105 protein-coding genes (1 of these 105 running past the window's edge) are annotated in these 115,343 nt (G+C 50.6%); 67 read left to right on the top strand and 38 right to left on the bottom strand.

Translation table 11 applies throughout. From position 1 onward, the window contains the following. A protein-coding gene (bcp, locus tag HK11_RS05905; RefSeq protein WP_086554413.1) for a thioredoxin-dependent thiol peroxidase crosses the window boundary here: on the top strand, nt 1-372 show its 3' portion. It extends 105 nt beyond the left edge of the window; 372 of the gene's 477 nt are visible here — the last part of the coding sequence; the start codon falls outside the window, past its left edge; the stop codon is at nt 370-372. Nucleotides 373-397: 25 nt separating this feature from the next. Here the strand turns inward: bcp and HK11_RS05900 are convergent, their stop codons facing one another. The 3 genes from HK11_RS05900 to HK11_RS05890 all read right to left on the bottom strand — a co-directional run bounded on the left by HK11_RS05900 (nt 398) and on the right by HK11_RS05890 (nt 3,478). Beyond that, on the bottom strand, nt 398-802 hold the full coding sequence (locus tag HK11_RS05900) for a hypothetical protein (protein WP_086554412.1): 405 nt from the start codon (nt 800-802) through the stop codon (nt 398-400). 110 nt (nt 803-912) lie between these two features. Further along, on the bottom strand, nt 913-2,193 hold the full coding sequence (locus HK11_RS05895) for an MFS transporter (RefSeq protein ID WP_086554411.1): 1,281 nt from the start codon (nt 2,191-2,193) through the stop codon (nt 913-915). Between the two features lie 22 nt (nt 2,194-2,215). Beyond that, nucleotides 2,216-3,478, bottom strand: a complete 1,263-nt coding sequence (locus HK11_RS05890; RefSeq protein ID WP_086554507.1) for a dicarboxylate/amino acid:cation symporter — start codon at nt 3,476-3,478, stop codon at nt 2,216-2,218. Between the two features lie 395 nt (nt 3,479-3,873). On the opposite strand from HK11_RS05890, the gene HK11_RS05885 reads away from it, so the two are divergent. The 44 genes from HK11_RS05885 (at nt 3,874) to HK11_RS05670 (ending at nt 41,200) form a co-directional block, all read left to right on the top strand. After that, entirely contained in the window at nt 3,874-7,044 is a 3,171-nt protein-coding gene (locus tag HK11_RS05885; protein WP_086554410.1) for an efflux RND transporter permease subunit, read from the top strand. Further along, the gene (locus tag HK11_RS05880; protein ID WP_086554409.1) at nt 7,044-8,384 is read left to right on the top strand and encodes an efflux RND transporter periplasmic adaptor subunit; all 1,341 of its coding nucleotides are present in this window, start codon (nt 7,044-7,046) and stop codon (nt 8,382-8,384) included. Before HK11_RS05885 ends, HK11_RS05880 begins: the two co-directional genes overlap by 1 nt. Nucleotides 8,385-8,407: 23 nt before the next feature. Next, nucleotides 8,408-9,952, top strand: a complete 1,545-nt coding sequence (locus HK11_RS05875) for an efflux transporter outer membrane subunit (RefSeq protein WP_233133339.1) — start codon at nt 8,408-8,410, stop codon at nt 9,950-9,952. A 128-nt stretch (nt 9,953-10,080) separates the two neighbouring features. Next, entirely contained in the window at nt 10,081-10,512 is a 432-nt protein-coding gene (gene rplK, locus HK11_RS05870) for a 50S ribosomal protein L11 (RefSeq protein WP_086554407.1), read from the top strand. Between the two features lie 4 nt (nt 10,513-10,516). After that, on the top strand, nt 10,517-11,206 hold the full coding sequence (gene rplA / locus HK11_RS05865) for a 50S ribosomal protein L1 (RefSeq protein WP_244980436.1): 690 nt from the start codon (nt 10,517-10,519) through the stop codon (nt 11,204-11,206). 280 nt (nt 11,207-11,486) lie between these two features. Continuing rightward, on the top strand, nt 11,487-12,011 hold the full coding sequence (gene rplJ / locus HK11_RS05860) for a 50S ribosomal protein L10 (protein ID WP_086554405.1): 525 nt from the start codon (nt 11,487-11,489) through the stop codon (nt 12,009-12,011). Between the two features lie 104 nt (nt 12,012-12,115). Continuing rightward, nucleotides 12,116-12,487, top strand: a complete 372-nt coding sequence (rplL, locus tag HK11_RS05855) for a 50S ribosomal protein L7/L12 (RefSeq protein ID WP_086554404.1) — start codon at nt 12,116-12,118, stop codon at nt 12,485-12,487. A gap of 211 nt (nt 12,488-12,698) precedes the next feature. Then, nucleotides 12,699-16,877 (top strand): DNA-directed RNA polymerase subunit beta, encoded by a 4,179-nt coding sequence (gene rpoB, locus HK11_RS05850; protein ID WP_086554403.1) that lies wholly within the window; start codon nt 12,699-12,701, stop codon nt 16,875-16,877. A gap of 102 nt (nt 16,878-16,979) precedes the next feature. Then, a complete protein-coding gene (gene rpoC, locus HK11_RS05845) occupies nt 16,980-21,155 on the top strand; it encodes a DNA-directed RNA polymerase subunit beta' (RefSeq protein WP_086554402.1) in 4,176 nt (1,391 codons plus the stop codon). A gap of 337 nt (nt 21,156-21,492) precedes the next feature. Continuing rightward, nucleotides 21,493-21,864 (top strand): 30S ribosomal protein S12, encoded by a 372-nt coding sequence (gene rpsL, locus HK11_RS05840; RefSeq protein ID WP_086554401.1) that lies wholly within the window; start codon nt 21,493-21,495, stop codon nt 21,862-21,864. 14 nt (nt 21,865-21,878) lie between these two features. Beyond that, nucleotides 21,879-22,355, top strand: coding sequence for a 30S ribosomal protein S7 (gene rpsG / locus HK11_RS05835; RefSeq protein WP_086554400.1), 477 nt, complete (start codon nt 21,879-21,881; stop codon nt 22,353-22,355). An 88-nt stretch (nt 22,356-22,443) separates the two neighbouring features. Next, nucleotides 22,444-23,634, top strand: a complete 1,191-nt coding sequence (tuf, locus tag HK11_RS05830) for an elongation factor Tu (RefSeq protein WP_086554399.1) — start codon at nt 22,444-22,446, stop codon at nt 23,632-23,634. Nucleotides 23,635-23,740: 106 nt separating this feature from the next. Beyond that, on the top strand, nt 23,741-24,049 hold the full coding sequence (gene rpsJ, locus HK11_RS05825) for a 30S ribosomal protein S10 (protein ID WP_007282720.1): 309 nt from the start codon (nt 23,741-23,743) through the stop codon (nt 24,047-24,049). Between the two features lie 10 nt (nt 24,050-24,059). Further along, nucleotides 24,060-24,743 carry a 50S ribosomal protein L3 gene (gene rplC / locus HK11_RS05820; RefSeq protein ID WP_086554398.1) on the top strand — a complete coding sequence of 228 codons (684 nt, stop codon included), beginning with the start codon at nt 24,060-24,062 and terminating at the stop codon, nt 24,741-24,743. Nucleotides 24,744-24,747: 4 nt separating this feature from the next. After that, complete coding sequence (rplD, locus tag HK11_RS05815) at nt 24,748-25,362, top strand: 50S ribosomal protein L4 (protein ID WP_086554397.1); 615 nt, start codon at nt 24,748-24,750, stop codon at nt 25,360-25,362. Next, nucleotides 25,359-25,694, top strand: coding sequence for a 50S ribosomal protein L23 (locus HK11_RS05810; RefSeq protein ID WP_086554396.1), 336 nt, complete (start codon nt 25,359-25,361; stop codon nt 25,692-25,694). The genes rplD and HK11_RS05810 overlap by 4 nt, the downstream gene beginning before the upstream one ends. A 16-nt stretch (nt 25,695-25,710) precedes the next feature. After that, nucleotides 25,711-26,541: a 50S ribosomal protein L2 gene (gene rplB / locus HK11_RS05805; protein ID WP_086554395.1), complete on the top strand. Its 831-nt coding sequence runs from the start codon at nt 25,711-25,713 to the stop codon at nt 26,539-26,541. 13 nt (nt 26,542-26,554) lie between these two features. Then, entirely contained in the window at nt 26,555-26,833 is a 279-nt protein-coding gene (gene rpsS / locus HK11_RS05800) for a 30S ribosomal protein S19 (RefSeq protein WP_025860199.1), read from the top strand. Nucleotide 26,834: 1 nt separating this feature from the next. After that, on the top strand, nt 26,835-27,245 hold the full coding sequence (rplV, locus tag HK11_RS05795; RefSeq protein ID WP_086554394.1) for a 50S ribosomal protein L22: 411 nt from the start codon (nt 26,835-26,837) through the stop codon (nt 27,243-27,245). 3 nt (nt 27,246-27,248) lie between these two features. Continuing rightward, on the top strand, nt 27,249-27,926 hold the full coding sequence (gene rpsC, locus HK11_RS05790) for a 30S ribosomal protein S3 (protein ID WP_086554393.1): 678 nt from the start codon (nt 27,249-27,251) through the stop codon (nt 27,924-27,926). An 18-nt stretch (nt 27,927-27,944) separates the two neighbouring features. Continuing rightward, complete coding sequence (gene rplP / locus HK11_RS05785) at nt 27,945-28,361, top strand: 50S ribosomal protein L16 (protein WP_086554392.1); 417 nt, start codon at nt 27,945-27,947, stop codon at nt 28,359-28,361. 1 nt (nt 28,362) lies between these two features. Further along, complete coding sequence (rpmC, locus tag HK11_RS05780; protein WP_086554506.1) at nt 28,363-28,599, top strand: 50S ribosomal protein L29; 237 nt, start codon at nt 28,363-28,365, stop codon at nt 28,597-28,599. A gap of 13 nt (nt 28,600-28,612) precedes the next feature. Continuing rightward, on the top strand, nt 28,613-28,885 hold the full coding sequence (rpsQ, locus tag HK11_RS05775) for a 30S ribosomal protein S17 (protein ID WP_086554391.1): 273 nt from the start codon (nt 28,613-28,615) through the stop codon (nt 28,883-28,885). An 18-nt stretch (nt 28,886-28,903) separates the two neighbouring features. Continuing rightward, the gene (gene rplN, locus HK11_RS05770; RefSeq protein WP_086554390.1) at nt 28,904-29,272 is read left to right on the top strand and encodes a 50S ribosomal protein L14; all 369 of its coding nucleotides are present in this window, start codon (nt 28,904-28,906) and stop codon (nt 29,270-29,272) included. Continuing rightward, on the top strand, nt 29,272-29,592 hold the full coding sequence (gene rplX / locus HK11_RS05765) for a 50S ribosomal protein L24 (protein WP_086554389.1): 321 nt from the start codon (nt 29,272-29,274) through the stop codon (nt 29,590-29,592). Before rplN ends, rplX begins: the two co-directional genes overlap by 1 nt. 10 nt (nt 29,593-29,602) lie before the next feature. Beyond that, entirely contained in the window at nt 29,603-30,172 is a 570-nt protein-coding gene (gene rplE / locus HK11_RS05760; RefSeq protein ID WP_086554388.1) for a 50S ribosomal protein L5, read from the top strand. Nucleotides 30,173-30,255: 83 nt separating this feature from the next. Next, complete coding sequence (gene rpsN, locus HK11_RS05755) at nt 30,256-30,561, top strand: 30S ribosomal protein S14 (protein ID WP_086554387.1); 306 nt, start codon at nt 30,256-30,258, stop codon at nt 30,559-30,561. Between the two features lie 9 nt (nt 30,562-30,570). Next, nucleotides 30,571-30,969 carry a 30S ribosomal protein S8 gene (rpsH, locus tag HK11_RS05750; RefSeq protein ID WP_086554386.1) on the top strand — a complete coding sequence of 133 codons (399 nt, stop codon included), beginning with the start codon at nt 30,571-30,573 and terminating at the stop codon, nt 30,967-30,969. 10 nt (nt 30,970-30,979) lie between these two features. Beyond that, nucleotides 30,980-31,513, top strand: a complete 534-nt coding sequence (gene rplF, locus HK11_RS05745; RefSeq protein ID WP_086554385.1) for a 50S ribosomal protein L6 — start codon at nt 30,980-30,982, stop codon at nt 31,511-31,513. Next, entirely contained in the window at nt 31,513-31,875 is a 363-nt protein-coding gene (gene rplR, locus HK11_RS05740) for a 50S ribosomal protein L18 (protein ID WP_086554384.1), read from the top strand. The genes rplF and rplR overlap by 1 nt, the downstream gene beginning before the upstream one ends. Before the next feature lie 15 nt (nt 31,876-31,890). Beyond that, a complete protein-coding gene (rpsE, locus tag HK11_RS05735) occupies nt 31,891-32,469 on the top strand; it encodes a 30S ribosomal protein S5 (protein ID WP_086554383.1) in 579 nt (192 codons plus the stop codon). Continuing rightward, nucleotides 32,462-32,647, top strand: a complete 186-nt coding sequence (rpmD, locus tag HK11_RS05730; RefSeq protein ID WP_206752255.1) for a 50S ribosomal protein L30 — start codon at nt 32,462-32,464, stop codon at nt 32,645-32,647. Before rpsE ends, rpmD begins: the two co-directional genes overlap by 8 nt. 1 nt (nt 32,648) lies before the next feature. Then, entirely contained in the window at nt 32,649-33,137 is a 489-nt protein-coding gene (gene rplO, locus HK11_RS05725) for a 50S ribosomal protein L15 (protein WP_086554381.1), read from the top strand. A gap of 147 nt (nt 33,138-33,284) precedes the next feature. Then, nucleotides 33,285-34,646 (top strand): preprotein translocase subunit SecY, encoded by a 1,362-nt coding sequence (gene secY, locus HK11_RS05720; protein ID WP_086554380.1) that lies wholly within the window; start codon nt 33,285-33,287, stop codon nt 34,644-34,646. After that, nucleotides 34,643-35,290, top strand: a complete 648-nt coding sequence (locus tag HK11_RS05715; protein WP_086554379.1) for an adenylate kinase — start codon at nt 34,643-34,645, stop codon at nt 35,288-35,290. Before secY ends, HK11_RS05715 begins: the two co-directional genes overlap by 4 nt. 144 nt (nt 35,291-35,434) lie before the next feature. Next, entirely contained in the window at nt 35,435-35,812 is a 378-nt protein-coding gene (rpsM, locus tag HK11_RS05710) for a 30S ribosomal protein S13 (RefSeq protein WP_086554378.1), read from the top strand. 66 nt (nt 35,813-35,878) lie between these two features. After that, on the top strand, nt 35,879-36,271 hold the full coding sequence (gene rpsK, locus HK11_RS05705; protein ID WP_086554377.1) for a 30S ribosomal protein S11: 393 nt from the start codon (nt 35,879-35,881) through the stop codon (nt 36,269-36,271). A 108-nt stretch (nt 36,272-36,379) separates the two neighbouring features. Beyond that, on the top strand, nt 36,380-37,399 hold the full coding sequence (locus tag HK11_RS05700) for a DNA-directed RNA polymerase subunit alpha (protein ID WP_086554376.1): 1,020 nt from the start codon (nt 36,380-36,382) through the stop codon (nt 37,397-37,399). A gap of 28 nt (nt 37,400-37,427) precedes the next feature. Then, nucleotides 37,428-37,853: a 50S ribosomal protein L17 gene (rplQ, locus tag HK11_RS05695; protein ID WP_086554375.1), complete on the top strand. Its 426-nt coding sequence runs from the start codon at nt 37,428-37,430 to the stop codon at nt 37,851-37,853. A gap of 273 nt (nt 37,854-38,126) precedes the next feature. Next, nucleotides 38,127-39,206 (top strand): ABC transporter substrate-binding protein, encoded by a 1,080-nt coding sequence (locus HK11_RS05690; protein WP_369822922.1) that lies wholly within the window; start codon nt 38,127-38,129, stop codon nt 39,204-39,206. Next, entirely contained in the window at nt 39,203-39,967 is a 765-nt protein-coding gene (locus HK11_RS05685) for an ABC transporter permease (protein ID WP_086554503.1), read from the top strand. The genes HK11_RS05690 and HK11_RS05685 overlap by 4 nt, the downstream gene beginning before the upstream one ends. Beyond that, complete coding sequence (locus tag HK11_RS05680; RefSeq protein ID WP_086554504.1) at nt 39,964-40,728, top strand: ABC transporter ATP-binding protein; 765 nt, start codon at nt 39,964-39,966, stop codon at nt 40,726-40,728. The genes HK11_RS05685 and HK11_RS05680 overlap by 4 nt, the downstream gene beginning before the upstream one ends. A 13-nt stretch (nt 40,729-40,741) precedes the next feature. Beyond that, the gene (locus tag HK11_RS05675; protein WP_086554374.1) at nt 40,742-40,969 is read left to right on the top strand and encodes a hypothetical protein; all 228 of its coding nucleotides are present in this window, start codon (nt 40,742-40,744) and stop codon (nt 40,967-40,969) included. 54 nt (nt 40,970-41,023) lie between these two features. After that, nucleotides 41,024-41,200 (top strand): DUF1328 domain-containing protein, encoded by a 177-nt coding sequence (locus HK11_RS05670; protein ID WP_086554373.1) that lies wholly within the window; start codon nt 41,024-41,026, stop codon nt 41,198-41,200. A 53-nt stretch (nt 41,201-41,253) separates the two neighbouring features. Here the strand turns inward: HK11_RS05670 and HK11_RS05665 are convergent, their stop codons facing one another. From HK11_RS05665 to HK11_RS05645, 5 genes are all read right to left on the bottom strand, one after another. After that, nucleotides 41,254-42,822 carry an efflux transporter outer membrane subunit gene (locus HK11_RS05665; protein WP_086554372.1) on the bottom strand — a complete coding sequence of 523 codons (1,569 nt, stop codon included), beginning with the start codon at nt 42,820-42,822 and terminating at the stop codon, nt 41,254-41,256. Between the two features lie 26 nt (nt 42,823-42,848). Next, entirely contained in the window at nt 42,849-46,160 is a 3,312-nt protein-coding gene (locus tag HK11_RS05660) for an efflux RND transporter permease subunit (RefSeq protein WP_255375967.1), read from the bottom strand. After that, nucleotides 46,157-49,327 (bottom strand): efflux RND transporter permease subunit, encoded by a 3,171-nt coding sequence (locus HK11_RS05655; protein ID WP_086554371.1) that lies wholly within the window; start codon nt 49,325-49,327, stop codon nt 46,157-46,159. The genes HK11_RS05660 and HK11_RS05655 overlap by 4 nt, the downstream gene beginning before the upstream one ends. Further along, a complete protein-coding gene (locus HK11_RS05650; protein ID WP_086554502.1) occupies nt 49,324-50,568 on the bottom strand; it encodes an efflux RND transporter periplasmic adaptor subunit in 1,245 nt (414 codons plus the stop codon). The genes HK11_RS05655 and HK11_RS05650 overlap by 4 nt, the downstream gene beginning before the upstream one ends. 445 nt (nt 50,569-51,013) lie before the next feature. Then, on the bottom strand, nt 51,014-52,405 hold the full coding sequence (locus HK11_RS05645) for an MFS transporter (protein ID WP_086554370.1): 1,392 nt from the start codon (nt 52,403-52,405) through the stop codon (nt 51,014-51,016). 117 nt (nt 52,406-52,522) lie between these two features. Here HK11_RS05645 and HK11_RS05640 point away from each other — a divergent pair, with 117 nt between their 5' ends. The 3 genes from HK11_RS05640 (at nt 52,523) to HK11_RS05630 (ending at nt 54,713) form a co-directional block, all read left to right on the top strand. Then, on the top strand, nt 52,523-52,828 hold the full coding sequence (locus HK11_RS05640) for a CsbD family protein (RefSeq protein ID WP_086554369.1): 306 nt from the start codon (nt 52,523-52,525) through the stop codon (nt 52,826-52,828). 110 nt (nt 52,829-52,938) lie between these two features. Then, on the top strand, nt 52,939-53,583 hold the full coding sequence (locus tag HK11_RS05635; RefSeq protein ID WP_198943233.1) for a ribonuclease HII: 645 nt from the start codon (nt 52,939-52,941) through the stop codon (nt 53,581-53,583). Next, entirely contained in the window at nt 53,580-54,713 is a 1,134-nt protein-coding gene (locus HK11_RS05630) for a site-specific DNA-methyltransferase (RefSeq protein ID WP_086554367.1), read from the top strand. Before HK11_RS05635 ends, HK11_RS05630 begins: the two co-directional genes overlap by 4 nt. A gap of 47 nt (nt 54,714-54,760) precedes the next feature. On the opposite strand, the gene HK11_RS05625 is transcribed toward HK11_RS05630, so the two are convergent. From HK11_RS05625 to HK11_RS05605, 5 genes are all read right to left on the bottom strand, one after another. Then, nucleotides 54,761-55,360 carry an ankyrin repeat domain-containing protein gene (locus tag HK11_RS05625; RefSeq protein ID WP_233133338.1) on the bottom strand — a complete coding sequence of 200 codons (600 nt, stop codon included), beginning with the start codon at nt 55,358-55,360 and terminating at the stop codon, nt 54,761-54,763. A 68-nt stretch (nt 55,361-55,428) separates the two neighbouring features. Further along, nucleotides 55,429-57,558: a hypothetical protein gene (locus tag HK11_RS05620; RefSeq protein ID WP_086554366.1), complete on the bottom strand. Its 2,130-nt coding sequence runs from the start codon at nt 57,556-57,558 to the stop codon at nt 55,429-55,431. A gap of 3 nt (nt 57,559-57,561) precedes the next feature. Continuing rightward, entirely contained in the window at nt 57,562-60,333 is a 2,772-nt protein-coding gene (locus HK11_RS05615; RefSeq protein ID WP_086554365.1) for a DUF4159 domain-containing protein, read from the bottom strand. Then, nucleotides 60,330-61,370: a DUF58 domain-containing protein gene (locus HK11_RS05610; protein ID WP_086554364.1), complete on the bottom strand. Its 1,041-nt coding sequence runs from the start codon at nt 61,368-61,370 to the stop codon at nt 60,330-60,332. The genes HK11_RS05615 and HK11_RS05610 overlap by 4 nt, the downstream gene beginning before the upstream one ends. A gap of 6 nt (nt 61,371-61,376) precedes the next feature. Further along, on the bottom strand, nt 61,377-62,399 hold the full coding sequence (locus HK11_RS05605; RefSeq protein WP_086554363.1) for a MoxR family ATPase: 1,023 nt from the start codon (nt 62,397-62,399) through the stop codon (nt 61,377-61,379). 191 nt (nt 62,400-62,590) lie between these two features. Between HK11_RS05605 and HK11_RS05600 the strand changes: the two genes are divergently transcribed. The 6 genes from HK11_RS05600 to HK11_RS05575 all read left to right on the top strand — a co-directional run bounded on the left by HK11_RS05600 (nt 62,591) and on the right by HK11_RS05575 (nt 70,495). Further along, on the top strand, nt 62,591-63,103 hold the full coding sequence (locus HK11_RS05600) for a DUF1285 domain-containing protein (RefSeq protein WP_233127782.1): 513 nt from the start codon (nt 62,591-62,593) through the stop codon (nt 63,101-63,103). Beyond that, on the top strand, nt 63,103-64,332 hold the full coding sequence (locus tag HK11_RS05595) for a CCA tRNA nucleotidyltransferase (RefSeq protein WP_086554499.1): 1,230 nt from the start codon (nt 63,103-63,105) through the stop codon (nt 64,330-64,332). Before HK11_RS05600 ends, HK11_RS05595 begins: the two co-directional genes overlap by 1 nt. Nucleotides 64,333-64,391: 59 nt before the next feature. After that, nucleotides 64,392-66,269: an ABC transporter ATP-binding protein gene (locus tag HK11_RS05590; protein WP_233133336.1), complete on the top strand. Its 1,878-nt coding sequence runs from the start codon at nt 64,392-64,394 to the stop codon at nt 66,267-66,269. 229 nt (nt 66,270-66,498) lie between these two features. Further along, nucleotides 66,499-67,680, top strand: coding sequence for an HlyD family secretion protein (locus HK11_RS05585; RefSeq protein WP_086554361.1), 1,182 nt, complete (start codon nt 66,499-66,501; stop codon nt 67,678-67,680). Then, nucleotides 67,680-69,257, top strand: coding sequence for a DHA2 family efflux MFS transporter permease subunit (locus HK11_RS05580; RefSeq protein ID WP_086554360.1), 1,578 nt, complete (start codon nt 67,680-67,682; stop codon nt 69,255-69,257). Before HK11_RS05585 ends, HK11_RS05580 begins: the two co-directional genes overlap by 1 nt. Nucleotides 69,258-70,012: 755 nt before the next feature. Then, entirely contained in the window at nt 70,013-70,495 is a 483-nt protein-coding gene (locus HK11_RS05575; protein ID WP_143216352.1) for a hypothetical protein, read from the top strand. A gap of 469 nt (nt 70,496-70,964) precedes the next feature. Here HK11_RS05575 and HK11_RS05565 read toward each other — a convergent pair whose 3' ends face one another. The 9 genes from HK11_RS05565 to carA form a co-directional block, all read right to left on the bottom strand. After that, a complete protein-coding gene (locus HK11_RS05565) occupies nt 70,965-71,489 on the bottom strand; it encodes an RNA pyrophosphohydrolase (RefSeq protein ID WP_086554357.1) in 525 nt (174 codons plus the stop codon). A 37-nt stretch (nt 71,490-71,526) separates the two neighbouring features. Continuing rightward, nucleotides 71,527-72,648 carry a divergent polysaccharide deacetylase family protein gene (locus tag HK11_RS05560; RefSeq protein WP_086554356.1) on the bottom strand — a complete coding sequence of 374 codons (1,122 nt, stop codon included), beginning with the start codon at nt 72,646-72,648 and terminating at the stop codon, nt 71,527-71,529. Nucleotides 72,649-72,669: 21 nt separating this feature from the next. Further along, a complete protein-coding gene (locus tag HK11_RS05555; protein ID WP_086554355.1) occupies nt 72,670-74,160 on the bottom strand; it encodes a S41 family peptidase in 1,491 nt (496 codons plus the stop codon). Between the two features lie 179 nt (nt 74,161-74,339). After that, a complete protein-coding gene (locus HK11_RS05550; RefSeq protein ID WP_086554498.1) occupies nt 74,340-75,827 on the bottom strand; it encodes a peptidoglycan DD-metalloendopeptidase family protein in 1,488 nt (495 codons plus the stop codon). Nucleotides 75,828-75,881: 54 nt separating this feature from the next. Further along, nucleotides 75,882-77,426 (bottom strand): 2,3-bisphosphoglycerate-independent phosphoglycerate mutase, encoded by a 1,545-nt coding sequence (gene gpmI / locus HK11_RS05545; RefSeq protein WP_086554354.1) that lies wholly within the window; start codon nt 77,424-77,426, stop codon nt 75,882-75,884. Between the two features lie 102 nt (nt 77,427-77,528). Beyond that, nucleotides 77,529-78,725, bottom strand: a complete 1,197-nt coding sequence (locus HK11_RS05540) for a threonine ammonia-lyase (protein WP_086554353.1) — start codon at nt 78,723-78,725, stop codon at nt 77,529-77,531. 1 nt (nt 78,726) lies between these two features. Next, the gene (gene greA / locus HK11_RS05535) at nt 78,727-79,200 is read right to left on the bottom strand and encodes a transcription elongation factor GreA (protein ID WP_086554497.1); all 474 of its coding nucleotides are present in this window, start codon (nt 79,198-79,200) and stop codon (nt 78,727-78,729) included. 137 nt (nt 79,201-79,337) lie between these two features. Beyond that, nucleotides 79,338-82,592 carry a carbamoyl-phosphate synthase large subunit gene (carB, locus tag HK11_RS05530; RefSeq protein WP_086554352.1) on the bottom strand — a complete coding sequence of 1,085 codons (3,255 nt, stop codon included), beginning with the start codon at nt 82,590-82,592 and terminating at the stop codon, nt 79,338-79,340. 68 nt (nt 82,593-82,660) lie between these two features. Beyond that, nucleotides 82,661-84,070 carry a glutamine-hydrolyzing carbamoyl-phosphate synthase small subunit gene (gene carA / locus HK11_RS05525; RefSeq protein WP_086554351.1) on the bottom strand — a complete coding sequence of 470 codons (1,410 nt, stop codon included), beginning with the start codon at nt 84,068-84,070 and terminating at the stop codon, nt 82,661-82,663. Between the two features lie 173 nt (nt 84,071-84,243). Here carA and HK11_RS05520 point away from each other — a divergent pair, with 173 nt between their 5' ends. The 8 genes from HK11_RS05520 to HK11_RS05485 all read left to right on the top strand — a co-directional run bounded on the left by HK11_RS05520 (nt 84,244) and on the right by HK11_RS05485 (nt 92,034). Continuing rightward, the gene (locus tag HK11_RS05520) at nt 84,244-84,699 is read left to right on the top strand and encodes a GatB/YqeY domain-containing protein (RefSeq protein WP_086554350.1); all 456 of its coding nucleotides are present in this window, start codon (nt 84,244-84,246) and stop codon (nt 84,697-84,699) included. Between the two features lie 34 nt (nt 84,700-84,733). After that, nucleotides 84,734-86,557 carry a DNA primase gene (dnaG, locus tag HK11_RS05515; RefSeq protein ID WP_086554349.1) on the top strand — a complete coding sequence of 608 codons (1,824 nt, stop codon included), beginning with the start codon at nt 84,734-84,736 and terminating at the stop codon, nt 86,555-86,557. Nucleotides 86,558-86,713: 156 nt separating this feature from the next. Then, complete coding sequence (gene rpoD, locus HK11_RS05510) at nt 86,714-88,666, top strand: RNA polymerase sigma factor RpoD (RefSeq protein ID WP_086554348.1); 1,953 nt, start codon at nt 86,714-86,716, stop codon at nt 88,664-88,666. A gap of 34 nt (nt 88,667-88,700) precedes the next feature. Beyond that, complete coding sequence (locus HK11_RS05505) at nt 88,701-89,240, top strand: GNAT family N-acetyltransferase (RefSeq protein WP_233133332.1); 540 nt, start codon at nt 88,701-88,703, stop codon at nt 89,238-89,240. 154 nt (nt 89,241-89,394) lie between these two features. Continuing rightward, entirely contained in the window at nt 89,395-89,865 is a 471-nt protein-coding gene (gene rpsF / locus HK11_RS05500) for a 30S ribosomal protein S6 (protein ID WP_086554346.1), read from the top strand. A 5-nt stretch (nt 89,866-89,870) separates the two neighbouring features. Further along, nucleotides 89,871-90,146, top strand: a complete 276-nt coding sequence (gene rpsR, locus HK11_RS05495; RefSeq protein ID WP_086554496.1) for a 30S ribosomal protein S18 — start codon at nt 89,871-89,873, stop codon at nt 90,144-90,146. Nucleotides 90,147-90,158: 12 nt separating this feature from the next. Next, nucleotides 90,159-90,737, top strand: a complete 579-nt coding sequence (gene rplI / locus HK11_RS05490; protein WP_086554345.1) for a 50S ribosomal protein L9 — start codon at nt 90,159-90,161, stop codon at nt 90,735-90,737. Nucleotides 90,738-90,822: 85 nt separating this feature from the next. Beyond that, nucleotides 90,823-92,034 (top strand): cyclopropane-fatty-acyl-phospholipid synthase family protein, encoded by a 1,212-nt coding sequence (locus HK11_RS05485; protein ID WP_086554344.1) that lies wholly within the window; start codon nt 90,823-90,825, stop codon nt 92,032-92,034. Nucleotides 92,035-92,123: 89 nt separating this feature from the next. Here the strand turns inward: HK11_RS05485 and rsmA are convergent, their stop codons facing one another. The 9 genes from rsmA to minC form a co-directional block, all read right to left on the bottom strand. Next, nucleotides 92,124-92,945, bottom strand: a complete 822-nt coding sequence (rsmA, locus tag HK11_RS05480; protein ID WP_086554343.1) for a 16S rRNA (adenine(1518)-N(6)/adenine(1519)-N(6))-dimethyltransferase RsmA — start codon at nt 92,943-92,945, stop codon at nt 92,124-92,126. 3 nt (nt 92,946-92,948) lie between these two features. Next, nucleotides 92,949-94,319, bottom strand: a complete 1,371-nt coding sequence (locus HK11_RS05475) for a peptidylprolyl isomerase (protein ID WP_086554495.1) — start codon at nt 94,317-94,319, stop codon at nt 92,949-92,951. Nucleotides 94,320-94,399: 80 nt separating this feature from the next. After that, complete coding sequence (locus HK11_RS05470) at nt 94,400-96,727, bottom strand: LPS-assembly protein LptD (protein WP_086554342.1); 2,328 nt, start codon at nt 96,725-96,727, stop codon at nt 94,400-94,402. Between the two features lie 9 nt (nt 96,728-96,736). Further along, nucleotides 96,737-97,852: an LPS export ABC transporter permease LptG gene (gene lptG, locus HK11_RS05465; RefSeq protein ID WP_086554341.1), complete on the bottom strand. Its 1,116-nt coding sequence runs from the start codon at nt 97,850-97,852 to the stop codon at nt 96,737-96,739. A 20-nt stretch (nt 97,853-97,872) separates the two neighbouring features. Next, the gene (gene lptF, locus HK11_RS05460) at nt 97,873-99,021 is read right to left on the bottom strand and encodes an LPS export ABC transporter permease LptF (RefSeq protein ID WP_086554340.1); all 1,149 of its coding nucleotides are present in this window, start codon (nt 99,019-99,021) and stop codon (nt 97,873-97,875) included. Nucleotides 99,022-99,182: 161 nt separating this feature from the next. Continuing rightward, nucleotides 99,183-100,586, bottom strand: coding sequence for a siroheme synthase CysG (cysG, locus tag HK11_RS05455; RefSeq protein WP_086554339.1), 1,404 nt, complete (start codon nt 100,584-100,586; stop codon nt 99,183-99,185). A 146-nt stretch (nt 100,587-100,732) separates the two neighbouring features. After that, nucleotides 100,733-101,086, bottom strand: a complete 354-nt coding sequence (minE, locus tag HK11_RS05450; RefSeq protein WP_086554338.1) for a cell division topological specificity factor MinE — start codon at nt 101,084-101,086, stop codon at nt 100,733-100,735. After that, entirely contained in the window at nt 101,083-101,898 is an 816-nt protein-coding gene (gene minD / locus HK11_RS05445; protein ID WP_086554337.1) for a septum site-determining protein MinD, read from the bottom strand. Before minD ends, minE begins: the two co-directional genes overlap by 4 nt. Before the next feature lie 156 nt (nt 101,899-102,054). Continuing rightward, nucleotides 102,055-102,759 (bottom strand): septum site-determining protein MinC, encoded by a 705-nt coding sequence (minC, locus tag HK11_RS05440; protein WP_086554336.1) that lies wholly within the window; start codon nt 102,757-102,759, stop codon nt 102,055-102,057. 159 nt (nt 102,760-102,918) lie between these two features. Between minC and HK11_RS05435 the strand changes: the two genes are divergently transcribed. Further along, nucleotides 102,919-103,587: a glutathione S-transferase family protein gene (locus HK11_RS05435; protein WP_086554335.1), complete on the top strand. Its 669-nt coding sequence runs from the start codon at nt 102,919-102,921 to the stop codon at nt 103,585-103,587. Nucleotides 103,588-103,606: 19 nt separating this feature from the next. Continuing rightward, nucleotides 103,607-104,809, top strand: a complete 1,203-nt coding sequence (locus HK11_RS05430; protein WP_086554494.1) for an NAD(P)/FAD-dependent oxidoreductase — start codon at nt 103,607-103,609, stop codon at nt 104,807-104,809. A gap of 38 nt (nt 104,810-104,847) precedes the next feature. Here the strand turns inward: HK11_RS05430 and rsmI are convergent, their stop codons facing one another. After that, nucleotides 104,848-105,807, bottom strand: coding sequence for a 16S rRNA (cytidine(1402)-2'-O)-methyltransferase (gene rsmI, locus HK11_RS05425; RefSeq protein WP_369822920.1), 960 nt, complete (start codon nt 105,805-105,807; stop codon nt 104,848-104,850). Between rsmI and HK11_RS05420 the strand changes: the two genes are divergently transcribed. After that, nucleotides 105,801-107,177: a penicillin-binding protein activator gene (locus HK11_RS05420; RefSeq protein ID WP_086554493.1), complete on the top strand. Its 1,377-nt coding sequence runs from the start codon at nt 105,801-105,803 to the stop codon at nt 107,175-107,177. The genes rsmI and HK11_RS05420 overlap by 7 nt on opposite strands. A 35-nt stretch (nt 107,178-107,212) precedes the next feature. On the opposite strand, the gene HK11_RS05415 is transcribed toward HK11_RS05420, so the two are convergent. The 3 genes from HK11_RS05415 to HK11_RS05405 form a co-directional block, all read right to left on the bottom strand. After that, nucleotides 107,213-108,808 (bottom strand): tetratricopeptide repeat protein, encoded by a 1,596-nt coding sequence (locus tag HK11_RS05415; protein ID WP_086554333.1) that lies wholly within the window; start codon nt 108,806-108,808, stop codon nt 107,213-107,215. A 148-nt stretch (nt 108,809-108,956) separates the two neighbouring features. Next, nucleotides 108,957-109,547 carry a CarD family transcriptional regulator gene (locus HK11_RS05410; RefSeq protein ID WP_086554492.1) on the bottom strand — a complete coding sequence of 197 codons (591 nt, stop codon included), beginning with the start codon at nt 109,545-109,547 and terminating at the stop codon, nt 108,957-108,959. A 76-nt stretch (nt 109,548-109,623) separates the two neighbouring features. Further along, nucleotides 109,624-110,499, bottom strand: a complete 876-nt coding sequence (locus HK11_RS05405; RefSeq protein WP_086554332.1) for a bestrophin family protein — start codon at nt 110,497-110,499, stop codon at nt 109,624-109,626. An 814-nt stretch (nt 110,500-111,313) separates the two neighbouring features. Here HK11_RS05405 and HK11_RS05400 point away from each other — a divergent pair. Beyond that, nucleotides 111,314-112,216 carry a lysozyme inhibitor LprI family protein gene (locus HK11_RS05400; RefSeq protein WP_086554331.1) on the top strand — a complete coding sequence of 301 codons (903 nt, stop codon included), beginning with the start codon at nt 111,314-111,316 and terminating at the stop codon, nt 112,214-112,216. Nucleotides 112,217-112,503: 287 nt separating this feature from the next. Here the strand turns inward: HK11_RS05400 and HK11_RS05395 are convergent, their stop codons facing one another. The 3 genes from HK11_RS05395 to HK11_RS05385 are packed head-to-tail and all read right to left on the bottom strand — an operon-like array spanning nt 112,504 to nt 114,739. Next, nucleotides 112,504-113,139 carry a YdcF family protein gene (locus tag HK11_RS05395; protein ID WP_086554330.1) on the bottom strand — a complete coding sequence of 212 codons (636 nt, stop codon included), beginning with the start codon at nt 113,137-113,139 and terminating at the stop codon, nt 112,504-112,506. Further along, entirely contained in the window at nt 113,136-114,065 is a 930-nt protein-coding gene (locus HK11_RS05390) for an ABC transporter permease (protein WP_194299644.1), read from the bottom strand. Before HK11_RS05390 ends, HK11_RS05395 begins: the two co-directional genes overlap by 4 nt. Further along, entirely contained in the window at nt 114,065-114,739 is a 675-nt protein-coding gene (locus HK11_RS05385) for a cell division ATP-binding protein FtsE (protein ID WP_086554328.1), read from the bottom strand. Before HK11_RS05385 ends, HK11_RS05390 begins: the two co-directional genes overlap by 1 nt. A gap of 386 nt (nt 114,740-115,125) precedes the next feature. Between HK11_RS05385 and HK11_RS05380 the strand changes: the two genes are divergently transcribed. After that, on the top strand, nt 115,126-115,343 hold a 218-nt coding region (locus tag HK11_RS05380), incomplete at its 3' end, for a zinc-ribbon domain-containing protein (protein ID WP_198943232.1).

The raw sequence follows: 115,343 nt of genomic DNA, 5'->3' as shown, positions 1-115,343 counted from the left end.
TTTGTTCTGTATTTCTATCCGAAAGCTGATACGCCAGGATGCACGAAGGAAGCCTGCGCTTTTAACGATGCTTTGCAGGCTTTTGATAAAACCGGACTTAATATTATTGGCGTTTCGCGCGACCCGATGAAAAAGCTCGAAAGCTTTTCAGAAAAATACGGGCTGGCTTTTCCTCTGGCATCAGATGCAGATGGTCAGGTGACTGAAGCCTATGGTACCTGGGTCGAAAAGTCGCTTTATGGCAAAACATATATGGGTATAGAGCGCACAACTTTCCTGATTAATGCTGAAGGAAAAATTGCGCGCATATGGCATAAAGTTAAAGTTGACGGCCATGCCGATGCAGTTGTGGAGGCTGTTTCGGCACTGTAAGTGCTCTGGCTGTTTGCCTGAAAGCTTAGTAAGCGCCCGGAGCGTAGTAAGAGCCGGGTGCATAATACCCGCCAGGAGCATAATAAACGGGGCGTGGTGGTGGTGGTGGTGCTACCGGTACCACTGGCACAGCGTAGACTGGCGGTGCTGGTGGAATATAAGCAACCGGTGGAGCCGGCTGAGCTACGGGAGTACCGATCGCCGCTCCGGCGAGAGCGCCGACAGCAAGCCCGCCAATCAGAGCACCGGCGATAGCGCCGCCATTGCTATGGTGATGGTGGCGATAGGCACCCGGGCCGGGACCACCCCATCCACCGCCGGGAGGAGGGCCGCCCCGGCCATAAGGATAAGCATGTGCAGCTGGCACGGTCGTCATCAGAGTTCCGATGACAGCAGGAAGAGCAATTAAGAGCTTTGTAACAGACCGCATGAGAACACTCCCTGTTCAGCGTTGTAACTGTTCTATGCGTATAGAAAAGACCTGACTCATGGCTTTTTGAAGGCCTGATTCTGACAGCATTTGCCTTTGTTATGAACTCTTCAGTTTTCCGTATTTTCCGGGTGTGTGTCGATCTGACTCCCTGAGGGAAGTGTCAGAACCGTCAGGAAAGTGACAAACGCACAGGCCGAAACATATACAGCAAACCAGGATTCGTGGCCGATCTGGCGAAACCACAGGGCAATATATTCTGTCGTGCCACCAAAGACCGATACAGTGATGGCGTATGGCAGAGCAACGCCAAGGGCTCTGACCTGTGTCGGAAAAAGCTCGGCTTTAACAATGGCATTGATAGACGTGTAGCCTGAGGCGATGCTCAGGGCGAAAACGATAAGGAGGAAGGCAAGCCAGGGGGATTTGATTTCTGACAGCATTGAAAAAACGGGAAGTGTGCAAAGGCTTGCCATAACACCAAAATAGATAAGCAGGGGTTTACGGCCTATGCGGTCAGATAAGGCACCAAAGGCAGGTTGCAGAAGAGAGAAGACGACAAGCGAAGCTGAGGAGATCAGAGTTGCTGTGTCTTTTGGAAAGCCTACCGTATTTGCAAGGTATTTTTGCATGTAAATTGTGTAGGTATAAAAAATGACCGTGCCGCCCAGCGTCATGCCACATACGGTCATAATAGCCCGTTTGTATTTCCAGAGTACCTTCAGGCCACCTTTTTCTTTCTTCTTGTGGCTGGATTTAAAGTTTTCACTTTCTTCCATGTTTCGCCGCATCCAGAAAATCAGCAGGCCGCCAACAGCGCCAAGAAAAAACGGCACGCGCCAGCCCCATGCGGAAATCTGCTCTGGTGTCAGAAAAACATATTGCATGAGCAGCAGGATAATAAGAGCCAGCAGTTGCCCCATCACCAGCGTGACGTAGAGAAAGCCTGACCAGAAGCCTTTGTTATGTGCAGATGACATTTCAGCCAGATAGGTGGCAGAAGCTCCGTATTCACCACCAAGGCTGAGCCCCTGAACGAGGCGGGCAATGAGCAGAACAGCAGGTGCCATAAGGCCGATCTGATCATAGGTAGGGCAGAAGGCTATAATAAGCGAACTGGCGCACATTGCTGTGACTGAAACAGTCAGGGCTGTTCGTCTGCCATAACGGTCAGCAGCAGAGCCAAGAAGCCAGCCCCCGACAGGGCGCATAAAAAAGCCAATGGCAAATACTGCAGCGCTTTTTAAAAGTTCAGCGGTCTGATCCCCATGGGGAAAGAAAGCATGGGCAAAATAAATTGCGAAAGATGAATAAACGTACCAGTCATAATACTCCAGAAGGTTGCCGGCTGATCCTGCAATAATACCTCTTATGCGCTGCACTGTATTCATCACATACTGTTCCGTTTTAATCTCAGTAAATTTCAGGTGCCTGGTGGGATATATTTTTATTTTCAAGTGCATTGCGCAGTTGCTGTTTATCGAGACTGTTCTCCCATCGTGAAACAACAATCGCGGCGACAGCATTGCCAATCAGGTTTGTCAGTGACCGGCACTCTGACATGAAGCGATCAATACCTAAAATCAGCGCCATACCAGCAACGGGAACAGAAGGTACGACAGAAAGTGTTGCGGCAAGAGTAATAAATCCCGCACCAGTAACGCCGGCGGCTCCTTTTGAGCTGACCATAGCGACAAGCAAAAGAGCAACCTGCTCACCCAGGCCAAGATGAACATTTGTCGCCTGAGCGATGAACAGGGCAGATAAGGTCATGTAGATATTGGTGCCATCAAGGTTGAAGGAATACCCCATAGGCACGACCAGCCCCACAATACCCTGCGGACAGCCTGCATTTTCGAGTTTTGAGATCAGGCCGGGGAGGGCTGATTCAGATGAGCTGGTGCCCAGAACAATTAACAGCTCTTCTTTAAGGTAACGCAGCAGACTGAAAATGTTAAAGCCCACCAGGCGGGCAACAACACCGAGAATGAGGACAATAAATAAAATAGCAGTCAGGTAGAAGGTGAGGATAAGCAGCACAAGATTGCCAATAGAGCTGACGCCAAAACGACCAACTGTAAAAGCCATTGCCCCGAAAGCACCAACAGGAGCAGCGTACATCACCAGTCTGACAACACCAAAGACCAGTTCGGTCAGACTTTTGAAAAAATCGAGTATTTTTTCGCCGGCTTTGCCCATTTGCGCGAGGCTGATCCCAAAAAGAATGGAAATGAGCAGCACCTGCAAAATTTCGCCTGATGTGAAGGCTCCCGCCGTTGTGGTGGGAATAATGTGCATCAGAAATTCGGTAAATGTGTGAGAGTGTGCCTCAGTAACAAATGATCTGATGCTACTGGCATCAAGAGATGCCGGGTCGATGTTGAGGCCGCTGCCCGGGCGGACAACATTGGCCACAATCATGCCAATAATCAGTGCTAGCGTGGAAAAGAGCAGGAAATAGCTCATAGCTTTGCCGGCAACGCGCCCGGTTTGTTTCAGGTCTGCCATGCCGGCAATGCCGGTGCTGACCGTCAGAAAAATGACAGGGGCGATCACCATTTTGATGAGTTTAACAAATCCGTCACCCAGCGGCCGCAATGATGTGCCAAAACCGGGAAAAAAGTAGCCAACAACGATACCGGCTATCACAGCTGCGACAACCTGAAGGTAAAGCATTTTATGACGAGACGAAGACGGTGCCGAAAGAGCGGCGGGGTCAGGCAGATGCACGCGGAAAGTTCCTGTTGTGAATTGTTATTGTTGTTGAACGGTTCTGTGCCGGATGGTTCAGTATAATCTCTAAAAAAATCCCTGTCATTGCATGGTATCATTTCACGCGGAAATGTGTGTTAATTTCGTTGTGAGCGAATACGTTTGTTAAGGGTAATGAACTGTTCTGAGAAAAGGTACGTAAGTATCAGGTATGGAGTAATTATGTCCTGCTTTTACAGGGAATATGAACGTAAGTTTAGGCCTGTTAAAGGTATTTTTATTTGCGTCATCACAGGATAGCTGTATGCGAGGGAAGGATGTCTGTTGTTTGTTAGTGATCATCTGAGGATAGGCGCGCAATGAATGAAATCGTCGTTACGGCGCTTAAAAAGCCATATACTTTTGTTGTGCTCTCTATTCTCATTGTTGTTTTTGGTATAAGGGGAATTTTCAAAACCCCTACTGACGTTTTTCCAAGTATTAACATCCCGGTTGTTGCAGTTGTCTGGACATATACCGGCTTAATGCCTGAAGATATGTCGGGTCGTGTCGTGTATTATTACGAGCGTGCGCTGACTGCTACCGTTAACAATATTGAGCACATAGAGAGTCAGTCCTATTACGGGCGTGGTATTGTTAAAATTTTCTTCCAGCCCGGAACAGATACTGCCGTTGCACAAACGCAGATTACTTCCGTCTCGCAGACTGTGATTAAGCAGATGCCGACGGGGTCAACGCCCCCATTGATTCTGACGTATAATGCGTCTTCGGTGCCGGTTATTACCCTTCAGGTTGCCTCAACCTCGATGACGGCGTCAGAAATTTACAATATGGCGTCAAACTATATCCGTCCGGCTCTGGTGTCGGTGGCGGGTGCAGCTATTCCCAATCCCTATGGTGGTCAGCCAGCCAATATAATGGTTGACCTCGACCCGATTAAGCTGCTGGCTCATAAGCTTTCGCCGGTTGACGTTTCAAAAGCTCTGGGTAGTCAGAATATTGTGCTGCCTGCAGGTGATCAGCGTATCGGGCCATTTGACTGGATGGTTCAGACTAACGCGTCCCCCCGTGAGCTTGATGAACTTAATATGATACCGATCAAGCAGGTCGGAAACGCTGTAGTGCGCCTGCAGGATGTTGCCTGGGTTCATTCAGGTGGTCCGCCTCAGACCAACCTGGTGCTTGTTAAAGGGCAGCAGGGTGTTCTGATCGTTATTATGAAAAGTGGTGATGCTTCTACGCTTGAGGTGGTTGCGGGTGTGAAGGCCCTGCTGCCGGGTATTGTCAAAACCCTGCCGCCGGGTGTCAGTATCAAAATCCTCAATGACGCCTCTACATTTGTGAAGGAATCTGTTCAGGATGTGTTGCGTGAAATGTTCACAGCAGCGTGTCTGACAGGCCTTGTGGTATTGCTGTTCCTCGGATCGTGGCGTTCGACAGTGATTATCGCCACGTCAATTCCGCTGGCAATGCTGTGCTCGATTATCTGCCTTGGCTGGGCCGGGCAGACCATTAACGTTATGACGCTTGGCGGTCTGGCGCTCGCGGTCGGTATTCTTGTCGATGATGCCACCGTGATGATTGAGAATATTGATGCGCATCTTGAAATGAATAAAGATCTGGAAACCGCTATTATCGATGCGGCTAACCAGATTGTTATTCCGACATTCGTTTCGACATTGTGTATCTGTATTGTGTGGACACCGCTGTTCCAGCTGACGGGAGTTGCCGGCTGGCTGTTTATGCCAATGGCTGAAGCCATTGTGTTTGCCATGATCGCCTCGTTCATTCTGTCCAGAACGCTGGTGCCAACTATGGCAAAGTTCATGCTGGCGGCTCAGGTTGAAGCCCACCGTGCACATGCGGGTGAAGCGCCGAAAACATTTTTCGGTCGTTTTCAGAAAGGCTTTGAGCGTCGTTTTGAAGCTTTTCGTCACGCCTATTACCGCCTGCTGAAATATCTGGTGAGCGTGCGTACCAGTTTTATACCGATCTTTGTTTTGTGCTCTGTGCTGTCAATGGGGCTTTTGCTGGCTGTCGGGCAGGACTTCTTCCCTGAAGTGAACTCTGATGCGCTGGCTATTCATATGCGTGCGCCGCTGGGCACAAGGCTGATGGAAGCCGGCAAAATTTCCGAGCTTATTAATCAGGAGATCGAGCGCACACTGCCTGGTCAGGTTGAGGGTATCGTTGATAACTGCGGTCTTCCCTTCAGTGCGCTGAACCAGGCATTTATCCCCACACCTACGGTTGGTACACAGGACTGTGACCTGACGGTATCACTGAAAAACTCTGAGGCCCCGGTTGCTGAGTATCGTCGTCTGATCCGTCGCAATCTTATGGAGAAATTTCCAGGTACACAAATTTCTTTCATGCCTGGTGATCTGACCTCAAAAATTCTGAATTTTGGTTTGCCGTCACCTATTGATGTGCAGATCGTCGGTCGTAATCTGACGGATAATTTTAAGTTTGCTAACCGGCTGGCTGAGCGTTTGCGCCATGTTACGGGGCTGACGGATATTTCGGTGCAGCAGCCTATGACAACGCCTACGCTGCGCATTAACGCACGGCGTACATATGCGCTTGGTACAGGGATTACGGAATCTGATGTCGCTAACAATGCGCTGGTGTCACTTTCAGGCAGTTCACAGGTCGGTCAGGTTTACTGGCTTGATGTTACGACTGGTGTCTCGCATCTGATTGATATTCAGACGCCGGCTGCATTTTTGCAGACCATGAATGACCTGGAGCTTACACCGGTTGATAAAGGTGACGGTAACCCTTCAGGTAAAAATATGCAGATTCTGGGGGGGCTGAGCCATATTGAGCAGACAGGCACCCCGGGTGAGGTTGCGCATTATAATATTATGCCCGTCTTTGATATTTATGCCTCAAATGAGGGAGTTGATCTGGGTAAAGCCTCGCGTGATGTCGAGCAGATTGTTGACCAGGAGCGGATCAATCTGCCTCATGGTTCATCTCTCGTCGTGCGTGGGCAGGCAGTTACAATGAACAGTGCATATGTGCAGCTGATTGCTGGTCTGGCGATGTCCATTCTGCTGGTTTATCTGCTGATCGTTGTTAACTTTCAGTCATGGCTTGATCCGTTTATCATCATCATGGCCCTCCCGGGGGCGCTGGCTGGCATTTCATGGAGCCTGTTTCTCACGCATACAACATTGTCCGTGCCGGCTCTGACCGGGGCGATTATGTGCATGGGCACGGCCACCGCAAATGCTATTCTGGTTGTAGCGTTTGCCCGTGAAAGGCTTGATGAGCATGGTGACGCGGTTAAGGCTGCTCTTGAAGCCGGGTATGAGCGTATTCGCCCTGTGCTGATGACTGCACTGGCCATGATTATCGGTATGTTGCCGATGTCTATGAGTAATTCACAAAATGCGCCTTTAGGTAAAGCCGTTATGGGCGGGCTGATTGTTGCAACTGTTGCGACATTACTGTTCGTCCCCTGCGTTTTTGCCTTGTTACACAATCATAAAAAGACAGAGCTGAAGAGCGAGGGAGAGAGCTGATGAGTGCGCATGATCAGGGGCCGCACGGCAGGCACGACTCAAACCCGGGGCAGCATTCAGTTTCCCCTGCAAAACGCCGGCTCTGGGTGTTTGTTGTCGGGGGTGTTGCTGTGGGGCTGGTCGTTATCGGCCTTGTGCAGCGGCATATGCAGTATTCAAAACTGATTGATGAAACAATTCATCAGGCTGTGCCGGCTATACAGGTTATTTACCCGCAGGAGGGGCCGTCAGAGCGTACATTGTCTCTGCCCGCTAATGTTTCGGCCTGGTATCAGGCTCCTATTTATGCCCAGGTCTCGGGCTACGTGAAAATGTGGTATAAGGACTTCGGTGCTGTTGTGAAGGCAGGTGACGTACTTGCTGAAATTAACACGCCAGGTCTTGATGCGCAGTATTCCGCAGCGCAGGCCCGGCTGAATGTTGCCAAAGCCCGGTATAAACTTGCTGAAATTACAGCTGCCCGCTGGAAGGCCCTTCAGGGTACGCAGGCCGTCTCACGTCAGGAGGTTGACGTGCAGGCCGCGAATGCTGCGGCTGAAAAAGCTGAGATGGAGGCCGCGGGCTTCGATGTCGAACGCTTTGCTGCGCTGGAGAACTTTAAGCGTATTGTCGCCCCGTTTGATGGTGTCGTTACATCGCGTTTTGCTAACGTAGGTGACTATGTTAATGCCGGCCGCGGTGATGTGGATTCACAGGGGCAGGCGACAGAACTTTTCAGTGTTGCTGATGTGCATGCTATGCGTGTTTTCGTCGCTGTCCCGCAGGATTACGCTGATGTTATAGGGCCAGGCCTTCAGGCTGATCTGGTTCTGCCGCAGTACCCTGATAAAGTGTTTAAAGCAAAATATCTCACAGCAGCGACGGCGTTTAATTCTTCTACCCGTACCGTGACCACTGAGCTCACAATTGATAATAAAACCCGTGAACTGTGGCCTAATTCGTATGCGACAGCGACATTCCGAGCTCCGGGAGATTCAAATATTCTGATCCTGCCGCTGGGTGCGCTTATTTTCCGCGCGGAGGGTACGCAGGTTGCGCTGGTTGATGATACCAACCATGTGCATCTTGTGAGCGTTACAGTGGGTACAAATCTTGGATCTACCCTGCAGATTTTACGCGGTGTTAAAAAGACCGATCGTGTCATTAATAATCCTTCTGCAGGCATTCTTGACGGTCAGGAGGTGCGTGTTGTTCAGGGCACGCCAGGGTATAACGCTCCTCCGGTTAAGCCCGTGGCGGCCTCCGCTGCGGCAAAGGCTAATGCGGCAAAGCAGACAGAAAATGTAAGAGCTCTGCCTGATGATAATGCACCAGTACCTGAAGCCGGAGGTCGTCAATGAAATGGGGCGGAAGGTCATATAAAATGATGCGGTGGGGGCTTGCTGCTCTGTCACTGACAACGGCTTTGTCTGGCTGTGACCTTGCTCCCCGTTATAAGCCTGAACCTCTGAAGCTGCCGGCAGGCTGGGGGGATGCGAAGTTTTTAACGGATGCCCGCCCGTCTGACGCAGCTCTTCGTTCTGACTGGTGGGTCATGTTTGGTGATCCGCAGCTGGATGAACTTGAGGCTCAGGCTATGCGCCTTAACCCTGATCTGCAGGCGCAGGCTGAGGCTTTTTTGCAGGCGCGTGACGCTGTTGCTGAGGCTAAATCGCATTTGTACCCGCAGCTCAATGGCAGTGCGAGTGCACAGAAAAACAAAAGCTCTCATCACAGGCTCTGGCGTGGTGGAACTGCCACCGGTCCTACCTATATGTCGTCTGAGCAATATTCAGCTGTGGCGACATGGGAGCCTGATTTCTGGTCGGCTATCCGTAACAGAACCCGGGTTGCCAAGCAGCGCGCGCAGGCTATAGCCGCAGATTATGCGCTGGCACGTCTCAGCCTTCAGGCTGAACTGGCCAGTGATTATGTTCTGTTGCGCGGGCTTGATGTGCAGGATGCGGTGTACAGGGATTCGATAGGTTACTATAAAACAGCGGTGCAGATTACTAAGCTGCGTCTTGTTGGTTCTATCGCTCCTGGTATGGATGTGTCACGTGCTGAGACACAGCTTTTCACGACCCAGGCGCAGGAGACAGACATTCTCACTCAGCGTGAGATTGTTGAGCATGCTATAGCCGTACTTGTGAATAAGGCTCCGGCAACGTTTCATATTGCGCCGGTGAATAAGTTTGCTTTTGCTGATGTTGAACCACCCGTTGCCTTGCCGGCAACACTGCTGGAGCGTCGTCCCGATGTTGCCTCAGCTGAGCGGGGTATGGCCCAGGCGAACAGGGCGATTGGTATTTCAAGGGCTGCATTTTATCCTGATGTGTCATTTAACGCGATGACCGGATTTATGGATAACGGGTTTGATCTCGCGTCTCTGTCTAACTCTATGTACCAGTATGCTGTGCAGGCATTGCTACCTTTGTTTACCGGCGGGGCGCGGCGGGCTGAGCTGCAGCGTAGCTGGTCGCAGTATCGCCAGCAGGAAGATCTGTACAGAAGCGTTGTGCTGAGCGCTTTTCAGGAAGTGCAGGATAATCTTTCCAGGACAACGCGCCTGAAGGTGCAGCAGCAGCAGCAGAGTGGCGCGGTTAATGCCGCGTTGCGCACGCAGACGATGACAATGGCGCTTTATACAGGTGGCCTTACAAACTATCTGGATGCAGTGGTCGCGCAGATTGCAGCACTTGAGGCGCGTATTAAACTTGTGCAGGTTCAGACCCGGGCCTTTGATGCGCGTGTAGAGTTAATTCGTGCGCTGGGCGGGGGCTGGTCACGGAGCGAACTGCCTGGCTCTCATGAGCTGATGCCATTTGGCGTTTTGCAGTATGAAAAGCTTCATCACGCAACGCCCGTCGGCGGTATTGGCACGCAGACAGATGCACGCTCTGCTGATCTTACTGGTGAAAAAAAATAGCAGATTTGCTTGACCTGTTTTCAAAAAGCCGCTAAGGGCGGCACTCTCAACGGAACGTGGGAGGCTCGTGCGCGGTATGCGCTGAGCCGATGACCACGGTTCGGGTTCAACGATAAGGAGTCCCGGATATGGCCAAAAAAGTTGTTGGCTACATCAAGCTTCAGATTCCTGCTGGTAAGGCTAATCCTTCACCGCCAGTAGGTCCAGCGCTCGGTCAGCGCGGTCTGAACATCATGCAGTTCTGTAAAGAGTTCAACGCCAAGACACAGGGTCTTGAGCCAGGTATGCCGATCCCGGTTGTTATTACAGCCTATGCAGACCGTACGTTCAGCTTTATTACAAAAACACCGCCAAATACATACTTCCTGCTGAAAGCTGCAAAGGTTTCAAAAGGTAGTCAGACTGTTGGTAGATCAGCCAATGTTGGTAAAGTGACGATGGCGCAGCTTCGTGAAATTGCGGAGCAGAAGTTTAAAGACATGAACGCTAATGACATCGACGGTGCAGTAAGCATGCTTGCTGGTTCTGCTCGTTCCATTGGTCTGACGGTGGAGGGCTGAGATTATGGCTAATAAGCGTCTCAAAGCTGCTCAGGCAAAAGTAAACGGCGATCAGGCTTATGGTCTGGATGAAGCTATTGCTCTCGTAAAAGGCAATGCAACAGCTAAGTTTGACGAAACAATTGAGATCTCCCTGAATCTGGGGATTGATCCGCGTCATGCTGATCAGATGGTCCGTGGTTTTGTTTCTCTGCCAAATGGTACAGGTAAAACGCTGCGCGTTGGTGTTTTTGCCCGTGGTGCAAAAGCAGAAGAAGCTCAGGCTGCCGGTGCTGACGTTGTCGGTGCAGAAGACCTGATGGAAAAAGTGCAGGCTGGTGAAATTGCTTTCGACCGCTGCATTGCAACGCCTGACATGATGGCTCTGGTTGGCCGTCTTGGTAAAATCCTCGGTCCACGTGGTCTGATGCCAAACCCAAAACTTGGTACGGTTACCATGGACGTTAAAGGTGCTATCGAAGCTGTTAAAGCTGGTCAGGTTGAATACCGTGCTGAGAAAGCTGGTATTGTTCATGCTGGCGTTGGTAAAGCATCTTTTGATGCAGCGAAGCTTGCTGAAAACGTTCGTGCATTTGTTGATGCTGTTCAGAAAGCACGTCCGTCAGGCGCTAAAGGCACATACCTTAAGAAGGCAGGTCTGTCTTCTACAATGGGTCCTGGTGTCAGCCTTGATGTTTCAGCTTTCGCTGGCTGAGTAAAAGAATGACGTTGCGTCGGTATATCTGGCGTGACATCTCAGGGAAGCTGGTATATTCAGCTTCCTGACCTGTCCGAGACCGCATGTGGTTAGACCTTAATAGGCCCTGAGGCCTGCAGGTGGTAAGACGGGGATGCTGGTTGTCTATCGTTTTTTACGGTAGCTCCGGGATTCCGTTTAGAGGGCAGGCGAGCAGAGCTTTGCGGTGGTCGTAAAGCTCTATGGGCAACCCGTTCTGACTGAACATGTGTCAGGCGGAACAAGACGGAGACGGGATTTGAACCGTACGGAAAAGCGGGACTTCGTTGCTTCCCTCGCCACCGTGTTTGCCGAAACGTCAATGGTTGTGGTCACCGAAAATAAAGGTCTGACCGTAGCTGATGTGACTGATCTGCGACGCAAGGTGCGTGAAGTGGGTGCTTCGTACAAAGTCACGAAGAACCGGCTGACAAAACTCGCCCTGGCTGGTACCCAATTCGACGGAATCAGCTCGCTGCTGAAGGGTCCTACCGCGCTTGCGTGGTCAGAAGATCCGGTCGCTGTAGCGAAGGTGATCGTTGAGTTCGCCAAAACCAATGACAAGCTTGTGGTGCTTGGTGGATCACTTGGTTCTCAGGTCCTTGGGGCCGATGGAATCAAGGCTCTTGCTGAGCTGCCATCTCTGGATGTGCTGCGTGCACAGCTCGTGGGTCTTATCTCCACGCCTGCTACACGTATTGCTGGTGTCACTCAGGCACCGGCTGGCCAGCTTGCTCGGGTTTTTGGGGCCTATGCCAAAACGGGTGAGGCGGAAGCTGCCTGAAATTACACGCCGTCTGGTGTGTGATGTCTTTTTTCTGAAGTGTGGCCTCCCTCATGCTGAGGTCGCATTTTGTAAACCAGTATTTATATAGAGAGTCTAAATCTATGGCTGATCTTAACAAGATTGTTGACGAACTGTCAGCTCTGACCGTTCTCGAAGCTGCTGAACTGTCAAAACTCCTCGAAGAAAAATGGGGCGTTTCTGCTGCTGCTCCGGTTGCAGTTGCTGCTGCTGCTGCTGCTCCTGCCGCTGCTGCTGAAGAAAAAACAGAATTCGACGTAATTCTGACCAAAGCTGGCGACAAAAAAATTAACGTCATTAAAGAAATCCGTGGTATCACGGGTCTCGGTCTGAAAGAAGCTAAAGACCTGGTTGAAGGTGCTCCTAAAACCATTAAAGAAGGCGCTAACAAAGACGAAGCCGAAAAAATCAAGAAACTTCTTGAAGACAACGGCGCAAGCGTCGAAATTAAATAATTTCCTGTATTTTACTTTCTCTGAAAGTAAAGTAACTGGAAAAGACTTTCGGGTGGGGGCTTTGGCCTCTGCCCGTTTGCCTGTTCAGATCTTTATTGAGTCTGACTGGGTATGGTAGTTCTTTTTGTGGTAACACAAGGGCGGTCGGACCCTCTGATCTGTCTTCGGGGCAGATCTGATGATCCGAGAGCAACGGCGGGCAGGAGCGAAGATGAACGCAATTACTAAATCGTTCACAGGACGGAAGAGGATTCGCAAGAGTTTCGGGCGGATTCCCGAAGTCGCTCCGATGCCGAATCTGATCGACATACAGCGTGCGTCCTATGAAGCATTTCTTCAGGCTAATGTGTCGCCTGATTCGCGCACACCGACTGGTTTGCAGGAAGTCTTCCGGTCGGTATTTCCGATCAATGACTTCGCAGGTCGGGGGCGTCTTGAGTTTGTAAATTACGAATTTGAAGAACCAAAATATGATGTTGAAGAGTGCATTCAGCGTGGCCTGACTTATGCAGCGCCCCTGAAAGTTATTCTGCGTCTTATTGTCTGGGATCTTGATGAAGATACCGGCTCACGTTCTATTCGTGATATTAAAGAGCAGCCCGTGTATATGGGTGACATGCCGCTGATGACCGATAACGGTACGTTTATCGTAAACGGTACAGAGCGTGTTATCGTCAGTCAGATGCACCGTTCACCAGGTGTGTTCTTTGATCACGATAAAGGTAAAACGCACTCTTCAGGTAAATATCTGTTTGCAGCGCGTGTTATTCCTTACCGTGGTTCATGGCTTGACTTCGAATTTGACGCAAAAGATCTGATTTACGTTCGTATTGACCGTAAACGTAAGCTGCCTGTTACCACGCTGCTTTATGCGCTTGAGAGCGATCGTTCTGTTGCTGCACGTGAAGCTAAGCTGGCTGAAGGTGGTGATGTTGACATTCTCGATATCAAGGGGATGGACGACAACGAGATCCTGGCAAGCTTCTATGGTACGGTGAAATTCACCAAAACCCCTAAAGGCTGGGCACGTCCTTTCGATGCGGAATCATTCCGTGGTCTTAAGCTGCTTGCACCGCTGGTTGACGCCGAGACGGGTGAGGTTGTTGCTGAGGCAGAAGCTAAGCTGACAGCCCGTGCTGTTCGTAAAATTGCTGAAAAAACACGTGAAGTTCTTGTTGGTGACATTGATCTGATCGGTCGTTTTATCGCCAGTGATATCGTCAATTACGAAACCGGTGAAATTTACGGCGAAGCCGGTGAAGAAATCACCGAGGCACGTCTCGCAGCTCTTGAAGAAGCCGGGATTACCGAATTCCCTGTGCTGGCAATTGATGCAGCGAATGGTCCGTGGATCCGCAACACGCTCACAGTTGACAAAAACAGTTCACGTGATGAAGCGCTGATCGATATTTATCGTGTTATGCGTCCAGGTGAGCCGCCGACGGCTGAAACCGCTGAGGCTATGTTCCGTGGTCTCTTCTTTGATGCTGATCGCTATGACCTGTCATCTGTTGGTCGTGTAAAACTCAACATGCGCCTTGATCTGGATGCTCCGGATGATCTGCGTGTGCTGCGTAAAGAAGATATTCTGCGCACCATTAAAGTGATGTGCGACCTTAAAGACGGTCGCGGTCAGATTGATGATATTGATAATCTGGGTAACCGTCGTGTTCGCTCTGTTGGCGAGCTTATGGAAAACCAGTATCGTATCGGCCTGCTTCGTATGGAGCGCGCGATCCGTGAGCGTATGGGCTCAGTCGATATTGACACTGTTATGCCGCATGACCTTATTAACGCAAAGCCAGCTGCGGCTGCTGTGCGTGAGTTCTTTGGGTCATCGCAGCTCAGCCAGTTTATGGATCAGACCAACCCGCTGTCAGAAGTAACGCACAAGCGTCGTCTTTCAGCGCTTGGCCCGGGCGGTCTTACCCGTGAGCGTGCCGGCTTTGAGGTGCGTGACGTTCATCCAACACATTACGGTCGTATCTGCCCGATTGAAACGCCTGAAGGCCCGAACATTGGTCTGATTAACTCTCTGGCAACTTATGCCAAAGTGAACAAGTACGGCTTTATTGAAACACCTTATCGTCTTGTTAAAGACGGCGTTCTTCAGGATGGCTGGAAATATCTTTCCGCTATGGAAGAAGAAAAGCTGGTCGTTGCACAGGCTGATGCGAAGCAGGATGCTGCTGGTGCACTGACTGATGAGCTGGTTTCTGTTCGTCGTGGTGGTGACTTCCGTCTGGTGGCGCCAACTGACGTGACAGCCTGTGACGTTTCACCAAAACAGCTGGTTTCAGTTGCTGCTGCGCTCATCCCGTTCCTTGAGAACGATGACGCAAACCGTGCACTGATGGGATCAAACATGCAGCGTCAGGCTGTGCCGCTGGTGCGTTCTGATGCGCCTCTGGTTGGTACGGGTATGGAAGCTGCTGTAGCTCATGACTCAGGTGCCACGATCGTTGCAAAACGTGATGGTATCGTTGACCAGATTGATGGTGCCCGTATCGTTGTGCGTGCAACAGATTCTTCTGGTGCGACACAGGGTGTAGATATTTACCGTCTGCGCAAATACTCGCGCTCTAACCAGTCAACCTGCATTAACCAGCGTCCGCTGGTGCACGTAGGTAATCTGGTAAAAGCTGGTGATATTATTGCTGACGGTCCGTCAACCGAGCTTGGTGAACTGGCTTTGGGTCGTAATATTCTGGTCGCGTTTATGCCCTGGAATGGTTACAACTTCGAAGATTCAATTCTGATCTCCGAGCGTATTGCGAAAGATGACGTTTTCACCTCGATTCATATCGAGGAATTTGAAGTCATGGCTCGTGATACGAAGCTGGGTCAGGAAGAGATTACCCGCGATATTCCTAACGTTGGTGAAGAAGCGCTCCGCAATCTTGACGAGGCAGGCATTGTATATGTCGGTGCTGAGGTTAACCCTGGCGATATTCTGATCGGCAAGGTAACACCAAAGGGTGAAAGCCCGATGACACCAGAAGAAAAACTTCTGCGTGCGATCTTTGGTGAAAAAGCTTCTGACGTCCGTGATACGTCTCTGCGTCTGCCGCCAGGTACGACGGGTACGGTTGTTGATGTGCGTGTGTTCTCTCGCCGTGGCGTTGATAAAGACGAGCGTGCGATGGCAATCGAGCGCGCAGAAATTGAACGTCTGTCTAAAGATCGTGATGATGAGCGTGGTATTCAGGAGCGTTCATTCTACAGCCGTCTGAGCGAAAAGCTTGTCGGTCAGGTAGCTGGTGCGGGCTATAAAGGCATTCGTTCTGGCACGGAAATTACAGCTGAGGTTCTGGCTGAGCATCCTCGTGGTGCATGGCGTCACATCGTCGTTGATTCTGATACGGTTATGGCTGAGCTGGAAGTGCTGCGTCGTGAGTTCGATGCATCAATTCAGAAAATTCAGGCACGTTTCGAAAGCAAGGTCGAGAAGCTTCAGCGCGGTGATGAGCTGCTCCCTGGCGTTATGAAAATGGCTAAAGTCTTTGTTGCTGTGAAGCGTAAGCTTCAGCCTGGTGACAAAATGGCCGGCCGTCATGGTAACAAAGGTGTGGTTTCCCGGGTTGTTCCGGTTGAGGATATGCCGTTCCTTGAGGATGGTACTTCGGTCGATATCGTACTGAACCCGCTGGGTGTGCCTTCACGTATGAACGTGGGGCAGATTCTTGAGACACATCTTGGCTGGGCATGTGCTAATATTGGCCGCGGCATTGGTGATCTGGTTGATGAATACCAGCGCACAGGTGAGAAACGCCAGGAACTGCTTGATTCACTCAAAGATGTTTATGGCGAGAAAGTCTATGATGACGCTATTGCCAATATGAACAATAATGAGCTGATAGAGCTGTCGAATAACCTGCGTAAGGGCGTTCCAATAGCAACGCCTGTGTTTGACGGTGCGTCTATCCCTGATATCGAAGCGATGCTTGAAAAAGCAGGTCTTGATAAATCAGGTCAGTCTCAGCTGATTGATGGTCGTACAGGTGAACCGTTTGAGCGTAAAACCACAGTTGGTTATATTTACATGCTTAAACTCCATCACCTTGTCGATGATAAGATCCATGCCCGTTCTATTGGTCCATACTCTCTGGTAACGCAGCAGCCTCTGGGTGGTAAAGCTCAGTTTGGTGGCCAGCGCTTCGGTGAGATGGAAGTCTGGGCACTTGAGGCTTATGGTGCTGCTTACACACTTCAGGAAATGCTGACGGTGAAATCGGATGACGTCTCCGGTCGAACCAAAGTGTATGAAGCGATTGTGCGTGAGCAGGATGACTTTGAAGCGGGTATCCCTGAAAGCTTTAACGTTCTGATCAAAGAGCTCAAATCTCTGGGTCTGAATGTTGAGCTGGAGCAGGGGGCTGAGTCAGAGTGAGCGCACCAGCTTTAACAGCCGCTATTCTCAGTTTTTGTTTTGCAGAAGTAGCCGGGGCAAACACCCCGGCTGCTTTCACTTTCCCTCTGGGGGCTTCAGCACATGAATGAACTCATGAAAATCCTTGGTCAGACCGGCCAGGCGATGACCTTCGATCAGATTAAAATTCAGCTGGCATCACCGGAGCAGATCCGCTCCTGGTCTTACGGTGAAATTAAGAAGCCCGAGACGATTAACTATCGTACGTTCAAGCCTGAGCGTGATGGCCTTTTTTGTGCCCGTATTTTTGGTCCTATTAAGGACTATGAGTGCCTTTGCGGTAAATATAAACGCATGAAGTTTCGCGGTATTATCTGCGAAAAATGTGGTGTTGAAGTTACTCTGGCAAAAGTACGCCGTGAGCGTATGGGGCATATCCAGCTGGCCAGCCCTGTTGCACATATCTGGTTTTTAAAATCTCTGCCTAGCCGTATCGGTCTTATGGTCGATATGACGCTTAAAGATCTTGAAAAAGTTCTTTATTTCGAAAACTATCTTGTTCTTGAGCCAGGTACGTCACCACTGAAGCAGTACTCTCTGCTGACTGAAGACCAGTACCTTGATGTTCTTGATGAATATAGTGAAGAAGGCATTGAGGTTGGTATCGGTGCTGAGGTTATTAAGAAGGTTCTTGAGCGTATTGACTGTGATGCCGAAAAGGTACACCTGCGTCAGGAACTGAAAGAAACCTCCTCAGAAGCAAAACGCAAAAAACTCGTTAAGCGTCTGAAACTGGTTGAAGCTTTTGCAGAAAGCGGTTCACGTCCTGAGTGGATGGTGCTTGACTATGTTCCGGTTATTTCACCTGAGCTGCGTCCACTGGTACCACTTGATGGTGGCCGTTTCGCAACATCAGATCTGAATGACCTGTATCGTCGTGTTATCAACCGTAATAACCGTCTGAAACGCCTTATGGAGCTGCGTGCGCCCGATATTATCGTGCGTAACGAAAAGCGTATGCTTCAGGAAGCCGTTGACGCACTGTTTGATAACGGTCGACGTGGCCGTGCCATTACTGGTGCGAACAAACGTCCGCTGAAATCTCTTTCAGATATGCTGAAGGGTAAGCAGGGTCGTTTCCGTCAGAACCTTCTTGGTAAGCGCGTCGATTATTCAGGCCGTTCAGTTATTGTGGTTGGTCCGGAGCTGAAGCTTTATCAGTGCGGCCTGCCCAAAAAGATGGCGCTGGAGCTGTTTAAGCCCTTTATTTACTCCAAGCTGGAGAAATATGGTCACGCGACAACCATTAAAGCTGCAAAGCGTATGGTTGAGAAAGAGCGTCCGGAAGTGTGGGATATCCTTGAAGAGGTTATCCGTGAACATCCTGTTATGCTTAACCGTGCACCAACATTGCATCGTCTTGGTATTCAGGCGTTCGAACCGATCCTGGTCGAAGGTAAAGCTATCCAGCTTCATCCGCTCGTCTGTACAGCGTTTAACGCTGACTTTGACGGTGACCAGATGGCTGTGCATGTGCCACTGAGCCTCGAAGCTCAGCTTGAAGCACGCGTACTGATGATGTCGACCAACAACATTCTCAGTCCGGCAAACGGTAAGCCAATTATCGTGCCGTCTCAGGATATTGTTCTGGGTCTGTATTATCTCAGCCTTGAGCTGCCGGAATACGCGCTGACACCAGATAAAAACACCTATGATGAAACAACGGGTGAAATTCTGGTTAAGGGTGCACCATCATTTTCTTCCATTAGTGAAGTTGAGTATGCGCTCAATGATGGTGCTCTGAAGCTGCATGATAAAATCCGAGCCCGCTTTGAGACGATAAAAGACGGCAAAACTGTCTATCAGACTGTTGTGACCACACCTGGTCGCGTACTGATTGCGCAGATTCTGCCCAAAAATGAAGCTATTCCGTTCTCTCTCATCAATAAACAGCTGACAAAGAAAGCTGTTTCTGACGTAATTGATACGGTTTACCGTCACTGTGGTCAGAAAGAAGCTGTTATATTCTGTGACCGTCTGATGGCTCTTGGTTTCAGGCACGCTGCTAAAGCTGGTATTTCCTTCGGTAAAGATGACATGATCATCCCTGAAGAGAAGAAAGTTCTGGTAGAGCGTACAGCTGCTGAAGTGAAAGAGTTCGAACAGCAGTATCAGGATGGTCTGATTACCGCCGGCGAACGCTATAACAAAGTAGTTGATGCCTGGTCACGTTGCACTGACGAAGTGCAGGCTGCAATGACCAAAGAAATTTCCCGTCAGGAAGTTGGTAAACCAATTAACTCTGTGTGGATGATGAGCCACTCCGGTGCTCGTGGGTCACCGGCACAGATGAAACAGCTTGCTGGTATGCGTGGTCTGATGGCGAAACCATCAGGTGAAATTATCGAACAGCCGATTATTGCTAACTTTAAAGAAGGCCTGTCGGTTCTCGATTACTTCACATCAACCCATGGTGCCCGTAAAGGTCTGGCTGATACAGCGCTTAAAACAGCTAACTCAGGATATCTGACCCGCCGTCTGGTTGACGTTGCGCAGGACAGCATCATTATTGAGGAAGATTGTGGTACAGAGCGTGGTCTGACTGTTCGTGCGGTTATGGACAGCGGTGAGATCGTAGCGTCTCTGTCCGAGCGTATTCTTGGTCGTACGGCAGCTGTTGATATTGCTGATCCGACATCAGGAGAGGTCATTGTGCCTCGTAACAGCCTGATTGAAGAAGCTGAGGCAGAGCGGATTGAGAAAGCAGGTATTGAATCTGTCTTTATCCGTTCCGTGCTGACCTGTGACAGTCGCGTTGGTGTTTGTGGTCATTGCTATGGCCGTGACCTTGCACGCGGCACACCGGTTAACATTGGTGAAGCCGTTGGTGTTATCGCCGCTCAGTCTATTGGTGAGCCAGGCACGCAGCTGACAATGCGTACCTTCCATATTGGTGGTGCAGCGCAGCGTGGTGCTGAGCAGTCAATGATTGAAGCATCACGTGATGGTAAGGTTGTGATCCGTAACCGTAACGTGGTTCATAACTCTCAGAACGTTCCGATTGTTATGGCGCGTAACTGTGAAATTCTGCTGACAGATGATGCAGGCGTTGAAAGAGCGCGCTACCGTGTGCCTTACGGTGCCCGTCTGCTGACAGTAGAAGGTGAAGCCGTTGCCCGTGGTCAGAAGCTGGCAGAGTGGGACCCTTACACACTGCCAATCATCACAGAAAAAGCCGGTAAGATTGAATATCTTGACCTGATTGACTCCATTACACTCGTTGAGCGTATGGACGAAGTGACCGGTCTGACATCTAAAGTGGTGGTGGACTATAAGCAGGCAGGGAAGGGCGTTGATCTGCGTCCGCGTCTGCAGCTGACAGGTCCAAACGGTGAAGTGATTAAACTGGCTAATGGTAATGACGCCCGTTACTTCCTGTCACCTGAAACACTGCTTTCAGTTGAGAATGGTGCAGAAGTTCATGCTGGTGACGTGCTTGCCCGTCTGCCACGTGAAGGGTCTAAAACCCGTGATATTACGGGTGGTCTGCCACGTGTTGCTGAACTGTTCGAGGCTCGCCGTCCAAAAGACCATGCGATCATTGCAGAAATGGAAGGTCGCGTTGAGTTCGGGAAGGATTATAAGTCTAAACGCCGTATTATCGTTAAAAACGACGAGACAGGCGAAGAGACAGAATATCTGATCCCCAAAGGCAAGCACGTTTCCGTTCAGGAAGGTGACTTTGTCGAGAAGGGCGATCCGCTGGTTGATGGTCCTCGTGTGCCACATGACATTCTTAAAGTCATGGGTGTAGAGGCGCTGTCTGACTATCTGGTGAACGAGATTCAGGATGTGTATCGTCTTCAGGGTGTGAAGATTAACGATAAGCATATTGAGGTTATCGTGCGTCAGATGCTTCAGAAAGTTGAGATTCTGGAGCCAGGCGACACAACTTATCTTATCGGTGAGACGGTAGATCGTATTGAGTTTGATATTGAAAATACGAAATGCCTGAACGCTGGTGAGCGTCCGGCTCTTGCGATGCCTGTTCTTCAGGGTATTACGAAAGCCTCTCTGCAGACGCAGTCGTTCATCTCTGCCGCTTCCTTCCAGGAGACCACACGAGTGCTCACGGAAGCAGCGACAGCTGGCAAAGTTGATCGTCTGAATGGTCTTAAAGAGAACGTCATTGTCGGTCGTCTGATCCCGGCCGGTACAGGTAGTGTTATGAATCGCCTTCGTGCGATTGCAGCATCTCAGGACCGTCAGCGTGTAGGGCGTTCTTCAGCAGCTGAATGATTCGCCTTTACAGCGTGTGTTAAAGATAAAAACCGGGGTTTGCGCCCCGGTTTTTTTTGTCTGTTAAGTAAAATGGGAGAAAGCTTAGAGGAATCGGCCGTATTGTCTTGACTTCATCTGGTCAAGGCGTTACGAAACAGCCCTCGGCTCCGCTCTGCCTGTGAGAGCGGGGTATGTCGAATTCACTTGTAAAACATGCGACTGGCTTCTGTAAGAAGCGGGGTCGGATGTTAACATAGCCCCATACGGGTGTTTTGCCTGATGGGATTTTTAAATGACAGTCGGTGGCCGATAAAAAGGCCTTCCGGCTCAATTGTGTAAGGATCGGGAAAGGCGCATGCCGACCATCAACCAGCTCATTGCCAAGGGGCGTAAGCCCGCAGTCAAGCGCAACAAAGTGCCTGCACTGCAGGCATGCCCGCAAAAGCGCGGTGTTTGCACCCGCGTTTATACAACGACACCAAAGAAGCCTAATTCTGCACTGCGTAAAGTTGCTAAGGTGCGTTTAACGAATGGCTATGAGGTGGTGAGCTATATTCCTGGTGAAGGTCATAACCTTCAGGAACATAGCGTTGTGTTAATTCGTGGCGGTCGTGTAAAAGACCTTCCGGGTGTGCGTTACCATATCCTTCGTGGTGTACTTGATACCCAGGGTATCGCGAAGCGTCGCCAGCGTCGTTCGCTTTATGGCGCTAAGCGTCCGAAGTAAGGGAAAGTTAAGGTATGAGCCGCCGTCACCGCGCTGTTAAGCGCGAAATTCTTCCCGATCCGAAGTTCGGAGATATTGTCATCACGCGTTTCATGAATGCGCTTATGTATGATGGCAAGAAATCCACTGCGGAAGGGATTGTCTATGGAGCTCTCGAGGCGCTTGTGCGTCGTAGTGGAGCTTCTGCTGATCCGGTTGCATTGTTCCACAATGCTCTGGATAACGTTAAGCCTGCAGTAGAGGTTCGTTCACGCCGCGTTGGTGGTGCGACGTACCAGGTTCCTGTGGAAGTCCGTGCAGAACGCCGTCAGGCGCTGGCCATTCGCTGGGTGATTGATGCCTCCCGCAAACGGGGAGAAAACACCATGCAGGACCGGTTGTCTAATGAGCTGCTTGATGCGGTTAACAATCGTGGATCTGCTGTAAAAAAGCGTGAAGATACCCATCGTATGGCTGAAGCAAACAAAGCTTTCAGTCATTATCGCTGGTAACTGTTTGCGTGCGCTGGCTCCCCGGTGGAGTTCAGTGAAGTGTATTTTGAAACGGCTTCCGGTTTAACCGGAAGTGTGGAGTGGAAAAATGGCTAAGGCTAAATTTGAGCGGAATAAACCGCACTGTAACATTGGTACCATTGGTCACGTTGATCATGGCAAAACCTCTCTGACAGCTGCTATTACAAAGACCCTGGCGAAAGCTGGTGGTGCTGAGTTTAAAGCATATGATCAGATCGACGCTGCACCTGAAGAACGCGCTCGTGGAATCACCATTTCTACAGCTCACGTTGAATACGAAACAGCGAAGCGTCACTACGCTCACGTTGACTGCCCCGGACACGCTGACTATGTGAAAAACATGATCACCGGTGCTGCTCAGATGGACGGCGCAATTCTGGTTGTTTCTGCTGCTGATGGCCCAATGCCTCAGACACGTGAGCACATCCTGCTTGCTCGTCAGGTTGGTGTGCCTGCTCTGGTTGTGTTCCTGAACAAAGTTGATCAGGTTGATGATCCTGAGCTGCTCGAGCTCGTAGAAATGGAAGTTCGTGAGCTTCTGTCTTCTTACCAGTTCCCTGGCGACGATATCCCCATAATCAAAGGGTCTGCTCTGGTTACCCTCGAAGATGGTGATGCAGAAGTTGGCGAAAATCGCGTTCTTGAGCTGATGGAAGCGGTTGACGCATACATCCCTCAGCCAGAGCGTCCGATTGATCGTCCGTTCCTGATGCCAATCGAAGACGTATTCTCAATTTCTGGTCGTGGTACAGTTGTTACCGGCCGTGTTGAGCGTGGCGCAGTTAACGTTGGTGACGAAGTAGAAATCGTTGGTCTGCGTGACACTGTTAAAACCACCGTTACCGGTGTTGAAATGTTCCGTAAGCTGCTTGATCGCGGTGAAGCTGGCGACAACATTGGTGCGCTTCTGCGTGGCACAAAACGTGAAGACGTTGAGCGTGGTCAGGTTCTGGCAAAGCCAGGCTCAATTACGCCGCACAAAAAATTCAAAGCTGAAGCTTACATCCTGACGAAAGAAGAGGGTGGTCGTCATACACCATTCTTCACAAACTATCGTCCTCAGTTCTATTTCCGTACAACTGACGTAACAGGTGTTGTTCACCTGCCAGAAGGTACAGAAATGGTAATGCCAGGCGATAACTGTGCTATGGACGTTGAGCTGATTGCACCTATTGCTATGGACGAAGGTCTGCGTTTCGCTATTCGTGAAGGCGGCCGTACCGTTGGTGCAGGTGTAGTGGCTTCTATCACCGAGTAATTCGGAAAAAGCCAAAGACTGTAGGGCCCCGGCTAATTGTTTAGCTGGGGTCTTATTTGGCGGCCCGGGTTACTCCGGACAAGTAAGGTGTTGGACTAGAAAATAAATGGACAACCAGAACATCCGCATTCGCCTGAAGGCGTATGATCATCGGGTGCTTGACAACAGCACAAAAGAGATCGTAAACACGGCGAAGCGTACGGGTGCGCGGGTTCGGGGTCCTATCCCGCTGCCGACGCATATTGAACGGTTTACGGTTAACCGTTCCCCCCACGTGGATAAGAAAAGTCGCGAACAGTTCGAGATCAGAACTCATCGCCGCCTGCTCGACATTGTTGAGCCAACTCCGCAGACCGTGGACGCCCTCATGAAACTCGACCTCGCCGCTGGCGTGGATGTCGAGATCAAACTTTAAGGTCCAGACGATGCGCACCGGATTAATTGCAAAAAAGTTGGGAATGTCCCGACTTTTCAAGGAAGACGGCACTCATGTGCCCGTTACAGTCCTGCATGTGGATGCACTGCAGGTTGTTGATGTCCGTACTCAGGAACGGGATGGCTATACGGCTGTTCAGCTTGGTATGGGCAACGCCAAGGTAAAAAATGTTACCAAACCAAATCGTGGTCATTTTGCCCGCACAAAAGTAGAGCCTAAAAAGGTTGTACGTGAATTTCGTGTTGCAGAAGATGCAGCACTTGAAGTTGGCGCAACACTTTCTGCTTCTCATTTTGTTGTTGGTCAGAAAGTCGACGTCACTGGTACCAGTAAGGGTAAAGGTTTCGCAGGTGCTATGAAGCGCTGGAACTTTGCTGGTCTGGAAGCAACGCATGGTGTTTCCATCTCCCATCGTTCTCATGGTTCTACCGGTAACCGTCAGGATCCTGGTAAAACTTTTAAGAATAAAAAGATGGCTGGTCATCTTGGCGATGAACGCGTGACGACCCTCAATCTTGAAATTGCAGCAATTGATCCGGAAAAGAATCTGATCATGGTGCGCGGCTCTATTCCAGGAGCTAAAAACGGCACTGTTCTGATTCGTGATGCGATCAAAAAAGCCCGCCATGCGGATGCGCCTTACCCGGCTGCTCTCGTGACGGCGGAGGCCTGAAGTCATGGAAATTGAAATCAAAACTCTCGATAATGGCAGCGCCGGTTCTGTGACGCTTCCTGCTGAGTTGTTTGCTGTTGCCCCACGTGCTGACATCATGGCACGCGTTGTGCACTGGCAGCTGGCAAAACGCCGCGCTGGTACGCACAAAGTTAAAGGCATGAGCGAAGTCTCAGGCACAACCAAGAAGCCTTATCGTCAGAAAGGTACCGGTAGTGCACGTCAGGGCTCACTCCGTGCGCCTCAGTACCGCACCGGTGGTGTTGTTCATGGTCCGGTTGTTCGCGACCATGGCTATGATCTGCCGAAAAAAGTACGTCGTCTGGGTCTGATCTCTGTTCTTTCTCAGAAAGCACAGGAAGGTAAGCTTGTTGTTCTGCAGTCTGCTTCTGGCGTGACTCGCACAAGCGAACTGGCTGTTAAGCTGAAAAACCTCGGTCTGAAATCTGCTCTCATTGTTGATGCAGCAGTTGATGAAGGTTTTGTTCGTGCAGCCCGCAATCTGCCCAAGATTGATGTTCTGCCAACGATTGGTGCCAACGTTTATGATATCCTGAATCATGAAGTTCTGGCAATTACACAAGCTGGCCTTGAAGGCCTGAAGGAGCGTCTGGTATGACCAACGTTCTAGCAATTCGTAAGAAGGCTGAGCGTCTTTCACGTGAAGCGCTGTACGACATCATTCGTACGCCGCATATCACAGAGAAAGCGACAGCTCTTTCAGAGAAAAATCAGGTTGTTTTCAAGGTTGCAATGACAGCCACGAAGCCTGAAATCAAGGTGGCTGTAGAGACGCTTTTTGGTGTTAAAGTCGTTGACGTGAACACTCTTGTTCAGAAGGGTAAGGCTAAACGCTTTAAAGGTCGTCTGGGACAGCGTTCCGATATTAAGAAAGCGTTCGTTCAGCTCGCAGAAGGTCAGTCTATCGATCTGACCACCAGCCTGACGTGACGTGAGGTAGAAACAGATGGCATTGAAGCACTTTAATCCCGTTACACCGAGCCTTCGTGGCACGGTTCTGATTGACCGCGCCGACCTCTGGAAAGGCAAGCCGGTTAAGCAGCTGACCGAAGGTAAAAACAAAACGGGTGGCCGTAACAATAACGGTCGTACAACCTCTCGTTTTCGTGGTGGTGGTCATAAACAGTCTTATCGCTACATCGACTTTAAGCGTCGTAAATTCGACGTTCAGGGTGTAGTTGAGCGTCTGGAATATGATCCGAACCGTACAGCATTTATTGCGCTGATTAAGTACGAAGATGGTGAGCTGAATTATATTCTGGCTCCGCAGCGTCTGAAGGTTGGCGATAATGTTATCGCTGGTCATCGCGTTGATATCAAACCAGGCAATGCTATGCCGCTGGCATCTATTCCGGTTGGTACGATCGTACACAATATTGAACTGAAGCAGGCTGCCGGTGGCAAGCTGGCTCGTTCAGCCGGAACCTATGCGCAGCTGGTTGGTAAAGATGCCGGTTATGCACAGATCAAACTGCAGTCTGGTGAACTGCGTGTTGTTCGTGGTGAATGCATGGCAACAGTTGGTGCCGTGTCTAACCCTGACAACATGAACCAGCACCTTGGTAAAGCCGGCCGTGCACGCTGGCTGGGTCGTCGCCCACATAACCGTGGCGTTGTGATGAACCCGGTTGATCACCCGCATGGTGGTGGTGAAGGCCGTACATCTGGTGGTCGTCATCCGGTTACACCATGGGGCAAACCTACCAAAGGTTATAAAACTCGGGTCAATAAGCGTACGGACAGTCTGATTATCCGTCGTCGCAAGACCGGCAAGTAAGGGGCAATAGAAGATGGCACGTTCCGTCTGGAAAGGCCCGTTCGTCGACGGGTATCTGCTGAATAAGGCTGAAGCGTCTCGCGCTTCAGGCCGTAACGAAGTGATCAAAATCTGGTCACGTCGTTCAACAATTCTTCCGCAGTTCGTTGGGCTGACGTTCGGTGTTTATAATGGTCAGAAGTTCCTGCCTGTGCAGGTAACGGAAAACATGGTGGGACATAAGTTTGGTGAGTTCTCACCAACCCGTACGTTCCATGGTCATGGGGCCGACAAGAAGTCAAAGCGGGGCTAAAATGAGCAAGCCTAATCACCCGCGCATGCTCGCGGAAACAGAAGCGCAAGCAATTACGCGTAATATCCGGGTTAGTCCCCGTAAACTGAATCTTGTTGCTGCCCTTATTCGTAATAAGCCAGCATCACAGGCTGTTGCGACACTGACGTTTTCTAAACGTCGTATCGCTCAGCAGGTGAAACAGACTCTGGAAAGCGCAATCGCAAACGCAGAAAATAACCATCAGCTTGATGTTGATCAGCTGGTAGTTAAGATTGTGGAAGTTGGAAAAGCTACGGTTATGCGGCGTTTTCACGCGCGTGGTCGTGGTCGTTCCGCTCGTGTGGAAAAATTCTTCAGCCATCTGAAGATTGTTGTTGCTGAACGGGCTGCGGAACCTGAGGCAGCTGCTAGCGAACAGAAGGCGGCCTGACGTATGGGACATAAAGTCAATCCAATCGGGCTCCGGCTCGGCATTAATCGCACATGGGATAGCCGTTGGTACGCTGACGCAGACTATTCTCGTCTGCTGCATGAAGACCTGAAACTGCGTGCTTTCCTTCGTCGTAAGCTTGCAGGTGCTGGTGTTGCTCGTGTTGTTATCGAACGTCCTGCTAAAAAGCCTCGCGTTACGATTTACGCAGCACGTCCAGGTGTTGTTATTGGTAAAAAAGGTCAGGATATTGACGCTCTGCGCAAAGAGCTGACCCGCATGGCGGGTACAGAAGTAGCGCTGAATATCGTTGAGATCCGTAAACCTGAAATCGATGCAACTCTGGTAGCTGACAACATTGCTCAGCAGCTGGAACGTCGTGTTGCTTTCCGTCGTGCTATGAAGCGTGCTGTTCAGTCAGCTATGCGTCTTGGCGCACAGGGTATTCGTATTAACTGCTCCGGTCGTCTGGGCGGCGCAGAAATTGCACGTATCGAGTGGTATCGTGAAGGCCGCGTGCCATTGCACACTCTGCGTGCTGATATCGATTACGGGACAGCAACAGCTCATACCACATACGGTACCTGTGGTGTGAAGGTCTGGATCTTCAAAGGCGAGATCCTTGCGCATGACCCGATGGCTCTGGATCGCCGGGCGGCCGAACAGGCCCCTCAGCGCTGAGGCGAAGGATAGAATATAATGCTTTCTCCAAAGCGTACAAAATTCCGTAAGGCACATAAAGGTCGTATTCACGGCCTTGCCAAAAGCGGGACTACGCTCAATTTTGGAACATTCGGCCTGAAGGCTCTTCAGCCCGAACGTATTACTGCACGTCAGATCGAAGCATCACGTCGTGCCATTACTCGTGCTATGAAACGTGCCGGTCGCGTATGGATTCGTATTTTTCCTGACCTTCCGGTCTCGACAAAGCCAGCAGAAGTGCGTATGGGATCTGGTAAAGGATCCCCCGAGTACTGGGTTGCCCGTGTAAAGCCAGGTCGTATTATCTTCGAAATCGAAGGTGTACCGCCAGAAGTTGCACGTGAAGCGCTCGCTCTCGGTGCAGCGAAGCTGCCGATCAAAACGAAGTTTGTGACCCGAATCGGAGATGCGTGAGATGGCAAAGGCAACAAAGCCAGCTGACCTGCGTGCCAAAACATCAGACGAACTGAATGCGCTTCTTCTTGATCTGAAGCGTGAGCAGCTTAATCTGCGTTTCCAGCAGGCTACCGGACAAAACGAAGGCCAGAGCCGCATTCGTGTCGTTCGTCGTGAGATTGCGCGCATCAAAACGATCGTGTCGCAGAATGAGAAGTCCGCAGCAGGTGCAAAAACATCTGCTGCCATTTCCTGAAGGGAGTTGGACGATGCCAAGGCGCGTCCTTACCGGACGTGTAACCAGTGACAAGATGGACAAGACCGTAACGGTTCTTGTCGATCGTCGGGTTATGCATCCGCTGTATAAGAAATTCATTCGTCGTTCTAAAAAATATGCGGCGCATGATGAAGAAAATATCTGTAAAATCGGTGATACCGTCCGTATCATCGAGTGTACACCGATCTCCCGTCGTAAGACATGGGCTGTCGTTTCTCGTAACGGCGAAGTTGTTGACGCATCTGTCGTCGGCGTGTCGGTGTAAGGTAAGGGTATCTAGAAAATGATCCATCCCGAGACCAACCTTGATGTGGCAGATAATTCCGGTGCCCGTCAGGTGCAGTGCATTAAGGTGCTGGGCGGTTCCAAGCGGAAGTCTGCCTCGGTCGGCGACGTGATCGTCGTTTCCGTTAAGGAAGCCATTCCCCGTGGGAAGGTAAAAAAGGGCGACGTCCACCAAGCTGTTATCGTTCGTACATCATATCCGGTTCGCCGCGCCGACGGCAGTGCGATCCGTTTTGATAAGAACGCTGCTGTTCTGATTAACAAACAGCAGGAACCGATTGGCACACGTATTTTTGGCCCGGTTGTTCGTGAACTGCGTGCGCGTAAGTTCATGAAAATTATCTCTCTGGCACCGGAGGTGCTGTAATGGCTGCGCGTATTAAAAAAGGCGATACAGTCGTTGTTATCACGGGTTCTTCAAAAGGCGTGCAGGGCGAAGTTCTCTCTGTTCGTCCGGCTGAAAACCGCGCTGTTGTTCGTGGCGTAGCGATTGCAAAGCGTCACCGTCGTGCAACACGTATGGGTGAAGAAGGCGGTATCATTGCTCGTGAAGCTCCGATTCACCTTTCCAACCTCAAGCTGATTGATCCTGCATCGAAAAAACCAACCCGCGTTGGTTTCCGTGTTCTGGAAAATGGCCAGAAAGCGCGTGTTGCTAAGGCAACTGGCGAAGTGATCGAAGGCTGAGGGGGTAAGAATGACTGGATCTACAGGTGTTCGTTCCGTTCCCCGTTTTCAGGAACGTTATCAGAATGAACTGCGTGCCAAGCTTCGTGAGCAGTTTGGTTACAAAAACATCATGCAGGTACCTCGCCTTGAAAAAATCGTCCTGAATATGGGCGTAGGTGAGGCTGCTGGCGATCAGAAAAAACTTGACGCTGCAGTTGCTGAAATGACACTGATTGCTGGCCAGAAGCCAGTTAAGACAGTGGCTAAAAAAGCTATTGCGGGCTTCAAGATTCGTGAAGGTCTGCCGATTGGTTGTAAAGTTACTCTGCGTCGCGTTCAGATGTATGAGTTCCTCGACCGTCTGGTAACCATTGCTATGCCTCGCATCCGTGACTTCCGTGGTCTGCCTGCTAATAAGGGTTTTGACGGTCGCGGTAATTTTGCGCTGGGCCTGAAAGAGCAGATCGTTTTCCCGGAAATCGATTATGATAAAATCGAAGACATCCGTGGTATGGACGTTGTGTTTGTGACGAGTGCTAAGACAGATGCTGAAGCCAAAGCGCTTCTTAAAGCATTTGATCTTCCCTTTGTTGCTTAAGGGAAATTCTTTACCTGGTTTCAGGTGTTGTTGTCTTGGAAAACCGTCGAAGGTTTTCGAAGGGTTCCGGAGGATAGAATTATATGGCTAAAACTTCTGCCATCACGCGGAATGCCAGACGTACTCGTCTGGCTGCACGTGACAAGGATAAGCGTGCGGCGCTGAAAAATATCATTATGGACCGCACTCTTCCTGTAGAAGATCGTTTTGATGCGTCTCTCAAGCTTGCTGAGCTGCCTCGCAACGGTTCACGGGTTCGTGTCCGTCTGCGTTGCAAGCTGACAGGTCGTTCACGCGGTAACTATCGTAAATTCGAGCTGTGCCGTATCGCACTGCGTGATCTGGCTTCAAGTGGTCAGATCCCAGGTCTGGTTAAAGCAAGCTGGTAAGGGCGCGTAATGTCACTTTCTGATCCGTTGGGTGATATGCTCACCCGCATCCGTAACGCACAGCGTGCGCGTCATGCCTCCTGTGTGTCTCCGGCTTCTAATCTGCGCCTGAACGTGCTTGAAGCACTTCAGCGCGAAGGCTACATCCGTGGCTACAAACGTGAAGAAGTCCGTAAAGGTGTTGCTCAGCTTCATATTGAGCTGAAATACTCCGAAGGCGAACCGGTTATTAAAGAAATTAACCGTGTTTCCCGTCCTGGACGTCGCGTTTATTCGAAAATTAAAGAGCTGCCACGTGTTCGTGCAGGTCTTGGTGTTTCGATTTTGTCTACTCCACGTGGTGTTCTTTCTGACGTAGAGGCTCGCGCTGCCAATGTTGGCGGCGAAGTTCTCTGCCGCGTATTCTGAGGAGGGATACATGTCACGTGTAGGCAAATATCCTGTCACTGTTCCTGGCGGGGTCACCGTTTCTATTGCTGACGGTGTTTTCAAAGCGAAAGGAAAGCTCGGCGAACTTACGCTGCCGCTTTCTTCTCACATTGAAGCGAAAATTGAAGGCGACCAGATCGCAGTCTCTCCGGTGGGAACCGCTGCTCAGGCGCGTATGATGTGGGGTACAACCCGTGCGCTGATCGCAAGTCTCATTAAAGGTGTTTCTGAAGGGTTTTCAAAAACTCTTGAAATCAGCGGAACGGGTTACCGTGCTGCTGTTCAGGGATCCAACCTTGTGATGAATCTCGGTTTTTCTCATGATGTGGTTTATCCGATCCCGCAGGGTATCAAGATTTCCACACCACGTCCGACCGCGATTGTCGTTGAAGGTATCGACAAACAGCGTGTAGGGCAGGTTGCTCTTGATATTCGCAGCTACCGCAAACCAGAGCCTTATAAAGGTAAAGGTGTACGGTACGAAACGGAAACCATTCGTCGTAAGGAAGGCAAGAAGAAATAATGAGCACTCAGCAGGAACTGCGGAACCGGCGGCGCGCCCGTCTCCGTTACCAGCTCCGTCACAAGGCTGGTGGTCGCCCGCGCTTGTCGGTTTTCCGTTCTGGAAAAAACATTTATGCGCAGGTTATCGACGATGTGCAGGGGCGTACACTCGCCTCTGCTTCCAGTCTTGATAAAGAGCTGCGTGAGACCCTGAAAACAGGGGCAACTAAAGAGAGTGCTAACGTTGTTGGCAAACTCGTTGCTCAGCGTGCAGTCGCAGCAGGCGTTTCTCAGGTTGTATTTGACCGTGGAGAATATTTTTATCATGGGCGCGTGAAAGCCCTGGCGGAGGCTGCCCGCGAGGGTGGTCTCTCCTTCTGAGGAAAGGATCACGTAATGGCTCGTGAACCAAGAGAAGGCGGTCGTGGCGGCCGTGATCGCGAACGTGAAGGCGATGAACTGATCGACAAGCTGGTCACGATCAACCGCGTTGCAAAAGTTGTTAAGGGCGGTCGTCGCTTTGCTTTTGCTGCGCTGGTTGTTGTTGGTGATCAGAAAGGTCGCGTCGGTTACGGTGCAGGTAAGGCACGTGAAGTGCCTGAAGCTATCCGTAAAGCAACTGAGCGTGCAAAACGTGCAATGATTCGTGTGCCGATGAAAGAAGGTCGCACACTGCATCATGACGTTTCTGGTCACTTTGGTGCTGGTAAAGTTATCCTGCGTTCGGCTGAAGCCGGTACAGGTATCATTGCTGGTGGTCCAATGCGTGCAGTGTTCGAAAGCCTGGGAATTAACGACGTTGTCGCTAAATCTCTCGGCACTCGTAACCCGCATAACATGGTTAAAGCGACGTTTGACGCTCTGACCCGTTGTGCAAGCCCACGCTCTATTGCTAACCGTCGTGGTAAGAAGGTTGCTGAAATTTTCGGCAAGCGTGATCAGAATGCACCGGCAGGAGAAACTGCAGATGTCTGATACGAAAACTTTCAAAGTTATCCAGATCGCATCTGGTAACGGTCGTAAACCTGGCCAGCAGGCAACTCTGGTCGGTCTCGGTCTGAATAAAATCGGTCGTGAACGGGTTCTGGAAGATACTCCTTCAACACGTGGTATGGTCCGTAAAGTGGCGCACCTTGTGAAGGTGGAGGATTGATATGAACTTGAATGAGCTTCGCGATAATGAGGGTTCTCGTTACCGCAAAAAACGCCTGGGGCGTGGTATCGGCTCTGGCAAAGGCAAAACTTCAGGCCGAGGCGTAAAAGGTCAGAAAGCACGTGAAGGCGTGTCTCTGAACGGCTTTGAGGGTGGTCAGCTTCCGCTGTATCGTCGTTTGCCTAAGCGCGGCTTTAAGAACATCTTCCGCAAAGTTTACGCACCGGTTAACCTCGGTGCAGTAGAAAAAGCTATTGTAGACGGTAAAATTGAAGCTGGTGCAACTGTGACAGAAGAGCTGCTGAAAAATGCAGGTCTTGTTGGTACAGGTAAATATGCTGGTGTGCGTATTCTGAGTGAAGGTGAACTGACACGCGCAGTAACTTTCGAAGTTTCTGGTGCTTCTGTTGCTGCTATTGCAGCAATTGAAAAAGCCGGTGGCTCTGTTAAAGTTCTTGCTGCTAAGGCACCTGAAGTTAGCGCTTCCTGACACATAAGAAAGGGGAAGGGGGTATTTCTCTCTTCTCCTTTCGGTCTGTTTCTCAGAAAGTTTTCTGACTTAAACTTTTCAGACGATTATCATACCAGCGTCCCGCATTAAATTGTGGTGGCGCTGTTTGTGTGAAAGGACGGATGCATGGCTTCCGCGGCCGAACAACTGGCTGCCAACTTTAATGTGGGCTCCTTTGCAAAAGCTACAGAACTCAAAAAACGGATCTGGTTTACGCTTGGTGCGCTGATTATTTATCGCCTGGGAACCTATATTCCTGTTCCTGGTGTTGATGCGACGGTGATGGGGCAGCTTCTTGCTCAGAATCAGGGTGGCATTCTGGGCATGTTTAACATGTTCTCAGGTGGCGCTCTTGGTCGTATGACCGTTTTTGCTCTGAACATCATGCCCTACATATCAGCTTCTATTATTGTTCAGCTGATGTCGACGGCTTTACCTTCTCTTGAAGCTTTGAAGAAAGAGGGTGAGCAGGGTCGTAAAAAGCTTAATGAGTATACTCGTTATCTGACAGTGTTAATTGCTGTTTTTCAGGCTTATGGCATTGCCATCGGGCTGGAGACAATGCGAACAGCGACTGGTGCAGCTGCGGTTGTGCATCCTGGCGTTTTCTTTCTGGTTTCCTGTGTCATTACGCTTGTCGGCGGCACAATGTTCCTGATGTGGCTTGGGGAGCAGATTACGTCACGTGGTGTTGGTAACGGGATATCCCTCATTATTTTTGCTGGTATCGTAGCTAACCTTCCACAGGCAATGATGTCTCTGTTTCAGCTGGGTTATACCGGAGCACGTTCTCCTGTATTCGTCCCGCTTTTCTTACTGCTTGCAGCAGCGACAATTACCTTCATTGTCTTTATGGAACAGGCACAGCGCCGGGTTGTTATTCAGTATCCTAAGCGCCAGATGGGGCAGAGGATGTTTGGTGGTGACTCCACGCATATGCCACTAAAGGTCAATACGGCAGGGGTTATCCCTCCTATTTTTGCTTCTTCAGTTCTTCTGGTGCCGGCCACCGTTTCTGGTTTTATGAACGGTAAAAATATGCCGCACTGGCTCTCATTTCTTGGAGATGCACTGGGGCAGGGTCAGCCTCTTTATTTATTCATTTATGCAGCGATGATTGTGTTTTTCTCCTATTTTTATGCCGCAGTTACGTTTAATCCGCCGGAAACGGCTGATAATCTGCGTAAACAGGGAGGGTTTATTCCGGGTATTCGTCCCGGGGCCGCAACAGCTACATATTTTGACAAAATTTTGACTCGACTGACGACTATCGGCGCCGCCTATATGGTGCTTGTCTGTTTATTGCCGCAAATTCTGATTAGTCGTTACAATGTGCCTTTCTACTTTGGTGGAACAAGTCTGATCATTATTGTTTCTGTGACAATTGATACTGTAACTCAGGTTCAGTCTCATCTGGTGGCACACCAGTATCAGGGACTTATGAAACGTTCTCGCGGCGGAAGAAAACAAAGGATCTCTCGTCGATGAATATTATCTTTCTTGGCCCTCCCGGAGCAGGGAAAGGCACTCAGGCTAAACGTCTTGAAGAACGTCATGGGCTGGTGCAGATTTCTACCGGTGATATGCTGCGTGCAGAAGTTGCAAAAAATTCAGAGACCGGAAAACAGGCTAAGGCTCTTATGGAAGCCGGTAAACTTGTTCCCGATGCTCTGATCATTTCAATGCTGCAAAGCAGAATTGAGCAGCCTGATTGTCGTCATGGGTTTATCCTTGATGGATTTCCCCGTACTGCCGGGCAGGCAGAAGCACTTGATGCTATGCTGGCAGCTGACAACAAGACGATAGATGTCGTTCTGTTTCTCGACGTTGACGAAAATACACTGGCTGATCGTATAGCCGGGCGTTACACTTGCGTTAATTGTGGTACTACTTATAACGAAGTTTCCAGCCCTCCTGCAAAGGAAGGCACATGTGATGTATGTGGAAGTCATGACTTTAAAAGACGTTCTGACGACACGCGGGAAACTGTCGTAAAACGTGTTCAGGAATACCGTAATCTGACAGCACCGATTCTGCCTTTTTACCGGGAGAGCGGGCGTTTGCGGACCGTTAACGGCATGGCGCCTGCAGCGGAAGTTGCGGCACAAATTGAACAGTTTGTGACTAAATAGAAGCTTATCACGAAAAAGTGATCAGCTTTCGTTGACTTATTGTGGTGGCCGGTATATTTCGCGGCCACTAAGTGAAATCTGCTTTCCTGGTGAAAGCGCATGGGAATCTGTCTGTGAGGGCAGATTTTTACAGGAGTATAAGGCGTGGCACGTATTGCCGGCGTGAATGTCCCTAGCAACAAACGTGTTGTTATCGGGCTTCAGTACATATACGGGATTGGTGCAACTAAAGCTCAGCAGATCTGCTCTGCTGCTGGTGTTGCTGATGCAAAACGCGTTAATGAGCTGAGTGATGACGAAATCACAAAGCTGCGTGAACTGATTGATACCCAGTATCGCGTTGAAGGTGATCTTCGTCGTGAAGTCGCTATGAACATCAAGCGTCTGATGGATCTGGGCTGCTACCGCGGTCTGCGTCATCGTCGCGGTCTGCCGGTTCGTGGTCAGCGTACGCATACCAACGCTCGTACCCGTAAGGGTAAAGCTGTTGCGATTGCAGGTAAGAAAAAAGTTACACGCTAATCCGATTTGTTGAAAAACTCCGGATGGCTTTAGAGGGCTTCTGGGCAGGGACTGAGGTAAAAAAATATGGCGAAAGCCGCAGTGCAGCGCATTCGTAAAAAAGAGCGCAAGAACATTATTTCTGGCGTGGCACATGTTCTGTCCACGTTTAACAACACAATGATCACCATTTCTGACTCTCAGGGAAATGCTATTTCCTGGTCTTCAGCCGGTGCTCAGGGCTTCAAAGGCTCACGTAAATCTACACCTTATGCTGCACAGGTTGCTGCTGAGGATGCAGGTCGTAAGGCCCGTGAACACGGTATGGAAACGCTGGAAATCGAAGTTTCCGGTCCTGGGTCAGGTCGTGAAAGTGCACTGCGCGCGCTTCAGGCTGTCGGGTTCTCCATTACCTCTATTCGTGACATGACACCGGTTCCCCATAACGGGTGCCGTCCGCGTAAGCGTCGTCGCGTCTGAGAGTTGAAAAATCGGTGGCTGCCTGTTCAGCCACCATTTTTTCGGTTTGTGTGTAAGCTAGAGAAACTTCTGTTTAGCAGTTGTTCCTCCTATTGAAAGGCCGGTACCTTGGTCCTTCAGAAAAACTGGCAATCTCTGATCAAGCCTGAAAAACTTGAGGTTGAACCTGGAGTTGAACCAGCACGTATTGCAACAGTTGTTGCTGAGCCGCTTGAACGCGGTTTTGGTATGACACTGGGCAATGCACTGCGTCGTGTTCTGCTGTCCTCTCTTCAGGGCGCCGCCGTGACCGGCATTCAGATTGATGGCGTGTTGCATGAGTTCTCTTCAGTCGCAGGTGTTCGTGAAGATGTTACAGACATCGTTCTGAACATTAAGCAGCTCGCTCTGCGTATGCATGGCGAGGGCCCAAAACGTATGGTGCTGACGGCTACTGGCCCTGGCGAAGTACGTGCAAGCCAGATCCAGACAGGTCATGATATTGAAATCATGAACCCTGACCTGGTTATCTGTACGCTTGATGAAGGTGTTAAACTGGGCATGCAGTTCCTGGTCGGAATGGGCAAAGGCTACGTTCCTGCTGCGGCTAACCGTCCGGAAGATGCACCGATTGGTCTGATTCCTGTTGATGCGATTTACTCTCCTGTTAAGCGTGTGTCTTACAAGGTTGAGCCAACCCGCGTTGGTCAGGTAACAGACTTTGATAAGCTGCTTCTGACAGTTGAAACTAACGGAGCGATCTCTCCGGAAGATTCAGTTGCTCTGGCAGCTCGTATTCTTCAGGATCAGCTGCAGCTGTTTATCAATTTTGATGAGCCACGCCGCGTACAGCCTGAAGAGCCGCAGGATGATCTTCCCTTTAACCGGAATCTGCTGCGTAAGGTTGATGAGCTTGAGCTTTCTGTTCGTAGTGCAAACTGCCTTAAGAACGATAACATCATCTATATCGGTGATCTCGTTCAGAAGAGCGAACAGGAAATGCTGCGCACGCCTAACTTTGGCCGCAAATCATTGAATGAAATCAAGGAAGTTCTGACGTCTATGGGGCTTTCTCTGGGTATGAATGTGCCGGCCTGGCCACCGGAAAATATTGAAGATATGGCTAAACGGCTTGATGAGTCGTTTTAAGCCGTCTTCTTACGACTAGGAATAAACTATGCGTCATCGTATTGCCGGCCGTAAACTCGGCGTAACCTCAACTCACCGTGCAGCTATGTTTCGCAACATGGCTGTCGCACTGATCAAACATGAGCAGATTTCTACAACACTGCCAAAAGCGAAAGAACTTCGCCCGGTTGTAGAAAAACTGATCACGCTTGGTAAACGTGGTGATCTTCATGCTCGTCGTCAGGCATTCGCTATGCTGCGTGACGATGCAATCGTGAAAAAACTGTTTTCTACAATTGCTGATCGCTATAAAGGCCGCACAGGTGGGTATTCCCGCGTTATGCGTGCTGGCGTACGCTATGGTGACGCAGCAGATATGGCTGTTATTGAGCTGGTTGATCGTGATGTCAGCGCAAAAGGCCAGGACAGCGGTCCTCGCCCTGAAGTAACAGAAGATCAGGACATCGCAGCCTGATTTAAGGTTTTCATCACCAGAGGCTTTCAGTCTCTGGTGAGACCCTGCCGTTTTATCGTGTTTTCCGTAATCTGGTGATTACTAAAAATACTTTTTATCCCCTTTTGACTATTAATAAAAAATATATGCGTTTTTAATGCAGATTTCCTGTAATATTTAATACAGAAGCTCAGCGTGTTAATAATGTTCTGCTATGGGCATTTTTCATGTTTCATGAGTTATTATTTTTATAAAATTTTAGTATAATCGTTTTATCACAGACAAATTTGTGTAATGTCTCTGCAACACACAATGAATGGTCGTGAAAAAATGAAGCGATTTTCTTTAAAAGCGATACTGCTATGTGTTTTTACCGTGCAGATTTTCGCGTTTTCTGCCCGTGCAGCAGAACCAATCCGTATAGGCTATATACCTGTTATAGGCTCTTCCGCCCTTTTCGTAATTGATGGCAAGGGATGGGCACATGATGCCGGTCTGACCCTGCAGCCTGTACGTTTCACTTCTGGCCCACAGGCTTTACAGGCTTTGGTCTCTGGTCGGATAGATGCCTATGTGGCCGGTGTCCTGCCTTTGCTTCAGGCGCGCGCTCATGGTGTGGATGTTAAGGTAATTACAGCGGCCTCAGTCGAAGAGCTTGAAGTTATTTCACGGGGCTCTCTGGCTGCATTACTGACGCAAAATGAAGAAAAAACACCAGCATCTGCTGATGTAAAAACGCTTTTTGAAACATTTAAAAAGCAACAGTCTCGAAATGTGCGTATCGCAGCTCAGCCTCCCGGGTCTGTACCTGATACCGTTTTGCGGTACTGGCTGCTTCAGCAGGTAAAGATATCACCGCCTCTTACAAACAGTGTTTCTGTTGTCGGTGTCGATATTGATGCGGCACAGCAGGCTTTTCTGGCAGGGGCAGTTGATGCGGCTATTTTGCGTGAGCCAGCTTTGACCGTTATTCGTAATCGGTTGCCTGAGAGTAAAATTTTAGCCACCGGCCATGATCTGATGCCAGATCAGCCAGGTTCAGTGCTGGCCGTGGTTGCACCTGAAGACCCGGCACATCGTGACTGGGCACTGAAGCTTGGTCAGCTTTTTGTGCGCGCAACAACATTTTTATCTGAGCATCCTGAGGAGGCCGCACCTTTTGTGACGAAAGTACTGGGTGGGGGGCTTCTGAGCGAGAGCATTATGACACAGGCTCTCACTCATGCCTCATCGCACTTTATCAGTGATCCGCAACGCATTGTTAAAGGTGTGGCAGAGCTTCAGAACTTTGAAGCAGAGCAGGGGCTGCTTCGTAAGACTGAGCCTGTTGATGCGCTCTTTGACCTCGATATGTGGCGGCAGATTCAAAAGTGATCAGAAAAGTTTCGCACAGACGGCATATTTTACTTTCAGCAGTCGGGCTTATTGTTTTCTTTTCTGGCTGGCAGTTCGCCGTTACAAGTGGCGTCTTACCTTCCGGCATGGTGCCTGCTCCGGGCACACTCTGGCCCGCATGGCTTGATGAGGTGCGCAGCGGGTTCTGGCAGCAGGCGATTTGCGATAGTTTAACGCATTATGTTCTTGGTCTTCTGATCGGTTCAGTCTTTGGGGCTTTCCTTGGCATCTTGTGCGGTATGCTTGAGCTGCTTGATGGTCTTCTTGAAGGGGTCATCCGTCTGTTGCGCCCGGTGCCTGGCCTGGCATGGGTGCCATTTGCTATTTTATGGTTTGGCCTTAATACGGCTGGCGCAACATTTGTTATCGCTATTTCAGTGTTCTGGATCAATTTTTATGCGGCATATGGTGCCGTCAAGAGCGTTGATCCTGAACTTTACGAGCTTGCTGCCGCATTTGGCCATGGTCGCTTTCTGGCAGGTTTATTTAAGATTACGTTACCCGCTTCAGCACCTGGTATCATGGCTGGCTTGCGTACAGGCCTCGGGCAGGGGTGGATGTCAGTAGTAGCGGCCGAGCTGTTTGGTGTGCCGGGTATTGGTGCGCGTATGATGCAGGCTTCGAGTTTGCTCGCTACCGATGTTGTTGTTGTTTATATGCTGACAATGGCTTTGCTTTATGCCTTAACAGATTTTCTGTTTGGTTTTGTAAGAAGATACGTGCTTCGGTGGCAGGTATGAATGATGATCTGGTTGCTTCCCTCGACAATATAGGTTTGTCCTACGATCAGGGGGCTCATTTTATTCTGCGTAACGTAACACTTTCTCTCAGAAGAGGTGAGTTTGTTGCGCTGCTTGGCCCCTCAGGTGTTGGTAAGTCAACATTATTACGGGTTGTCATGGGGCTTACGGTCCCTCTGGAGGGAGCTGTTCATGAGGTCTCTGCCGCACCCGATCCCAGGCGGCGTAAGAATGCTCTGGTTTTTCAGGATGCCCGTCTTATCCCCTGGCGTAGTGTCGCTGCAAATGTGGCTTTTGGCCTGGAGGGGCTTGCTCTGACCAGGCAGGAAAAGCAGGATCGTATTGAGAGTGCTTTGCGTCTGGTTGGTCTGACTGCTGAGGCTGATCGCTGGCCACGTAAGCTTTCAGGTGGCCAGCGTCAACGTGTCGGGGTTGCGCGGGCTTTGACCGTTGACCCGGATCTTTTGTTAATGGATGAACCTTTTGGTGCTCTTGATCCGATTACACGCCATACTTTGCAGGATGAGCTTCTGAAAATCTGGGAGCAGACACATAAAACAATTTTGTTTGTTACCCATGATATAGAAGAAGCCTTAAAGCTTGCTACGCGTATTGTTGTTCTGGCCGGAGCTCCGGCAAAAATTGCTGGTTGTCTCAATGTTACGGCAGAAATGAAGGAAGCAGAGTCTGTTCCTTTCAAACAGGCCGTGTTGCAGTTGCGTTCTATGATTGCCGGTGTATCAGTTAACACAGCTAGATAAGAGGATCTGTAAAATGACTGTAAAAAGTGAAACGGCACAGTTTAAACTTGAAGAAGGGGTGGGCCGCCTTCAGGATGGTGCTGAGGGTTTGTTCAGCCAGGCCGGAGGCGGTAATGAAGCATCTGATAAATTTCCTTTTGCTGACGCAGTGAGAGATGTTGTCGTTGACAGACCCTTTGTGAGTCTGGCGGCAGCTGCATTTATTGTATTTTTTACAGGGCGTCTCTTACGTCGGCGCTGATCTGTTTTCTTTAGTTCTCTTTTTTACTTTTCTCTTTTGTTGGGATCACAAGATATGCTCAGGCTGGCACTTTTCTTTTTTATAGTCTCTCTTATCGCGGGTTTGTTTGGTTTTACCGGTATTTCGGCTGCGACAGCAGGTGTCGCTAAAATACTGTTCTTTATAGCCATTATCTTGTTTGTGGTGTTTCTTGTCGCTGCTTTGCTTTTTGGTCGGGCTATGGTGAAATAACCCTCCTTTCTTTTCATAAGAAGTCTCTGTCTTAAAAAAAGACAGAGACTTTTTTATTTCTGCTTCTTCACTGCCGCTTTTTGTTGTTCTTTATCGTTAGGCAGATAATTTTTGTCTTTCTGAATAAAGCTGGGCAGAAGAGGGATATCCCGTTGCATTGAATCTTTGTCGGGAATTTCTGAAGCGTCCCATCCTCCTCCCAGATTTTCGATCAGAGATACGCTGTCAATAATGCGTCCCTGCTGAATTTGCAGGGCAGTCTGGTCATTTGAAAGTGCAGTTGCTTCAGCAGTTACGACGCTGGTGTAGATTTGTGTACCCGCCATATACTGGTTAAGAGAGACCTGTACGGCACGGTTAGCGGCTTCAACTGCCATCTGCTGCTGATCGGCCTGCTGGGCGAGAAGGCGCAGGTTAGAAAGCTGATCTTCTACATTTTGTAAGGCTGTCAGAACGGTCTGACGATAATTTGCAACATAGTAATCATAGTTGGCTTCGGCCTGACGTACGTCAGCCGTACGACTTCCGCCGGCAAAAAGTGTTTCAGAGGCAGATGCACCGAGAGACCATGCGCGGTTGGCTACCTGAATGAGCGAACCAATAGGATCGCCTGCATAGCTGTAAGACGCACTTAATGTAACCTGTGGGTAAAAAGCTGCTTCAGCCGCACCGATCTGCGCATTATATTCCTCCATACGGCGCTCAGCTGCAGCAATATCCGGACGACGCTCAAGGAGCTGAGATGGCATGTAAACCGGTATTGCCGGCACCTCACGTGTCAGTGCACCGTGAGGAATGGATAAGTCGGCAGGGGCTTTCCCTATAAAGACAGCAATCGCGTGTTCATATTGCGCACGGGCAATTTTTGTGGCCGTGGTTTGAGCACGTGTTTGTTCCAGCTGTGTTTTTGACTGAAACAATGTTGTAGGGTCAGCCGTGCCGGCTTCATACTGGTTGTGAGTGATCTCGTATGAGCGCTGATAAAACTTTGTATTGCGGTCAAGAAGGTCAAAGAGACTGTCCTGATAACGCATATTAAAATAAGCGCTGGCAAGCTGAGCCTGGTATGAGAGTTTGGCATTTGCAAGGTCAGCTGCTGAGGCCTGGGTTTCTGAAACCTGTCCTTCGATCTGACGACGAATTCTTCCCCACAAATCAAGGTCCCATGAGGCAGAAGGACCAAGGCTATAGTTGTTCTTGGTTGTATTTGATGGCAGGGCCGCGACACTGTCAGACGTTCCACGCCCTGTACTCTGGCGGTTAAACGCAGCAGATGAACTCAGGGTTGGGTAGAGCTGTGCTTTAACAGCGTTAATATAAGCCCTGGCAGAACGATATCGTGCTTCATACTGCTTAACGTTCTGGTTATTAATGGCAACCTGTTCCTCCAGTTCGTTAAGAACCGGGTCGTGATACATTGTCCACCATGCCCCTTTAGGAATTTCAGCCGCACCAGGTGCCGCATATTTCCACCCTTCAGAGGGTTGCAGTTCTTTGAATTTAGCTGAGACAATGGCTTTAGGACGTTTATAGTCCGGTCCTACCATACAGCCCGCAAGGACCAGTGGGCCCAGAAGAAGGTATAGACGGCGAGAAAGCAGGTGGGAGAATAGAGGCTTCATCTTGTGTGTCTCAGCTGGCTTGCCTGTCATGATGATACGGGCCGCGGTTTAGTTTTGGGTTTTGGTCGCATACGGAGTTTATCAAGAAGGAGGTAAACAACCGGTGTTGTGTACAGAGTAAGTGCCTGACTGAGGATTAACCCCCCCATAAGGGCGATGCCGACCGGGCGGCGGATTTCATAACCATACCCATGTGCAAGGGCGAGCGGTAAAGCGCCACAGGCTGCAGCCAGTGTCGTCATAAAGATAGGACGAAAACGTAAAAGGCACGCCATTTTTATAGCCTGCAGAGCTGGCGTACCATCAGTGCGTTCGGTGTCGAGAGCAAAGTCGACCAGCATAATAGCATTTTTCTTTACAATGCCGATCAGGATAATAATTGCCAGCCCCGCGACTAAAGAAAGTTCCTGGCCAAATAATCGTAATGCAATAAGGGCACCTAAGCTGGCAGAAGGAAGTGTTGAAAGAATAGTCAGTGGGTGAATATAGCTTTCATATAAAATACCAAGAGTTATATAGACGGCAGCCAGAGCTGCTATCAGAGTAAGAGACTGGGTAACACCAGATTTTTTAAGTTGTGCAGCATTGCCGATAAAACTTCCCCGGATAGTGTGGGGCATGTGCATTCTGAGCTCGGCCCGGCGAATAATATGGATTGCCTGGCTGAGTGAAGTATGATCTGCCAGATTAAACGAAATGGTTGTCGCCACAGATTGTCCCAGATGGTTAACCGTCAGGGGAGCAATTGTGTCATTAATCTGAGAGGCAAAGGTTAAAGGAAGCATTGCTTCTTTTGATGTAGAAACAGCAGAACCATTTGATGCCCCGGTGCCACCGGCCAGAGAGTTCGCAATCTGGTTTTTAAAGGAGGCCTGGCTGAGATCAGCCTCTGTCGTACCACTGCCACCAGATGAGCTTGTTACGCTCGCTTTTCTGACACGAATAGTGTTTGATTTTGTACCACCACCGGCTGAACCACCAGAAACACTGACCCATACCTGTTTAAGCATTTCAGGTGAGGACCAGTAGAGCGGATTAGCCTCCATGATCACACGGTACTGATTCATAGAGTTATAAATAATAGAGACCGCACGCTGCCCAAAAGCGTCATATAATGTATTAGAAATCATTTGCGGGGTCAGATTAAAGCGGGCTGCTGTATCACGTGCTATGTGCACACCGATAGCAGGAGCACCTTCATCGACGTCTGATGAGATGGACTGAAGCTGTTTATGGCGCTGAAGTTCAGCCGTTAGTTTCTTAGTCCACTGGTAAAGCTCCTGAGCATCCCCTCCCTGGAGCGTATACTGATACGATCCGTCGCTTTGTCTGGCGCTTGAGTGAATTGTACCAGGCTCTACCAGAAACAGCTCTGCCCCTACGAGGTTTTTAAGCTTTTTTTCTATGCGGGTTATCATGTGGGCCCCCGTGTCGGGGCGTAATGTTTTATCTTTCAGGCGTAAAAACATAGTTGCGGCATTGAGGGCGTCATGTTGTCCACCCACAAAACTTGCAACGTCCTCAACATCCGGATCTTCGCCAATGATTTTCTGAATATAGAGCAGTTTTTGTGAAAGCTGGGCAAAAGATATGCTCTGGCTTCCCTTAACATGACCAATAACCAGACCAGTATCTGAGGTAGGAATAAACCCTTTCGGCAGACTGACTAAAAGAATAGCAATTAAAATAAATGATGCCGGCAGGGACCAGAGTGTAATGCGCCTGTGTTGCAGGGCGATTTCGAGTGTTGAGGCATACACTCTTTCAATCCAGGTCAGAGGGCAGAGAATGATATCAATAAATTTTTGTAGTGGCGGGCTGAGTTTTTTTCCGGTTTCATCATGTGCTTTAAGCAGCTGAGACGCCATCATTGGTGTCAGCGTTAATGACAAAATCATGGAGATAAAAATAGACACAGTCAGTGTCATTGTGAATTCATGAAACAGACGGCCTGAAAGTCCGCTCAGGAACATAATCGGTATAAAAACGGCAATGAGAGAGATAGAAATAGACACAACAGTAAAAGCGACCTCATCACATCCTTTCTGCGATGCCTCCCGGGGGGAGAAGCCCTTTTCAAGGTAGCGTGCAATATTTTCGACAACGACAATGGCATCATCAACAACAAAGCCGGTTGAAACCGTAAGCGCCATGAGGGACATGTTGTTGAGTGAATAGCCCAGCAGCCACATGACAGCGAATGTTGAGATAATAGAGGTAGGTACGACGAGTGCCGGAATAAGCGTCATACGAAGAGAGTTAAGGAACGCCAGAACAACAAGCGTGACAAGAATAACTGAAATAATCAGCGTAAACTCTGTGTCCGCCAGCGCGGCTCTGATTGTCAGAGAGCGGTCAAGCCCGATATGCAGATCAACACCGCCGGGCAGAGCACTGCGCATGAGTGGGATTTTTTGTCGTATTTTATCGATAAGCTCAATGACATTGGCATTAGCCTGAGGTAAAACCAGCGCAATGACAGAGTGAGCCTGACCAAAAAAACCGCTGTTGTGAATGTCCTCAACATTATTTTCTACGGTTGCGACGTCGGCCAGTCTGACCGGGCGGTTATTGCGCCAGGCAATAATAAGGTCACGGTAAGCTTTGGCATCGCGTGCCTGGTCGTTGGTTTGCAGGGTAAAGCGCACGCCATTATTATCTATAACACCTTTTGGGGTGTTCGCATTGGCTGAGGCCAGTGCTGCGCGAATATCCTCAAAACCGATACCATACTGAAAAAGTGGTTTGGGATTAAGCTCAACACGCACGGCCGGCAGAGAGCTGCCGCCAATATCAACCTGTCCTACTCCCTCAATCTGTGAGATCTGCTGCACCAGAACATTAGAGGCATATTCATACATCTGTGCCTGTGTATGTATATCAGAGGTCAGTGCCAGAACGTACACAGGTGCTGCGTTGGGGTTGGCTTTATAGTAATACGGGTTTGAACGCAGAGAGGTCGGCAGGTCGGCGTGGGAGGCCTGTAAAGCTGCCTGAATGTCTCTTGCTGCGCCATTAATGTCGCGAGACAGGTCAAACTGAAGAATAATACGGACTTCACCCTCAGATGATCGGGAGGTCATTTCTGAAAGTCCGGCGATCTGCCCCAGGTGACGCTCAAGGGGGGCCGCGACAGAACTTGCAATTTCTTCGGGAGACCCGCCAGGCTGACTGGCCTGTACAACAATAACCGGAAAATCAACATTCGGCAGGTCGGCAACAGGCAGGCGAACAAACCCCATAATGCCTGTCAGGACCATAGCCAGTGCCAGAAGGACCGTTGCAACAGGCCTTTCAATAAAAACGCGGCATACGCTGAATGGTTTTTCTGAGCTCACGGTGCTTCTGGCTCCGGCATGCTTTTGCCGTTACGCCAGGTTTTCCAGCGGTTACTCAATCCGTCGAGAGCCAGATAAATTACCGGAGTGGTAAACAGTGTCAGTATCTGTGACATAGCCAGACCGGCGATAATCGACAGACCAAGTGGATAGCGCAGTTCTGCTCCGTTACCGTGTACAAGTACCATAGGCAATGCGCCGAGCATTGCGGCAAGTGTGGTCATCAGGATAGGACGAAAACGCAGGAGAGCAGCCTGTCTGATCGCCTGCAGAGAGTCCATGCCGTATACACGGCTGGCTTCTAAAGCAAAGTCAATCATCATGATGGCGTTTTTCTTTACAATGCCTATCAGCAGGACAATACCAATAATACCCATGATATCGAGCCCAGCCCCTGAGATCATGAGAGCCAGAAGTGCGCCGATAGCAGCAGAAGGCAGAGTAGAAAGAATAGTAACCGGGTGGATAAAACTTTCGTAGAGTACGCCAAGTACAATATAGACCGCCACAAGTGCTGCACCGATCAGAAAAAGCTCATTTCCCAGGGAGCCTTCAAAAGCTGCTGCTGTGCCCTGAAATGATGTCTGAAAAGACGGAGGGAGCTTAATGTCTTTTTCTACTCTGCGGATAGCGGCTGTAGCATCCCCCAGCGAGTATCCGTCCGACAGGTTGAACGAAATAGTCGTGGCCGGAAACTGGCCAAAATGTGTGATCAGTAAGGGTGCAGTCTTATGCTGAATTTGTGTTACCGCAGGTAAGGGCACCAGACCGGATGTTGGTGAACGGGTCGGGCCCGATACGCTCTCACCAGAATTGCCACTAATGCCAGGCAGATAAAGCTGGTTGAGAGATTTCTGGCTGGTTTGAAGCAGAGGGTCTGCTTCCATAATTACACGGTACTGGTTGGCTTGTGTGTAAATGGTTGAAATCTGGCGCTGACCAAAAGAATCATAAAGAATATTATCAATTGTCTGGGGAGTAATTGAGTAACGCGCGGCCGTTGTACGGTCGAGCACAACCTTAACAACCAGTCCCTGTGCCTGAAGATCTGACGTGACTTCAGAAAGTGCCGGCTCCTTACGCAGACGTTGCAGCAGAAGCGGGATCCAGGTGTCGAACAGCTTTGGATCGGGGTTTTCAAGCAGAAACTGATATTGTGTGGCAGTTACTGTTGTATCCAGTGTCAGATCCTGAACCGGCTGCATATACAGTTTAATACCAACAACTTTCGCTGTAGTTTGTGACAGGCGACTGGCAATTTCTGCTGCACTGCCGGAGCGTTGCTCCCGATCTTTAAGATTGATCAGAAAACGCCCCTGATTAAGGGTAGAGTTTTGTCCGTCAATGCCAACAAAAGAGGAGAGGGAGGCGACATCAGGGTCTTTAAGGATGATACGTGCCAGTTCCTGCTGGTGCTGTTTCATACTTTCAAAAGAAATGCTCTGAGAGGCCACCGAAACGCCCTGAATAACACCGGTATCCTGATCAGGGAAAAAACCCTTGGGAATAATAATTGCCAGCACGCATGTCAGAACGACCGTAGCTGTGGCGACACATAATGTGAGGCCACGATGTTCAAGAACGATATCCAGCCCGCGACCATAGAAAGCAATGAGGCGCTCAGTTGCATTTTCAACACTCTGAGACCAGCGCTGAAAGGCCGTTTGGGGGAGGTGCGGGTTATGAATGCGCTCACTGAGAATATAAGCACACATCATGGGGACAAGTGTCAGAGACACGATGGCTGAGAGTATGATGGTCACAGCCAGTGTCATGGCGAATTCATGAAAAAGCCGTCCGACAACATCTCCCATAAACAGCAGCGGAATAAGAACTGCCACCAGTGAAATTGTGAGTGATATAATAGTAAAACCGATCTCACCGGCGCCTCTTATAGCGGCGGTCATACGGTCTTCACCCAGCTCGATATAGCGCGAGATATTTTCGATCATTACGATGGCATCATCGACAACAAAACCCGTTGCGATTGTCAGAGCCATGAGAGAAAGATTATCGAGCGAGAAGCCCATCAGGTACATCACAGCAAATGTGCCGACGATTGACAGGGGAACAGACAGGCTGGGGATAATCGTTGCAGGGATATTACGCAAAAAGATAAAAATGACGCCTACTACGAGGAGCAGCGCCAGAAACAGCTCAAATTCAACGTCTGCGACTGAAGCCCTGATTGTGGTCGTACGGTCAGTGAGGGGTGTAATATCAATGCCGGGAGGTAATGACAGACGGAGCTGAGGGAGGGCTGCTTTAATATTATCGACAACATCAATGACATTTGCTCCGGGCTGACGCTGTACGTTCATAATCAGAGCAGGAGTCAGATTGGCCCAGGCTGCCAGCTGGCTATTTTCAGCACCGATGACAACGCTGGCGATATCCCGTACGCGAACCGGTCCGCTGTTCTGATAGGCAATAACCTGGTTAAGCAGCATATCCACTGAGGAAATCTGGCCATCTACGCGTAATGTAACAGCCCGTTCCTGACCGTTAAATGTGCCGGTCGGAGAGTTAACGTTGACGTTGCCAATGGTGGTGCGCAGTGTATCCATGTCCACACCATAAGAGGTGAGTTTTGGCACATTAACGCGCACACGAATGGCCTTGCGGTTGCCTCCTGACAGAGTTACGAGACCAACGCCCGAAATCTGGCTGATTTTTTGAGACAGACGTGTATCCACATAGTCTTCAACTTCAGGCAAGGGAATTGTCGCTGACGTAATGCCCAGAGTGATAACCGGGGTATCAGCAGGGTTAACTTTTGCATAAACCGGGGGCGCAGGCAGGTCGGAGGGAAGAAGTGAGTTGGCGTTATTAATTGCGGCCTGTACTTCCTGCTCAGCAACATCCATTGTCATCGACAGGCTGAAGCGCATCGTAATGATGGATGCGCCACCTGAGGAACGTGAGGTGATCTGATCAACACCTGACATCTGCCCGAACTGTGTTTCCAGCGGAGCCGTGATTGATGTGGCCATAACCTCCGGTCCGGCCCCGGGATAGAAGGTCTCGACTGTGATAGTCGGGTAATCAACCTGCGGTAGTGCTGAAACAGGCAGAAAATAATACCCCAGCATGCCCGCCATCATGATGGCGATCATCAGAAGAGTCGTGGCAACCGGTTTGCGTATGAAGAGAGCTGAAGGGTTCACGGTGTTGAAGAGCCTGGAGAGAGGTCAGTTTTCTCAGCGACCGGAATAGTCACATGCGTACCAATACGCAGGTGGTCAGTGCCATCAGTGACGACACGCTCCCCGCCTCTCAGACCTGAGCTGATAACCGTTGTGGTTTCGTTTGAAACGCCGGGAACAACTCTTCGAATATCAACGGTGTCATTGTTATTGACAATATAGACAAAACGTCCTGAAGGGCCGGTTTGTAAAGCATTTGACGGCACAAGAACGACATTATCGAGGGTTTTAACCAGGAGATGAGCATTCACAAACTGGTTAGGAAATAAATGTTCATTTTCATTGGCAAAAATTGCGCGCAGGCGCACTGTGCCTGTTGAGGTATCAATCTGACTATCGAGAGCGCTAACAATACCATCGGCAATTTTATGTGTGTTAGAGCTGTCCCATGCAGCAACCTTCAGCTCTCTTTTCTCTCTTAGCTGGGTTGCAACCTCAGGCAGCTGCTCCTGCGGGAGTGTAAAGACAACCGAGATGGGTTGCATCTGTGTCAGAATGGCCAGTCCGCCTGATTGCCCGGCAGACAGAAAATTCCCCCGGTCAACTGCACGGATACCAATACGGCCATCAACAGGTGCAACAATATGACAGTAAATAAGCTGTAGCTTTTCACTATCAACCTGAGCCTGGTCAGCCTTTACTGTTCCCTCAAGCTGTTCAACCTGAAATTGCTGGTCACGTGCTGTTTTTGCATCGATACTGTCCTGTTTAATCAGGCGCTGGTAGCGGGCATTATCAACGCGAGCCTGGCCAAGCTGGGCCTGATCACGTGCAAGCTGTCCTTCATATTGCTCGAGCTGAACCTGGTAAGGGCGCGGATCAATAATTGCCAGAAGGTCCCCTTTATGTACGTGCTGCCCTTCAGTGAACAGAACATCAGTCAGGTACCCTTCGACACGTGTCTGAACAGTGACGTTTGTAATGGGGACAACCGTACCCAGTTCAATCAGGTTGACAGGGATCGACCCGCGCCTTGCAGCGGTCACAGCTACAGGTTGAGTATCATCATTTTCAGAAGAGGTATTACCTGGCTGATTCTTTGGGTGTGAGGGTGCGTGAAAAAAGCAGGATTTCACACCCAGAGCCAGCAGGCATACAACGGCAATAATAATAATCGTCCGCACCGTGATCCGCTTATCTGAAGATGGCGGCTCTGGTGGCGGTGACATATGTTGAGGGTAATCTGTGAGATCATTATCCATAAGAGGGTCAGTGTCATCCGCCAAAGTTATTGTTGCCCGCCTCAGTGCAGGAGTGCTTCCCTGAGGAAGGGCCGGGTATTTCACTGATGTGAAATTCAGTATCAAAATACCATTCTCGTTTAAACATAAAGCATACGTATCGTTGTTTCGCAACTATTACTTTGATATTTTTATATAATTTTTATTTTTATACATACCTTATGTTTTAAATAAATATTTATCAGGCAGTAGAAGTAAATTTTTAATACATAAATAAAAATATAATCCTTATAATTAAAAAAAATCAATTTTGTATTATTATAATTTCTTATATTTATTTAAACAAAACATCATTTATTAATTTATTTTTAGATTTTGCATTTTTAATATAAAATTAAAATTTAATTAACATTTTATGTTTTTTGGGGAGGCTAAAGTGGTTGAGTTACTTAATTTTTATTCCATATCATTTAGTTATATCTCTTTTGTTGAGGAGTAGTCCGGTATTGTGCGGCAGTCTGAAGGCCGCAAGTGCGGCAACTGAAGAAACAATACCGACAATAACAAAAGATGCTGCAAAATCTGCTGCGGCCGGAACTGTATTGTGATGAAACTGCGAAGAAAAAGTTAGTGTTCCTGCCGCAATTGAAATGCCAAAGGCAACGAGTATCTGTTCCATGGTTGAGTAAAAACTGGTTGCGCTGCTTATCCGTTGAGGGGGGACGTCAGAATAGGCGATGGAATTATAGGCGGAGAATAAAACTGCCTGACAGACGCCTGCTGTAAAAATAATCAGCATAAGTCCCCATAATGCTTCTCCTCTGTGGAAGAACGTAATGAGTGTGCCAAGAATGGCAGCTGAAAAGCCGTTGAGCATAAGAGTGTATCTGAAGCCAAATCTGCGCAGAAGGCGCGGTATGAAAGGTGTCATTGCAATAGCACCGATGGGTGCGAAGGAGATCATGATGCCGCTTCGGGCGGGTGTCAGTCCGGCAATGCTTTGTAAAAATAAAGGTAGCAGAAACGGGAATGCTCCCAGAGCAATGCGTGAGGCGCCGGCTCCAATAAAAGCCAGTCTGAAAATTTTCAGCCTGAGAAGAGTAAAGTCAAGAAATGGATTGTGCGTGTAGCAATTATATAAGCCGGCACAGCCGGCGCCGGTAGCAAAAAGCGCGAGTGATATGAGTTTGGATGCCTGGTTGTGGCTAAATAATTCAATGGATATTGCGATGCAGGTCAGTCCGGATGCAGTAATGATAAATCCTTTTATATTGAATGATTTTGCATTTTTTACTCTTATTTCAGGTACAAATTTATAAATCATAGGAATTATTATGAGGCAAAAGGGTATGTTAATATAAAAATCCCATCTCCATGAATAATATGTAGTAATAAAGCCACCCGCGGCCGGGCCGAGAAGAGGGCCGAGCGCGACGGGCAGCATCATCCATGTCATGGTCGAAACCAGCTTATCTTTGGGCGTAATGCGCAGGATAATGAGTTTCCCGACCGGAAACATCAGGGCGCCGCCAAAGCCCTGTAATGTTCTCATAGCGACAAGAAAGCTGAGGCTTTGTGCTGAGGCGCAGGCAACAGAAGCAGTAATAAAAATAAACAGCGCCATACAAAGGGTGGTGCGGCTGCCCAGTCTGTCTGCCAGCGGGCCGGATGCCGGAATAAAAATGGTCAGGCCGATGAGGTACGCCGTTAATGTGGCTGACGTGTCAACTATACTGACGTGAAGGGTATGAGCAATAGAGGGCAGGGCTGTTGTTAGTATTGTTGCGTCAAGCTGCTCCATAAAAACAGTGCTGGCTATAAGTAAAACGATAAGAGGTAAATTAAGAGGCTTTTGCATAATTAATCATGAACTCGTGTAGGGTATTGGTAGAAAAAGAGTGGATTCAATATGTGGTATTAATAAAATTTAAGTGTATGCTGATGGTCGTTAACCACAGAATGGAGAAAAATCCAGATGGCTGATGATAAACTTAAAGTCGTAGCGAATAAAGTTGAAGGACTGGCTACGGAAGCTAAAGGTCGCGCTAAGGATGCGGTTGGTGGTCTGACAGGTGATATTGGTCTTCAGGCTGAGGGTAAGTTTGACCAGTTTGCCGGTGGCGCCCGTCAGGACTTTGCCGATCTTTATGAAGAAGGTGAAGGGTTTGTAGAAAAAGCCACAACTTTTGTACGTGATAAACCTCTTCTTTCTCTGGGGATTGTATCAGGTGTTGCTCTTATTCTGAGCTGGCTGATTTTCCCGCGTAAAAAAAGTTCCTGAACTTTTTTTTGATGCGACTCTTGCCCTGAGTCGCAAAAAGTGATTCTCCTTGCTTTACGGAGTCGCGATTGGTACGACTCGTGAAATAACATCGAGTCGTACCATGACTGATGAAAGCAGGGGTAATGCCGGATCTGACACGGGAACTTCAATATGGCGGCCGCGTAGCCGGAGTGGACGAAGTTGGCCGTGGTCCTCTGGCAGGTCCTGTTGTCGCTGCGGCCGTTGTTTTCGGTGCCGGTGTGCCAGACGATCTGGCAGCGATCATTGATGATTCCAAAAAACTTAAGCCTCAGTTACGTGCGTTTATAGCTGCGCGTTTGCCTGCGGTTCCGGGTGTTGAAATTGGCCTGGGGGCTGTTTCTGCTCCCGCAATAGATCGCCTTAATATTCATAATGCGGCTCATCTGGCTATGCAGCGTGCCGTCGCGCGCCTGCCTCGTTTGCCAGATCATGTGCTGGTTGACGGTAATAAAAAACCAGATTTCGGGTGCAGTGCGGAGTGCCTGGTCGGCGGTGACAGCCTTAGCCTGTCCATCGCGGCGGCTTCTGTGATCGCTAAGGTCACGCGCGACCGCATTATGAACAGCCTTGATCAGCGCTGGCCAGCTTATAGATGGGCGAAAAATTCAGGTTACGGCACAGCGGTGCATCGTCAGGCACTGATCGCATCAGGTATTACCCCCCACCATCGCAAAACATTCGGCACAGTCCGTAAACAATTCGAACTTTATTATGCAGGAGAGCAGGTATGAGCGGCGCAAAAACGGTAGATAAAGAGCTGCCGCTGGATCAGATTCTGTGTGGTGAATGTGTGGAAGTCATGAAAACGCTTCCGTCAGGCTCAGTTGACTGCATTTTTGCTGATCCGCCATATAATCTGCAGCTGCGGGGTGAGTTGCGTCGCCCGGATGATACGCTTGTTGATGGTGTTGATGATGACTGGGATAAATTTTCAGACCTGCAGGCATATGATAAATTCACACGTGACTGGCTGAAAGAAGCGCATCGCCTGCTTGATAAGGACGGTACGATCTGGGTAATCGGCTCTTATCATAATATTTTTCGTATTGGTGTCATCCTGCAGGATCTGGGGTTCTGGATTCTGAATGATATCGTCTGGCGTAAATCCAATCCTATGCCTAATTTTCGTGGGCGGCGTTTTACCAATGCACATGAAACGATGATCTGGGCCGCTAAGAGCGAAACCAGCCGTTATCGCTTTAACTACCAGGCGATGAAGGCTCTTAATGATGATGTGCAGATGCGCTCTGACTGGTGCCTGCCGTTGTGCACAGGTAACGAGCGGTTGCGTAACGAACATGGGCTGAAGCTTCATCCTACGCAAAAGCCTGAAAGTCTTTTGCACAGAGTGCTGCTGGCTTCCACGTCAGTTGGTGATGTTGTGCTGGACCCGTTTACAGGCACCGGCACAACACCTGCAATGGCCCGCCGCTTGCGTCGTCGTTTTATCGGTGTTGAACGTCATCCTGATTATATTGCCGCGGCGCGTCAGCGTGTTGCGCAGGAAGTGCCTCTTGCTGAAGATGCCGTCGTGACAACACCAGATAAGCGTGAAGCGCCAAGGGTTCCATTTGGTAGCCTGGTCGAGCAGGGGCTGCTTGATGCCGGAACCATGTTGTATGATAAGAAGAGACGTATTCGCGTTGTTGTTTCACCTGATGGTACGGTTATCAGCGGCAATAAGCGGGGCTCTATCCATAAAATGGGTGCTGCACTGACAAACGCCCCGTCATGCAATGGCTGGACATTCTGGCATTTCGAACGTGGTGGTGAGTTGCTGCCTCTTGATGTTTTGCGTCAGGAAAGTCTTGCTCTTACTGCTCAGCTCATGGCTGAAGCACCTGCAGCTGCAGCAGGTTGACACAAAAAAGCCGGGGAAGAAATTTCCCCGGCTTTTTCTGAACTGATTTAACTGCCGCTAAATCCCAGGAAGCCAACGGATGGCTGTGGTTTCCCGCCCGACTGGTCGGGTAATTTCCCAGGTTTTGCAACTGACTTTTCAGGTTTTATTTTTCTTCCTGAGTCAGGCTGGTCTCCTGATGAGGCAACGGTTTCTTTGACAGAGGATACCGTTGATGCACGGGTATTTTGTCCACGCATCGACAGAAGAAGAAATGTGATGGCATTTCTGTTCATGTCAATCGACATCTCCAGGGGGGTCTGCCCCAGGATGTTGCGCCCGTTCAGATCTGCTCCGCGGTTGATTGACTCTTTAGCAGATGGCGTACTGCCACGGTTAATGGCATCAAACAATGCTGCTGTGGGCTCGATATCACCACTGCCATGTTCATCCTCGCCGTCTTCTTCTGCCGCGCCAGGAATGGCTGATGGCGGAGCAGCTCTTTTGGCAGCTTTAGCAGCTTCGGCTTTCTGAGCAGCTTCAGCCGCCTCAGCCTGTGCTTCCTGGTCACGGGCGCTCTGAGCGTGTGAAAGATCCGGCAGCACCGTAAGAAAAAAACCAGAACACGCTATAACGAGAGGAAAAGTACGCAATAAACGTGTCATCATGTGTCCATGCAGGGAATAATATCTCCTGACTCTAGCACAACGGGTGTGATGATCCAAGGATAAGCTGCTCATGGACGTCCTTCCCGCCACCAGCCTGCAAATAAAAAAGCTAAAGATACAAAAAGGATAGCCCATGATGGCAGCAACGGTGTCGCTGTGCGCTCGGTTACAATATGAGCATTTCTGTGTGGAAAACTCAGCGAATCAGATGGAGCATGTGCAAGCGTAAGGCCGGGCAGCGTCTTTTCAGTGGGGTGATCACCCGTCCAGAAAATATGACCACCGCTTTTTTGTACTATTGCTTTCATATTGTCGGCCGTTGCGCGCAGGTCAGCGAACTCTTCAGTATTCAGAGGGGCAGGTGCAGTAAAAGTTTTATGTGTGCCGTCGCTTACTTCCCATATCCCTGCCTGCTCAGCCTGCATCTGACCATGCGTAGTGCCACTGGTCTGCCCGGTTTCGCGGAGTTTCAGCTCTGAAGATTTGCCATCAGGTGCGCGCACCTGAACCGTTATGGCGTTTTTATCTGCTGCACTGCGGCGTACGACGCTCAGAGTGCCGTCATGAAGGCTGGCGTGCAGCTGTTCTTCCTCCAGTTCTGGTTCTTTCATCAGCCAGTGGGAGATACGGCGGAGCAGCTCAGCCTGCGGGCCACCACCACCTTCACCGCGCGACCATAGCCAGATCTGATCAGAAAGCAGGAAAGCAACCCGGCCATTTTCTTCTCTGTTCAGCACGAGCAGAGGGCTGCTGTCAGGGCCGCTTAGCAGCACCTGCCCGTGAGTGCTGTCAGCTTTGAGAGCGCGGTACCACGGGCCCCATTGACCAGGTATCGTTTTTTCCGCTGGCGTTTTCACCCCGGGTGCCGGCGCACCGGGCAGGTTTGCTGTGACCGGGTGTTTGCGCCCGGCATCTGTGAGCTGTGGACGGAAAGCCTGCTGGGTTATGCCAGAGACATGTGCAGGCAGAATGCCGCCTACAGGAGTGTCCTGCAGCGAGCCATTACCTGTAAATTCAGGTCCGCCTGTAAGAAGCAGCCCACCGCCTTTTTTTACGAACCTGGCAATATTATCCAGATACTCGTAGGGCAAAATGTTCATATTCTCAAAACCATCAAGGATAATGAGGTCGAACTGATCAATTTTATCCTGAAACAGGGCTTTTACCGGAAAAGCGATCAGAGCCAGCTCAGAAATCGGGGTGCCGTCGTCTTTATCCGGTGGCCGCAGAATGGTGAAGTGAATCAGATCAACAGAAGGATCAGCTTTAAGCAGACGGCGCCAGACCCGCTCACCCTGGTTTGGTGTGCCTGAAATCAGCAGTACACGCAGGCGGTCACGAATGCCGTTCATATTAACGGTGGTCTGGTTATTGAGAGAAGAGGCTTCACCCTCGAGAGGAGAAGCCGTGAGGCTGACAAGGAGTTGCCCTGTGTGAGAAACAGGGATTGAAATATCCTGTGGTTTGCCAGTCAGAACAGGAATAGTGAAGGGAGCCTCACCATTCACCTGTATTTTCAGCTCTGCTTTTGTGTCAGGTGCAGTGCCTGGTCCGCTGTCATCTACCTGCACGCGTAACGATACAGGTTGTCCGATAATGGCGTAGGGCGGAGCCTGCAATATTCGCAGGCGGCGGTCAGTTTCTTCGCCTTTGCCTGTCAGCAGCAGGTGCAGAGGCAGGTGCGTTGTTACGCCATCCTGTGACGTTGCTGCGAAACGTTCTGGCAGCGTGTGAGGAATATCAGAGACTTGGCCATCGGTGAGCATAATTGCCCCGGCAAACTGGTCTGCCGGAATATCGGCAGCTGCCTGTTCAAGGGCGTCAAACAGGCGGGTTCCGTCCTGCGGTGGGCTGTTAAGTGTTACTGTGCGTAGTGTAAGACCTTCAGTTTTGGCCTGTGTGAGAATATGCGCCGCCTGCTGCGCCAGCTGTTCGCGGTTTCTGATATGCATGGAAGGGGAGTTGTCGACAACCAGCAGGGCAGTTTGTGGCAGTGGGCGCCAGTGTTCATGTAGTTTCTGTGGTCCGCTCAGCCAGAGCAGAACCAGCAGAATGCCAGCAAGCCTGAACAGGGCTCCCTTTGTGCGGCGCATAATGGCATAGCAGCATAGCGCAAAGGCCAGAATGCCGAGGCAGATGAGAAACCAGAGCGGCAGCAGAGGAGAGAAGTCTGCTTCGTGCATAAGACGGTTAAGCATGATTTACTCCCCTCCCAGTCGTTTAAGCAGGGCAGGCACATGAAGCTGATCTGCTTTATAATTACCGGTCAGAGCATAAATCACCGCATTCACACCAAAGCGATATGCTGTTTTTCGCTGCGCAGCTCCCTGCGGGATAACAGCATAGGGAGAGTTACCGGTATCATCGACAGCCCAGGCATGGGCCCAGTCGGCTGAACCGATAATGACCGGGCTTACATCATCATTTTCTGCTTCTCCCTCGCGGGTGACCCAAACCGGTTGTCCGGCATACCGGCCAGGAAATTCGTGCAGCAGATAAAAAGTATGAGCCAGCAGATGGTGGTCGGTCATTTCTGTCAGCGGAGGGATAGGCAGGCCATTTGTAACACGGCGTAATGCCGCAGCAGTGCCCGGAGCATCGCCGGCAAAATTCTCTGACGAACTATCAGCACTCTGGTCGTTCATATCCTGTCCCTGAGTGTCAATAAACAGAATGCCGCCATGTGCCATAAAAGATGTCAGGGCAGCGGTCTGTGCAGGAGTGACCTGCGCATCAGCCGTGACCGGCCAGTAAATCATGGGGTAATAACTCAGGTCACTTTTACCTGGTATAACTCCGTCAGGAGAGCCGAGGCGGGCTGATGTTCTGGCATTGGTGTAGTCAGACAAACCCTGCAGCCCCTGACGAGAGACATCGTCAACTTCTTTATGCCCTGTGATGATGTAGGCCAGCCTGGTTTCAAGAGCAGCAGGTGGTGAGTTTTGCATTGCTTCCTGTGCTCTGGCTGAGGGAGAGAGCATGATGAAACAGGCAAGGAGAGAGGCTCCTGATTTAATAGATCGTTTTGTGCCCGGAAAGCCTGAGCGAAGCAGCAATGTAAGCATTGTGTCGAGGCAAAGCAGCATGAGTGCCCCTGCCAGGCAAAAGCCTGCAAGGTGCGTGTCTGGTCTGTGACCCGACGGATCAAGCAGCGGGCCGGCGGGCTTTTCTGCCTTTAACGCTGGCAGGGCTGTGCCGGCATTCAGGGCTAGTCTCATAGATTTGGGACCATAAAGCCCCGGAGGGTGCTGCTCAGAAACAGGTGTGCTGGTAAAGGCATCGGCTCTCAGGCTGCGTGCCTCTGGTGGTGGCAGGCCTGGCACGCCGTCACCATCAAGCGTTAAGACCGGGGCAAGAAGGCTGTTATCTGCCGGGGCACTGACACCATTTGCCTGGTCAATAAGACGTTGCAGCATACTGACAAACAGGCCTGAGAGTGGCAGTGAGGACCAGTCGGCTGTGCTGCTGACGTGAAAGAGTATGATCGTGCCTTTCCCCAGTGTCGTGTAGGTAACAAGCGGAGTGCCATCCTGCAGTCTGGCCCAGTTATGGGATGACAGATCAGCAACGGGGCTCGCGAGAATTTGCCGTGAGACCGTGACATCTGCCGGTACCTGCAAGCCGTGGAAGGGCGATGTCGTATCAAACGCAGCAAGTTTTTGTGGAGTGCCCCAGGTCATGGTGCCCCCCAGTTGCCGTGCTCCTGACAACAGGGGAACCGGTAGAAGATCAGTTGCTGCGTCAGCAGTTCTGGCAGCTTCAGTATTTTGTGCATTTTCCTGATTGTGCCCGGCCAGGGTGGGGCCTGCAAAACGAATAAGGGTGCCACCCTGTTCAATCCATTTAGCCATTGTATGACGTACGGCCGGGTCAGACAGTGTGCCATCAGGAGCGATAATGACTGAAAGTGACTGCTGGAGGAGTGACGCTCCTGTACCTTCGTGCAGTTCTGCCGTTGGACTCAGGGCACGCCGCAGGTAAAATAAGGGGCCTGTCAGGCGGGTGTCAGATGCTCCTGACGTAATCAGCCCGACAGGGTGCATACGGTCACCTTCATCAAGGAGGAAGGCAGACGCTGCGCCTGGCAGCCCGTTAAGCGTGATGCGATCAATACGGTTCATTACTGCTGAGGGCAGGCTGGCAGAAATATCAGCCTGCGTGGCACTGGCCGGCAGAGTGAGGGGAATAGTCGCCAGTGTGCCACCTTCCTGCGTGTGCAGGCGTACAGTTATCTGGCGCGGATGTGGTGCGGGCAGAGTGACAAGCTGAGCTATCGCCGTATTATGAGCTCCGGTCGCAGGTTTGAGCACATAAACCGGTGCGTCAGGAAAACGGATCTCCCGTACAGGTCCCATCGTCTGCAATGCCTGAGCAAAAGCAGCATCACCTTCGGACGCCACACCATCTGACAGATAAATAACGGTGCCAAAATGACCAGGCGGGTGGATTTTTGAGAGTTTTGCTATTTCAGCCCGTCGCACACCCCACGGCACAGGACGTAACTGAGTGAGTGTGCGTCTGACAGTCTCAGCCGGCCGGGGCGTGAAAGGTGAGGTTGCCGTGTCTGCTGTATTGCTCGTCGCAGTGAGAATGAGTGAAACCTGACGTCTGGTCAGAGCGGCGTTATCAACGATATTTAAAGCCGTTCTCAGACGTTTGCTCCAGTCAGGGGCTGTCAGCATACCGTTATCAATAACGAGAGCTATGGCACCATTGCCTGAAACAGGCAGCGGTGTGCCGGTAATAACAGGTTGTGACAGGCCCAGTATGAGCAGGCTGACAGCCAGTAAGCGTAAAATCAGCAGCCACAGGGGAGATTTGGCTGCATCATTTTCGGTCGGGCGCAGCGTGCGCAGAATTTGCAATGGCGGAAAGCGCATCTGGCGTGGGCGTGGCGGGGTTGCCCTGAGCAGCCACCAGACCAGCGGCAGGGTCAGGAGGCCACATAAAGCCAGGGGAGCAAGAAAAATCATGCAGGCACCTCTGTCAGTTGACCTTTATTATGCATATGCGCCTGTATGCTCATAAGTGCCGGCAGGGGGGAGTTGTTAGTGTTATGTACTGTCAGCGAATGGTTGTGGCGTGTTGCCAGGGCGGTGAGAGCTGTTTCACGCAGTCTGACCTGGTACTGATAGGCATCCTGTAACGACTGAACATGCTGCAGGTCGAGCTCGGGTTCCTGCTCAAGTCCCTCAAAGGTAATGTGCCCTTTATAAGGGAGTGTACGTTCGGCCGGGTCTGCAATTTGCACCAGATGTGCTCTGACCTGCTGGCCGGCACAGTGGCTGAGCAGTTTGCCCAGTTCGGTGTCATCACATAAAAAATCGCTGACTATAATCAGTCTGCAATAGCGGGGTATGAGTGCTGCCGCTGGTAGGGCGGGCACCTGGCCACCATTGTTTCGTAAGGTTTCAAGCAGACCAAGAGCCAGACGTTCAAGCGGGGTCCCTGTCGCATGACGTGTAGCCTGACCTGATGGTGTAAGGATGCGCACGCGCTCACCACTGCGTAAAAGCAGGCTGGCGGTGGCAAGAAGCAGGAGCAGGGCCCGGTCCCGTTTTTCAGGCAGGTCTGAGGCAGAACGCCATTGCATGGAGGCTGATAAATCACACCAGAGCAGAACTGTTTGTGGTGCTTCTGCTTCGGTTTCGCGTACATAAGCATGCTGGCTGCGTGCTGACTGGCGCCAGTCGATCTGTGAGACAGGTTCACCAGGCTGAGCCTGGCGATACTGCCAGAAACTTTCGCCGCTGCCCGCACGGTGCAGGCCGTGCTGCCCGGTGCTCAGAGAGGCTGCGACATGACTGGCTTCAAGCAGAAGCGCAGGCAGGCGCGAAGCCAGATCGTCAGCCTGAGAGGCTATAAACCCTGACAGAGAGCCATCAGCTGGTGCATGTCCCGATGAGGGAGGCTGTGAGGCTGTATGTGTAAAATCATCAGCGACGCTCTGCCTGCCTCTGGAGGAAAGGCGCCCGAGAAAATTTCTGAGGCGCAGGACCGGTGTGCTCAAGAGACTTTAGTCCAGAATTTTTAAAAGCTGTGTCATGACAGAGTCAATCTGCACACCGTCTGCGCGGGCGGCGAAAGTCAGTGCCATACGATGAGCCATAACCGGGCGTGCAAGGGCAATGACGTCATCTATACAGGGAGAGAGGCGACCATCCAGCAGCGCCCGTGCGCGGGTTGCCAGCATAAGAGTTTGTGCTGCGCGCGGACCAGGCCCCCAGGCAATATGACGGCGCAGAGTTTCATCTCTGGTTGTCTCGGGGCGGGCGGCACGGGTCAGTTTTAAAATAGCATCGACTATTTTTTCGCCAATTGGCAGCGTACGGACCAGGGCCTGCGCTTCGCTGAGAATTTCGGTGGAGATAATGCGTTCAGGGGTGGCTTTTTCTGTGCCGGTGGTTGCCAGCAGCATAGCTCTTTCAGCCGCTTCATCAGGGAAGGTGAGTGGAATTTGCAGCATGAAGCGATCAAGCTGTGCTTCTGGCAGCGGATAGGTTCCCTCCTGCTCCATCGGGTTTTGCGTGGCGAGCACATGAAAAGGTGCGGGTAGCTGATGCTCGGTGCCGGCAACGCTCACCTGATGTTCCTGCATGGCCTGAAGCAGAGCAGATTGTGTGCGGGGGCTGGCACGGTTAATTTCATCTGCCATCAGCAGCTGACAGAATACCGGCCCGGGTACAAAGCGAAAGCTGCGTCGCCCTGAGTTATCTTCATCGAGAATTTCGCTGCCGGTGATGTCAGAAGGCATCAGGTCAGGAGTAAACTGTACACGTCGTGTATCCAGGCCCAGCACGGTGCCCAGCGTTGTCACCAGTAATGTTTTGCCCAGTCCCGGTGCACCAACCAGAAGGCAGTGCCCTCCGGCAAGGATAGTGATCAGGGTCTGGTTAACAACCTGGTCCTGACCAAAAATGATGCGCGAGATTTCCTGCTGCACAGCTTTGAGGTGCTCACACAGATCATCAGCTTTTCTGACATCTGGTGCGGCAGAAGGAGAGAGAGCAGCGGAATGTTTTTTGTCTGATACGGCCATGTGTCCAGTCTGTGCAGATATGGGTCTTACATCAAGTAGGGTATTCACCCTATATCATGTCCTGAGCAGTGAAACAGTTATTACAGGATTATCTGTCAGTGCGCGATGAAGAAGATCTACACCTGAACACGACACATTCTTGTTCTGATACAACCTCTGATCGGTCTGCTTCAGGTTCGCAGGTCAGAAAGCTGCCGTTTCTGATTAAAAGAAACGGGGAGTGGCTGTACAAAGGAGAGCCTTTAAATCGTAAGGCGATGGTGTGTCTGTTTGGCTCTGTTCTGACGCGTGATTCGGAGGGGGCTTATCTGCTTCGTACACCTGTTGAAACAGGATATATTGATGTGGAGGATGCTCCGTTTCAGGCTGTGAAGCTTGAGTGGTCGGGGTGTGGCCGCATGCAGAAACTGTGTTTTTGCACAAATACAGATGAGCCTGTTGTCGCTGACCGTGAGCATCCGATTCGGGCCAGATGGCAAATTTCTTCTGATTTTTGTGCAGAGGGTGCCTGTCCGCCTTACCTGACTGTACGTGCCGGTGATGGTCTTTTTCCTGTTGAGGCGCGCCTGTCGCGCTCTGTGTGGTATGAGCTGGCAGCACTGGCTGAGCCCGGGCAGTGTCATGGTATCCCCTGCATGGGGGTGTGGAGCTGTGACAGCTTTTTTCCTCTCTCGTTAATGCCCCCCGAAGAACCTGAAGCATGATGCAGCCTGGCGTGTCAGAGGATTATTCAGAGGGGAGTGCCGGGCTTACGACGAAGCAGCGTGATGCTTTGACTGCCTTGTGGCGTGTTTTGCCTCAGGCGCGTCTGGTCGGTGGTGTTGTGCGAGACCTGCTGGCGGGGCGGCCTGTGTCTGATATTGATCTCGCGACACCAGAGCCTCCGGCAGAGGTTCTGGCCAGCCTTAAAGCTGCGGGTATTAAAGTCGTACCCACTGGCCTGGCGCACGGAACAGTTACAGCTGTGATGGAGGGGCAGCCTTATGAAATTACGACATTGCGGCGCGATGTCACGACTGACGGGCGTCATGCCTCTGTCTGCTGGACCAGTAACTGGGCAGAGGATGCAAAGCGGCGTGATTTTACGATTAATGCGATGTTTCGTGACCGTCATGGGCAGCTGACGGATTATTTCGGTGGTCAGGCAGACCTTGCCGCTGGCAGAGTGCGCTTTGTGGGAGAGGCATCTGCACGCATCCGTGAAGACGCTTTGCGGATTTTACGATTTTTTCGTTTTCAGGGACGTTATGGTGGTACTGAGCCTGATGCTGAGGCGATAAGTGCGATCAGGGAGAATGCAGACTGGCTTAAGCGTTTATCTGTTGAGCGCATCTGGTCGGAAATGCAGAAAATACTAACCGGACAGGGTGCCCGGGGGCAGGTTCGCCTGATGGAGGAGACGGGCGTGCTGTCTGTTCTTTTTCCTTCAGGTGTTACGATTTCCCGTTTCGATGCGCTACTTGCAGCTGGTGCCCCCGCCGATCCGGTTTTGCGACTGGCTGCATTAATTGCGGAAGATCCTTCCGGGCTGGCCAGACGCCTGAAACTGTCACGTGCAGAAACGCGCTATCTGGTAGCAGTGTCGTGTAACAAGGCACCCGTGACTGATATCAGCGATGATGCATTACGTTGTCTCTTATCTGATAAATCTAAAGACCTGCTACTTGCTCTGGTCTGGCTTGCGCAGGCTGACGCGTCATTCTCATCATCTGTTTTGGCAGAATCGTTTATTGCTCTGAGGGCGCGCATCCGCGATATGCCCGTACCGGTTTTTCCGCTGGCAGGTAAACATCTGTGCGACGCAGGACTTGCTACCGGCCCGGATATTGGTCGTGTTCTCACAGAGGTGCGCCAGTGGTGGCAACAGCATGGGTGTCAGGCGGGGCTGGAGGCATGCCTTAAACAAGCCATGAACCTGAGGCAGATAAAATAGCAGCAGAATTTTTTGCTGACGGATTTTACCTCTTGTCGTGAGGCTGGTAGAGGAACGGTATGATGTCTTCACGCTCCTCCGCTTCTGGTACACATTCTGCGTCTTCCGCTTCTCAGGCTCATTCGGTATCTGATGATACAGAGCATGCTCCTCGTGGACGTAAGCGAAAGAAAAAACAAAAACCTGCGCGTAAGGTTTTATCTCCGGATGATACCCGTGCGCTGCTGCGCCGGTTATGGGTGGGGCAGGTCAGGCACTACCCGGGGCGTATTCTGGCTGTTTTGCTGCTGACTGTTGTGATGGCGGCCCTCACGGCGCTTTATCCGCTGGTTATTCAGCGTGCGCTGGATATGTTTGCCTCGCATGATCCGCGTATTCTGTATCAGGTGCCGATGCTCGTGGTGATTGTGACAGCATCAAAAGCTGTGTCACAATATGCGCAGACACTGGCAGCGCAGGGGCTTGTGCTGGTGGTTATTCGTGACCTGCAGAATATCATGTTCAGCCACCTGATACAGGCAGATGTCACCCGGATAGAGCAGGAAGCACCGGCAAAACTGGCCGCACGCTTTACAACAGACGCTGTTTCTATCCGTGAAGCGATGATTAAGGTTGTTAACTCCCTGGGGGATACGGTCACAATTGCAGGCCTTATTGTCTCAATGTTCTATATGGACTGGGAGCTGAGCCTGATTGCTGCGTTACTGTATCCGGTTGCGGTCGTACCTATTCAGAAATTAGGTAAAAAGGTCAGACGGGCTTCAGGCGGGATGCAGGAGCAGATCGGGGAGACTGCGGCGTTTCTGACAGAGAGCTTTTCTCAGGCCCGTACAGTGCGGGTCTACGGTATGGAGCAGGAAGAAACAGCGCGCGCAGTTACATCTTTCGAGCGTCTTCATAAGGCGATGCTGAGCATTACTCAGGGACGTGCCAGAGTTGACCCTCTGCTTGAAGTGCTGGGGGGAACAGCAGTTGCTGCGGTTCTTGGTTTTGCCGGCTGGCGGGCTGCTATGTCTGGCACAACGCTGGGTGATTTTTCCGGGTTCGTTGCGGCTTTGCTGCTGGCGGCACGTCCTCTCAGAGCATTAGGGGCTCTTCACGCCGCCTTGCAGGAGGGGCTGGCCGGACTGATCAGAATTTTCAGTGTTGTCGATGAAAAACCTGCGGTGACTGAGGCTCCTGATGCTGTTCCTTTACCTGCTGGCGGCGGACATCTGATATTTAAAGATGTTGGTTTTATTTATAATGACGGGCGTGTTGGACTTGATTCGTTTAGTTTTGAGGCTCAGGCTGGTCAGGTCGTCGCTCTCGTGGGCTTGTCGGGTGCGGGTAAATCGACAGCTTTATCACTGGTGCCACGCCTGCATGATGTGACATCTGGCAGTATTCTGCTTGATGGCCAGGATCTTCGTCATTTGCAGATTGAGAGCCTGCGTAAAGCCATTGCCTATGTGAGCCAGAACCCGATTCTGTTTGATTTTCCGGTTTATGAGAACATTCTTCTGGGTAAGCCGGATGCATCCGAGGCTGAAGTGCATGCAGCCGCCCGGGCAGCCGCGGCAGAGGGTTTTATTCTTGCGTTACCTGAGGGATATAAAACCTGTGTCGGCTCCGGCGGTCAGTTCCTGTCAGGTGGTCAGCGTCAGCGCATTGCTCTGGCGAGGGCTTTTTTGCGTAACCCGCGGCTGTTGCTGCTTGATGAAGCGACCAGTGCGCTTGATAGTGAAAATGAAGCCGCCGTGCAGCAGGCTCTTGCACGTATTCGCCATGACCGGACAACAATTATCGTGGCGCACCGGCTTTCTACAGTCAGAGCCGCTGATCTGGTTGTGGTGATGCAGGACGGGCGGGCTATTGAGCAGGGTAACCATGACACTCTTATGGAGAAAAATGGTTTATATGCCCGTCTTGTACGTACGCAAAGTCTGGAGCAGTAGAGTGTCTTTTCAGGAATGGTAAAAAGTATAATTATTTGTTTTTAAATAATTTTTTTATGAAAAACGCTATTATTTATAATAGGGCAGCGTTAACATTCTGCATAGTACTGCTTGAAGTGGTTTGATGATCGTGCCACAAAATGACCGAACCGATCGGTCAGCGGTGTGGTGTTGAATGTGCCGTGAGTCGGAAAATCTACACGGTGTATGTTGAAAAGCGGGGAGCAGAATGGCCGAAGTCCATAGTGAACAGTCTGAAGAAGTATCTGCAAAAGAAAATAGTGCACCCCCAAAGAAAAGCGGAACGCGTAAGGTTGTTCTGACAATTGTTATTGTTGCTCTGGCTGTTCTGGCAGGCGTGTATTTTTATCTCACACGTAATGAAGTCGAGACGGACGATGCTTTTACCGCCGGCCGGGCTGTGTCTGTCGCACCGCATGTCAGTGGTTATGTCGTTGGTCTTTATGTCAATGATAACCAGTTTGTTCGCAAAGGGCAGCTGCTTGCGCGTATTGACCCGCGGGACTGGACAGCACAGCGCGATGAAGCCGTGGGTAACCTTGAGCAGGTGCAGGCTGCTTTTGAAGCATCTCAGATGATGTATCTGGTTGCTCAGAAAACGTATCCCGGGCATCTGGTTGAAGCACAGGGCAGCCTTGCCGCAGCGAAGGCTCAGGTATTTAAAGCTGAGACCGATTATAAACGTCAGATGCGTGTGCAGCGTGCTGCAACATCGCAGCAGGATATTGATTACGCACGGGCTGCTCTTGATGCGGCAAAGGCGCAGGTTATGCAGGCTGAAGGTCTTCTGCAGATCGCCGAGCCGGTGCAGCCTAATGTGTCGAATACCAAAATTCAGGTCAGCCAGCAGGAAGGTCAGGTTAAAACAGCTCAGGCCAGGCTTGATAACGCTGTTCTCAACCTTGGCTGGACAGAGCTTCGTGCACCATGTGATGGCTGGATCTCAGAACGTAATATCGAACAGGGTAATTATGTTGCAACGGGTCAGCATGTGTTGTCAGTTGTAGAGCCTGAAGTGTGGGTTGTTGCTAACTATAAAGAAACCCAGATCACTGATATGAGACCCGGCCAGAAAGTGGATATTCATGTTGATGCGTATCCGTCACTTAAGCTGAAAGGGCATATTGATTCGCTGCAAAAGGGAACGGGAGCAACATTCAGTGCGTTCCCTCCCGAAAATGCTACGGGCAACTATGTTAAAATTGTTCAGCGTGTTCCGGTTAAAATCATCATCGATGAAGGGCTGAACCCTGAACAGCAGCTGGCGCTTGGTCTGTCAGTCGAGCCGGTTGTGCATGTTGATACTCCCGGACGTCCGGATGGTGTTCCGCCCCGGACAACATCTGCTGCACAGCCAGTTCCATCAACGGTGACTGAAAATACAAAATAATGAGTACACAGCCCGGAACATCTGCGGCAGAGTGGAAGCCTCGCCATAATCCCTGGATTGTGGCGTTCGTGGTGACCATGGCCGCATTTATGGAAATTCTGGACACGACCATTGTAAACGTGTCGTTGCCACATATTGCGGGTAGCCTGTCGAGCACATATGACGATGCGACGTGGACGCTGACAGCTTACCTGGTTGCCAATGGCATTGTGCTGACAATTTCTGGCTGGCTGGGTAAGGTCTTCGGGCGCAAACGTTATTTTATGATCTGTATCACCATGTTCACAGTGTCTTCGTTTCTGTGTGGCATGGCGACATCGCTGACCCAGCTTATCGTGTTCCGCATGATGCAGGGGTTCTTCGGGGGTGGTTTGCAGCCGGTGCAGCAGTCGATCATTCTTGACAGTTTCCCTCCGGCAAAACGTGCCGCTGCTTTTGGTCTGACAGCCATTGCAACAGTAGTGGCACCAGTTATCGGGCCGACGCTTGGTGGCTGGATCACGGATAACTTTGAATGGCGCTGGATCTTTTTTATCAATGTGCCTTTTGGTTTTCTGACAACTCTTGGTGTGATTCTCACAGTTGATGATCCGCCGTGGGCAGTAAAGCAGAAATCTCCTATTGATACAGTTGGTATCTGTCTGATTACGCTTGGTTTCAGTTGTCTTGAGGTCATGGTTGACCGCGGAGAAGATGCGGACTGGTTCGGTTCAGACTTTATTCGTATTATGGCCGTTATGGCGGTTCTGGGTTTAGGAGGCGCTATTTTCTGGCTGCTGCGTGCAAAACGCCCTGCAGTTGATCTGCGCGTCTTTAAAGACCGCAATTTTGCTGTTGCCACAACTCTGATGGGGGCTATGGGAGCGTTGCTTTATGCCTCAGCGTTAATTGTGCCTCAGTTTGCACAGCAGGTGATGGGGTATACGGCAACATTGTCAGGCCTGGTATTGTCTCCGGGCGGGGTTGCTGTGATTTTTCTGATCCCGCTGGTCGGCAAATTAATGACGAAGACCAGTGTGCGTAATGTTATCGCGCTGGGCTTTACGCTTATGGGATGCTCGTTCTTTTTCTCAGCCGACCTCGTGCCGACCCTCGATTTCAGGCATCTTGTGCTTTTCCGTATGAGTCAGACAGCCTGTCTTGCATTTCTGTTTGTGCCACTTTCGACTATTGCTTACTCGACTATTCCTAAGCATCTTAACTCTGACGCTTCTGCTCTCTTTTCAATGGCGCGTAACGTGCTGGGGTCACTAGCAATTTCGGGTGCGACGGCTTTGCTGACAGAACGCCGGCAGGCTCATCAGGCTCATATGGTGCACTGGATGACCCCTTATCATCAGCCTTATAACGATTACCTCAATCAGGTGCAGGCTGCTGCCCAGGCCAGAGGGGCGACACATCAGGCTGCGGCTGCTGTTGCGCAGCATAGTCTGTTCAGTGAGTTTTCACGTCAGATCTCTATTCTGACGTATAATGAGGTCTTTATGACACTGGGTATCGGTGCTTTTTTATGCGTGCCACTATGTTACCTGCTGTCTCCTCTTAAAGGAGACGGTAAGGCAAAACCAGCTCATTAATTTACTGAAAAAGGTCGCTTCGGCGGCCTTTTTTAGTAAGGCTGCGCAAGCAACGATGAGGGTGTTTATCATACCCCTAATGTTTAAGAGTGCTGTTAAAGTTGACGGGATTTATGCCTGTTTTGCATTTTTGTTTGCGCCACTTTCGAAAATTACTTACCTAGACTATTCCTCAGCACTTTAACTCTGAGGCTTCTTCTCTTTTTTCAATGGCACGTAACGTGCGGGGGAAACTGAAAATTTCGGCCGTAACGACTTTGCTGGTAGAACGTCGGGAGGCCCATCAGGGCAACAACGTCGGAATAATGAGAAATTTCCCTCGCCACCGGACAATCGACACATAAGACATACAGCATTCTATTGAAGAACAGACGATTACCCTAGCCGGGCGAGACCAGCGGCCACGTTCAGGCAGCAGTAATAGCCTGTTTCTCGTCCGTTAGGTCGGGCCGCCACGCATTCACTGGTCTCCGCAAAGATCAGCTTTGAATCACATCTTCAGTAGCCAGAAAAATTCATCATCAATCCGACTCATCAAAACACCTGGGAATTAGAGATGGGTTATCTGCTCCGTGTATGTAATGTAAACCCATTTGCATATGCTTTATTTTGCGTTAGTTAAAAACTCAGTGAGAGTTTTAGGATTATCTAACGTGAAAAAAATCAAGCTGCTATTTATTTTGGCCCCTCTATCAGTTACGGCCTGCACGTCTACGGTTGACCTGCATCCTAGTGCAATGTCTGCAGGCGATGTTATGGCTAACCGTATTGTCCAAACCCCAACAGTTTATTCTTTCTCATCTGATTTCAGAGACAAAGCGCATGTTTTTGAGTGTGGAGCTTATTCATACAAATCGAATTTTGGTTTGCCTGTAGCTGATACATTGAAGAAAACTATTGAAGTTGGTTTTGCTCATGCAACTGAAGAGTCGGGTAGTGTTAATGCGCCATATAAGATGCGCCTTGATATGGAAGACGTAGATGCACAGGTATCTATCATGCCAGGCTTCTGGACTATGAGTTATACAATCCATGTTGATTTGTCAGGTAAGGTTGATGTTGTGGATAGTAGTGGCACATCTGTTGTAAAAGCTGAAATTACAGGTTCTGGTTCAGCATCTGCCACAGGTAATTGTACAGCACTATCAAAAGCCATCCAGGTTGCTAGCGAAAAGGCTATTAGAAAAATGGGTAGTGATTTTGCCTATAAAGTTATTGACACGAACGTTCTTAAATAAGGTTTAGACTTGGGATGGATTCTTTAAGGTAGAAGATAAAGTTTGCTGTGATATGGATTGCAGACATGAGAGTATGAGGTTAGCGATCGTATCTGGTGTTACATGTGGTCAGTTTTTCAGCTTTGTGAATATATTTTCGATGAGATAACCCTTTTTTATACCAAAGTCAGTCATTAGACAGGTTTTTAAATCTGTAGATGGGGTAGGGTGGGGATGCTCTGCCTTGTCGATTGTTGAATATTATCTTGGGTATCCACTATGTTACCTGCTGTCTCCTCTTAAAGGGGACGGTAAGGCAAAACCAGCTCATTAATTTACTGAAAAAGGTCGCTTCGGCGGCCTTTTTTATTAAGGCTGCGCAAGCAACGAAGAGGGTATTTATCATATCCCTGATGTTTAAGAGTGCTGTTAAAGTTGACGGGATTTATGCCTGATGTCTGCGCTGGAACCCAGAGAAGAGATAATGCTGTCAGCGTGTCGCAGCAGGGTAAATGAGTGGATGCTTTGAAAAATAAGTAACCAGCTTCTCATAAACGGGTTTTTTAAACCCAACATTTTGCTCAGGCAGAGCTTCCAGTTCAATCCATCGAAAAGCATCAAACTCAGGTGGGTTTTGCAGGTTCAGGTTAATGTCGCTGTCAGAACCACTAAAAGCCAGCGCAAACCATTTTTGTGTCTGCCCGCGAAAACGCCCGCCCATGGCTTTTCCAATCAGATGGTCAGGAAAGTCATAGCTTATCCAGTCAGAGCATTCCTGCACGATGCAAAGCTTAGTCGTACCGATCTCTTCTTCAGCTTCGCGTAGTACCGCACTATCCGGAGCTTCATCATTATCAATACCACCCTGGGGGCACTGCCAGACACCTTCTGACAAAGGCCCGCCTGCTCCTGGCATATCTGCCCGCCGGGCTATGAGAATTTTACCATCTGCACGAAAAATCAGAGCTCCGACATTACGGCGATATGGCAGGCTGTAACCGGAAGAGTCGCGCATCATAATTATCCTGCATCTGATAAACTGAAGTAAGGGCTTAAGGCTGAGGTGACTGAGCACTGTCGGCTGGTTGCATGTGGTTATTCAGGTCAATATGAAAGATTGTTTTATGTGGTAATGCGTCCTGAGTATTGGCTCCGGCGTCAGACGCTGTTGCCTTAATATCAGGGGTTTTGGCAAGCATGCTAAGAGGCACAAGAGTAATGCCGACATCTTCCAGGTGAGGGATCCATGCTCTCAGGCAGGCCAGAGCAACCGGCCGCAGCGGTCCCATAATTCCGATAGCACTATGGTTGCGGCGGGCTGCCTGCTGGAGCTTGAGCAGCTGAATGTCAATTTTAACAATGTCAGTATCTGTATTGATGTTGACGTCTACTGTGCCGCCAGGGCCGTTTGTTCTGGGTGTGGTTTCAGGCGTGGCATTCAGATAAATCAGACCGCGGTCGTCAATATCTTTAAGAATGGGTGAGAAGGCATTGGAAAGGGTGTAGCTTTCAGTGCCGGAACCGGGGAAGCCGTTTGTGACACCAATAAAGCCACTGAGGCTGGAAAGAGCCCATTTATAATTCTGGAGATTTTCCTCCGGAGAGAGGCCAGGGCCAAGCGCATAAGAGCCTGTCACATCTTCTCCGGCAGACGGATCATATTTTGAATCCTGCTGAACAGGGAGGGCAAGAAGTGTCTCGTGGTTGTTAAGACGTGCCTGCTCGAGCAATTTTTTCATTTCAGGAGCATAAGGCGAAACAGCAAATGTGACCGGTGCCGGCAGAGAAGCCATAGCTTCATTTGTCAGGTTTCTGGCATCCCCTATGCCGGTAATAACAAGAGCGACTTCAGCATTACCCGGCGGGACCTCAACGGTAGGAGAGGCGTAAGCAAGGCGTGGTGTGCGTCCCTTTGCGTCTTTTTTGGGAAGAGGAAAGCCATTCGGCCCCCGGTGTTTTTCCTGCAGTTCAGGTAAGGGGGCCGGAATAACATTGCGGGAGCCAGGGTTGAGGTTAGAAGAGGCGACATCAATATCATCCCCGTCCAGCCGGGGAGGGCCCATGACCTGAAGGCTGATGACAAGAATACCGGTCAATACGAAACATCCCCCCCAGAAACGGACAAACATACGTCCGGAGGAAGGCATTTGTTGCCAGTGGGATGTTATCGTCATGCTCTTTATTCCTCTGATAAATCAGGGTTTTTTCTTGATTTCGCTTTTTTTGGCGTCAGTTTTTACCGGGGGGAGAGAAGCAACCGGGTCAGGTGCTGGCAGGTTTGCCATAAATTTAACAACCCTCAGAGCTTCCTGCAGCTGAAAATCAGTCTCTGGTTTCGTGTAGTCAAATTCCGGCCAGTTTGCTGGTGGTTCACCAGGAATATCTTTGGCAACGGAGGGAAGGTCATTGCGAGGCTGGCGCTTGGTCTGGTTACCACCCTGGTTTTTAAGGATGTGCTCCAGGTCAGCTTCATGCATGCTAAAGCCCGGGTCTTCGCGGGTTTCTTTTACAACGATATCAGGTGTAATGCCTTTTGCCTGAATTGAGCGGCCTGACGGCGTGTAATAGCGTGCAGTTGTCAGGCGGATTGCACCATTTCCAGGAATCGGAATGATGGACTGAACAGAACCTTTACCAAAAGAGCGGGTTCCCATCACCACAGCGCGGCCGTGGTCCTGCAACGCGCCTGAGACAATTTCAGATGCTGAGGCAGAGCCACCATTAATCAGCACGACGATAGGCATACCGTTGGTCATGTCTTCGCCATGAGCATTCCACAACTGGCTGTCTTTAGGGTTGCGGGCGCGTGTCGAAACGATAGCACCTGATCGGATAAAGCTGGAGGAGACTTTAATTGCCTGGTCAAGCAGCCCCCCGGGATTGTTTCGAAGGTCAATAACCAGGCCAGCCAGTTTCCCTCCTGCATCGCGTTTCAGTTTGTCGTACGCACTGACAAGAGCTTTTTCAGTTTCTTCATTGAACTGAGCGATGCGGATATACCCTATGCGGCCATAAAGAGCTGATTTCACGACATCAATATGAATATTTTCGCGGGTCAGCGTCAGAATAATAGGTTTGGGTGTCTTAGCTCTGACAAGCGTCAGGCTAATTTTCGTGTTGGGTTTGCCGCGCATTTTTTTGACGGCTTCATCCAGAGGTAAGCCATCAACCGGGCGACCATCAACAGCAATAATATAGTCACCAGATTTAACACCGGCACGAAAACCAGGGGTGCCGTCAATGGGAGAGACAACGCGAATATGTCCGTCCTGCTGCTGCAGCTCCAGGCCCAGGCCGCCAAACTCTCCTTTCATCTGGGTCATCATGTCATCATACTGTTTTTCAGTCATGTATGAGCTGTGAGGGTCCAGACCGGACAGGGCACCGTTAAGGGCGTTAGTAATCAGATCTTTATCTGAAACAGGTTCAACGTAATCAGAGCGGACAAGGTCCATGACCGTGCCAAACAGAGTTAGCAGGCGGTAGGTTTCGGCATGATTTTTTGTGGGTGAATCGTCAGCTGCTTTAGCCTGAGGGTGTTGCTCTGTCGCAGTGTCAGAAGCAGGTGCGGCGAAAGCGGATTGCAGGAAGCTGTTACTGCCTGCATGGAATAAACCGGAGGGAGAGGTTACGGCAAGGCCCGTGAGAAACGTGGCACCGAGCATCAGGCCTGTGCGAAACTTCATATTTTTTAATCTCCTGTCGCCGGGCTGTATCCCGTGCTGAAAGCATTTTCTAACAATTATCAGTTCTTGCAAGCCATAGTAGCCAGGCGTTTTTACAGGGGCACAGATAATATTTTGCGACCCGTGTGGGGTAGAATAGCGGTTTCTGCCGTGCAGGAAAACTCTTTGCTGTCTAATTCTTAAAGGAAAGGTGCAGGATTAATAGGTGTCTGACCATGACGAAGTTGCACAAACAGAGAATTATGGCTTCCCATAGAGCCAACAGGCGCACCTCTGGCGAGTGCCTGCCCTGTATTAACGGAAAGTTCTCCCAGACCAGCGATAACAAAACGGTAATGTTTTCCACAATTTAAGATGACCATCTGGCCGTAGGTGCGAAAGCTGCCAGCAAAATCGACCTGGCCGGTACAGGGTGCGCGTACGCCTGCATCTGATGGTGTACGATAAGTAATACCTGTAGCGGGTCCCGATTCTGTTGAAGCATGCCATGCTGTGAGAATATGGCCCGCTACCGGGCGAGATCCGCTTTCAGGACCATTGCCGGCAACAGAAGATACTGCCGGTGCTGATGATGTCGATGCCTGCTGAGCAGATGAGCCGGCTGACTGTGAAGAGACAGCACTTCGTGCAGAAAGGCCCGGTCCTGATTGTTTTTGCAGGGCCAGTAATTTGCGTTTTGCGGCTTCAGCCCGTTGCTGAGCCAGAGCCCGGGCCGCTGCATCCCGCGCATCTTTATGTGCTTTTTCGGCAGAGGCGAGTTCTTTTTGTAAAGAAGCCTCGGCAGAGCTTTCAAGAGATTCAAGCCGGGCGACAGCATCCTGAAGGCTTGAGGCTTTTCTTGTGGCATTTTCAAGCTGTCGGGCCGCATCTTTTGCCGCTCTCCCGGCTTTAAGCTGGGCTGTCCGGGCTTTAGTCGCCTGCTGTTTTACAACGTCGCGTTGCCGGGCCTGTGTTTGCTGAAGAGTCGTCAGAGTGGCTAGTTTTTTTGATTGCTCAGCATCAAGCAATGTCAGCTTTTCCTGCTGTCCGCGCATTTCCTGCGCCTGTCTTTCGAGCCCGTGAGAGATGCTTTTGATAACAAGAAAGCCGGTTATGGCCTTGTCCTGGGGGAGTGGGACCGTAACCAGGGTATCAGAGGGGTAAAGAGAGAGATGTTCCGCCAGTGGCAGAACAGGAGAGAGGGCTTTACCTTTCTGGATCAGGTCAGCGCGTAACTCTTCCTGCTCTTTGCGGATATCTGCAATCTGAGTTTCAAGGTCAGAAATATTTTGCTCTGTACTTTGCAATGTTGCTGCAGCGGAGGAGGCCGCAGCAGATAATGTGGCAGCAACAGCGGCGCTTTGTCGTGCCTGAGTCTGCGCGGTTTCATTTCTGGCCTCAAAAGTTTTAACCGCAGCGACCTGTGCCGCTGTTTGCTGTTTTACGGCATTACGCTGTGTTTGTGCCGCCTGTAGTGCGTCGCGCGCCTGTTTTACAGATTTTTCAGCATTAAGCTCATTGCGGGTCATTGCCGGCTGATGCGTGGCCTGGGGTGTTACTTTTCTATGGCTGCTTTTTGGTGGCGGCTTTGACGAGGGATGATGCTGAGATGTCCGCACCTTATGGTGCTCAGTCGTTCTGGTTGTGGCCAGAGCAGCGCCTGAGAGTGTGCAGCATGACAGCAGCATCAGCCCCGTTATCTTAACGTGCAGAAAAGCAGGTAAGGGGGGCTGCACTATCGGTCAGGCCTGAGGAGCGAGCAGAGAAGAGCCGCCCATATCTGCTGGCCGGGGTATGTCGAGCAGGGCAAGAAGAGTAGGCGCCAGATCGGCGAGGCGGCCACTGTTCAGCGTTTTTGTTCCGGTGTTCAAGGCAATCAGAGGTACTTCGTTGAGGGTATGTGCGGTGTGCGGCAGACTTGTTTCAGGGTCTTTCATTGTTTCACAATTGCCGTGGTCAGCTGTGACCAGTAATGCACCATTTTGTTTTTCCAGGGCCTCAACAATCCGCCCCAGGCCCGTATCAACAGTTTCAACAGCTTTAATCGCAGCAGAGAGGATGCCGGTATGCCCTACCATATCAGGGTTGGCAAAGTTCAGAATAATCAGGTCGTAGGTGCCGCTTGCAATAGCCTCTACAGCTTTGTCGGTAAGTTCAGGGGCAGACATTTCTGGCTGAAGGTCATAGGTTGCGACTTTGGGGGAGGGCACAAGGATACGATCTTCGCCTGCGAATGGCTCCTCACGTCCACCATTGAGAAAATATGTCACATGGGGGTATTTTTCAGTTTCGGCCATACGCAGCTGTTTAAGGCCAGCCTTAGAGACAACTTCTCCCAGAATATTTTCAAGGGTCTGTGGCGGAAAAAGTATGGAAAGACGCTTAGCAAGTGTGTCGCTGTAATGGGTCATGCCCATAACAGCACCAAAGCTGATAACTTTCTGGCGTTTAAACCCATCAAACTCAGGTTCTGCCAGAGCATCAAGAAGCTGGCGTATGCGGTCAGCTCTGAAATTGAAAGTCAGAAGGCCATCACCGTCTTTCATGCCAGCATAATCACCCACGACGGTGGGGAGAATAAACTCGTCAGAGAGATCATTTGTGTAGGCTGAGGAGATCACGTCTTCGGCTGTTGCTGCTTTCGGACCCTGTGCTGAGACAATGGCATTGTAGGCAAGCCCGACACGTTCCCAGCGCTTATCACGGTCCATGGCATAGTAGCGGCCTGAAACCGTTGCAATTTTTACACCATCAGGCAGCTCCTGCTGCAATGTTTTAATGTAATCAGCGGCTGAGCGTGGGGCTGTATCACGTCCGTCAGTAAAGACATGAAATGTAACAGGAATACCAGCCTCTGTCAGAATTTTTGCCAGTGCAGCAGCATGTTCCTGGTGAGAGTGAACCCCACCGGGGGAGACCAGCCCGGCAAGATGGCACGTCCCGCCGGTGCTTTTTAATGTGCTGATAAATTTCTGCATAATCGGGCTGCGAGCGACAGAGCCATCATGCAGTGCTTTAAAAATACGGGGGAGTTCCTGCATAACAACGCGACCGGCACCGATATTCAGATGCCCGACCTCTGAGTTTCCCATCTGACCATCGGGCAGACCAACATCATCGCCACAGGTACGCAGAAAAGCGTGAGGGTTACTGTTCCATAATTTATCAAAAACAGGCGTACGCGCCAGCCTGACAGCATTATCAGAATCATGTTCGCGCCATCCAAAACCATCGAGAATGACAAGCATAACAGGACGATGTGCGTGAGAGTGAGACTGGACTGTCATAGTACTACGCCTTTTTGATTTTATAATTAAAGACCACACTACCAGATCATTATAATGATGATAATAACCAGATGCAGTCTTTAATTTATAAAACGATAAAACTCAGGCGTATTTAACGGTATAAAACTGACGTAACTCAGCTGTGATCGAAATAGCGTGCTCAGGGTCACGTGCTTCGATCATGACTTCAAGTTCTGCTGCCTGTACAGAGGGGGCAGAGAGTAGCCTTCTGTGTGAGACTTCAATAATATTACCACCGGCTTTACCGATTTTGCCTGAAATGTCAGCCAGCACGCCAGGCCGGTCAGGAATTTCCATAATCAGGCGCAGAATCCGGCCATCGCGTAGCATAGCGCGCAGCAGCGTGTTGGCCAGAATCCGGCTGTCGATATTGCCGCCACTGACAGGCATGGCAACTTTTTTGCCGCGGAAGATATCAGGATAAGTCAGCATGGCAGCGAGAGAGACCGCACCGGCACCTTCACTTATTTGCTTTGCCCCCTCAGCCAGCAGTGTAATGGCGTTTTCAACTGCAGCTTCAGGCACAATCAGTACCTGTGACACCATATCGCGAATGACTTCGTCGGTTTGCTGACCGATTTGCAAAACGGCAATACCTTCGGCAATGGTCGCTCCACCCACCGGGTGTGTTGCTGGGCCAGGAAAGGCGGAGAGAGAGTTATAACTCTCAACCTGTACACCAATCAGCTCAACATCAGGGCGCATCGCGCGGGTTGCAACAGAACAGCCTGCCAGCAGGCCACCCCCGCCAATCGGCGCAATCAGCATGTCCAGCGGGCCGGCATCTTCAAGCAGCTCGAGTGCGCAGGTACCCTGGCCGGCCATAACAGCAGGGTCATCATAGGGATGAACAAAAGTCCGTCCCTCACGTTCCTGAAGTTCTTTGGCGAAGAGAACAGCTTCTGCGAAGCTCTCACCTTCCAGCACAACACGGGCGCCCCAGTTGCGGGTGCGTACAACCTTACCGGCGGGGGTAAAGCGGGGCATAACAATTACAGCATCAATACCCAGCAGGCTGGCATGCCGGGCGACACCCTGCGCATGATTGCCCGCTGAAACTGCAATAACACCACGTTCGCGTTCTTCGGCAGAGAGGAGCGCCAGTTTATTGGCCGCACCACGCTCTTTAAAAGAGCCAACAGCCTGAAGATTTTCAAGCTTAAGGGTAACCTCAGCACCCGTCGCTCTGGAAAGCGCATGAGACGGAATTGTCGGGGTACGAATAACTTTCCCTTCGATCCGTTTTGCGGCTGCTGAGATATCCTCAAAAGTAATCATATCAGATGAATTTCACTGAAAGGATTTCGTAGGTCCGGTCACCACCGGGGGCAGGAACAGACACGGTATCTCCCTCGCTTTTGCCAATCATGGCTTTTGCCAGCGGGGCAGAGACAGACAGAAGGCCCTGTTTGATGTCGGCTTCATGCATGCCAACAATCTGATAGGTCATTTCTTTATCGGTATCTTCGTCAACAACAGTAATGGTCGCACCAAACTTCACCTGATCACCAGAAAGTGAAGTCGGATCGATTACCTCAGCCGTCGAAATAATCTCCTCCAGCTCCAGAACGCGTCCTTCAATGAACGACTGTCGCTCGCGGGCTGCATGGTATTCGGCGTTTTCTGACAGGTCACCATGACTGCGGGCTTCTGCAATGGCGCGAATAACGGCTGGCCGTTCTTCAGTTTTGAGTTTGCGCAGTTCGTCTTCAAGCCGCAGTAAGCCTTTGCCGGTCATTGGAGTTTTCTGCAAGACATGTCCCCAGAGTAAATTCGCCGGCATGATGCCGGCTGAAAGTTGCACATAATAAGCGGTTTTGGCCGCTATGATAAGAGTATCCCTTCCGCCCCTGACAGGGGCAGAAGGGTGAAAACCCGCTTTTGCTGTTTTCAGAACGTCCCACTAAAGTATGACTGAAGTGGCGCGACATCAAGCGGTCCTTCACGCATTGCTGCAATGGCATGTGTTGCAGCGCGTGCGCCGGCCATTGTTGTGTAGTGAGGAATGCCCAGAACAAGGGCAGAGCGGCGAATATCAAAGCTATCTGCCACTGATTGTGCGCCAAGTGCTGTGTTGATGACCATCTGCACCTCGCCGGAGCGAATAGCGTCAACACAGTGCGGGCGGCCTTCAAGCACCTTGCTGACCACTTTCACCTCAATGCCGGCTTCGCGTAGTTTCTGTGCAGTGCCGCGGGTTGCCATGATGTTCAGCCCTAGTCTGGCAAGCTGACGGCCAAGGGCAGGCAGGTGCGCCTTGTCGCTGTCTCTGACAGAGAGGAAAACAGTGCCGGAAGTGGGCAGGCGCACGCCCGCACCGAGCTGAGATTTTGCAAAAGCCCGCTCGAACGACGTATCCAGCCCCATGACTTCACCTGTTGAGCGCATTTCAGGCCCGAGGATCGTGTCGGCTTCTGCAAAGCGGTTAAAGGGGAAGACAGCTTCTTTAACAGCAACATGCGGGGTTACGGCGCGGTCATCCAGGTCGAAATCAGTCAGTTTGCTGCCGGCCATGACGCGTGCGCCAATTTTAGCAACAGGTACCCCTGTGGCTTTGGCAACAAAAGGCACGGTACGTGAGGCACGCGGGTTGACTTCAAGTACGAAAATATCCGCACCTTTAATCGCGAACTGAACATTCATCAGCCCGATAATGCCCAGCTCACGAGCCATTGCTTCGGTCTGTTCTTTCAGTTCAGTCACAATAGCCGGTGAGAGCGTGTAAGGCGGCAGGGCGCAGGCACTATCGCCTGAGTGAATGCCGGCTTCTTCAATATGCTCCATAACCCCGGCGACGTAGACATCTGTGCCGTCTGCAATGCAGTCAACGTCAGCTTCAATAGCATCGTTGAGATAATGGTCGATCAGCAGAGGGCCGGAGGCAACATCAACACCAGCCAGCTGCAAAGCAACACGCATATAGCGCTGCAGGGCTGTACGATCGTGTACGATTTCCATCGCACGTCCGCCCAGAACGTAAGAGGGGCGTACAACAACAGGGTAACCGATTTTTTCGGCAATTTCTTCAGCTTCCTGCGGGGAACGGGCAATACCGTTCGCAGGCTGGCGCAGGCCGAGCTTGTGCAGCATAGCCTGGAAACGCTCACGATCTTCGGCCTTATCAATTGCATCAGCCGGAGTGCCAAGCAGAGGAATGCCGGCTTTTTCAAGAGCATGAGACAGTTTCAGCGGAGTCTGGCCACCATACTGCACGATACAGCCGCGAATTTTGCCATTCTGCTGTTCGCACTGGATGAGGGAAATCACATCTTCAGCGGTCAGAGGTTCAAAATACAGGCGGTCAGAAGTGTCATAGTCAGTTGAGACAGTCTCAGGGTTACAGTTGACCATAATGGTCTCAAACCCGGCTTCGCTCAGAGCATATGCTGCATGCACACAGCAATAGTCGAACTCAATACCCTGACCGATGCGGTTGGGGCCACCACCGAGGATGATAATTTTTTCACGCTCTGTCGGGTTTGCCTCACAGGAGGGCGCTGCAAAAACACCTTCGTAAGAAGAGTAGAAATAAGGTGTGGCAGAGGCAAATTCACCGGCACAGGTATCAATGCGCCTGTATCCCGGAACAACTTTTTTCTCTGCGCGCAGACGCGTGACTTCGTCAGCCTGAAGGCCGGAGAGGCGGGCGAGCTGGATGTCAGAGAAACCCATAGCTTTCAGGCGGCGCAGGCCCTGTGCGTCGCGTGGCAGGCCGTGATTTTCAATGGCATGCTCTGCCTGAATAATTTTTTCAAGCTCTCTGAGGAACCAGGGCTCAAAGTGGCAGACCTCGTTAATATCCTCAACGGAAAGACCTGCACGCAGCGCCTGTGCCGCCATAAGGATACGTTCGGGGCGTGGCTGTGAAAGAGCCGCGCGGAAAGCATCTGTGCCGCCATCGCCGGGAGGGGTAACAGGGTCAAGGCCGGTCAGGCCTGTTTCCATCGAGCGCAGGCCTTTTTGCAGTGCTTCTGAGAAGGACCGCCCGATGGCCATGGCTTCACCCACTGATTTCATTGATGTGGAGAGCAGGGCTGGTGCACCAGGGAATTTTTCAAATGTGAAGCGGGGAATCTTCACAACAACATAGTCGATTGTTGGCTCGAAAGAGGCCGGTGTTGTTTTGGTAATGTCGTTTTTGAGCTCATCGAGCGTATAACCAACAGCCAGCTTTGCTGCGATGCGGGCGATCGGGAAGCCTGTTGCTTTAGACGCCAGAGCGGAGGAGCGTGAGACGCGTGGGTTCATCTCAATGACGACCATGCGGCCATCTTTGGGGTTTACACCAAACTGAACGTTTGACCCGCCGGTTTCAACACCAATAGCGCGCAGACAGGCGATAGAGGCATCGCGCATGCGCTGATATTCTTTGTCTGTCAGAGTCAGAGCCGGGGCGACAGTGATTGAGTCGCCGGTGTGCACGCCCATCGGGTCAATATTTTCGATCGAGCAGACGATAATGCAGTTGTCAGCTTTATCGCGGACAACTTCCATTTCGAACTCTTTCCAGCCCAGAACAGACTCTTCCACCAGTACTTCTGTGGTGGGAGAGGCATCCAGGCCAGACAGGACAATCTGCTCAAACTCTTCGCGGTTATAAGCGATACCGCCACCTGAGCCACCCATGGTGAAAGACGGGCGGATAATGGTGGGGAAGCCAATTTCTTTCAGAGCGTCATGGGCTTCGCTCAGTGTGTGGGCAATAAAGCTGCGCGGGCTTTCAATGCCGATGGCATCCATCGTTTCGCGAAATTTCTGACGGTCTTCGGCGCGGTCAATAACTTCTGCGCTGGCACCAATCAGCTCAACACCGTGCTTTTTGAGCGCGCCTGATGCATCAAGCGCCATGGCTGTGTTGAGTGCCGTCTGCCCGCCCATGGTGGGGAGAATCGCATCGGGTTTTTCTTTGATGATGATGCGCTCAACATACTCGGGTGTAATCGGCTCAACATAGGTTGCATCAGCCAGGCCCGGGTCGGTCATAATGGTCGCCGGGTTAGAGTTAACCAGAATAACCCGGTAGCCCTCTTCTTTCAGGGCTTTACAGGCCTGGGTGCCTGAATAGTCAAATTCACAGGCCTGGCCAATGACAATGGGACCGGCACCGAGGATGAGGATGGAGCGAAGATCTGTCCGTTTAGGCATGGTGTGTCGTCCAGTTCTGGCAGACAGCCCGGTCCGGGCTGGGAAAGCGGAGGGAAGGGGCGTGTGTGTCAGTTTTTGCTGGCATGGTCGTCGATCAGTTTAACGAACCGTTCAAACAGGTAAAAACTGTCTGATGGACCAGGACTTGCTTCAGGGTGATACTGAACAGAGAAAGCCGGATAGCGCTCAGAGGCCAGGCCTTCGTTTGATCCGTCAAACAGGCTGACATGGGTTACGCGCACATCGGCAGGCAGGCTCTTGGCATCAACAGCAAAACCGTGATTCTGGCTGGTAATTTCAACCTTGCCTGTATCCAGGTCTTTTACGGGCTGGTTCGCGCCGCGATGTCCCTGTTCAAGCTTATAGGTTTTGCCGCCCAGGGCCTGTGCGAGCAGCTGGTGCCCCAGGCAGATGCCAAATAATGGCAGGCCGGTTTTCAGGATATCCTGAATAACAGCGACAGCATAGGTGCCGGTTGCAGCCGGATCACCCGGACCGTTGGAGAGAAACACGCCCTCAGGCTTCAGGTCGAGAATTTCTTTTGCAGAAGTGGTAGCTGGCACAACGGTCACATCACAGCCGGCAGTGACCAGGCAGCGCAGGATGTTGCGTTTTGCACCATAATCAACAGCTACAACTTTGCGGCGTTTACCTGCGGGGGCAACCGTGCCGGCAGGCCATGACCACACACCGTCGTTCCATGTGTAAGCTTTTTTGCAGGTGACATCCTTTGCCAGGTCCATGCCTTCAAGGCCGGGCCAGGCTTTTGTCGCAGCCAGGAGAGCTTCATGGTCGAACTGCCCGTTTTCAGGGAAGAACAAAGCTGCGTTCTGCGGACCTTTATCGCGAATTTTCAGGGTGAGGGCCCGTGTATCAACACCGGCAATGCCTGTAATGTTCTGCGTTTTCAGCCAGTTTTGCAGCGGTGCTGTGGCGCGCCAGTTTGCAGGCTCCGTCACGTCTTCTTTAATGACCAGGCCACGTGCAAAAATCTTATTAGCTTCAGCATCTTCATCATTGATGCCGACATTGCCGATATGCGGGAAGGTGAAGGTAATGATCTGCCCGGCGAAGGATGGGTCAGTCAGGGTTTCCTGATAGCCTGTCATACCTGTTGAGAAGCAGATTTCACCCACAGGAGGGGTATCGGAGAAGGCGCCAAACCCTTTGCCCCAGAGGAGGGTTCCGTCTGCAAGAACAAGAACGGCTGTGGCGCCGTCGGGGCGGGCATGAGGCATGGAGGATCCTGTTGAGCTGGTGCCTGCAGTCATGGCCGCAGAAAGGTCTGAGGCTGATGTTGCGGGCTGAAGGTCTGTCAGAGAAAGCCCCGTGGCCTGCGCAATAACAGGCCAGTGGCGGGAGGGAATAGACTGAGCCTGCCGCCATTTACGAATGGCTTCGGTGCCAACGCCTGTCAGGCGGGCAGTGGCCTCCGGGCCACCCAGGCGAGCGATGATGCTATCGATAGACATGGACATGGCGCGTGTTACTCCTCGCGATGCCGCTCTCTTACCAGTTTTTCCACGCAGTGGGAAGAAATTTCCCACTCATGGTTTTTATTTCCTGTGAGGGAAAAAACTTCCCAAACTGGAAAGTTCTCTCTCTTTGGTTCATATGCGGTTGAGATGCACAGAAAACAACAGGAGCGAAGATGTCTTTACGTGAAAGTCTGATGGCAGACCTTAAGGGTGCAATGAAAGCCGGAGAGAGCGCACGTGTTGCGACTATCCGTATGATTATGGCAAAAATTAAAGATGTTGAAATTGCTGCCCGTGCAAAAGGGGGCGAAGGGCTTGATGAGGACGAAGCGGTCTCAGCTCTGCGTGGTATGGTAAAGTCACGCACTGAATCTGCCACAATGTACCGTGATGCAGCCCGCCCTGAGCTGGCAGAGAAAGAAGAAGCTGAAATTGCGGTTATCCGTACCTATCTGCCTGCTGAAATGGATGAGGCTGCTCTGGTCGCGGCTGTAAGCGAAGCTGTTGCGGCAACAGGTGCCCAAAGCATGAAAGATATGGGTAAAGTTATGGGTGCGCTGAAGGCGAAATTTGGCAGTAACCTTGATATGTCTCGCGCTAATGCCGTGGTTAAGGCGCAGTTAAGCTAAGAATAATGCGTTCAGAAACAGGATATGATTTTTTATGGCGATAGAGCCTGGTTTTCTTGAAGAGCTGCGTGCGCGTACGCCGCTGGCCTCTGTTATTGGCCGGCGGGTCAGGCTGGCGCGCTCAGGGCGTAACTGGAAGGGGTGCTGCCCTTTTCATGGTGAGAAGACCCCGTCCTTCTACGTTTATGATGATCATTTTCACTGTTTTGGCTGCGGTGTGCATGGCGATGTTATTTCTTTCGTCATGCAAAGCGAGGGTAAAAGCTTTCCCGAGGCTGTTGAGGAGCTGGCGGCCTCTGCAGGTATGGAAGTGCCTAAAGAGACGCAGCGCTCGCGAGAGGAGGTTGCCCGTGTGCAGTCTCTCAGTGATGTGCTTGAGCAGACGCAGCTTGTCTGGTCGCGTGCACTTTATGCTCCTGAGGGGCGGGCGGGCCTTGCGTATCTCGAAAAACGCGGGCTGACGCGTGAGACGATAGAAAAGTTTGGGCTGGGCTGGGCGTCTGGCGGGCGTGACAGCCTGACCCAGGCACTGGCTTCACAGCGTATTACGCCGCAGATGATGGCTGATGCCGGGCTGATGCGCCTGGATGAGCGTGGTGGCCCTAAAGGTGAGCTGTTCTGGGAGCGTGTGACATTTCCTATTCGTGACCGAAAGGGGCAGATTGTCTCCTTTGGCGGGCGTATGCTGGGTGATGGTCAGCCTAAATATCTGAACGGGCCGGAGACGGCTCTGTTTTCTAAGCGACGACTGCTTTTTGGTCTTGATCGTGCGCGTACAGCGCTCAGGGCGCCCCGGCCGCCAGGTGCGGCAGCCCCCGATCTGATTGTGGTTGAGGGGTATATGGATGTTATTGCGCTGCATCAGGCCGGGTTTTGTGGTGCCGTGGCCCCTCTGGGTACGGCACTGACGCAGGAGCAGCTTGAAGTGCTCTGGCAGATGAACTCTCAGCCGATTTTATGTTTTGATGGTGATATTGCTGGTCGCAGGGCAGCAAAGCGTGCAGCAGAGCTGACGCTGCCGCTGATGAGGGCTGGTTATACTCTGCGTTTTTGCCTGCTTCCTGAAGGGGAAGATCCGGACAGTCTCGTGCGTGCCCGTGGAGAGCAGGTTGTGGCAGAGATGTTTGCGGCTGCCCGCCCGCTGTCAGATGTTTTGTTTGAGCTGCTGGTCGGGCGTGTTGAGAACCCCGGGCCGGAAGAGCGTGCCGCCCTGCGCCATAAGCTTGTCGAGGCGGCTGGGCAGATTCCCGATAAAGCTCTGGCATCAGAGTATCGTTCGACACTGCTTGATCGTTTTTTTGAAGTTTTTCGTAAAAAGAAAACCAGTGGCAGGTCAGATTTTCAGAAGAGTCGTGCGGTCAATATTGAGCTTGCCGGAGCCGGTGTTGATGCTGATTATGAAAGGCAGCGTAAGTTACTGGGTTTGCTGGTGCGTTACCCTGAAATTATCCCGGAGGTTGAGGAGGCACTTTGCCGCCTGTCGTTATCAGCCGGATTACAGCAGGTCAGAGATGTTTTGCTGGATCTGTCGATAGCAGGTGAGGTGCCGCAAACCAGTGAGGATTTGCTGGAAAAGCTTGAAGAGTCTGACCGTGCTGTTTTGCAGGAATATATTTTGTCAGATGGTGTTTTGCCGCTGTTTTCTGGCAGGGAGGATGTTTCGCTCGCTGTTGCGGCCAGAACACAGTGGTGGCATTTCTATGGTTTCCTGAATTTTTCTCAGTTTAAGCAGGAAGTCGATCAGGAAGTTGCCCGTTTTGCCGCTGAGGGAGGGGATGAGGCCGAATGGAGGCGTTTACAGCCCCGTCTTGAAGCTCTGACCCGCCTGAAAAGCGGTGAAACAGAGGGAGAGAAATAACCGGAATTTTCTTTACTATCATAAGACACCTCTTGACTTATGGCGAGGGATATCCCACGTCCTGCCCGCTCCGGGAAGATTCAACAGTGTTTGTTTTGAACAAGCACTGCGATTTTTATTTTTTCGGAACGCGAACGGGGAGGCACAGGTCTGGCAATGGCAACAAAAACAGCATCAGGTAGCGTAACACAGGCAGAAGACGGCGATACCGCTACTCTTGATACGCAGTCTGCTGCGGTCAAAAAGCTGATTGCCAAAGGTCGTGAAAACGGTTGTATCACGTTTGACGAGCTGAATGCTGTATTGCCGCAGGATAAAATGTCTTCTGAGCAGATCGAAGACATTATGGCTATGCTGTCTGAAATGGGTATTCAGGTTGTCGAGAATGAAGAAGGCGACGATTCTGAGACTTCCAAGGACGCTAAATCTGAAGACGGTGAAGAGTCTGAGGAAGAGGCCGAAGAAACAGAGACCCCGGCCGGCAATGTAAACGAAAATCTGGGTCGTACAGATGACCCCGTGCGTATCTACCTGCGTGAAATGGGAACAGTTGAGCTGTTGTCACGCGAGGGTGAGATCGCAATTGCCAAGCGTATCGAAGCGGGTCGTGATGAAATGATTGGCGGGCTGTGTGAAAGCCCCCTGACATTCCGCGCCATCATTTCCTGGCATGAAATGATTCGTAACAACGAAATGCTGCTGCGCGATATCGTTGATCTTGAGGCTATGCAGTCAGGTGGTAATCCGCCCGAAGAAGGCTTCGAAGAAAACGAAGAGGCCGCTGAGGGCGAAGAAGAGGCTGAAGATACCGAAGGCGATATCGAAGGTGAAGGCAGTGGTCTCTCACTCTCCGCCCTTGAAGAGAAGCTTAAGCCGGAAATTCTGGCTCATTTTGAAGATATCGAGCCGCTTTACGAAAAGCTGCGCTCTATCCAGGTTCAGCGCATTGAATCTCTGACCGCCGGTGAAGAGGTGCAGAGCCAGTTTGAAGAAACTTACGTTGCTTTGCGCGATGAGCTGGTCGGTAAAGTCGAGCTGGTCTGCCTGCATAATAATCGTATTGAAGACCTGGTCCTTCAGCTTAAAGAAATGTTCCGTAGCCTCAATGCTCTTGAAGGCCGCATGCTGCGCCTTGCTGAGAGCTGCCGGGTTACCCGTGAGGACTTTCTGCTGAAATATCGTGGCCGTGAGCTTGACCCCGCATGGATGGATATGGTCTCAGCTCTTCCTGGTAAGTCCTGGAAGAACTTTGTCGCCAAGCATGCCGAAACAGTCGTTGATCTGCGTAATCAGGTTGCTCGTCTGGCGCAGGAGACCGGGCTGCCTATCGGTGAGTTCCGTCGTGTGTATGCCACAGTGGCACGTGGTGAGCGTGACTCAGCGCGTGCCAAGAAAGAGATGATTGAGGCTAACCTGCGTCTCGTTATCTCGATTGCAAAAAAATATACCAACCGTGGCCTTCAGTTCCTCGATCTGATTCAGGAAGGGAATATTGGGCTCATGAAAGCGGTGGATAAATTTGAATACCGCCGTGGCTATAAGTTCTCGACTTATGCAACATGGTGGATCCGTCAGGCTATTACCCGCTCTATTGCTGATCAGGCCCGTACCATTCGTATCCCGGTACATATGATCGAGACGATCAATAAGCTGGTGCGTACGTCGCGTCAGATGCTGCATGAGATTGGTCGTGAGCCTGCCCCGGAAGAGCTGGCAGAAAAGCTGGGTATGCCGCTTGAAAAAGTGCGTAAGGTGCTCAAAATCGCCAAAGAGCCCATCTCTCTTGAAACGCCGATTGGTGATGAGGAAGACAGTCACCTTGGCGACTTCATTGAAGACAAAACAGCCATTATTCCGCTTGATGCTGCTATTCAGACCAACCTGCGTGAAGCAACCACCCGCGTTCTGGCGTCACTGACGCCGCGTGAAGAGCGTGTGCTGCGTATGCGTTTTGGTATCGGTATGAACACCGACCACACCCTTGAGGAAGTCGGGCAGCAGTTTAACGTAACCCGTGAGCGTATTCGTCAGATTGAGGCGAAGGCCCTGCGTAAACTAAAGCATCCCAGCCGGAGTCGTAAGCTTCGGTCCTTCCTGGATGACAACTGAGCCGTTAATTTCTCCTGCTGAGCCGGTAACATGCATGAAGGTCGTTGTAACCTTCATGCGCATGCTGAAAGCTCCGTCTGGCCAGGCGCCTGTGTTGCCTGATGGCTGGGAGATTGTCCCTTCAGTCAGCGTCAGTGTGGCTGAGTATCGCAGGCTGCATCATCGCGTTGGGGCTGAGTATTGCTGGTGGATGCGCCAGGCGCAGCCAGATGCTGCTCTTGAGCGACTGCTTGCTTCGGGTAACCTGCAGATAGGCTATTTGCTTAAAAATGGTGCAGTTCGCGGTTTTTTTGAATTAGACCTGTCGAATATTCAGTTTATTAATCTGAATTATTTCGGGCTTTTCCCGGAGGTTATTGGTGCGGGTGTCGGGCGTCGCTTCCTTGATGCGGTTATACGTCTCGCCTGGTCATATTATCCGGTTATGTTGCAGGTTAATACCTGTTCAGCGGATCATCCACGTGCTTTGCCGCTTTACCGGGATGCCGGCTTTGAGGTGTTTCGCGAGCTGGAAGAGGTATGGCCCGTACCGCAACGCCTGGGACTGATTATTCCTGAGCGCTTTCGTATTTAAAAATCTTGCGTTTTTTTGCGTATTATGATTGTTAGGCCGTCTTCCCTGCCGGTGTGTGGCATCACGCCGGCTATACCCGTTGTTTTGTACAAAAACAGCTGATTGTCAGAATGGTCTGGCTCAGTCGGGTTGATTTTATCCGAAGGGAGACAATATGCCGCTTTATGAAACCGTGCTTATTGCACGTAACGACATTTCTCAGCAGCAGGTTGATGCCATTGTTGATGGTATCGTTGCTCAGATCGAAACAGACGGTGGTAGTGTCAAGAAGCGTGAATACTGGGGTCTGCGTACCCTGGCATATCGCATCAAGAAGAACCGCAAAGGGCATTATGTGCTCCTGGGTCTGGACACAAAGTCTGAGATGCTCAAAGAAATCGAACGCCAGCTGATGATCAATGAAGATGTTCTGCGTCTTCTGACACTGCGCGTTGAAGAGATTGATGACACTCCTTCTCCGACTCTGTCTCGTAAGGGTGAAGACCGTGGTGAGCGCAGCTTCCGTGGTCCAAAGCCAGCAGGACGCTTTGAGAGCGGCCGTGGCCGTCGTTCTTCCGAAGATCGTGAAGAATATCGTGCACGTGACGACAAACCAGCCGATCTGGCTGAGAATGATGGGGAGTGATCAGAATGTCTGATACGAATGAAATCAACCCAGCAGCACGTCGTCCAGCCGTAGGTGCTCGTCGTCCGTTCTATCGCCGTCGTAAATCCTGTCCTTTTTCTGGCGCAAATGCACCGAAAATCGACTATAAGGACGTTCGTCTTCTGAGCCGCTTCCTGTCAGAGCGCGGTAAGATCGTCCCTAGCCGGATCACCGCGGTTTCCGCAAAGAAGCAGCGTGAGCTGGCACAGGCTATTAAGCGTGCTCGCTTTCTGGCTCTGCTTCCCTACGTTATGAGCTGATAGGGGGCAATTATGGCTGTAACAGAAGTAATCCTGCTTCAGCGCGTTGCACATCTGGGTCAGATGGGCGATGTGGTGAAAGTTCGTCCGGGCTATGCCCGTAATTTCCTGCTGCCACAGGGCAAGGCTATTCGTGCAAACGAAGCCAACCGTTCACGCTTCGACCGTGAACGCGCTCAGCTGGAAGCACAGAACATCAAAAACCGTGAAGAAGCAGAGCGTCTTTCTGAGCGTATGGATGGCCTGTCAGTTGTTCTGATCCGTCAGGCAGGTGACAGCGGCAGCCTGTATGGTTCTGTGTCTCCACGTGATGTGGCTCAGGCTGTAACAGAAGCTGGTTTTACAGTTTCTCGTCAGCAGGTTTCTCTTGCTCATCCGATCAAATCTCTTGGTCTGTATGAAATCAAGGTTGCTCTGCATCCTGAAGTTGTTGTGCCGGTTATCGTTAACGTTGCCCGTTCAGCTGAAGAAGCAGAACGTCAGGCACAGGGCGATGCAACTGTTGTTAAAGAAGAAGCCGAAATCGGCGACGATGTTGTTCTTGAGGGCGAGATCGTAGCAGAAGAAGTTGAAGTTCAGGCAGAAGCCTGAGTGACAACACTCTTGATATAAGCTGAGAAAAAGCCCGAAACTTTGTTTCGGGCTTTTTTTATGTCCGTGACAGGGATGAAAAACTATGAACCGACTTCTCGATCGTATTTTGAAAAGCTTTATTTCAGCAGGGCAGTTGTCTGTAACATGGGCAGATGGCAGCCAGAGTGTTTATAAGGGGGCTGTGTCAGGGCCATCGGCTGGGATGGCCTTGTCAAACCATCAGATTGAAGCTGCTCTGGCTCTTAATCCAGGCCTGGCCTTTGGTGAAGGCTATATGGATGGTGCGATTACTCCCCTTGGGTGCAGTTTGTATCAGCTTCTTGACCTGCTGATGCTTAACTCAATGTCTCCGGGACATTTGCCAGCTCAGATTGCAGAAGGTTTTCGTTACGTTTGTCGAAAATGGATCCAGTTTAACCCTGTTAAACGTTCACGGCGCAATGTCGCGCATCATTATGATCTCGATAGTCGTTTATATCAGTTGTTTCTTGATAAAGACCGGCAATATTCCTGTGCTTATTTTCGCCGTGGCGATGAAACACTGGATGAGGCGCAGGAAGCAAAAAAACACCATATTGCATCCAAGCTTTTACTTAATAGGCCAGGCCTTGAAGTGCTTGATATCGGGTGTGGGTGGGGCGGTATGGCGTTGACTCTCGCTCGGGATTACGGTGCCATTGTTACAGGTATAACCCTGTCGCAGGAGCAGCTTGATGTTGCCCGTCAGCGTGCTCTGGACGAAGGATTACAGGGGCAGGTACGGTTTGAAATGCTCGATTACCGTAATCTGCAATGTCGTTTTGATCGTATTGTGTCCGTTGGTATGTTTGAGCATGTTGGCGTGAGCCATTACGAACAGTTTTTTGAGACCGTAAAAAATAGTCTGAAAGACGATGGTATCGCTCTTATTCATTCCATAGGACGTAATGACCGGCCTGGTACGACAAATCCGTGGCTCGATAAATATATCTTCCCCGGTGGTTATTCTCCGGCTCTTAGTGAGGTTTTTACAGCGGTTGAAAAATCTGGTCTGTGGGTCACTGACTGTGAGATTTTACGCCTGCATTATGCAAAAACCATAGCTGTCTGGAGAGAGCGTTTTGCTGCAAACAGAGCAAAAGCGGTTGCGCTTTATGACGAGCGCTTTGCCCGTATGTTTGAGTTCTACCTTGACGCAGCAGAGTTATCTTTTCGGGTGCAGGGTCATATGAATTTTCAGATCCAGCTCTCCCGGGGGATTGATACTGTGCCTCTTACCCGTGATTATATGTCTGAGGCTGAAGCAAAGAAGTAGCTTTGTCTGAGTAGGGTAACGTAAGGTCTGCCGGCAGAAATTAAACAGCTGGCAGCCTTTTAAAGGAGAGGGGACTGCCCCGTACCGTCTCAGCGGTTAAGATGTGCTTTTGCCAGCAGGTCAAACTCTTCAATACTAAGTGTTTCCGCCCGGCGAGTGCCATCTATACCTGTTGTGGCGAGTAGTTTTTCACCACCGACAGATTTCAGAGCGCCACGGAGCATTTTTCGTCTCTGGCCAAAAGCTGCTGCCGTTACCTGCTCCATGGCTTTAAATAACGCGGGAGATGGCTGCTCTGCTTTAGGGATAATACTGACGACTGCTGACCATACAGCAGGTGGAGGAGAAAAAGCGCCGGGAGGTAGCTTCATAACCACCGCGCAGTCAGCGCACCACTGCGAGATCACAGCCAGCCTGCCATAATGCGTACTGCCAGGTGTAGCGCAGATACGTTCAGCAACTTCGAGCTGAAACATCAGCGTTAAGCGCTCCCAGGCTTTGCCCTGGTGCAGCCACCCGATTAGCATAGGGGTTGCGACGTTATAAGGCAGATTAGCAATAATCTGCCGCGGGGCGGGAGTGAGACTGCTCAGATCTTCTTTGAGGGCATCGGCTTCGATTACGCGCAGACGTGCAGGGTGGCTTTGTGCCAGCTCGCTAATAACAGCGACAGCACGGGTATCGACCTCTACGGCAGTGACACTGACTGCCGGTGTTGCCAGAAGGGAGCGGGTCAGCCCTCCCGGTCCAGGTCCGACTTCAATGATGTGTCGTCCGTCAAGAGAGCCGGCGAGAGCTGCAATACGCCCTGTGATAGCAGGGTCGAGTAAAAAATGCTGTCCCAGAGCTTTACGGGCATCCAGACCATGGCGTTTGATAACGTCGCTAAGACTGTCAGTAGAAGCAGACAGAACTTATACTCCCTTAATTTTAATACGTTTATTGATAATAGCCCGACGGTGCAGGTCATTATCAAGCTGGCGTGCTGTTTGCTCAACGCGCTCGCTCATCAGCTGGTCAGCAATTTCACTTGGTGACCGTGAAGCGAAATTTTTCTCTTTCTTCGAGCAGACCATAATCAGGGAAATGCCATCAGGAGTAATCAGAGGACGGGAAAGTTTATTGAGTGGCAGAGGTGCAATAACTTCCTGCATCTGAGGATTCATGCTCTCAAGCGGTAATTCACCCGGGTCACTGGGGCGTTTCTCACCAGATTCTTTATTGATATCTTCTACCTGCTGGCAGGTATTAACGGTCTGCCCATAATGTACTGCTTTTTGCAGTACCTGTTCCTGCTGTGCTGTTGGATGCTGTGGGTTGAGAGGGGTACTAAATGGCAGGAAAGCCTGACGCACAGTGACAACATGACCAGGCTGATGCCCGATAATGCGTTTGCCATTGACTGTAATAATGACAAACCCACCTGGAACTTTAATGGGATTTGAAATGGCGTTTACCCCAACAGGGATCTGCCTGATAATATTAACGACGGCCGGATCGAGTTCATCTTCCTGCACCCAGCCCATTGAGCCACCCTGAAGCGCGGTCTGACTTTGTGAAAACTGTGCAGCAACAATCGGGAAAGGGGCGCCTTTACGCAATTCCTGAATAACGGTGTTCGTAAAAGCCAGTTCTTCCTCTGCATGCCGGGGGTCGTCAACTTTTACAAAAATTTCGCTCAGATTATATTCCGGGCGTCCATCCTCACGGCGCAACGCTTCTTCACGCTGTGCGATTTCCTTTGCGGTTACACGCCCGTGTGCCCCCAGATCCTGCCGCAAAACCTGGATCCAGCCAATTTGCACGCGAATCTGATCGATCAGGGTGGTCAGAGAGACGCCATCAGAGGCAAGGCGGTCTCGCAAAGCGTTAGGCGCCATGCCATTGCGTTTTTCAATATTGGCAATGGCTGCGGCAATCTGCTCAGGAGAGATGTTGATATGCCGGGAGTAGATTTCCTGGGTGCGCAGACGCTCATCAATCATCTGACGGATAATTTGCGAGCGCATGCGCTCCATCAGTTCCGGGCTGATTTGTAAGCCTGTTGACAGGGCAAATAATTTTCCTCTGTTATCAACATCACGTTTGGTCAGCGGAATATTGTTAATAACAGCCAGAATCATATCATCCGGCTCAGGGGTTGCCGGTGCAGCGTTGCCTGTGTGCCCGGCCGGGGTGACCGCCTTAATTGTTGTATGGCTGGCGGCCATAGCTGGTGCACAGGAAAGAGAAAAAACGGTCAGCGCAGCGAGAGAGCACATGAGAGCAGGAGAGCGTAGAAGCATACAGAGCGGTCTTTCAGCTTTCTGACAGAAGAAGCGTATCATTGCTGATAGCGGAATCGGCAAGGTTTTTGAAGTAGTTCTTACTTCAGGCCGAAAGAGCCAAGGGTTTTAAGGCTGACTGTGAAAAGCACAGTCGAGTTACGCTGCTGCCCGCCAATGGTTGTGTATTGTTTCATATATAATACATCTATTCCAAAGCAGTCATTGCTGTAACCAAGGTCTCCACCCAGTGATACAAATTCTTTTCGTGACAGGCTGCGGCGTGCAAAAGCAGACAAGTGCCATGCGCCCCAGTCTGAGGAGAAACCACCACTCAGTTCGTTGGTTTTGACGTAATAGAGTGAAGAGGGCCCTGATGAACGATAGTCTGTGGCATAATAATAGTAAGGTGTAACCGGTTCATAAACATAGCCTCCACGAACGCGGAAGTGAGGAACACCAACGCTGAATAATGCATCACCAAAATTTACGTGCTTGGTGTAGGGATCGAGACGCATGCGTCCGTTAAAATCGAAATACTGATTAGGGACCACGCGCGCCCGCATGACGATATCAGAGGCATGGTGCTCAAGTCCGGAATATGGGAGCTGATCGTGGTTGATATGCTCCTGAAAGCTTTCTCCTCCCAGCAGGTCAACCTCATGTCCGTCCCATGTCCAGTTTGCGTGCAAACCGACATTGGCGCGCAACCCGCCGTCCAGTCTGTCAGTGCCCTGATAGCGGTTAAGCGAAAACAAAGTTGAATCGGTGAACTCATAGGACATACTGTCTTCGTTCGGCATATTGTTTCTGCGATAGCCGGTATTGGGTGCATAGATAAGCTGGACGATGGGCTCGAGAATCTGAGAGCCGTGTCCCTTTTCAAATGCCCGGACAAAAGGCCAGCTGGTTTTCAGAGCGATGGTCGGGAGTACCTGCCCTGAAGTTGCAGCGCCGTGGCGGTTATAATAGTTGGGCTGCTGGTCAAGATGAGAAGCACTATAGAGTGTTGAATCAAGATGCAGCGTCAGCAGGTATTTTTGTCCCAGCTTGTTCTGAAAAGGACGGTCCCAGTTGAGTGCAACCTGCCCTCTGATATCAGAAGTCCCGTTGTCACGCCTGACATTAAAGTCGGTTGTAGACATACCAAAGCGTCCGCCAAGTGCATCAGGCTGACTAAGGAAGCTGTATGTGTAACGGGGCAAAACAAAAGGCAGGTCCGTGTTACGAATAACACCCTGGTTCAGCCCCTGATAATACTGGGCGTCGATACGTGAATATGAGCCTGTGCCGAACCCTTCAAGATAAACATTAGAGTTAAGGGTATCGTTACCATAACCGGTAACACGGTAGTTACGCATGTAGTCAGCTGATGTTGCCAGGTTAACGTTTACACCTGCACGCCAGTATTTGTTGAGTGAGAAATTAGCATTCAGGAACAGATAGCCCTGAAAACCATGCCCATTACCGCCTGAAACATCGTTACCAAAATCGTTGGTATAGGCTTTGGAGCGCATAGAGCTGTCAGTTATGCCGCCCTGCACTTTGACCATACCGAAGTTAAAGCGACGACGATACTGTGCGCTTAGCTGAGGGTTTGTTTTGGTTGAAAACAGTGCCTGCACAGTCATGTCGGATTGATTATCAATCACCCAGTAATAGGGGATTGTAAAATAGGTACCAAGGTAGCGGTCATGGGGAGTAACCCCAGGCATCAGAAAGCCGCTGTGTCGTTTGGCAGAAGGGTCGGTCATAGAAAAGAAGGGCATGTACAGGACCGGAATTCCCAGAATATCGAGATAGGTGTCTCTGAAAATAATTTCCTGATGTTCGAGGTCCTGTGTCGCGTCGTAGGCACGGAACTGCCAGAACGGCGCTCGTTTTTTGTCTTTTTTACAAATTTCACAGGCTGTGTAGACAGCACGGCTCATGTCGTTAACTTTTCCGCCTGTACGGCGCATACCATTGGCGGCCATTCGTGCATTTTCAGGCAGAGTTGTGCCGACATGCATCATAATCCCATCGCGCATACCGCCGGTGAGTTCGGCATATTGCGCGTGAATGACTGTTCCATCAGGCTGTATAGAAGCAACATTGCCATGCGCTGCGACAACGCCCGTGTCTCTGTCATAAACGATTTTGTCAGCATGCATGACGTTATCGCCCTGCCAGAGCTGTACGTTCCCCGTCCAGGTGATGGTATGCTCGACGTCATTATAATCAACTTTGTCAGCCTGAAAGGTAGCGGGCTGATCAGTTGAATTATTTTTGGTCGGTGTCAGATGCATCGGAGATGGACGAAACTGAGCCATAGCAGTTTCTGGCATTGCCAGGCCCAGGCCTGATGCAAGCGTGCTCAGGGCGGTGGCTGCTGCCATAGCATGTTTGCGGCGCGTTAACCTGTATCGTGACGGTGGCTTATAATGCATTGTTTTAAGTCAGCCATCCTCAAGGTGGAGAAGTAGTGAGAGTGCCAGGCAAAGCCCTGCAACCGCAGGTGCCCATGCTGCCATGACTGGCGGGAGTGCACCGGAATTACCGAACTGCTCAGCAACTTTTGACACAGTGAAGAGCAGAAAACCAGCAGCAACACCAGAGCCAATCATACGGGCAACACCACCACGGCGGATAGGCCGCATAGAAAAGCCTGCTGCGACCAGGGTCATTGTGCCGGCAAGCACAGGAATAGCAAGTAGTGACTGGAAATGAATACGATGCCTGACAGATGAAAAGCCTGATGTATCAAGAAGATGAATAAAGCCTGGTAATGTCCAGATGGAAAGAGTTTCAGGAGAGGCAAAACTATCCTGCACCCGGTTCAGTGTTAAATCAGTCGGAAGCACGAATTGTCCTGCAGGCTGTAAAATCTGATAAGGTCTGGCTGTGTAGCTGTTATTCAGAATCCATTTCTGATGTGACAGATATCCCTCAGGTGATTCGATACGTTCAATCAGACCATCTTCATGGTCAAGGCGCAGAACGGAGATATCTTTCACATGAAGTGAAGCATTGCTTCCCATTTTCACGCTGCCTACATGAATGAGTGCGACACCATGCGGGTCAAACCGGGTGTCTGACTGTCGCAGCCAGAGAGAGCCCCCCGTTAAGGTGAGTGGCCCGCCTTCTGTGCGTAAATATTGCTGATCCAGTTCTTCTGCCTTGCGGTAGAGGGAGGATGCCATGGGAGAGAGCACCATGGTTGTCAGCAGGCCTATTGTTATGGCGCAGGCCAGAGGGGCAGTAAGGAACTGCCACGCCGAAATGCCCGCTGCACGGGCGACAATAAGCTCGGATGAGCGCGTCAGACGCCAGAAACAGATAATGCCGCCAAGCAGTACACCAAATGGTAAAATCTGAATTGAAAAATGAGGCACATGCAACGCGGCGATTTCAGTAACCACATTTGTTGATACGTTTGGTTTTGTTGCAACGCGACGCAACAGGTCAATAAAATCGAACAGGCAGACGATGCCTGTCAAAGACGCAATCATAGCCAGAACGCAAAAGACAAACTGCCGTGCGATATAAAAAGAGAATGTCGGAGAGGCGAACATGGTTGTGTTTATCTCTCTCTTCAGGAGGTCATTTCTGCTTTGGTGCTTTTCGCGCGTTCGGGGCCGAACAGAATAGCAGAACAAATCAGACCTGGCAGCAGGGCCAGAACAGGAATGAGAGGAATAAGAGAGGTATTGCGGCTCGCGAGGTTTTGCAGGACCAGGTTACATGCAAGCAGGCCAACGACGGCAAGAATGGCACCCAGGGGACGCTTGATATTGCCATGGCGTGAAAAGACACCGCGCAGAACAGCAAACAGCCCGACCATAGCAAAAGAGAAACAGGTGAGGGGTGAGGTCAGCCGTCTCCATCCTTCCACTTTAAATTTGCCTGTATCACGCTCTGACACAAGCTCCGGATCAGGATGAAGCAGCATAGAAAGAGACATTTCGGCTGCGTCTGTACTGCGTGATTCTGCCTGTTTCTGAGACGTAAGGTCCATAGTGTCTTCTTTAAAAACAAGCATATCCAGGCGGCCGGTCTGTTTGTTAATCACCTGACGCGAGCCATCGTATAAAATGACCCGCGGCACATCATCCACCACAACCAGTGTGCCGTGGTTGGCCAGAATAGTTGCATGGCGGTCAGGCTGACGATCATCCTCAACCATAATACCGTGTAGTGTGCCATCGTGACTGCGTGAACGGATATAGACAGTCATTACATCTGAGACTTTGGTAAAAACGCCTTCCTGCAACATAAAGGCAGCCATTTTATTTCGGATCTGAAATTCGTAAGCTCTGAATGCATGATAAGAATGCGGTACAATCCATAAATTGAGCAAAAAACCGCAAATGGTTGCCATGATGGCGCAGCTTACCCCTGGCTTGGCAGTCGCAAAAGGCGAAAGGCCAGCAGCGCGCATAACAGTCAGCTCTCTGTCTCCTGCCAGCCTCTGATACACAAACAGGCTGACGACAAATGTCGTAATAGGCAGAATAACAGCGACAAATGAGGGAACAAGCAGGCTTGTCAGCTTGATAAAAACCCCCAGAGAGAGCCCGCGGTCAACAACCAGAGACACAAAGTGCAGTGACTGCATAAGCCATATTAATGCTGCCAGCCCACCGGTTGTTGCAAGCAATGCGACAAAAAGCTGGTGAAAAATATAGCGGTCCAGTGTGGGAATGCTGTTTCTCAGCCAGAGCAGCAATGAAGCAGGTGTCATATGTTGTATCTACCGCCTCCACCGGGAAGAGCAATATTTTCTTTGATTTATGAAATATGAAAGAGTTCTGCGTTTCGTTCTTCTGAAATCATAGTCGATATCTGAAAAAAAGATAGCACGTTACCATTCCGACGATATGAAAAATATATTTGTCGTCAAAGTCAGGGGTGCAATGGAACCACTCTGTGGCGGACAACCTCACCAATTATTACAAGGGCCGGGCTGGTTACCTTGTGTGTTACGGAAGTTTCAGGAAGAGAGCTGAGTGTGCCGGTGAAAACACGCTGGCGTGGTGTTGTACCGTGCTCAATCAGAGCTGCTGGCCAGTCTGCGGGTAAACCATGAGCCTGTAACTGCTGACATAAAGATGGAAGGGCATTTAACCCCATATAAATAACAACTGTCTGGCCATGCAGAGCAATTTTTTCCCATGCCAGTTCGAGCGTACCATCTGCACGGGCATGCCCTGTCAGAAAAAGGCAGGCCTGTGCACAGTCACGGTGTGTCAGGGGAATGCCGGCATAGGCTGCACAGCCATTAGCGGCTGAAATGCCTGGAATAATGCGAAAAGAAACGCCTGCATCAACCAGAGCTTCCATTTCTTCACCGCCCCGGCCAAAGATGAAGGGGTCACCACCTTTCAGGCGGAGCACACGTTCCCCGGCTTTTGCACGGCGAATGAGTTCGGCATTAATGTCCTGCTGAGGCAGGGTATGGTGGTTGCGTTGTTTGCCAACGAAAACACGCTCAGCGTCGCGGCGGACATAATTAAGAATATCTGGCGAGACAAGATTATCATACAGAACTGTATCAGCGTCCTGCATCAGGCGCAGAGCGGCAAGGGTCAATAAATCCGGGTCTCCTGGTCCGGCACCAACAAGCCAGACCTCACCCTGCTGGCGGTGGCCTTCCGTCAGGCGGTTAAGTTCCTGGGTGGCCTGTTCGGTTTTCCCTTCCAGAGCCAGTTTCTGACCTTTGCCATCGAGAAAACTTTCCCACACCCTGCGGCGTTCAGATGGATCAGGGAGCTTGTCACGCAGGGGCAGGCGGGCGTTTTGCATAAAGGCTGCAAGCTTATTCAGACCAGCCGGGAGGAGCTCTTCAATGCGTGCTCGCAGTCGTCGCGCCAGAACGGGGGCTGCACCCCCGGTGGAAACCGCAATCTGCACTTCCCCGCGAATAGACAGGGCAGGCGTAATAAAACTTGAAAAACCCGGATCATCGACTGAGCAGACAGGCACATTAGCCTCAAGGCACAGGGTAGCCAGCGAGCGGTTCAGCGCTTTGTCATTTGTGGCAATATAAACCAGCCGGCAGTGCGGCAGCCGCACCCTGACGTCAGCAGCAGTTACATCCAGGGCCTGGTGCGCAATTTCTTTTTTTTTAGCAAGTATGCGCAGCTCATCGCATAAATCAGAAGACAGAACCTCGATACGTGCTCCGGTCTGGACAAGTAGCTGCACTTTGTTGGCAGCGACGTTTCCGCCTCCGATAACGAGCACATGGGCGTCTTCCATGCGCAAAACAATGGGGAACCATCCGGTTTTGGGAGATGTGGGCTGCATAGGAAAAGAGCAAGCAGGCTTTTATGATCAATGCAAGCTTTGTTTGGGATATTTATCAAAAATATAAGGATATTTTCTCAGGCGGAGCTGTTAAAAAAGGACCGGCAGAAAATGCCAGTCTTTTTTTAACATAATTGCTCTTCCGGTTACTTTTTAGCCGGCGCTGATGTATCCTGCGAGGCAGGCTTTTTTTCCGGAGCAGGTCCGGGCGTTGCAGCTTTATCTGATGCAGGCTTACTGTTTGAAAGGCCAGGAACTTCAACATCAATTTCAAGCATTGAGCAGTGTGCGCCACGATCAAGCTTGATCTGCACTTTGTCCTGATCAACAGCGACATAGCGTTTGATAACTTCCATGATCTCACGATGCAGCTGTGTGATCAGGTCATTTTTATCGTCGCTGCCTGAAATGCGTTCATGGGCAAGCAGAATTTGCAGTCTGTCGCGGGCAACAGGCGCTGATGAACGTTTTTTAAAAAGAGCACTCAGAAAAGAACTCATGCTACCCTCCGTCTGAAGAGCCAGTCCAGCAGGGTCCGACGACCTGACGGAACGGTCATTTCCACTGTTTCACCTTTCAGGCGGCGAACAGCATCGATATAAGCACGGGCGGGCGGGCTTTCCGGCTCAGCAAGTGTTACCGGTGCGCCCAGGTTTGAGGCGCGCAGCACATCTGTGCTCTCCGGGATGATGCCAAGCAAAGGAATAGAAAGAATATCGAGCATATCGTCGGTGGCAAGCATATCGCCCCGTGCGGCACGCTGCGGATCATAACGGGTGATCAGCAGGTGTTTATCGATTTTCTTTCCTTTTTTTGCACGCTCGGTCGTGCTGTCGAGCATACCGATAATACGGTCACTATCTCTGACCGATGAGACTTCAGGGTTGGTGACAATAACAGCCATGTCAGCGTGATACATGGCCATCTGTGCACCGCGCTCGATACCGGCAGGGCTGTCACAGACAACCCAGTCGAATTTTGAGCGGAGTTCGTTGATAACTTTTTTTACGCCTTCAGATGTCAGGGCATCTTTGTCCCGCGTTTGCGAGGCGGGCAGCAGGTAAAGTGTATCGACTCGTTTATCTTTGATTAATGCCTGATTAAGGCTGGCGTCTCCCTGAATGACGTTGATGAGGTCGAAAACAACCCGTCGTTCGGCACCCATAATCAGGTCGAGGTTACGCAGGCCCACATCAAAGTCGACCAGGACGACCTTTTCCCCCGCTTTAGCCAGCGCTGCACCCAGCGCTGCGGACGTCGTGGTTTTACCTACCCCGCCTTTGCCCGACGTAACAACCAGAACCTTTGACATCCGCCTTATCCTCTCTGCGCCCTGTAATCTGTAGCCCCCGGCGTTCGTAAAAACGCACAAAGACAATATAGAAAGTGTAAGATACAGTTTGCACAGAAATAAAGAAATGCAGAATGTGACGGAAACTTTCTTTTTTGTAATCGGGTAGGCGGAAAATCAGGTTATCGCGCGGAAAACAAGGGTTTCTCCCTCAAGCAGCACCTGCGTTGGCTTGCCAGCCGGGGCGGCTTCCATTTCTTCGGCTGTGGCATAAAATCCGTCGATGGCCACAAGTTCAGCCTCAAGAACACGGGCGTAGATTCGCGCTTCGGGGTGGCCACCAAGGCCTGCAATCGCACGGCCACGTAATGCGCCGTAAATATGAATTGATCCGCCTGCTGAAATTTCAGCCCCTGAGGCAACCGCACCAAGAATAATGACATCACCATCTGGCCAGACAATATGCTGACCTGACCTGACAGGGTCTTCAATGAGCAGGCTGGAAGCCACAGCCTGCGGGGGAGGAGGGGGTGTTGTTTCATCAGGAATTTTCACTTCACCTGATGAGCGTCCGCCGACGAGACTTTCCGGCCATCCCCAGTCGGCGACAGACGCCCACTCCCGATTCCCGTTCTCAATAGCAATAATATTAATGCCGCGCTCTTCGAGAGCAGATTTGAGGTCTGCAAGGTGGGGCGTATTTTCTGCCAGGCACGCCAGATCAAGAATGATGGGTTTCCCTGAGAAGAAGCCTGCCGAGCGGCTGATCTGTGCATCCAGTGCCTGCAGCCAGTCCACAAGCGGGGCTTCAGGTGTGAGGGTCAGTGCCAGAAAAGAGCGGCCAGACAAACGAATACGGGGAGAGGAAGGCGTGCCGGACAAAGAAAATACCTCTTGGAGGAAAAATCATAAAGGATAGGGTGCCTGACTATCAGGGAAGGCTGCGTTGTGTCTGTATAATCTGGTGCGACATTTTAAAGTTTACTTCATTTTCATTTAGCCTCTGGCAAGACAGCAGACAATGTCATAAATCTTATTTCTATGCGTACCCTTTTTCATCATCCCATGTCTCCCTATTGCCGCAATGTGCGTCTTGTTCTGGGTGAGAAACGTCTGCCGTTCGATACGGTAATTGAGCCTGTGTGGGAAAAACGCCCGGAATTTCTGGCGCTTAACCCGGCGGGTGAGGTCCCGGTCCTTTGTGAGGATAACGGGCTGGTTGTGCCTGACTCCAGAGTGATCTGTGAATATCTGGAAGAGGCATATTCCGGCACACCATTGCTGGGGCGTACCCTGGCAGAGCGTGTTGAGGTCAGGCGCCTGGTTGCATGGTTTGGCGGGCATTTTGCCCGTGATGTGACGGATCGCTTTATTACAGAGCGTGTGTTTAAGCGTTTGAGCGGACAGGGGAATCCTGACGGTTCGATTCTGCGCGAGGGCTATAACGCGATGAAGCCCAGGCTGAAATATATCAACGGACTGGCTGAGAATCGAAACTGGCTTGCCGGGTCGTTTCTGTCGCTTGCTGATTTTTCAGCTGCAGCGCATCTGTCATGCCTCGATTTTATTGGTGACATTGACTGGTCCCGCGTTCCGGCACTGCGTGACTGGTATGCCCGTATGAAGTCACGTCCGTGTTTCCGGCCATTACTGTCTGATCGTGTGTCGGGCATTACACCGCCCGGTCATTACGCTAATCTTGATTTCTGAGTTCTGAATTATTGTGACGATACGTGAACGGACGGCACGCTCTGCCGATGTTATTGTTATTGGCGGTGGTGCAGCGGGTCTTATGGCTGCCATCACGGCTGCCCGTGGCGGACGCCAGGTTGTTGTGCTTGATCATAATGCCGAAGTGGGACGTAAGATCCTTATTTCAGGGGGTGGGCGCTGCAATTTTACTAACCTCGATATCCAGCCTGAATGCTACCTGTCGCAGAACAGGCGCTTTCCTTATTCGGCGCTAAGCCGATATAAACCGGCTGATTTTCTTGAACTTCTTAAAAAGCATCATATTCCCTGGCATGAGAAAAAGCTGGGACAGCTTTTTTGTGATAATTCAGCACGCGATATCGTGACGATGCTGCTTGCAGAATGCGCGCAGGCTCATGTGCGTGTGATGACGGATGTAAAAGTGACATCTGTCAGTCGCTCTGATCAGTTTAGCGTAGAAACATCCGCAGGTAATTTCTCTGCCCGTGCTGTTGTGCTGGCAACGGGCGGTTTGTCTGTACCTAAAACAGGCGCTACCGGGTTTGCCTATGACATTGCCCGTCAGTTCGGTCTTTCCGTAATACAGCCCACCCCCGGGCTTGTGCCGCTGGTTTTTGGCGCAGAGTCGGATCGGTGGGTGCACACACTTGCCGGTATTTCTCTGCCGGTCAGAGTATCATGCGGCAAGCGTGTGTTTGATGAGGCACTTCTGTTTACTCATCGCGGGCTTTCAGGCCCGGCATTGCTGCAGATTTCGTCATACTGGCAACCTGGCGAGGCGATACGTATTGATTTGCTGCCTGGTCAGAATTTTGAACAGCTGCTGGGAGACATTAAAAAGGCTAAAGGCAAGATGCGTGGCCCCGCAGCCTTAAGCCGCTGGTTGCCGCAGCGTCTGGCGTATGAGATGGCCGGACAGTATGCCCCTGACCGTCCGGTGGTTGAATGGTCTGATAAAGCTGTGCGTCATATTGCGCAGTCCTGTCATCGTATGGATGTGCATCCGACAGGCACGGAGGGCTTTGCCAAAGCTGAGGTGACACTGGGTGGGATCGATACCCGCTCACTCTCATCGCGCACGATGCAGGCTGAAAAAGTGCCTGGCCTGTATGTCATTGGCGAAGCTGCAGATGTTACCGGCTGGCTGGGCGGTTACAATTTTCACTGGGCCTGGGCCAGCGGACATGCCGCAGGCATGGCACTGGCTGAAGAGGGATAGTCAGCATTTTTATCGTCTGCTGACTTCAGGCTGCGTTTTTAGTTTTTTCCTTTCGTTGTCAGCTCCAGTGCCCGTGCATAAACGGTCCGGCGTGGCAGGCCTGCGGCTGTTGCAGCCAGAGTTGCAGCATCCTTGACAGAGTGTGTTTCAAGCAACGAGCGCAGTGTATCGTCGAGCGAGCGCTGGCTTGTTTCCTGTGTTTCTGACGGCGGGCCAAGAAGCACAGTAATTTCTCCGCGGGGTGTATTGGCTGCATAATATTCTGCCAGCTGGCTCAGCGTCCCCCGCCTGACTTCTTCAAAGCGCTTGGTCAGCTCACGTGCGACAGCTCCCTGGCGTGACGGGCCAAATATGGCTTCCATATCCACCAGTGTTTCGCTCAGGCGGTGAGGGGATTCGTGCCATATTAAGGTGGCTGCCAGACCTGCATGTTCTGCTGCATGAAGTTTTGCAAAGGCTTCTTTGCGCGCTGAAGAGCGTGGAGGAGGGAAGCCAATAAACATAAACGGATGTGGCGGCAGCCCTGACAAAACAAGGCCCGTTAGTGCAGCATTGGGGCCGGGAATGACAGTGAGCGGAATATCAGCATCAATGGCAGCCCGTACCAGGCGATATCCCGGGTCAGACAGCAGAGGCATACCGGCATCTGAGACCAGAGCGATCTGCAAACCCTGTTCTAATTTGCTTATCAGGCCCGGAACTCTTTGCTCCTCATTATGTTCATGAAGTGCTTCAGTTCTGACTGAAATATTATATTCGCTCAGTAATCTGGCTGTTGTACGTGTATCTTCGCACAAAACGAGGTCAGCATGTTTTAAGGCCTGTATGGCCCGCGGGCTGAAGTCACTGAGGTTACCGATAGGTGTTGCGACCAGCGTCAGAGCAAATGTACGGGACATACGATCTGTAGTGTGCTGATTATTATTATTGGACGAAAGAGGCCCGCCGTGTTCTATATCAGGCCGGTTGCTTTCGGGAGATAAACTGGATGATGGCACGAGCCTGCTCTTTCTTTTCTGGTGTGACGACTGCCAGGGTATTGTATCGGGATGTGACGGTAAATAAGATGATACGCAAGACCGGACTGGCTGTTTTTGGTCTGGCAGGTTTTTTGCTTGCCGGTTGTGCGCACGAAACGACTAAGCCAGAGGCGACAGAAGCAGGTCATAAAGTCGGTGTTTTACTGCCGTTGTCCGGGCCTAATGCATCTCTTGGGCACGAGTTACTTGCAGGTGCACAGCTGGCTTTATCTGCCACGTCTTCGGCGCAGGGCGTAGCTGTTCCTCAAATGGATGTAAGAGACACCGCCGGCTCTGGTGGTGCGGCTGCTGCCGCTGCAGCGGCAATAAGCGCGGGTGATACTCTGCTTCTCGGCCCTCTTACAGCAGGTGATACAGCCGCAGCGGCCCCTGGTGCATTGTCTGCCGGCGTTCCTGTTCTGGCATTTACCAGTGATATTTCGCAGGCGCATCCTGGCGTGTGGGTTATGGGTATTACGCCTGAGGATCAGGTTCAGAGGCTGGTGTTTCTTGCTCACCAGGAGGGGCGCACGCGTTTTGCAGCCTTACTGCCCGACAACCCCCTGGGTCGCGCTATGGGAGCAGGTCTGAAAGCAGCTTGTCTTGAGCAGGGGTTACCTTCACCTGTTGTCGTGTACCATATCGCCAGCGCAGCAAGCATTAAGATGACCGCGCATGAGCTGACTGTTTATGATTCGCGGCTGGCTCAGGCACAGGGAGGAGCAGGCGAGACGGCTCCTGTTCAGGCCGAGCCCGCAGTGACAGATTCTGCCGGGGAGAATAACAGCTCGCTGCCTGCAGATCTTGCCGCAGCACTCAGGCCGGATGCTGAGACAACGACAGCGGAGCAAAAGCTGCAACTGCCTGCACCACCGTTTGATGCTTTGCTTCTGGGAGACACCGGAGCCGGTCTCAGGATGGTTATAGATGCTCTGAACGAGACACAGGTCGCAGCTCCTTCCGTGCGTATCCTTGGTCCTGGTTTATGGTCAGCTTTCGCGACAAAGCTGGGAGCGCTGCGAGGCGCCTGGTACGCAGCACCCGACCCGGCCTCCCGTCAGGGTTTTGTTAATCAGTTTATGGCCAGAAATCACCATATGCCACGGCCGCTTGCTGATTTATCTTACGATGCTGCGAATATTGCGAAGACAGTTTCTCAAATCGCTCCATCAGGTTATCCGGTGAATATTCTGACTCGTTCAGAAGGGTTTAACGGCGTTGATGGCCCGATTACCTTATTACCTAACGGACGGACCCGCCGTGACCTTGGTGTATTCGAAGTGATTGGTAACGGCAGTCCGGCTAAACTGATTGCTCCATCTGCTGTTAAGACAGGTATTCCAGGCTAGGTGTTTTCTGCTTCTGGCCTTTGCAGCAGCAGAGGTCATTTGCTTTTTTCACGGGCCATTTTACGCAGAATGGCACAGACATTTTCAACAACAGGTTTCCACTGGCGCGGTACTTCCTGCCTTACAATCTGCAGGGAGGGGTACCAGTGGCTTGTGCTTGTTTTGTGCAGCCACCGCCAGCAATTATCGTAACGATCCATCATGATCACGGGTTTGCCTAAACCGCCGGCCAGGTGAACGCACGATGTATCAACAGAGACCAGGACATCCAGAGCCATAATCAGGGCTGCTGTGTCATCCATAGAATTAAGGTCATCTGTCGGGTCATAAAGTGTCATTCCTTCGGGCAGATTTTCTGTCTGCCCGGCATAGGGGCCTTTTTGCACGCTGATCAGATTAACATGACGCAGCTTGCCGAGCGGAGCCAGTGTGTCGAGGTGCATTGAGCGGCGACGGTCTACAAGGTGTGCTCCGACCAGTGTAGGGCGCGGCGAACCACCCCATATAATGCCCACATTAAGTTTGCCATTATCAGGCATAAGATCAGTAAATTTTTTTACTTTTACCGGATCAGCAGAGAGGAATGGCACAGGGCTGCCCCATTTCTCCTCTGTGGCAGCAAAAACCCGTGGCAGGCTGATAAAAGGGCAGTGCCAGTCAAATTCAGGCACTGAGCCGCCGACCTGCACATGTGCTGCTCCTTTTACGCGTTTGCACAGCTCCTCCAGAGTGCCCGGTACCCACAGATGAGGAATAGCACCACGTTTTGCCAGCGGTTCAATATAGCGCAGATACATAAGTGTATCTCCAAGGCCTTCTTCCTGCGTAATGAGAATGTGCTTGCCGCTGATATCAGTATCCGGAGTGAGAGTTGGAAGAAGCGCTTCTCGTGGCAGACTTGTATGTCCAGGTAAATCAAGCCGCCATTCATGCTCTGTCCACCCTTGTGTGAAACGTCCAGCTTTTAACAGGGCGATAGAGTGGTTAAGGCGTATCTGAGCATGGTCAGGGCGCAGGTAAATAGACCTGCGGTACAGATCAAGAGATTCGTCAAAGCGCCCTGTATTGGCCAGAATAATAGCCGCATTTGATAAAGTGGCTGCGTTATCAGGATGTTGCTTCAGGGTATTTTGCAGAATAGCTAAAGCTTCTTCCATATCGCCTTTTTCAGCGAGTGCCATTGCCAGAGTATTTTTTGAAAGAATACAGTCAGGGCGCAGATCAGAGGCCTGTCGAATAATATCAACCGCTTCTGTCAGTTCCCCCATTTGTGTGAGCACATGCCCCATAATATCATAGACCCGGGCATCCTGTGGGGTACGCTTTATAACAGCACGGCAGACGGGCAGGCTGTCATCGCGTCGTTCCTGGCTGATCATTATATCAACCAGCTGTTCCAGAGGGTGTTTTGCCAGAGGGGTCAGAGCTGCAACCTGGCACAGAAGACTGGTGGCTTCTTTAGTTTTGCCCATTCCTGCCAGGCAGAAGCTTTTCAATGTCAGCGCTTCTGTACTGTCGGGGTTGGATAGTGTCTCAAGGGCAGGAAGCGTGGCTTCATAGCGGCCGGATTTAATTTCGTTAAGCGCCCGACGTAAAGTTGTCTCATCGCTTGTGCTTAAATTATTATGCATAAAATCAGGTCCGCTGTTTATGGTGTCTGCCTCAGGGCAGATATTGCTTAACTAAGCTCATAATGGTCAGTGTAACTGCATGTAAAAAGACCCGGCAAGATGTTGCATCTTCCGGGTCTTTTATGCGGGGCGCTGTGATATTAAAAAATCAGGCTGCCTTCATCACTTCAGTCAGTGTTGTAAGTACATCTGCCGGATCTTTCTTTTCAAGAATAGCGACCTCGGCGACAAAGCGTTCCTGTGCAGCCTCAAAGAGTTTGCGTTCGCTAAAGCTGCCATCGAGACTGTCAACATTACGACGCAGGTCGCGCAGGACTTCAGCAATCTGAACCAGGTCACCTGAGTTGATTTTTTCCTGATAGGCAACAGCGCGACGAGCCCACATGCCCTTACTGACATGAGGTTTGCCTTTGATGATCGCCATAGCTTTATCAACGATCTCGCGTGAGACGATCTTCCTCAGTCCTGACTTGCGTGCTTTGGACAAAGGAATGCGCAAAGTCATCTGATTGCCAGGAAAGGAAATCTGAATGACTTCGATCTTTGTACCGGCAATTTCATCAACGCCAATACGGTCAACACGTCCCACACCGTGGGCTGCGTAGACGATAGCATCTCCTTCCTGGAAGGGATCATCGTCTTTAACACGAATTTTAGCCTCGGCTGCAGTAGTTGCTGCGGCCGTACGTGCCATGGCGTCTGTCACGCCATTTTTAGAGGTAGCTCTGAAAGTATTCATAGCTCTGGCTTTTACCACAGAAGAGGAAGTATGTCTTTGATTATCGCTAAACAACCGGCGAATAGCTACATATACGTTAGTACTGGATCCCGTTGACGGTACCCAGGGGGGGCGGAGAGAGTTGTCCTGTCGGTTGTACAACGTCAATTTCGATGTTTCGCGCCATTGTTGCCATCGGCAGAGAATGCGGTGTGCTTGAGAAGGGGGCCTGGAGGTCACTGGCACTTTTATCAAGAACGACAAAGAGCAGACCTACAAGGGTCGAGCCCAGGGGTGTGATCCACTCAAGTGTCTGCACCATTGAAAGTGGTAAAACGATGCAGAAAATATTGACGAGTGCACGCGGTAGGGAAGAAAACTGCATGGGAAGCGGCGTATTGCGAATACGTTCCAGGCCTCCCTGTGCATTGGCCAGGTCAGATAAAATACGGTCAATCTGCCCATGGACGGCTCCGTCGATGTTCTTTTTGGCAACCTCATCGCTTACGCCAAGGCCAAGCTGATAGAGAATAGCGTTAGGCTGGTTACGCCAGCCGACAATGGCTTGTGCCATTTCTGGTGGCAGAAGGCGGTTAACATCTGCTGAGACATCAATATTTCCCAGTGCGCCACGCAAAGCATGTGGGTATGCCGCAATGCCAAACATAAGGTCAGGCCGGTCTTTAAGCAGGGTACCGGCCTGGCGACCGAAAGAGCGGCAGTTGTTTGTAATGGAACCCCATAATGTGCGGGCCTCCCACCAGCGGGCATAAGCGCTGTTGTTGCGAAAACCCATAAATAACGCCAGTGCGGAGCCAATCAGAGAAACAGGGAGGCTGGGTTGTTCCATCCATTCCTGGTGGAATATCTGAAACAGAATGACCACGACAAAATCCCAGGCCATCATTAGTAAAAGTGTCCCGAAAATTTCCCGGGCAACAATGCGTAAACCTACCCGCTGGTCGATGATCATTCAGTATGTCTCCGTCTGGTTTTGTTTGTTCTGGAAGGAGATAGCAATCTGCATTTCTGTATAAAGTTCTACAGACTAAAACTATAAAAGGTCAATTTCTGCAGAAAGGATTGTTTTTTGTGGAGGGCCGCAGAGGGCAGTGGGCAGGCCTTAGAGCCTGCGTCAAAAAGCGGCCTGAGTGATTTTGGACCGAAAACTTCGCGCCGCTCTGATCAGATTTCATCAAGCTTTAAGTGTGTTGTCTCCAGCTGAATGACTATAGATTGCAATTAGCAAGACAGAACAGTTTATGTGGTCTTATTGTGAGAATAATATTAGTTTTATATATTAAATATGTATAAAAATTTTTTATATGATATTAAAAATTATCATGATGGTAACGATAGTATGAAATATTAATACAGGAGACCTTATCCCTGATATAGAGAGGATTATTTATCAGTTTCTAAATGGCGTTGATCGCGACCATAATAAAAAATATCTTCATGCTAAATACAATACATCTCTTTCTTTTTCTTATTGTATTCCTAATCGTCGTGATGTTCTGACACGTATTTTTAACAATCCGGATGTGTATGATATTCGCTGGATGGCTTATATGCTGGCTACAACTTACTGGGAGAGTGCGTTTGTAGTTACAACAAATATTACTCGTCCGGCATCAATCCAATACTTTGTGGATCTTACACAAACTATCTCGCTGCAAGACATATAGTTAATGGCCGTGATAAAGCTGATAATATTGCGCGCATAGCACGGGCTTTTGAGAAATATTTTTTTACACGTTTTAAAGCCAGAAATTAAAGATATCTGAATGAAGAAAGTTTTTTTTGCAGTATACCTGTTATTATTTCCTCTCTGCGCTTATGCGCAGGAGGATACCAGCGCTGAATATTTTGTTGAAAGCGTGAGTATCGATCCAACGCTCTATAATACACAGCATATATATATGCAGGACGATCCAAGGTTAAAAAACAGAGTTTTTTTTATCAACGTTTCACAGCTTACAAGTGATACAGCGACAGGTGTTTGCAGAAAAAAGAATTCTAAAAACATCACGTTAGGTAAATGGCTTGCCACGACATTCCCGGCTCATATGTTTCATTCAAGCGATAATTTTCCGGTTCGTGATCCCGCAGATTTTAATGTGCCTTATAGCAAAAAAACTCTTGTTTCCTCGTTAGGTTACAATTGTGATGATCGTAAAGAAAAGAAAATAAATCGTCCTGTACAGGTCACATTACCGAATAAAAAACTCCTTTTGACATGGAAAGGCGATGGCGTTTTACTTATTTTAAGAAAAATAAAACCAGGGGAAAAAATTTTACCATCATTTAAATGCAGTCAAAATAATACAGAAACTGAAAAAGCGATATGCGACAGTAATGTTCTGGGCGGATGGGACCGCTCAATGCTGGAGGCACTGCAAAAAGCAATCAGAGGAACCCCTGAAGCGGATAATGAGGTTGATCATTTTCAATTAAGTGCATCGCAGGTAAATGATATTATAAATTTTCAAAAAAAATGGCTTATTGAACGAAATAAATGTAAAGATGATAAAGCGTGTATTGCACAGCAGTATAATGAGCAGGTCGATACTATGTATGATATAGCATTGAGTGGTGGTTATATTCCAAAACCTCAGACTGAAGAAGAAAAAAGGCAAATTGAAGAAGATGTGCTATATTTTTCGAAATTAACTAAAAAGAAAAAATGAATATTGAAAATTGCCAGATAGATACTAAAATTTCTATTAGTAATTTTTTCCAGGATGACAGGTAAATAAAGTTATAAAAATTGCGCCATGTCTGTGATGTCTCTTAGACATCTTTGCTGAGTCATCTGCATCGTCCGGGTCAGGCAAAGCTCACTTTGTATATTTCAGGTCAGCAAGACGATACTGACGACGGGTGATTTCAGTCCGGGGTACTATCACTTTTTCTCTTCATAAAAAAAGTGAAGAACAACCCATTGAAATCACCAAATCTGTTTTCTGTCAGGCTGCTAGTGTCTCAGTGCCGTCATGACTGTTTTTGAGGGGTTCTGCGTTATACCGGCCAGAGCACCAATCCATTTGAAATATTCGGTCAGAAGCAGGCGCAATGTCGTCAGTGTAAGGGGGTGCGTGAGTGCCGGAGGTGTAACCGGATAAGCATAAAGAGTCACACCGGGTAAAGTGCGCTCCAGTTCAAGCATGGCGCGCCGCATATGGTACCCGGCTGTGACGATAATCAGGCTGTGAATATGGTTGTCAGCGACCCATGTAGCTGTTTCTGTGGCATTACCAATAGTTGAACGTGCCTGATAACCCAGAGTGATACGTGTTTTTATTGTGTCAGGCAGGGGAGGCAGAAGGTCTTTATCCGCAGTCTGATAGCTTACCCCTGAGATCAGAAGTTTATCTCCCCGATTCTGCAATAGTAGTTTCAGAGAGGTTTCTATGCGCTTCTGCCCTCCTGTCAGGGCAACGATGCCGTCGGTATGTGGCAGGAGATATGCCTGCGGAGGCGGAGTTAACGCCGTAACAAAAAACCAGCCAAACAGAATAATCAGACCGAGGAGAGGTAAGGCGAGGAGCAAAAAAAATCTTTTCAGAAGTGACGTCCGGCGAGAGTGCTGGTTACCATAAGCCTGCGTCATGGCATACGCAGCAGCCAGAGGCGAACAATGGTCTGTGTTGTGAACCAGCCAATAAGCGCAGCAACGAATGGTAGCGCCGCGAGTGCAGTCAGCAGGTCTGAAGGAAACATTGCCGTGAGCTCATACCACTCGGGCAGGTCGGTGATTGTGGCAGAAGGTGCCGTGAAAGGTGCTGCCATACGAAAAAGAATGGTGAGAGGTATAAGGGAGAGCAGCGTGCCGGAAATACCGCCAGCAAGTGCGAGCAGGCCGGTTCTGCTCGCAAAACGGCCTGCAATATAATTATCTGTTGCCCCGAGGCTATGTAAGATCCGGATAATGTTACGCCGGCTTGAAAGCCCGGTTCGTGTTGTCAGGGCGATAATCATGGTGGCAACCCCTGTAACGGCGACAAGAGCCAGAGTGGCGCATGTTAGCAGGTTCTCGGCCAGTATTTTAAGTCTTTCACTCCATTCTGTGTTGCGTTCGACTGAGGTTCCTGCAACGAGATCATTCAAAGTTTTACTCAGGTCGTCCGGAGGGCTGCTGCCATCGGGCAGCCTCACTTCAATGACGCCGGGCAGGGGCAGGGCATTATCTTTGATGTCTCCCAGCCATGGGGTCAGCAGGTGATTGAGCTCGGCCTGTGTCAGCCGGTGAACAATGCTGCCAGGTAAAGCTTTTGATAAAGCTGCGACAACAGTATCCGCACGTGAAGTGGAGAGTTTATTATTTACGGACTGATCTGGCTCGGGAACCTGAATGGTCAGCAGCTGAGCTGCACCATTTTGCCAGCGCTCCGAGAGGCTCCGTGCTCCATTTGCGCCAGTGAGGGTCAGAGCAGCCAGAAAGCTGATCATAGTTACCAGGAAGAATAATGTGCGGTCTGGTAAAGCTTTTGAAAGGGAAAGACCATCATGACGGCCGGGCAGAAGAAAAGAGAGCATTATTCTCCGCCTTCACAGGTCAGATGACCATTTTCCAGGTAAAGGGAAGGGCGTGGCATACGTCTGACCAGAGCTTCATTATGCGTGGCGACAATGACAGTCGTACCCATGGTATTCAGCTCATCAAACAGGTCAAGAAGTCTGTAGGCCTGAGATTCTTCGAGAGCATTTGTCGGTTCGTCAGCCAGTATGATTTCAGGGCGATGCACGATGGCCCGGGCGAGCGCTGTGCGCTGCTGCTCTCCACCTGAAAGGCTGGCAGATGGCATGCCTGTATGCGCGCCAAGTCCGACCCAGCTGAGAATGGCCTTTACTTCCTCACTGATTTCATCTTCAGGGCGTTTTTGCAGGCGGAGAGGGAGAGCAACATTGTCAAAAACAGAGAGGTCATGGATGAGGTTATAATCCTGATGTACCATGCCGATTCTGTGGCGCAGCCGGACCAGAGCAGAGCGTGGTGTCGTGTTGCTGACAGATTTACCCAGTATATTCATCTGCCCTGTCAGAGGCAGGCTCTCGAGGTTGAGCAGCGCAAGCAGGCTGCTTTTTCCTGCGCCAGAGGGGCCAAGCAGCCATCGAAACCCGCCTTGTCTGATCGTAAATGTAATATCATGCAGAACAGAGTGCCCGCGTCTGCGTTCTCGTTGCCAGTAAACATTCTGCAGACAGATCATGTGCACCGTTCGTAATAGCTATTCATTATAATGAATGGGCAGTCAGCATAACAGAAAATACGCCCGGGAGCAGCAGGCTCCGTAAAGTTAAAGGGACAGAAAATTATGCCATCGGATTTTAAGTTATGGCGTATTAAACTGAGAAGACAATGGCTGAGACCTTGTTTGTCAGTTTTTCAGGTTATCTTCTGCCATGCCGGGCAGGTTTTCTGAGGAAAGAGAATTAATTCACAATAGTACCTTGTAGCCTTTATTTATTTTATAAAGGAAGAGGGTATGATCTTTTTATGAAAACAGGGTATGGTGCGCTGCGGGCTCCTCTTTGGAGTTTGAATGGTTATTTTTTGGTCTGATGTTATTGTGATGGGGTGTTCCAGAGCGTGCTGATGAGAATTGTCTGCCCTTCCTGTGGAATTGCGTATCGGGTACCTGAAGAGCTTCTTGTCAAGCGTCAGACACTGAGGTGTTCAGCGTGTGGCGTCCGCTGGCATATTCATCAGCCTTCGACCGAAGTGGCCCCGGTTCCTGAGGTTGCTGCTCCTGTTGAGGTGGCCTCGGCTCCTGAGGTTGCTGCTCCTGTTGAGGTGGCCCCGGCTCCTGAGGT

This window comes from Acetobacter sp. DmW_043 (genome assembly GCF_002153485.1).
In the GTDB taxonomy this organism is placed as follows: Bacteria; Pseudomonadota; Alphaproteobacteria; order Acetobacterales; family Acetobacteraceae; genus Acetobacter; species Acetobacter thailandicus.
This window is presented reverse-complemented; position numbering and strand designations above follow the sequence as displayed.

Excerpts from the sequence above, each read along its gene's own strand:
- gpmI (WP_086554354.1), bottom strand. The coding sequence starts at position 77,426 with ATGACAGTCCAGTCTCACTCTCACGCACATCGTCCTGTTATGCTTGTC.
- rpsN (WP_086554387.1), top strand. The coding sequence starts at position 30,256 with ATGGCTAAAACTTCTGCCATCACGCGGAATGCCAGACGTACTCGTCTG.
- HK11_RS05895 (WP_086554411.1), bottom strand. The coding sequence starts at position 2,193 with ATGAATACAGTGCAGCGCATAAGAGGTATTATTGCAGGATCAGCCGGC.
- rpoB (WP_086554403.1), top strand. The coding sequence starts at position 12,699 with ATGAACGCAATTACTAAATCGTTCACAGGACGGAAGAGGATTCGCAAG.
- rplV (WP_086554394.1), top strand. The coding sequence starts at position 26,835 with ATGAGCAAGCCTAATCACCCGCGCATGCTCGCGGAAACAGAAGCGCAA.
- HK11_RS05605 (WP_086554363.1), bottom strand. The coding sequence starts at position 62,399 with ATGGCCGTATCAGACAAAAAACATTCCGCTGCTCTCTCTCCTTCTGCC.
- HK11_RS05675 (WP_086554374.1), top strand. The coding sequence starts at position 40,742 with ATGACTGTAAAAAGTGAAACGGCACAGTTTAAACTTGAAGAAGGGGTG.
- HK11_RS05385 (WP_086554328.1), bottom strand. The coding sequence starts at position 114,739 with ATGATCTGTCTGCAGAATGTTTACTGGCAACGAGAACGCAGACGCGGG.
- HK11_RS05680 (WP_086554504.1), top strand. The coding sequence starts at position 39,964 with ATGAATGATGATCTGGTTGCTTCCCTCGACAATATAGGTTTGTCCTAC.
- HK11_RS05645 (WP_086554370.1), bottom strand. The coding sequence starts at position 52,405 with ATGCAAAAGCCTCTTAATTTACCTCTTATCGTTTTACTTATAGCCAGC.
- HK11_RS05715 (WP_086554379.1), top strand. The coding sequence starts at position 34,643 with ATGAATATTATCTTTCTTGGCCCTCCCGGAGCAGGGAAAGGCACTCAG.
- rplP (WP_086554392.1), top strand. The coding sequence starts at position 27,945 with ATGCTTTCTCCAAAGCGTACAAAATTCCGTAAGGCACATAAAGGTCGT.
- rpsS (WP_025860199.1), top strand. The coding sequence starts at position 26,555 with ATGGCACGTTCCGTCTGGAAAGGCCCGTTCGTCGACGGGTATCTGCTG.
- HK11_RS05635 (WP_198943233.1), top strand. The coding sequence starts at position 52,939 with ATGAAAGCAGGGGTAATGCCGGATCTGACACGGGAACTTCAATATGGC.
- HK11_RS05520 (WP_086554350.1), top strand. The coding sequence starts at position 84,244 with ATGTCTTTACGTGAAAGTCTGATGGCAGACCTTAAGGGTGCAATGAAA.
- rpmC (WP_086554506.1), top strand. The coding sequence starts at position 28,363 with ATGGCAAAGGCAACAAAGCCAGCTGACCTGCGTGCCAAAACATCAGAC.
- HK11_RS05540 (WP_086554353.1), bottom strand. The coding sequence starts at position 78,725 with ATGATTACTTTTGAGGATATCTCAGCAGCCGCAAAACGGATCGAAGGG.
- HK11_RS05560 (WP_086554356.1), bottom strand. The coding sequence starts at position 72,648 with ATGACGATAACATCCCACTGGCAACAAATGCCTTCCTCCGGACGTATG.
- tuf (WP_086554399.1), top strand. The coding sequence starts at position 22,444 with ATGGCTAAGGCTAAATTTGAGCGGAATAAACCGCACTGTAACATTGGT.
- rpsJ (WP_007282720.1), top strand. The coding sequence starts at position 23,741 with ATGGACAACCAGAACATCCGCATTCGCCTGAAGGCGTATGATCATCGG.
- dnaG (WP_086554349.1), top strand. The coding sequence starts at position 84,734 with ATGGCGATAGAGCCTGGTTTTCTTGAAGAGCTGCGTGCGCGTACGCCG.
- rplI (WP_086554345.1), top strand. The coding sequence starts at position 90,159 with ATGGCTGTAACAGAAGTAATCCTGCTTCAGCGCGTTGCACATCTGGGT.
- HK11_RS05590 (WP_233133336.1), top strand. The coding sequence starts at position 64,392 with ATGATGTCTTCACGCTCCTCCGCTTCTGGTACACATTCTGCGTCTTCC.
- HK11_RS05410 (WP_086554492.1), bottom strand. The coding sequence starts at position 109,547 with ATGAATACTTTCAGAGCTACCTCTAAAAATGGCGTGACAGACGCCATG.
- HK11_RS05585 (WP_086554361.1), top strand. The coding sequence starts at position 66,499 with ATGGCCGAAGTCCATAGTGAACAGTCTGAAGAAGTATCTGCAAAAGAA.
- rpsH (WP_086554386.1), top strand. The coding sequence starts at position 30,571 with ATGTCACTTTCTGATCCGTTGGGTGATATGCTCACCCGCATCCGTAAC.
- HK11_RS05415 (WP_086554333.1), bottom strand. The coding sequence starts at position 108,808 with ATGCATAATAATTTAAGCACAAGCGATGAGACAACTTTACGTCGGGCG.
- secY (WP_086554380.1), top strand. The coding sequence starts at position 33,285 with ATGGCTTCCGCGGCCGAACAACTGGCTGCCAACTTTAATGTGGGCTCC.
- rpsQ (WP_086554391.1), top strand. The coding sequence starts at position 28,613 with ATGCCAAGGCGCGTCCTTACCGGACGTGTAACCAGTGACAAGATGGAC.
- HK11_RS05595 (WP_086554499.1), top strand. The coding sequence starts at position 63,103 with ATGCAGCCTGGCGTGTCAGAGGATTATTCAGAGGGGAGTGCCGGGCTT.
- HK11_RS05640 (WP_086554369.1), top strand. The coding sequence starts at position 52,523 with ATGGCTGATGATAAACTTAAAGTCGTAGCGAATAAAGTTGAAGGACTG.
- rpoC (WP_086554402.1), top strand. The coding sequence starts at position 16,980 with ATGAATGAACTCATGAAAATCCTTGGTCAGACCGGCCAGGCGATGACC.
- HK11_RS05880 (WP_086554409.1), top strand. The coding sequence starts at position 7,044 with ATGAGTGCGCATGATCAGGGGCCGCACGGCAGGCACGACTCAAACCCG.
- rpsL (WP_086554401.1), top strand. The coding sequence starts at position 21,493 with ATGCCGACCATCAACCAGCTCATTGCCAAGGGGCGTAAGCCCGCAGTC.
- minE (WP_086554338.1), bottom strand. The coding sequence starts at position 101,086 with ATGAGTTCTTTTCTGAGTGCTCTTTTTAAAAAACGTTCATCAGCGCCT.
- cysG (WP_086554339.1), bottom strand. The coding sequence starts at position 100,586 with ATGCAGCCCACATCTCCCAAAACCGGATGGTTCCCCATTGTTTTGCGC.
- rpsF (WP_086554346.1), top strand. The coding sequence starts at position 89,395 with ATGCCGCTTTATGAAACCGTGCTTATTGCACGTAACGACATTTCTCAG.
- HK11_RS05470 (WP_086554342.1), bottom strand. The coding sequence starts at position 96,727 with ATGCATTATAAGCCACCGTCACGATACAGGTTAACGCGCCGCAAACAT.
- HK11_RS05435 (WP_086554335.1), top strand. The coding sequence starts at position 102,919 with ATGCGTACCCTTTTTCATCATCCCATGTCTCCCTATTGCCGCAATGTG.
- HK11_RS05625 (WP_233133338.1), bottom strand. The coding sequence starts at position 55,360 with ATGATGACACGTTTATTGCGTACTTTTCCTCTCGTTATAGCGTGTTCT.
- HK11_RS05900 (WP_086554412.1), bottom strand. The coding sequence starts at position 802 with ATGCGGTCTGTTACAAAGCTCTTAATTGCTCTTCCTGCTGTCATCGGA.
- HK11_RS05575 (WP_143216352.1), top strand. The coding sequence starts at position 70,013 with ATGGCTAACCGTATTGTCCAAACCCCAACAGTTTATTCTTTCTCATCT.
- rplL (WP_086554404.1), top strand. The coding sequence starts at position 12,116 with ATGGCTGATCTTAACAAGATTGTTGACGAACTGTCAGCTCTGACCGTT.
- carB (WP_086554352.1), bottom strand. The coding sequence starts at position 82,592 with ATGCCTAAACGGACAGATCTTCGCTCCATCCTCATCCTCGGTGCCGGT.
- HK11_RS05810 (WP_086554396.1), top strand. The coding sequence starts at position 25,359 with ATGACCAACGTTCTAGCAATTCGTAAGAAGGCTGAGCGTCTTTCACGT.
- rplE (WP_086554388.1), top strand. The coding sequence starts at position 29,603 with ATGACTGGATCTACAGGTGTTCGTTCCGTTCCCCGTTTTCAGGAACGT.
- rpsG (WP_086554400.1), top strand. The coding sequence starts at position 21,879 with ATGAGCCGCCGTCACCGCGCTGTTAAGCGCGAAATTCTTCCCGATCCG.
- HK11_RS05405 (WP_086554332.1), bottom strand. The coding sequence starts at position 110,499 with ATGATCATCGACCAGCGGGTAGGTTTACGCATTGTTGCCCGGGAAATT.
- HK11_RS05485 (WP_086554344.1), top strand. The coding sequence starts at position 90,823 with ATGAACCGACTTCTCGATCGTATTTTGAAAAGCTTTATTTCAGCAGGG.
- rpsK (WP_086554377.1), top strand. The coding sequence starts at position 35,879 with ATGGCGAAAGCCGCAGTGCAGCGCATTCGTAAAAAAGAGCGCAAGAAC.
- rplB (WP_086554395.1), top strand. The coding sequence starts at position 25,711 with ATGGCATTGAAGCACTTTAATCCCGTTACACCGAGCCTTCGTGGCACG.
- lptF (WP_086554340.1), bottom strand. The coding sequence starts at position 99,021 with ATGACACCTGCTTCATTGCTGCTCTGGCTGAGAAACAGCATTCCCACA.
- rpoD (WP_086554348.1), top strand. The coding sequence starts at position 86,714 with ATGGCAACAAAAACAGCATCAGGTAGCGTAACACAGGCAGAAGACGGC.
- HK11_RS05650 (WP_086554502.1), bottom strand. The coding sequence starts at position 50,568 with ATGGATAATGATCTCACAGATTACCCTCAACATATGTCACCGCCACCA.
- HK11_RS05890 (WP_086554507.1), bottom strand. The coding sequence starts at position 3,478 with ATGCTTTACCTTCAGGTTGTCGCAGCTGTGATAGCCGGTATCGTTGTT.
- HK11_RS05580 (WP_086554360.1), top strand. The coding sequence starts at position 67,680 with ATGAGTACACAGCCCGGAACATCTGCGGCAGAGTGGAAGCCTCGCCAT.
- rpsC (WP_086554393.1), top strand. The coding sequence starts at position 27,249 with ATGGGACATAAAGTCAATCCAATCGGGCTCCGGCTCGGCATTAATCGC.
- rpsR (WP_086554496.1), top strand. The coding sequence starts at position 89,871 with ATGTCTGATACGAATGAAATCAACCCAGCAGCACGTCGTCCAGCCGTA.
- rpmD (WP_206752255.1), top strand. The coding sequence starts at position 32,462 with ATGTCTGATACGAAAACTTTCAAAGTTATCCAGATCGCATCTGGTAAC.
- rpsE (WP_086554383.1), top strand. The coding sequence starts at position 31,891 with ATGGCTCGTGAACCAAGAGAAGGCGGTCGTGGCGGCCGTGATCGCGAA.
- HK11_RS05395 (WP_086554330.1), bottom strand. The coding sequence starts at position 113,139 with ATGACGCAGGCTTATGGTAACCAGCACTCTCGCCGGACGTCACTTCTG.
- rplC (WP_086554398.1), top strand. The coding sequence starts at position 24,060 with ATGCGCACCGGATTAATTGCAAAAAAGTTGGGAATGTCCCGACTTTTC.
- HK11_RS05620 (WP_086554366.1), bottom strand. The coding sequence starts at position 57,558 with ATGCTTAACCGTCTTATGCACGAAGCAGACTTCTCTCCTCTGCTGCCG.
- rplF (WP_086554385.1), top strand. The coding sequence starts at position 30,980 with ATGTCACGTGTAGGCAAATATCCTGTCACTGTTCCTGGCGGGGTCACC.
- HK11_RS05390 (WP_194299644.1), bottom strand. The coding sequence starts at position 114,065 with ATGCTCTCTTTTCTTCTGCCCGGCCGTCATGATGGTCTTTCCCTTTCA.
- HK11_RS05400 (WP_086554331.1), top strand. The coding sequence starts at position 111,314 with ATGAAGAAAGTTTTTTTTGCAGTATACCTGTTATTATTTCCTCTCTGC.
- rplR (WP_086554384.1), top strand. The coding sequence starts at position 31,513 with ATGAGCACTCAGCAGGAACTGCGGAACCGGCGGCGCGCCCGTCTCCGT.
- HK11_RS05550 (WP_086554498.1), bottom strand. The coding sequence starts at position 75,827 with ATGCTGCTGTCATGCTGCACACTCTCAGGCGCTGCTCTGGCCACAACC.
- HK11_RS05665 (WP_086554372.1), bottom strand. The coding sequence starts at position 42,822 with ATGAAGCCTCTATTCTCCCACCTGCTTTCTCGCCGTCTATACCTTCTT.
- HK11_RS05875 (WP_233133339.1), top strand. The coding sequence starts at position 8,408 with ATGATGCGGTGGGGGCTTGCTGCTCTGTCACTGACAACGGCTTTGTCT.
- carA (WP_086554351.1), bottom strand. The coding sequence starts at position 84,070 with ATGTCCATGTCTATCGATAGCATCATCGCTCGCCTGGGTGGCCCGGAG.
- HK11_RS05630 (WP_086554367.1), top strand. The coding sequence starts at position 53,580 with ATGAGCGGCGCAAAAACGGTAGATAAAGAGCTGCCGCTGGATCAGATT.
- HK11_RS05615 (WP_086554365.1), bottom strand. The coding sequence starts at position 60,333 with ATGATTTTTCTTGCTCCCCTGGCTTTATGTGGCCTCCTGACCCTGCCG.
- HK11_RS05555 (WP_086554355.1), bottom strand. The coding sequence starts at position 74,160 with ATGAAGTTTCGCACAGGCCTGATGCTCGGTGCCACGTTTCTCACGGGC.
- rplQ (WP_086554375.1), top strand. The coding sequence starts at position 37,428 with ATGCGTCATCGTATTGCCGGCCGTAAACTCGGCGTAACCTCAACTCAC.
- HK11_RS05670 (WP_086554373.1), top strand. The coding sequence starts at position 41,024 with ATGCTCAGGCTGGCACTTTTCTTTTTTATAGTCTCTCTTATCGCGGGT.
- rplX (WP_086554389.1), top strand. The coding sequence starts at position 29,272 with ATGGCTGCGCGTATTAAAAAAGGCGATACAGTCGTTGTTATCACGGGT.
- HK11_RS05505 (WP_233133332.1), top strand. The coding sequence starts at position 88,701 with ATGAAGGTCGTTGTAACCTTCATGCGCATGCTGAAAGCTCCGTCTGGC.
- HK11_RS05475 (WP_086554495.1), bottom strand. The coding sequence starts at position 94,319 with ATGCTTCTACGCTCTCCTGCTCTCATGTGCTCTCTCGCTGCGCTGACC.
- rplD (WP_086554397.1), top strand. The coding sequence starts at position 24,748 with ATGGAAATTGAAATCAAAACTCTCGATAATGGCAGCGCCGGTTCTGTG.
- HK11_RS05565 (WP_086554357.1), bottom strand. The coding sequence starts at position 71,489 with ATGCGCGACTCTTCCGGTTACAGCCTGCCATATCGCCGTAATGTCGGA.
- rplA (WP_244980436.1), top strand. The coding sequence starts at position 10,517 with ATGGCTAATAAGCGTCTCAAAGCTGCTCAGGCAAAAGTAAACGGCGAT.
- HK11_RS05885 (WP_086554410.1), top strand. The coding sequence starts at position 3,874 with ATGAATGAAATCGTCGTTACGGCGCTTAAAAAGCCATATACTTTTGTT.
- rplO (WP_086554381.1), top strand. The coding sequence starts at position 32,649 with ATGAACTTGAATGAGCTTCGCGATAATGAGGGTTCTCGTTACCGCAAA.
- lptG (WP_086554341.1), bottom strand. The coding sequence starts at position 97,852 with ATGTTCGCCTCTCCGACATTCTCTTTTTATATCGCACGGCAGTTTGTC.
- HK11_RS05420 (WP_086554493.1), top strand. The coding sequence starts at position 105,801 with ATGGCACGAGCCTGCTCTTTCTTTTCTGGTGTGACGACTGCCAGGGTA.
- rplK (WP_086554407.1), top strand. The coding sequence starts at position 10,081 with ATGGCCAAAAAAGTTGTTGGCTACATCAAGCTTCAGATTCCTGCTGGT.
- rplN (WP_086554390.1), top strand. The coding sequence starts at position 28,904 with ATGATCCATCCCGAGACCAACCTTGATGTGGCAGATAATTCCGGTGCC.
- minD (WP_086554337.1), bottom strand. The coding sequence starts at position 101,898 with ATGTCAAAGGTTCTGGTTGTTACGTCGGGCAAAGGCGGGGTAGGTAAA.
- HK11_RS05690 (WP_369822922.1), top strand. The coding sequence starts at position 38,127 with ATGTCTCTGCAACACACAATGAATGGTCGTGAAAAAATGAAGCGATTT.